The 113,044-nt window shown below is 71.0% G+C and carries 103 protein-coding genes and 3 tRNA genes (2 of these 106 only partly in view); 57 read left to right on the top strand and 49 right to left on the bottom strand.

Going from position 1 to position 113,044, the window contains the following annotated elements; all coding sequences use genetic code 11:
• The 4 genes from rplI to rpsF form a co-directional block, all read right to left on the bottom strand.
• Positions 1 to 115, bottom strand: partial view of a 50S ribosomal protein L9 gene (gene rplI / locus ACQ9ZG_RS16740; RefSeq protein ID WP_018489856.1) — the beginning only. Its footprint begins 332 nt before the window's first position; 115 of the gene's 447 nt are visible here — the first part of the coding sequence; it begins with the start codon at positions 113 to 115; its stop codon lies off the left edge, out of view.
• Positions 116 to 133: 18 nt separating this feature from the next.
• On the bottom strand, positions 134 to 370 hold the full coding sequence (gene rpsR / locus ACQ9ZG_RS16735; protein WP_003967857.1) for a 30S ribosomal protein S18: 237 nt from the start codon (positions 368 to 370) through the stop codon (positions 134 to 136).
• Between the two features lie 43 nt (positions 371 to 413).
• Entirely contained in the window at positions 414 to 1,022 is a 609-nt protein-coding gene (locus ACQ9ZG_RS16730) for a single-stranded DNA-binding protein (RefSeq protein ID WP_028415798.1), read from the bottom strand.
• A 73-nt stretch (positions 1,023 to 1,095) separates the two neighbouring features.
• Positions 1,096 to 1,386, bottom strand: a complete 291-nt coding sequence (gene rpsF, locus ACQ9ZG_RS16725; protein ID WP_006126011.1) for a 30S ribosomal protein S6 — start codon at positions 1,384 to 1,386, stop codon at positions 1,096 to 1,098.
• A gap of 357 nt (positions 1,387 to 1,743) precedes the next feature.
• Here rpsF and ACQ9ZG_RS16720 point away from each other — a divergent pair, with 357 nt between their 5' ends.
• The 3 genes from ACQ9ZG_RS16720 to ACQ9ZG_RS16710 all read left to right on the top strand — a co-directional run bounded on the left by ACQ9ZG_RS16720 (position 1,744) and on the right by ACQ9ZG_RS16710 (position 4,477).
• A complete protein-coding gene (locus tag ACQ9ZG_RS16720; protein WP_018489854.1) occupies positions 1,744 to 2,085 on the top strand; it encodes a hypothetical protein in 342 nt (113 codons plus the stop codon).
• A 162-nt stretch (positions 2,086 to 2,247) separates the two neighbouring features.
• Positions 2,248 to 3,366 carry a lipid II:glycine glycyltransferase FemX gene (locus ACQ9ZG_RS16715; RefSeq protein WP_028415799.1) on the top strand — a complete coding sequence of 373 codons (1,119 nt, stop codon included), beginning with the start codon at positions 2,248 to 2,250 and terminating at the stop codon, positions 3,364 to 3,366.
• A 79-nt stretch (positions 3,367 to 3,445) separates the two neighbouring features.
• On the top strand, positions 3,446 to 4,477 hold the full coding sequence (locus tag ACQ9ZG_RS16710; protein WP_028415800.1) for an alanine racemase: 1,032 nt from the start codon (positions 3,446 to 3,448) through the stop codon (positions 4,475 to 4,477).
• A gap of 14 nt (positions 4,478 to 4,491) precedes the next feature.
• On the opposite strand, the gene ACQ9ZG_RS16705 is transcribed toward ACQ9ZG_RS16710, so the two are convergent.
• Both ACQ9ZG_RS16705 and ACQ9ZG_RS16700 read right to left on the bottom strand, forming a co-directional pair.
• Positions 4,492 to 5,997 carry a glycosyltransferase family 87 protein gene (locus ACQ9ZG_RS16705; RefSeq protein ID WP_109916817.1) on the bottom strand — a complete coding sequence of 502 codons (1,506 nt, stop codon included), beginning with the start codon at positions 5,995 to 5,997 and terminating at the stop codon, positions 4,492 to 4,494.
• A 173-nt stretch (positions 5,998 to 6,170) separates the two neighbouring features.
• Complete coding sequence (locus tag ACQ9ZG_RS16700) at positions 6,171 to 8,879, bottom strand: transglycosylase domain-containing protein (RefSeq protein ID WP_258312326.1); 2,709 nt, start codon at positions 8,877 to 8,879, stop codon at positions 6,171 to 6,173.
• A gap of 399 nt (positions 8,880 to 9,278) precedes the next feature.
• On the opposite strand from ACQ9ZG_RS16700, the gene ACQ9ZG_RS16695 reads away from it, so the two are divergent.
• The 3 genes from ACQ9ZG_RS16695 (at position 9,279) to ACQ9ZG_RS16685 (ending at position 12,497) form a co-directional block, all read left to right on the top strand.
• A complete protein-coding gene (locus ACQ9ZG_RS16695; RefSeq protein ID WP_109916815.1) occupies positions 9,279 to 9,962 on the top strand; it encodes a PadR family transcriptional regulator in 684 nt (227 codons plus the stop codon).
• Positions 9,963 to 10,021: 59 nt separating this feature from the next.
• Positions 10,022 to 11,104, top strand: a complete 1,083-nt coding sequence (locus ACQ9ZG_RS16690) for an inositol-3-phosphate synthase (protein WP_026237848.1) — start codon at positions 10,022 to 10,024, stop codon at positions 11,102 to 11,104.
• Positions 11,105 to 11,228: 124 nt separating this feature from the next.
• Positions 11,229 to 12,497, top strand: coding sequence for an MFS transporter (locus tag ACQ9ZG_RS16685; RefSeq protein WP_109916814.1), 1,269 nt, complete (start codon positions 11,229 to 11,231; stop codon positions 12,495 to 12,497).
• Positions 12,498 to 12,618: 121 nt separating this feature from the next.
• Here ACQ9ZG_RS16685 and ACQ9ZG_RS16680 read toward each other — a convergent pair whose 3' ends face one another.
• On the bottom strand, positions 12,619 to 14,061 hold the full coding sequence (locus ACQ9ZG_RS16680) for a CCA tRNA nucleotidyltransferase (protein ID WP_028415805.1): 1,443 nt from the start codon (positions 14,059 to 14,061) through the stop codon (positions 12,619 to 12,621).
• A gap of 182 nt (positions 14,062 to 14,243) precedes the next feature.
• Here ACQ9ZG_RS16680 and ACQ9ZG_RS16675 point away from each other — a divergent pair, with 182 nt between their 5' ends.
• The 7 genes from ACQ9ZG_RS16675 to trxA all read left to right on the top strand — a co-directional run bounded on the left by ACQ9ZG_RS16675 (position 14,244) and on the right by trxA (position 23,892).
• The gene (locus ACQ9ZG_RS16675; protein WP_109916813.1) at positions 14,244 to 16,547 is read left to right on the top strand and encodes a DUF6049 family protein; all 2,304 of its coding nucleotides are present in this window, start codon (positions 14,244 to 14,246) and stop codon (positions 16,545 to 16,547) included.
• Positions 16,548 to 16,599: 52 nt separating this feature from the next.
• Positions 16,600 to 18,759: a murein biosynthesis integral membrane protein MurJ gene (gene murJ / locus ACQ9ZG_RS16670; RefSeq protein ID WP_109916812.1), complete on the top strand. Its 2,160-nt coding sequence runs from the start codon at positions 16,600 to 16,602 to the stop codon at positions 18,757 to 18,759.
• A gap of 129 nt (positions 18,760 to 18,888) precedes the next feature.
• Positions 18,889 to 20,631, top strand: a complete 1,743-nt coding sequence (locus tag ACQ9ZG_RS16665) for a protein kinase family protein (RefSeq protein WP_109916811.1) — start codon at positions 18,889 to 18,891, stop codon at positions 20,629 to 20,631.
• Positions 20,632 to 20,731: 100 nt separating this feature from the next.
• A complete protein-coding gene (gene sigM, locus ACQ9ZG_RS16660) occupies positions 20,732 to 21,448 on the top strand; it encodes an RNA polymerase sigma factor SigM (RefSeq protein WP_099218649.1) in 717 nt (238 codons plus the stop codon).
• Positions 21,445 to 22,425, top strand: a complete 981-nt coding sequence (locus tag ACQ9ZG_RS16655; protein WP_109916810.1) for an anti-sigma factor family protein — start codon at positions 21,445 to 21,447, stop codon at positions 22,423 to 22,425. Before sigM ends, ACQ9ZG_RS16655 begins: the two co-directional genes overlap by 4 nt.
• A gap of 115 nt (positions 22,426 to 22,540) precedes the next feature.
• Positions 22,541 to 23,512: a thioredoxin-disulfide reductase gene (gene trxB, locus ACQ9ZG_RS16650; RefSeq protein WP_018489840.1), complete on the top strand. Its 972-nt coding sequence runs from the start codon at positions 22,541 to 22,543 to the stop codon at positions 23,510 to 23,512.
• Between the two features lie 44 nt (positions 23,513 to 23,556).
• Positions 23,557 to 23,892 (top strand): thioredoxin, encoded by a 336-nt coding sequence (gene trxA, locus ACQ9ZG_RS16645; protein ID WP_018489839.1) that lies wholly within the window; start codon positions 23,557 to 23,559, stop codon positions 23,890 to 23,892.
• 87 nt (positions 23,893 to 23,979) lie between these two features.
• Here the strand turns inward: trxA and ACQ9ZG_RS16640 are convergent, their stop codons facing one another.
• The 9 genes from ACQ9ZG_RS16640 to rpmH form a co-directional block, all read right to left on the bottom strand.
• Positions 23,980 to 24,597: a GNAT family N-acetyltransferase gene (locus ACQ9ZG_RS16640; RefSeq protein WP_018489838.1), complete on the bottom strand. Its 618-nt coding sequence runs from the start codon at positions 24,595 to 24,597 to the stop codon at positions 23,980 to 23,982.
• Between the two features lie 322 nt (positions 24,598 to 24,919).
• Positions 24,920 to 25,996: a ParB/RepB/Spo0J family partition protein gene (locus ACQ9ZG_RS16635; protein WP_028415811.1), complete on the bottom strand. Its 1,077-nt coding sequence runs from the start codon at positions 25,994 to 25,996 to the stop codon at positions 24,920 to 24,922.
• Positions 25,989 to 27,068 (bottom strand): ParA family protein, encoded by a 1,080-nt coding sequence (locus ACQ9ZG_RS16630; RefSeq protein ID WP_078562472.1) that lies wholly within the window; start codon positions 27,066 to 27,068, stop codon positions 25,989 to 25,991. The genes ACQ9ZG_RS16635 and ACQ9ZG_RS16630 overlap by 8 nt, the downstream gene beginning before the upstream one ends.
• 307 nt (positions 27,069 to 27,375) lie before the next feature.
• Positions 27,376 to 28,092 carry a 16S rRNA (guanine(527)-N(7))-methyltransferase RsmG gene (rsmG, locus tag ACQ9ZG_RS16625; protein ID WP_028415812.1) on the bottom strand — a complete coding sequence of 239 codons (717 nt, stop codon included), beginning with the start codon at positions 28,090 to 28,092 and terminating at the stop codon, positions 27,376 to 27,378.
• 109 nt (positions 28,093 to 28,201) lie between these two features.
• Positions 28,202 to 28,714 carry a Jag family protein gene (locus ACQ9ZG_RS16620; RefSeq protein ID WP_028415813.1) on the bottom strand — a complete coding sequence of 171 codons (513 nt, stop codon included), beginning with the start codon at positions 28,712 to 28,714 and terminating at the stop codon, positions 28,202 to 28,204.
• 14 nt (positions 28,715 to 28,728) lie between these two features.
• Positions 28,729 to 29,988: a membrane protein insertase YidC gene (gene yidC / locus ACQ9ZG_RS16615; RefSeq protein ID WP_028415814.1), complete on the bottom strand. Its 1,260-nt coding sequence runs from the start codon at positions 29,986 to 29,988 to the stop codon at positions 28,729 to 28,731.
• Positions 29,989 to 29,991: 3 nt separating this feature from the next.
• Positions 29,992 to 30,351: a membrane protein insertion efficiency factor YidD gene (gene yidD / locus ACQ9ZG_RS16610; RefSeq protein ID WP_078562473.1), complete on the bottom strand. Its 360-nt coding sequence runs from the start codon at positions 30,349 to 30,351 to the stop codon at positions 29,992 to 29,994.
• Positions 30,348 to 30,719 carry a ribonuclease P protein component gene (rnpA, locus tag ACQ9ZG_RS16605; protein WP_078507711.1) on the bottom strand — a complete coding sequence of 124 codons (372 nt, stop codon included), beginning with the start codon at positions 30,717 to 30,719 and terminating at the stop codon, positions 30,348 to 30,350. Before rnpA ends, yidD begins: the two co-directional genes overlap by 4 nt.
• 19 nt (positions 30,720 to 30,738) lie before the next feature.
• The gene (rpmH, locus tag ACQ9ZG_RS16600; protein ID WP_018489831.1) at positions 30,739 to 30,876 is read right to left on the bottom strand and encodes a 50S ribosomal protein L34; all 138 of its coding nucleotides are present in this window, start codon (positions 30,874 to 30,876) and stop codon (positions 30,739 to 30,741) included.
• Between the two features lie 383 nt (positions 30,877 to 31,259).
• On the opposite strand from rpmH, the gene dnaA reads away from it, so the two are divergent.
• The 10 genes from dnaA to ACQ9ZG_RS16550 all read left to right on the top strand — a co-directional run bounded on the left by dnaA (position 31,260) and on the right by ACQ9ZG_RS16550 (position 44,773).
• Positions 31,260 to 33,113, top strand: coding sequence for a chromosomal replication initiator protein DnaA (dnaA, locus tag ACQ9ZG_RS16595; RefSeq protein ID WP_499280749.1), 1,854 nt, complete (start codon positions 31,260 to 31,262; stop codon positions 33,111 to 33,113).
• 1,094 nt (positions 33,114 to 34,207) lie between these two features.
• Complete coding sequence (gene dnaN / locus ACQ9ZG_RS16590) at positions 34,208 to 35,338, top strand: DNA polymerase III subunit beta (RefSeq protein ID WP_015609839.1); 1,131 nt, start codon at positions 34,208 to 34,210, stop codon at positions 35,336 to 35,338.
• Positions 35,339 to 35,480: 142 nt separating this feature from the next.
• Positions 35,481 to 36,365, top strand: coding sequence for a phosphogluconate dehydrogenase (NAD(+)-dependent, decarboxylating) (gene gnd, locus ACQ9ZG_RS16585; protein ID WP_018489829.1), 885 nt, complete (start codon positions 35,481 to 35,483; stop codon positions 36,363 to 36,365).
• 66 nt (positions 36,366 to 36,431) lie between these two features.
• Entirely contained in the window at positions 36,432 to 37,562 is a 1,131-nt protein-coding gene (recF, locus tag ACQ9ZG_RS16580) for a DNA replication/repair protein RecF (RefSeq protein WP_028415816.1), read from the top strand.
• Positions 37,563 to 37,723: 161 nt separating this feature from the next.
• On the top strand, positions 37,724 to 38,287 hold the full coding sequence (locus ACQ9ZG_RS16575) for a DciA family protein (RefSeq protein WP_499281610.1): 564 nt from the start codon (positions 37,724 to 37,726) through the stop codon (positions 38,285 to 38,287).
• Between the two features lie 443 nt (positions 38,288 to 38,730).
• The gene (gyrB, locus tag ACQ9ZG_RS16570; RefSeq protein WP_109916046.1) at positions 38,731 to 40,800 is read left to right on the top strand and encodes a DNA topoisomerase (ATP-hydrolyzing) subunit B; all 2,070 of its coding nucleotides are present in this window, start codon (positions 38,731 to 38,733) and stop codon (positions 40,798 to 40,800) included.
• Between the two features lie 47 nt (positions 40,801 to 40,847).
• Positions 40,848 to 43,490, top strand: a complete 2,643-nt coding sequence (gene gyrA, locus ACQ9ZG_RS16565; protein ID WP_028415818.1) for a DNA gyrase subunit A — start codon at positions 40,848 to 40,850, stop codon at positions 43,488 to 43,490.
• Positions 43,491 to 43,582: 92 nt separating this feature from the next.
• On the top strand, positions 43,583 to 44,185 hold the full coding sequence (locus ACQ9ZG_RS16560; protein WP_018489824.1) for a DUF3566 domain-containing protein: 603 nt from the start codon (positions 43,583 to 43,585) through the stop codon (positions 44,183 to 44,185).
• A 78-nt stretch (positions 44,186 to 44,263) separates the two neighbouring features.
• Positions 44,264 to 44,337: transfer RNA gene (locus ACQ9ZG_RS16555), tRNA-Ile, on the top strand.
• Between the two features lie 70 nt (positions 44,338 to 44,407).
• On the top strand, positions 44,408 to 44,773 hold the full coding sequence (locus ACQ9ZG_RS16550) for a DUF6336 family protein (protein ID WP_258312356.1): 366 nt from the start codon (positions 44,408 to 44,410) through the stop codon (positions 44,771 to 44,773).
• A gap of 74 nt (positions 44,774 to 44,847) precedes the next feature.
• Here the strand turns inward: ACQ9ZG_RS16550 and ACQ9ZG_RS16545 are convergent, their stop codons facing one another.
• Positions 44,848 to 45,216: a DUF6344 domain-containing protein gene (locus ACQ9ZG_RS16545; protein ID WP_109917052.1), complete on the bottom strand. Its 369-nt coding sequence runs from the start codon at positions 45,214 to 45,216 to the stop codon at positions 44,848 to 44,850.
• A 290-nt stretch (positions 45,217 to 45,506) separates the two neighbouring features.
• Between ACQ9ZG_RS16545 and ACQ9ZG_RS16540 the strand changes: the two genes are divergently transcribed.
• The gene (locus ACQ9ZG_RS16540; RefSeq protein WP_003958712.1) at positions 45,507 to 45,641 is read left to right on the top strand and encodes a DLW-39 family protein; all 135 of its coding nucleotides are present in this window, start codon (positions 45,507 to 45,509) and stop codon (positions 45,639 to 45,641) included.
• 352 nt (positions 45,642 to 45,993) lie between these two features.
• Positions 45,994 to 47,310, top strand: a complete 1,317-nt coding sequence (locus ACQ9ZG_RS16535; RefSeq protein ID WP_499281609.1) for a hypothetical protein — start codon at positions 45,994 to 45,996, stop codon at positions 47,308 to 47,310.
• Positions 47,311 to 47,346: 36 nt separating this feature from the next.
• Here the strand turns inward: ACQ9ZG_RS16535 and ACQ9ZG_RS16530 are convergent, their stop codons facing one another.
• A complete protein-coding gene (locus ACQ9ZG_RS16530; RefSeq protein ID WP_499280747.1) occupies positions 47,347 to 48,759 on the bottom strand; it encodes a serine/threonine protein kinase in 1,413 nt (470 codons plus the stop codon).
• 173 nt (positions 48,760 to 48,932) lie between these two features.
• On the bottom strand, positions 48,933 to 49,481 hold the full coding sequence (locus ACQ9ZG_RS16525; RefSeq protein WP_018489819.1) for a helix-turn-helix domain-containing protein: 549 nt from the start codon (positions 49,479 to 49,481) through the stop codon (positions 48,933 to 48,935).
• A gap of 180 nt (positions 49,482 to 49,661) precedes the next feature.
• Here ACQ9ZG_RS16525 and ACQ9ZG_RS16520 point away from each other — a divergent pair.
• A tRNA-Ala gene (locus tag ACQ9ZG_RS16520) sits at positions 49,662 to 49,734 on the top strand.
• Between the two features lie 161 nt (positions 49,735 to 49,895).
• On the opposite strand, the gene ACQ9ZG_RS16515 is transcribed toward ACQ9ZG_RS16520, so the two are convergent.
• Together ACQ9ZG_RS16515 and ACQ9ZG_RS16510 are read right to left on the bottom strand one after the other, a co-directional pair.
• On the bottom strand, positions 49,896 to 50,411 hold the full coding sequence (locus tag ACQ9ZG_RS16515) for a DUF3515 family protein (protein WP_386698975.1): 516 nt from the start codon (positions 50,409 to 50,411) through the stop codon (positions 49,896 to 49,898).
• Between the two features lie 223 nt (positions 50,412 to 50,634).
• The gene (locus ACQ9ZG_RS16510; protein ID WP_028415824.1) at positions 50,635 to 51,345 is read right to left on the bottom strand and encodes a DUF5324 family protein; all 711 of its coding nucleotides are present in this window, start codon (positions 51,343 to 51,345) and stop codon (positions 50,635 to 50,637) included.
• 305 nt (positions 51,346 to 51,650) lie between these two features.
• Between ACQ9ZG_RS16510 and ACQ9ZG_RS16505 the strand changes: the two genes are divergently transcribed.
• The gene (locus tag ACQ9ZG_RS16505; RefSeq protein ID WP_028415825.1) at positions 51,651 to 52,178 is read left to right on the top strand and encodes a peptidylprolyl isomerase; all 528 of its coding nucleotides are present in this window, start codon (positions 51,651 to 51,653) and stop codon (positions 52,176 to 52,178) included.
• Positions 52,179 to 52,294: 116 nt separating this feature from the next.
• The gene (locus tag ACQ9ZG_RS16500) at positions 52,295 to 53,200 is read left to right on the top strand and encodes a rhomboid family intramembrane serine protease (protein ID WP_018489815.1); all 906 of its coding nucleotides are present in this window, start codon (positions 52,295 to 52,297) and stop codon (positions 53,198 to 53,200) included.
• A gap of 273 nt (positions 53,201 to 53,473) precedes the next feature.
• On the opposite strand, the gene crgA is transcribed toward ACQ9ZG_RS16500, so the two are convergent.
• Positions 53,474 to 53,728 (bottom strand): cell division protein CrgA, encoded by a 255-nt coding sequence (crgA, locus tag ACQ9ZG_RS16495; RefSeq protein WP_018489814.1) that lies wholly within the window; start codon positions 53,726 to 53,728, stop codon positions 53,474 to 53,476.
• 141 nt (positions 53,729 to 53,869) lie between these two features.
• Here crgA and ACQ9ZG_RS16490 point away from each other — a divergent pair, with 141 nt between their 5' ends.
• From ACQ9ZG_RS16490 to ACQ9ZG_RS16465, 6 genes are all read left to right on the top strand, one after another.
• Positions 53,870 to 54,637, top strand: a complete 768-nt coding sequence (locus ACQ9ZG_RS16490; protein ID WP_202439473.1) for a DUF881 domain-containing protein — start codon at positions 53,870 to 53,872, stop codon at positions 54,635 to 54,637.
• A 29-nt stretch (positions 54,638 to 54,666) separates the two neighbouring features.
• Positions 54,667 to 55,377: a class E sortase gene (locus ACQ9ZG_RS16485; RefSeq protein ID WP_109916079.1), complete on the top strand. Its 711-nt coding sequence runs from the start codon at positions 54,667 to 54,669 to the stop codon at positions 55,375 to 55,377.
• Between the two features lie 89 nt (positions 55,378 to 55,466).
• Positions 55,467 to 55,655: a hypothetical protein gene (locus ACQ9ZG_RS16480; RefSeq protein ID WP_018489811.1), complete on the top strand. Its 189-nt coding sequence runs from the start codon at positions 55,467 to 55,469 to the stop codon at positions 55,653 to 55,655.
• Positions 55,652 to 56,290 carry an aminodeoxychorismate/anthranilate synthase component II gene (locus tag ACQ9ZG_RS16475; RefSeq protein ID WP_028415828.1) on the top strand — a complete coding sequence of 213 codons (639 nt, stop codon included), beginning with the start codon at positions 55,652 to 55,654 and terminating at the stop codon, positions 56,288 to 56,290. Before ACQ9ZG_RS16480 ends, ACQ9ZG_RS16475 begins: the two co-directional genes overlap by 4 nt.
• On the top strand, positions 56,287 to 57,714 hold the full coding sequence (locus ACQ9ZG_RS16470) for a class E sortase (protein WP_499280744.1): 1,428 nt from the start codon (positions 56,287 to 56,289) through the stop codon (positions 57,712 to 57,714). Before ACQ9ZG_RS16475 ends, ACQ9ZG_RS16470 begins: the two co-directional genes overlap by 4 nt.
• A 25-nt stretch (positions 57,715 to 57,739) precedes the next feature.
• Positions 57,740 to 58,477 (top strand): class E sortase, encoded by a 738-nt coding sequence (locus ACQ9ZG_RS16465; protein WP_109914895.1) that lies wholly within the window; start codon positions 57,740 to 57,742, stop codon positions 58,475 to 58,477.
• A gap of 143 nt (positions 58,478 to 58,620) precedes the next feature.
• Here the strand turns inward: ACQ9ZG_RS16465 and pknB are convergent, their stop codons facing one another.
• The 6 genes from pknB to ACQ9ZG_RS16435 form a co-directional block, all read right to left on the bottom strand.
• Positions 58,621 to 60,618 (bottom strand): Stk1 family PASTA domain-containing Ser/Thr kinase, encoded by a 1,998-nt coding sequence (gene pknB / locus ACQ9ZG_RS16460; protein ID WP_109914894.1) that lies wholly within the window; start codon positions 60,616 to 60,618, stop codon positions 58,621 to 58,623.
• A gap of 175 nt (positions 60,619 to 60,793) precedes the next feature.
• Positions 60,794 to 62,248: a peptidoglycan D,D-transpeptidase FtsI family protein gene (locus ACQ9ZG_RS16455; protein WP_109914893.1), complete on the bottom strand. Its 1,455-nt coding sequence runs from the start codon at positions 62,246 to 62,248 to the stop codon at positions 60,794 to 60,796.
• The gene (locus tag ACQ9ZG_RS16450; protein WP_018489805.1) at positions 62,245 to 63,645 is read right to left on the bottom strand and encodes an FtsW/RodA/SpoVE family cell cycle protein; all 1,401 of its coding nucleotides are present in this window, start codon (positions 63,643 to 63,645) and stop codon (positions 62,245 to 62,247) included. The genes ACQ9ZG_RS16455 and ACQ9ZG_RS16450 overlap by 4 nt, the downstream gene beginning before the upstream one ends.
• 22 nt (positions 63,646 to 63,667) lie before the next feature.
• Entirely contained in the window at positions 63,668 to 65,116 is a 1,449-nt protein-coding gene (locus ACQ9ZG_RS16445; protein WP_028415832.1) for a Stp1/IreP family PP2C-type Ser/Thr phosphatase, read from the bottom strand.
• 135 nt (positions 65,117 to 65,251) lie between these two features.
• Positions 65,252 to 65,767, bottom strand: a complete 516-nt coding sequence (locus ACQ9ZG_RS16440) for an FHA domain-containing protein FhaB/FipA (RefSeq protein WP_028415833.1) — start codon at positions 65,765 to 65,767, stop codon at positions 65,252 to 65,254.
• Positions 65,768 to 65,777: 10 nt separating this feature from the next.
• A complete protein-coding gene (locus ACQ9ZG_RS16435; protein ID WP_018489802.1) occupies positions 65,778 to 66,617 on the bottom strand; it encodes an FHA domain-containing protein in 840 nt (279 codons plus the stop codon).
• A 318-nt stretch (positions 66,618 to 66,935) separates the two neighbouring features.
• On the opposite strand from ACQ9ZG_RS16435, the gene ACQ9ZG_RS16430 reads away from it, so the two are divergent.
• The 5 genes from ACQ9ZG_RS16430 to ACQ9ZG_RS16410 all read left to right on the top strand — a co-directional run bounded on the left by ACQ9ZG_RS16430 (position 66,936) and on the right by ACQ9ZG_RS16410 (position 71,588).
• A tRNA-Leu gene (locus ACQ9ZG_RS16430) sits at positions 66,936 to 67,018 on the top strand.
• A gap of 377 nt (positions 67,019 to 67,395) precedes the next feature.
• Positions 67,396 to 68,223: a ScbR family autoregulator-binding transcription factor gene (locus ACQ9ZG_RS16425; protein WP_028415834.1), complete on the top strand. Its 828-nt coding sequence runs from the start codon at positions 67,396 to 67,398 to the stop codon at positions 68,221 to 68,223.
• Positions 68,224 to 68,744: 521 nt separating this feature from the next.
• Complete coding sequence (locus ACQ9ZG_RS16420; protein WP_109916677.1) at positions 68,745 to 70,115, top strand: DUF2252 domain-containing protein; 1,371 nt, start codon at positions 68,745 to 68,747, stop codon at positions 70,113 to 70,115.
• Positions 70,116 to 70,231: 116 nt separating this feature from the next.
• On the top strand, positions 70,232 to 71,197 hold the full coding sequence (locus ACQ9ZG_RS16415; RefSeq protein WP_109916676.1) for a J domain-containing protein: 966 nt from the start codon (positions 70,232 to 70,234) through the stop codon (positions 71,195 to 71,197).
• Positions 71,198 to 71,243: 46 nt separating this feature from the next.
• The gene (locus ACQ9ZG_RS16410; RefSeq protein ID WP_103418428.1) at positions 71,244 to 71,588 is read left to right on the top strand and encodes a rhodanese-like domain-containing protein; all 345 of its coding nucleotides are present in this window, start codon (positions 71,244 to 71,246) and stop codon (positions 71,586 to 71,588) included.
• 88 nt (positions 71,589 to 71,676) lie between these two features.
• On the opposite strand, the gene ACQ9ZG_RS16405 is transcribed toward ACQ9ZG_RS16410, so the two are convergent.
• From ACQ9ZG_RS16405 to paaA, 6 genes are all read right to left on the bottom strand, one after another.
• Positions 71,677 to 72,825 (bottom strand): acyl-CoA dehydrogenase family protein, encoded by a 1,149-nt coding sequence (locus ACQ9ZG_RS16405; protein WP_499281608.1) that lies wholly within the window; start codon positions 72,823 to 72,825, stop codon positions 71,677 to 71,679.
• 90 nt (positions 72,826 to 72,915) lie between these two features.
• Entirely contained in the window at positions 72,916 to 73,974 is a 1,059-nt protein-coding gene (locus tag ACQ9ZG_RS16400; protein WP_109914055.1) for a 2Fe-2S iron-sulfur cluster-binding protein, read from the bottom strand.
• The gene (gene paaD / locus ACQ9ZG_RS16395) at positions 73,975 to 74,472 is read right to left on the bottom strand and encodes a 1,2-phenylacetyl-CoA epoxidase subunit PaaD (RefSeq protein WP_018489795.1); all 498 of its coding nucleotides are present in this window, start codon (positions 74,470 to 74,472) and stop codon (positions 73,975 to 73,977) included.
• Complete coding sequence (gene paaC, locus ACQ9ZG_RS16390; RefSeq protein WP_499280741.1) at positions 74,466 to 75,314, bottom strand: 1,2-phenylacetyl-CoA epoxidase subunit PaaC; 849 nt, start codon at positions 75,312 to 75,314, stop codon at positions 74,466 to 74,468. Before paaC ends, paaD begins: the two co-directional genes overlap by 7 nt.
• A complete protein-coding gene (gene paaB / locus ACQ9ZG_RS16385) occupies positions 75,311 to 75,601 on the bottom strand; it encodes a 1,2-phenylacetyl-CoA epoxidase subunit PaaB (protein WP_018489793.1) in 291 nt (96 codons plus the stop codon). The genes paaC and paaB overlap by 4 nt, the downstream gene beginning before the upstream one ends.
• Complete coding sequence (paaA, locus tag ACQ9ZG_RS16380) at positions 75,598 to 76,674, bottom strand: 1,2-phenylacetyl-CoA epoxidase subunit PaaA (protein ID WP_109917261.1); 1,077 nt, start codon at positions 76,672 to 76,674, stop codon at positions 75,598 to 75,600. Before paaA ends, paaB begins: the two co-directional genes overlap by 4 nt.
• A 115-nt stretch (positions 76,675 to 76,789) precedes the next feature.
• On the opposite strand from paaA, the gene ACQ9ZG_RS16375 reads away from it, so the two are divergent.
• From ACQ9ZG_RS16375 to ACQ9ZG_RS16365, 3 genes are read left to right on the top strand one after another with little or no spacing between them, the layout of a single operon-like run.
• Positions 76,790 to 77,587, top strand: a complete 798-nt coding sequence (locus ACQ9ZG_RS16375; protein WP_109917262.1) for a DUF5819 family protein — start codon at positions 76,790 to 76,792, stop codon at positions 77,585 to 77,587.
• Positions 77,584 to 79,017, top strand: coding sequence for an HTTM domain-containing protein (locus ACQ9ZG_RS16370; protein WP_499280739.1), 1,434 nt, complete (start codon positions 77,584 to 77,586; stop codon positions 79,015 to 79,017). The genes ACQ9ZG_RS16375 and ACQ9ZG_RS16370 overlap by 4 nt, the downstream gene beginning before the upstream one ends.
• Entirely contained in the window at positions 79,014 to 79,694 is a 681-nt protein-coding gene (locus tag ACQ9ZG_RS16365; protein WP_109916909.1) for a TrmH family RNA methyltransferase, read from the top strand. Before ACQ9ZG_RS16370 ends, ACQ9ZG_RS16365 begins: the two co-directional genes overlap by 4 nt.
• Positions 79,695 to 79,699: 5 nt before the next feature.
• On the opposite strand, the gene paaN is transcribed toward ACQ9ZG_RS16365, so the two are convergent.
• Complete coding sequence (paaN, locus tag ACQ9ZG_RS16360) at positions 79,700 to 81,400, bottom strand: phenylacetic acid degradation protein PaaN (RefSeq protein ID WP_109916908.1); 1,701 nt, start codon at positions 81,398 to 81,400, stop codon at positions 79,700 to 79,702.
• A 157-nt stretch (positions 81,401 to 81,557) separates the two neighbouring features.
• Between paaN and ACQ9ZG_RS16355 the strand changes: the two genes are divergently transcribed.
• Positions 81,558 to 82,163 carry a TetR/AcrR family transcriptional regulator gene (locus ACQ9ZG_RS16355; RefSeq protein WP_028415845.1) on the top strand — a complete coding sequence of 202 codons (606 nt, stop codon included), beginning with the start codon at positions 81,558 to 81,560 and terminating at the stop codon, positions 82,161 to 82,163.
• Between the two features lie 33 nt (positions 82,164 to 82,196).
• Here ACQ9ZG_RS16355 and ACQ9ZG_RS16350 read toward each other — a convergent pair whose 3' ends face one another.
• Positions 82,197 to 82,790: an Lrp/AsnC family transcriptional regulator gene (locus tag ACQ9ZG_RS16350; RefSeq protein ID WP_499280738.1), complete on the bottom strand. Its 594-nt coding sequence runs from the start codon at positions 82,788 to 82,790 to the stop codon at positions 82,197 to 82,199.
• A gap of 239 nt (positions 82,791 to 83,029) precedes the next feature.
• Here ACQ9ZG_RS16350 and pdhA (ACQ9ZG_RS16345) point away from each other — a divergent pair, with 239 nt between their 5' ends.
• From pdhA (ACQ9ZG_RS16345) to ACQ9ZG_RS16315, 7 genes are all read left to right on the top strand, one after another.
• Positions 83,030 to 84,187: a pyruvate dehydrogenase (acetyl-transferring) E1 component subunit alpha gene (pdhA, locus tag ACQ9ZG_RS16345; RefSeq protein ID WP_018489785.1), complete on the top strand. Its 1,158-nt coding sequence runs from the start codon at positions 83,030 to 83,032 to the stop codon at positions 84,185 to 84,187.
• Entirely contained in the window at positions 84,184 to 85,215 is a 1,032-nt protein-coding gene (locus ACQ9ZG_RS16340; RefSeq protein WP_028415847.1) for an alpha-ketoacid dehydrogenase subunit beta, read from the top strand. Before pdhA (ACQ9ZG_RS16345) ends, ACQ9ZG_RS16340 begins: the two co-directional genes overlap by 4 nt.
• Entirely contained in the window at positions 85,215 to 86,642 is a 1,428-nt protein-coding gene (locus tag ACQ9ZG_RS16335) for a dihydrolipoamide acetyltransferase family protein (RefSeq protein WP_499280737.1), read from the top strand. The genes ACQ9ZG_RS16340 and ACQ9ZG_RS16335 overlap by 1 nt, the downstream gene beginning before the upstream one ends.
• Positions 86,643 to 86,765: 123 nt before the next feature.
• Positions 86,766 to 87,668, top strand: a complete 903-nt coding sequence (locus tag ACQ9ZG_RS16330; protein WP_386698670.1) for an NTP transferase domain-containing protein — start codon at positions 86,766 to 86,768, stop codon at positions 87,666 to 87,668.
• Complete coding sequence (locus ACQ9ZG_RS16325; RefSeq protein WP_499280736.1) at positions 87,665 to 89,449, top strand: molybdopterin molybdotransferase MoeA; 1,785 nt, start codon at positions 87,665 to 87,667, stop codon at positions 89,447 to 89,449. Before ACQ9ZG_RS16330 ends, ACQ9ZG_RS16325 begins: the two co-directional genes overlap by 4 nt.
• Positions 89,407 to 90,567, top strand: a complete 1,161-nt coding sequence (locus ACQ9ZG_RS16320; RefSeq protein ID WP_109916451.1) for a potassium channel family protein — start codon at positions 89,407 to 89,409, stop codon at positions 90,565 to 90,567. Before ACQ9ZG_RS16325 ends, ACQ9ZG_RS16320 begins: the two co-directional genes overlap by 43 nt.
• Before the next feature lie 113 nt (positions 90,568 to 90,680).
• Positions 90,681 to 91,667, top strand: a complete 987-nt coding sequence (locus ACQ9ZG_RS16315) for an NAD(P)H-quinone oxidoreductase (RefSeq protein ID WP_109916450.1) — start codon at positions 90,681 to 90,683, stop codon at positions 91,665 to 91,667.
• A gap of 144 nt (positions 91,668 to 91,811) precedes the next feature.
• Here the strand turns inward: ACQ9ZG_RS16315 and ACQ9ZG_RS16310 are convergent, their stop codons facing one another.
• The 6 genes from ACQ9ZG_RS16310 to ACQ9ZG_RS16285 form a co-directional block, all read right to left on the bottom strand.
• On the bottom strand, positions 91,812 to 92,360 hold the full coding sequence (locus tag ACQ9ZG_RS16310; RefSeq protein ID WP_026237841.1) for a bacterial proteasome activator family protein: 549 nt from the start codon (positions 92,358 to 92,360) through the stop codon (positions 91,812 to 91,814).
• 90 nt (positions 92,361 to 92,450) lie between these two features.
• Positions 92,451 to 95,309 carry an FtsX-like permease family protein gene (locus ACQ9ZG_RS16305; protein WP_499280733.1) on the bottom strand — a complete coding sequence of 953 codons (2,859 nt, stop codon included), beginning with the start codon at positions 95,307 to 95,309 and terminating at the stop codon, positions 92,451 to 92,453.
• The gene (locus tag ACQ9ZG_RS16300; protein WP_109914030.1) at positions 95,306 to 96,130 is read right to left on the bottom strand and encodes an ABC transporter ATP-binding protein; all 825 of its coding nucleotides are present in this window, start codon (positions 96,128 to 96,130) and stop codon (positions 95,306 to 95,308) included. Before ACQ9ZG_RS16300 ends, ACQ9ZG_RS16305 begins: the two co-directional genes overlap by 4 nt.
• A 326-nt stretch (positions 96,131 to 96,456) precedes the next feature.
• Positions 96,457 to 97,080 carry a PadR family transcriptional regulator gene (locus ACQ9ZG_RS16295; protein ID WP_018489775.1) on the bottom strand — a complete coding sequence of 208 codons (624 nt, stop codon included), beginning with the start codon at positions 97,078 to 97,080 and terminating at the stop codon, positions 96,457 to 96,459.
• 161 nt (positions 97,081 to 97,241) lie between these two features.
• Positions 97,242 to 97,787, bottom strand: a complete 546-nt coding sequence (locus tag ACQ9ZG_RS16290; RefSeq protein WP_499280732.1) for a hypothetical protein — start codon at positions 97,785 to 97,787, stop codon at positions 97,242 to 97,244.
• 443 nt (positions 97,788 to 98,230) lie between these two features.
• Positions 98,231 to 99,886: a protein kinase domain-containing protein gene (locus ACQ9ZG_RS16285; protein WP_084993876.1), complete on the bottom strand. Its 1,656-nt coding sequence runs from the start codon at positions 99,884 to 99,886 to the stop codon at positions 98,231 to 98,233.
• Positions 99,887 to 100,284: 398 nt separating this feature from the next.
• On the opposite strand from ACQ9ZG_RS16285, the gene ACQ9ZG_RS16280 reads away from it, so the two are divergent.
• Positions 100,285 to 101,901, top strand: a complete 1,617-nt coding sequence (locus ACQ9ZG_RS16280; protein WP_050451209.1) for a protein kinase domain-containing protein — start codon at positions 100,285 to 100,287, stop codon at positions 101,899 to 101,901.
• 193 nt (positions 101,902 to 102,094) lie between these two features.
• Here the strand turns inward: ACQ9ZG_RS16280 and ACQ9ZG_RS16275 are convergent, their stop codons facing one another.
• From ACQ9ZG_RS16275 to ACQ9ZG_RS16265, 3 genes are all read right to left on the bottom strand, one after another.
• Complete coding sequence (locus ACQ9ZG_RS16275; RefSeq protein ID WP_028415857.1) at positions 102,095 to 103,135, bottom strand: phosphotransferase; 1,041 nt, start codon at positions 103,133 to 103,135, stop codon at positions 102,095 to 102,097.
• Positions 103,136 to 103,198: 63 nt separating this feature from the next.
• The gene (locus ACQ9ZG_RS16270) at positions 103,199 to 103,660 is read right to left on the bottom strand and encodes a pyridoxamine 5'-phosphate oxidase family protein (protein ID WP_018489770.1); all 462 of its coding nucleotides are present in this window, start codon (positions 103,658 to 103,660) and stop codon (positions 103,199 to 103,201) included.
• Positions 103,661 to 103,780: 120 nt separating this feature from the next.
• Positions 103,781 to 104,440, bottom strand: coding sequence for a response regulator (locus ACQ9ZG_RS16265; protein WP_109914827.1), 660 nt, complete (start codon positions 104,438 to 104,440; stop codon positions 103,781 to 103,783).
• A 349-nt stretch (positions 104,441 to 104,789) separates the two neighbouring features.
• Here ACQ9ZG_RS16265 and pdhA (ACQ9ZG_RS16260) point away from each other — a divergent pair, with 349 nt between their 5' ends.
• The 3 genes from pdhA (ACQ9ZG_RS16260) to ACQ9ZG_RS16250 are packed head-to-tail and all read left to right on the top strand — an operon-like array spanning position 104,790 to position 108,375.
• Positions 104,790 to 105,950, top strand: coding sequence for a pyruvate dehydrogenase (acetyl-transferring) E1 component subunit alpha (gene pdhA / locus ACQ9ZG_RS16260; protein WP_028415859.1), 1,161 nt, complete (start codon positions 104,790 to 104,792; stop codon positions 105,948 to 105,950).
• A 2-nt stretch (positions 105,951 to 105,952) separates the two neighbouring features.
• Entirely contained in the window at positions 105,953 to 106,933 is a 981-nt protein-coding gene (locus tag ACQ9ZG_RS16255; protein ID WP_084993880.1) for an alpha-ketoacid dehydrogenase subunit beta, read from the top strand.
• Positions 106,934 to 106,944: 11 nt separating this feature from the next.
• Positions 106,945 to 108,375: a dihydrolipoamide acetyltransferase family protein gene (locus tag ACQ9ZG_RS16250; protein WP_109914828.1), complete on the top strand. Its 1,431-nt coding sequence runs from the start codon at positions 106,945 to 106,947 to the stop codon at positions 108,373 to 108,375.
• Positions 108,376 to 108,439: 64 nt separating this feature from the next.
• On the opposite strand, the gene ACQ9ZG_RS16245 is transcribed toward ACQ9ZG_RS16250, so the two are convergent.
• On the bottom strand, positions 108,440 to 108,868 hold the full coding sequence (locus ACQ9ZG_RS16245) for an ATP-binding protein (protein ID WP_109914829.1): 429 nt from the start codon (positions 108,866 to 108,868) through the stop codon (positions 108,440 to 108,442).
• A gap of 212 nt (positions 108,869 to 109,080) precedes the next feature.
• On the opposite strand from ACQ9ZG_RS16245, the gene ACQ9ZG_RS16240 reads away from it, so the two are divergent.
• Entirely contained in the window at positions 109,081 to 109,965 is an 885-nt protein-coding gene (locus ACQ9ZG_RS16240) for a DUF5753 domain-containing protein (RefSeq protein WP_109914830.1), read from the top strand.
• Positions 109,962 to 110,147 carry a DUF397 domain-containing protein gene (locus ACQ9ZG_RS16235; protein WP_109914831.1) on the top strand — a complete coding sequence of 62 codons (186 nt, stop codon included), beginning with the start codon at positions 109,962 to 109,964 and terminating at the stop codon, positions 110,145 to 110,147. Before ACQ9ZG_RS16240 ends, ACQ9ZG_RS16235 begins: the two co-directional genes overlap by 4 nt.
• Before the next feature lie 91 nt (positions 110,148 to 110,238).
• Here ACQ9ZG_RS16235 and ACQ9ZG_RS16230 read toward each other — a convergent pair whose 3' ends face one another.
• The 3 genes from ACQ9ZG_RS16230 to ACQ9ZG_RS16220 all read right to left on the bottom strand — a co-directional run bounded on the left by ACQ9ZG_RS16230 (position 110,239) and on the right by ACQ9ZG_RS16220 (position 112,367).
• Complete coding sequence (locus ACQ9ZG_RS16230; protein ID WP_109914832.1) at positions 110,239 to 111,141, bottom strand: D-alanyl-D-alanine carboxypeptidase family protein; 903 nt, start codon at positions 111,139 to 111,141, stop codon at positions 110,239 to 110,241.
• Between the two features lie 134 nt (positions 111,142 to 111,275).
• On the bottom strand, positions 111,276 to 112,028 hold the full coding sequence (locus tag ACQ9ZG_RS16225) for a cation efflux transmembrane domain-containing protein (protein ID WP_499280730.1): 753 nt from the start codon (positions 112,026 to 112,028) through the stop codon (positions 111,276 to 111,278).
• Positions 112,029 to 112,031: 3 nt separating this feature from the next.
• Positions 112,032 to 112,367: an ArsR/SmtB family transcription factor gene (locus ACQ9ZG_RS16220; RefSeq protein ID WP_109916472.1), complete on the bottom strand. Its 336-nt coding sequence runs from the start codon at positions 112,365 to 112,367 to the stop codon at positions 112,032 to 112,034.
• A 150-nt stretch (positions 112,368 to 112,517) separates the two neighbouring features.
• On the opposite strand from ACQ9ZG_RS16220, the gene ACQ9ZG_RS16215 reads away from it, so the two are divergent.
• Positions 112,518 to 113,044, top strand: the 5' portion of a protein-coding gene (locus tag ACQ9ZG_RS16215) for a GntR family transcriptional regulator (RefSeq protein WP_109916473.1). The gene runs 166 nt beyond the window's last position; 527 of the gene's 693 nt are visible here — the first part of the coding sequence; its start codon is at positions 112,518 to 112,520; the stop codon falls past the right edge of the window.

The following is a 113,044-nucleotide window of genomic DNA, read 5'->3' as shown; positions in this document are numbered from 1 at the left end:
AGCGGATGGCGAAGCCACGCGGAACCAGGTAGTTACGGGCGTACCCGTCCTTGACGTCGACGACGTCGCCGGCGGTGCCGAGGCCGGAGACCTCGTGGGTGAGGATGATCTTCATGCTGTTGTCACCCTTCCCTTATCGCGCGGTGGACGTGTAGGGCAGCAGCGCCATCTCACGGCTGTTCTTGACTGCCGTGGCGACGTCACGCTGGTGCTGCGTGCAGTTGCCGGTGACGCGGCGGGCACGGATCTTGCCGCGGTCGGAAATGAACTTCCGCAGCATGTTCGTGTCCTTGTAGTCCACGTACTGGGTCTTGTCCTTGCAGAACGCGCAGACCTTCTTCTTAGGCTTGCGCACAGGCGGCTTCGCCATGGTGTTTCTCCTGTGTGATCAAGAAGTGGGGTACGAGCCCGCCCTAGAAGGGGGGCTCGTCCGAGTAGCCGCCGCCGGAGCCGCCGGAGTTGCCGGGGTTTCCGCCCCAGCCGCCTCCGCCGCCCTGCTGGCCGCCGGAAGGCGCACCGGTCGCCCACGGGTCGTCGGCGGGAGCACCGCCGCCGCCCTGCTGGCCACCGCCGCCGCCCCCGGGACCGCCGCCCCAGTTACCGCCGCCCTGCTGGCCACCGCCGCCGTATCCACCCTGGCCTCCCTGACCACCGCGACCGGTGGTCTTGGTGACCTTGGCCGTGGCGTTCTTGAGGCTGGGGCCGACTTCCTCGACATCCAGCTCGTAGACCGTGCGCTTGACGCCCTCACGGTCCTCGTAGGACCGCTGCTTCAGCCGGCCCTGCACGACGACGCGCATGCCACGCTGGAGCGATTCCGCGACGTTCTCCGCCGCCTGACGCCAGACCGAGCAGGTGAGGAACAGGCCTTCGCCGTCCTTCCACTCATTGGTCTGCCGGTCGAAGATGCGGGGAGTGGACGCGACACGGAACTTCGCGACCGCCGCACCGGACGGGGTGAAGCGCAGCTCGGGGTCGTCGACGAGATTGCCGACGACCGTGATGACGGTCTCGCCTGCCATGGGTGAACCTCTCGGCGGGATTGCTTCTGGCTGCTTGCTGCTACTCGGACCCGAAAACCGCTGAGCGGAATGCTCAGTGGACCTCGGGGCGGAGGACCTTGGTCCGGAGGACCGACTCGTTCAGGTTCATCTGGCGGTCGAGCTCCTTGACGACCGCAGGCTCGGCCTGCAGGTCGATGACCGAGTAGATGCCCTCGGGCTTCTTCTTGATCTCGTAAGCGAGCCGACGACGGCCCCAGGTGTCGACCTTCTCCACCTTTCCGTTGCCCTCACGGACGACGGAGAGGAAGTTCTCGATCAGCGGGGAGACTGCGCGCTCCTCGAGATCGGGGTCGAGGATGACCATCACCTCGTAGTGACGCATGTGGAACCCACCTCCTTTGGACTCAGCGGCCACGGTCGTTCCGTGGCAGGAGGGTCGTGATGCGTGAGCAACGGTGTCCCCGAGGAGAACACCCGGCACTGACAACCCGCTCCCGGGATGTTCCTGGAGGAGGGGGCTCGCCGTGCCGGCCTGGGCAGACACCGGTGCAGACCGTACAGACTACCTGTAGACCGGCTTCCGGTTGAAATCCGGAGGTCAGCGGGCATCCGCGGTCGGCCCCCGGGGCAGGGCGGGGCGGGCCCGGAGGGCAGATCCGGGGCCCCGGGGGCACAATCGGAGACAGATGCGGTGTGAGAGGCGCTACATTCCACCGCCCGTCCGGCCAGGAGGTACTCCATGGCACAGACCATCCGACCCGCCGGCTCCCGGTCCACGACCGGCCGCCCCGCCACCGGTTCGCTCTTCGCGACGGACGGCAGGCCGCACCCCGTCCAGGACGTCCTGATGGTGGTGACCGGGGTCCTCGGCATCCTCGCCTTCGTGACGGCGATGTTCCACCATCTGCACCTGATCAGCTCGTGGGCAGGGCTGGTCGGCATCCTGACCGGCCTGTACGGCCAGTACATCTCGAAGACCACCTGGGAGAGGTTCGCCCTGATCGTGGGGATCGGCGCCTCCGCGGTCGGCTTCTACCTCGGGATGGCGCACGGCGGCCTCTTCGGCGGCGTCATCACCTGAGCGGCGCACCGTCCGGCGCGGCCGCTCACGCGGTCGCGCCGGTCCACCGGGTGCGATCCGGCCCTACGCGGCCAGGCCAGGTGCCCCTCAGCCACAGTAGGCTTCGGCGCGAGAGCCGGAGCCCCTGACCCATGGGGACACACCTGCCGAGGAGCGCCCCGCATGAGCCTGACCCTGAGGACCATCAGCCGAGAGCAGCATCTGGCGTACATCCAGAGCCTGCCCTCGGCCAGTCACTGCCAGGTCCCGGCGTGGGCTGACGTGAAGACCGAGTGGCGCTCGGAGAACCTGGGCTGGTTCGACAAGAGCGGCGAGATGGTCGGGGCGGGCCTCGTCCTCTACCGCCAGCTGCCCAAGATCAAGCGCTACCTGGCGTACCTCCCCGAGGGCCCGGTCATCAACTGGTACGCGCCCAACCTGGACGACTGGCTCCAGCCGATGCTCGCCCACCTCAAGCAGCAGGGCGCCTTCTCCGTGAAGATGGGTCCGCCGGTGGTCATCCGCCGCTGGGACTCGGCGGCCATCAAGTCCGGCATCCAGGACCCGGACGTGAAGCGGCTGCGCGACGTCGAGGCCACCCACATCGAGCCGCGCGCCTTCGAGGTGGCCGACCGGCTGCGGAAGATGGGCTGGCAGCAGGGCGAGGACGGCGGCGCCGGGTTCGGTGACGTACAGCCCCGCTACGTCTTCCAGGTGCCGCTGGCCAACCGCTCCCTGGAGGACGTCCTCAAGGGCTTCAACCAGCTGTGGCGCCGCAACATCAAGAAGGCCGACAAGGCCGGTGTCGAGGTCGTCCAGGGCAGCTACGAGGACCTCGCCGAGTGGCAGCGGCTCTACGAGATCACGGCCGTCCGCGACCACTTCAGGCCGCGCCCGCTCTCGTACTTCCAGCGCATGTGGACGGTCCTCAACTCCGAGGACCCCAACCGGATGCGGCTCTACTTCGCGCGGCACAACGGCGTGAACCTCTCCGCCGCCACCATGCTCGTCGTCGGCGGGCACGTCTGGTACTCCTACGGAGCCTCCGACAACATCGGGCGCGAGGTCCGGCCGTCCAACGCCATGCAGTGGCGGATGCTCCGCGACAGCTACGCGATGGGCGCCACGGTCTACGACCTGCGCGGGATCAGCGACTCGCTGGACGAGAACGACCACCTCTTCGGCCTGATCCAGTTCAAGGTCGGCACCGGCGGCGAGGCCGTGGAGTACGTCGGCGAGTGGGACTTCCCGCTCAACAAGCTGCTCCACAAGGCGCTCGACATCTACATGTCGCGCCGCTGACCCGCTTCGGCACCCCTCCCCGTACGACCCCGTTGTTCCTCTGATTCACCGCAGCCACCAGAAAGGTTCCGGGCCGGCCATGGCGCTCTCCCTCTACGTCGACACCGCGCGCTGGCGGGCGCACCAGAAGTCCGTGATCGACCAGTTCCCCGGCCTCGTACCGGTCTGCAAGGGCAACGGGTACGGCTTCGGCCACGAGCGGCTCGCCGACGAGACGATCCGCTTCGGTGCCGACACCCTGGCCGTCGGCACCACCTACGAGGCCGCCAGGATCAAGGACTGGTTCAGCGGCGACCTGCTCGTCCTGACCCCGTTCCGCCGGGGCGAGGAGCCCGTCCCGCTGCCGGACCGGGTCATCCGGTCCGTGTCCTCCGTCGACGGGGTCCACGCCCTGGTGGGCGCGCGGGTCGTCATCGAGTGCATGAGCTCGATGAAGCGTCACGGCGTCAAGGAGGAGGAGCTGGGACTGCTGCACGCGGCGATCGAGGACGTACGGCTCGAAGGGTTCGCGCTGCACCTGCCGCTGGACCGCACCGACGGCTCGGACGCCGTCGAGGAGGTCATAGGGTGGATGGACCGGCTGCGCGCCGCCCGGCTGCCCCTGCACACCATGTTCGTCAGCCATCTGCGCGCCGAGGAGCTGGCCCGGCTCCAGCAGCAGTTCCCACAGACCCGCTTCCGCGCCCGGATCGGCACCCGGCTCTGGCTGGGCGACCACGAGGCCACCGAGTACCGGGGCGCGGTCCTGGACGTCACGCCCGTCGTCAAGGGCGACCGGTTCGGCTACCGCCAGCAGAAGGCCGCGTCCGACGGCTGGCTGGTCGTCGTCGCCGGCGGTACGTCGCACGGGGTCGGCCTGGAGGCGCCCAAGGCGCTGCACGGGGTGATGCCACGGGCCAAGGGCGTCGCGCGCGCGGGGCTGGCCACGGTCAACCGCAACCTGTCACCGTTCGTCTGGGCGGGCAAGCAGCGGTGGTTCGCCGAGCCGCCGCACATGCAGGTGTCGATCCTGTTCGTGCCCTCGGACGCGCAGGAGCCGCGGGTCGGTGACGAGCTGGTCGCCCATCTGCGCCACACGACCACGCAGTACGACCGGCTCGTCGACCGCTGAGGACGCGGCCCGGGTCAGCGCTCCCGGGCCGTGCCCCACTCCACCTGGTTCTCCGTGACCGCCCGGGCCTGATGCTGCCCGGACGCCCGGGGATCGGGTGCCAGCACGAACGCGTCCGGCGCCCCGTCGAGCACCCCGCCCGACGGGTCGTCCGACCCGTCCCGGCGCACCGGGTCCTTCTCCGGCCGCAGGATGTCCCGGACGACCAGGGCGCACAGGTAGAGCGTGCCCAGCAGGTGCAGGGCGATCGCGAGCTGGTATCCCTCCTGCGGCAGCCCCTGGTGCTTGTCGCCACCGCTGGTGTACGCGAGGTAGAACCAGATCCCCAGGAAGTACATGACCTCGCAGGCCTGCCAGATGAGGAAGTCGCGCCAGCGCGGCCGGGCCAGTACGGCGAGCGGGATCAGCCAGAGCACGTACTGCGGTGAGTAGACCTTGTTCGTCAGGATGAACGCGGCCACCACCAGGAACGCCAGCTGGGCGAAGCGCGGCCGGCGCGCGGCGGTGAGCGCCAGCCCCGCGATGCCCGCGCAGAAGACCACCATCAGGACCACGGAGGCGGTGTTGACCGTCTCGACGTCGATGGGCTTGCCGGTGCGCTGGGTGATGATCAGCCAGAACGAGCCGAAGTCGATGGGCCGCTCCCGGCTGAAGGTGTAGAACTTCCGCCATCCCTCGGGGGCGTAGAGCATCACCGGCAGGTTGACCACCAGCCAGGCCGCCGCCGCGCCGAGCAGCGCCGTCCCGTACGCGCGCCACCGCCCCGCCCGCCAGCAGAGCACCAGGAGCGGGCCGAGCAGCAGCACGGGATAGAGCTTGGCGGCCGTCGCGAGGCCGATGAGGATGCCGAACGCGAGTACCCGGCCCCGCGACCACATGAGCATCGCCGCGGCCGTCAGCGCGACGGCCAGCAGGTCCCAGTTGATGGTGGCGGTGAGGGCGAAGGCGGGGGCCAGCGCGACCAGCAGGGCGTCCCAGGGGCGCCGCCGGTGCGTCCGTGCGGTGCACACCGCGATGATCACCGCGCAGATCATCAGCATGCCCGCGTTGACCATCCAGTACATCTGCTCGCGCTGCTGGATCGGGTCGCTGTCCGGGGTCAGCGTCAGCCAGGAGGCGACCTGCATGAACACCCCGGTCAGTACGGGGTACTCCAGGTACTGCATGTCGCCGCTCAGCCGGTCGAAGTACGGGATCAGACCGTCGGCGAAGCCGCGCCCCAGGAAGAGGTGCGGGATGTCGGAGTAGCAGGCGTGCGTGTACTGCGAGGTGGCGCCGCGGAACCAGGCCCACTCGTAGCAGGGGATCTTCTGGACCATGCCCAGGGCGAACATCCCGATCATGGTCAGGGCGACGACGCGTACGGGCGTCAGCGGCCCGTCGCCGAGCCGCGCCCAGCGTCCCGCCCGCCCGCCGAACAGCTCACTGCCGGCCGCCGCGACCTCGTCCTGATCGGTGGGCCGCACGACGGGCCGCTCCTGCTGCTGCACGCTCGTGTCCTCTGCGCTGGGGCTTGGCATGCCGCACATCCTGCCGTACGGGGCTGTGGCCCGGGGCGGACCGGGCCCAGGACACCGGAGGCGGGACCGGCTCGGCCGGGAGACGACGAGGGCCGCCGCCGACCCTTCCCGGGTGGCGACGGCCCTCGTCCTACGGGCTTCAGGGGCCCGTCACGGCCCCTGGCGCGCTGCGGCTAGCCGCCGGTGGCGCCACTCCACAGCCCCCCGCCACCGTTGTTGTTGGCACCGTTCGCGCCGTTGGCACCTTCCGTGGTGCCCTCGGTGGTGCCGGTGTTGGCACCGCCGTCCGCTCCCGCGTTGGCGCCGCCGCCGTCGGCCCCGCCGTTCGCTCCGGCGTTGGCACCGCCGCCGTCGGCCCCCGCATTGGCTCCGCCGTTGGCACCGGCGTTGGCTCCGCCGCCGTTGGGGTTGTTCTGGCAGTCCCAGTCCCAGACGTCGCAGGTCTTGCTCGGCGTGGGCGTCGGGGTGGTGGGCGTCGGGGACGGCGTCGGGGGCTCCGGCTCCTCGCTGGAGGGCGAGGGGGACGGCGTCGGGCTCGGCGTCGGGGTCGGGCTGGCCGCGCCACCGCCCCAGACCGTCTCGCCGATGGACTGCGCCTCGGGGAACTTGACGGCCTTCTTCCCCTTCATCGCCACGGTCATGTAGTCGTGCCAGATGGTCGCCGGGAACGAGCTTCCGTGGATCTTCGCCTCGCCGCCGGTGCCGAACATCTCCTCGAACTTGCGGTCCTTGTTGGTCTCGTCGTCGTCCAGCCGGAACATGCTGATCGCCGTCGAGATCTGGGGGGTGTAGCCGACGAACCAGGCGGACTTGTTGCCGTCCGTCGTACCGGTCTTGCCGGCCGCCTCGCGCCCTTCGAGCCGCGCGGGCTTTCCGGTGCCCTTCTCCACCACGCCCTTCAGGACATCCGTGACGTTGTCCGCGATGAGCGAGGAGAAGGCACGCTTGGACTGCTTCTTGTGCTTGAAGACGACCTTGCCCTCCTGCTTCACCTCGGTGACCGAGTACGTCGGGTTCTGCTGGCCGCTCGTGGCGAAGGTGGCGTAGGCGCCCGCCATCCGGATGGCGCTGGGCGAGGACGTACCGATGGAGAACGACGGAACGGTGGAGTCCGCCATCATGCCGTCGTCCTTCAGCCCGGCGGCGACGGCGGCGTCCTTGACCTTGTCCGTCCCGACGTCCATACCGAGCTGCACGAAGGGGGAGTTGGCCGACTTCTCCATGGCGTACCGCAGGTCGATGTCACCGTAGTCCTGCTGTCCGTCGTTGGTCTGGAGCCACTCCTCGTCGTTCTCGTTCTTCCAGACCTCGCCGTTGTACTTCTTGATCCGCAGCTTGTTGTCGCCGTTGTAGACGCTCTCCGGCGAGACGATGGTGCGCTGGGACTCGTTCTGCTCGGAGCCGAGGTTCGGGTCGCGGGCGCCGTACTGCATCGCCGCCGCCAGGACGAAGGGCTTCCAGGTCGAGCCGACCTGGGCGCCGGTCGCGTCGGCGTTGTTGGTGAAGTGCTTCGTCGCGTCCTGACCGCCGTACGTGGCGAGGATGGCGCCCGTCTGGGCATCCACCGAGGCCCCGCCGAACTCCACGTGGGTGTCCGTCTCGGGGCGCTTCTCCGGGTTGATCTTGGCCTTGTAGACCTTGTCCACCGCGGCGGTGAGCTGCTCCACCTTCTTCTTGTCGAAGGTGGTGTGGATCTCGAAGCCGCCGAGCTCCATGTCCTTGGCGGTGATGTTCTCGGTGTTGTTGGCGAGGAAGTACTTGCGCGCCAGCTCCACCAGGTAACCGGTCTGACCACCCAGCTTCGCGTTCTTCCGCGGCGGCTTGGGCATCGGGAACTCGGTGTACTTCGCCCGGTCGGCGGCCGTCATCCGGCCGTCCTTGACCTGCTCGTCGAGGATCCACTCCCAGCGGTCCTTGGCCCGCTCGGTGTTGGCCTCGGGGGTCGCGTTCTTGTCGATCTCGACGGCGCCGGCCGGGTCGTAGTAGCTGGCCCCCTTGAGCAGCGTCGCCAGGAAGGCGCACTCGCTCGGGTCCAGGTCCGTGGCGTCCTTGTCGTAGTACGTACGGGCCGCGGCCTGCAGACCGGAGGCGCCGCGTCCGTAGTACGAGACGTTCAGGTAGCCGGCCATGACGTCCCGCTTGTCCTCCTCCCCGGCCACCTTGAGGGTGATGAAGAGTTCCTTGAACTTACGCGTGAACGTCTGGTCCTGGTTGAGCCGCGAGTTCTTCACGTACTGCTGGGTGATGGTCGAACCACCCTGGGTCTGACCGCCCGTGGCCATGTTGAACACGGCCCGGCCGATGCCCTTGGGGTCGATGCCCCGGTCGCTCCAGAAGCTCTTGTTCTCGGCCGAGACCACGGCGTTCCGCATCGCCTCGGGGATCTGCTCGTAGCTGATCTCCTGGCGGTTGACGACGCCGCCGGTCGCCACCATCTGTTCGCCGTTGGCCCAGTAGTAGACGTTGTTCTGCGCCTTGGCCGCGTCCTGGATGCTCGGCTTGCTCACCAGGGCGTACGAGACACCCGCCACGCCCATGAGCAGGCCGAGGAAGCCGATGCAGAGCCCCGAGACCAGCTTCCACGAGGGCACCCAGCGACGGAATCCGTACTTGCCGTACCGCGGGTAGTCGATGACCCTCTTCTTGCCGGGAGGACCGGCTTCGCCCCCGCCCCGCCGCCGGCTCCCGCCGCGCTGAGCCGCACGACGGGCCTCCGCACGGGTCCCGTACTGGCGCTCCCCGCCGTGCGGCTCGGAAGGTGACTCGGACGTAGCTCTGCGTGACGGAGCCGCGCGGCGCCCTGTGGACTGCTGGGCGGCTCGTCTGGCCGCGGCCCGCCCGCCACCCTGCGGCTGAGACGATTTGCGACGGTGCTCGCTCATGGAACGACTACTCCTCGGGCAGGCGAGAGCGCCTGGAAGCGGCAGTTGAGATCCGGTCCCCCCGAATTACGGACCAGCCCTGCGGAAGGCTCATCCGCAGCCCGCCCGGCAGTCCTCGATGACTGACGCGCAACGGCGCCTCGCGGTTCCCGGTGGTCTGCATGCCGCACAGACTACGCACGGTCAAAACCCGCCTAGGGCCGAACTTCACCCCAAACAACGCAAGTCGCTTCCCACGAATTGACGATGTGACGCCGCTCACGAAGGTCACCCTTGTCGATCCCGCAAACGCGATCTATCGTGCTGATGTATCGAGTCGATACATCAGTGCGGCATAAGTACGTCAGTGAGTCCGGCAGCGGGTCCCCGCGGAACCGGCGGCAGAAGGAGGAGACGCACGTGAGCCGACGCTCCGGCATCCTCGAGTTCGCCGTCCTCGGGCTGCTCCGCGAGTCTCCGATGCACGGCTATGAGCTGCGCAAACGCCTCAACACCTCGCTGGGCATCTTCCGCGCGTTCAGCTACGGGACGCTCTATCCCTGCCTCAAGACGCTGGTGGCCAACGGCTGGTTGATCGAGGAGCCCGTCGGCGACCAGGCGGACAGCTCCGCGGCGTCCTCGCTCTCAGGCCGCCGGGCCAAGATCGTCTACCGGCTGACGGCGGAAGGTAAGGAGCACTTCGAGGAGCTGCTCTCGCACACCGGTCCGGACGCCTGGGAGGACGAGCACTTCGCCGCTCGCTTCGCCTTCTTCGGCCAGACCGAACGCGAGGTGCGGATGCGGGTGCTCGAAGGGCGGCGCAGCAGGCTGGAGGAGCGGCTGGAGAAGATGCGCGCCTCCCTCACCCGCACACGTGAACGACTCGACGACTACACACTTGAGCTGCAGCGACACGGCATGGAGTCCGTGGAGCGCGAAGTGCGCTGGCTGAACGAGCTCATCGAGAGCGAGCGGTCGGGACGGGATCGGAGACGATCCTCGCCCGAGGGCTCTGCTCAGCAGGACACATCAGGAGAGACGGGCGGCCTGCCCCGGCGCCGGGGTGACACCCCGCCGGATCCGTCCGACGACACCACCAAGTGAAGTCACCGCGTTCCGCGGGGACTTCATCGGAAACACCGATAACACAGGGAGCAACCGGAATGGGTTCGGTTCGCGTAGCCATCGTAGGCGTGGGCAACTGCGCCGCCTCGCTGGTGCAGGGCGTCGAGTACTACAAGGACGCCGATCCGGCCGGCAAGGTGCCCGGTCTGATGCACGTCCAGTTCGGCGATTACCACGTCCGCGACGTCGAGTTCGTCGCCGCCTTCGACGTCGACGCGAAGAAGGTCGGCCTCGACCTCGCGGACGCCATCGGCGCCAGCGAGAACAACACCATCAAGATCGCGGACGTGCCGAACACGGGCGTCACCGTCCAGCGCGGCCACACCCACGACGGTCTGGGCAAGTACTACCGCGAGACGATCGAGGAGTCCGCGGACGCCCCGGTCGACATCGTCCAGGTCCTCAAGGACAAGCAGGTCGACGTCCTCGTCTGCTACCTGCCCGTCGGTTCCGAGGTCGCCGCGAAGTTCTACGCGCAGTGCGCCATCGACGCCAAGGTCGCCTTCGTCAACGCCCTCCCGGTCTTCATCGCCGGCACCAAGGAGTGGGCGGACAAGTTCACCGAGGCCGGTGTCCCGATCGTCGGCGACGACATCAAGTCCCAGGTGGGCGCCACCATCACGCACCGCGTCATGGCGAAGCTCTTCGAGGACCGGGGCGTCATCCTGGACCGCACGATGCAGCTGAACGTCGGCGGCAACATGGACTTCAAGAACATGCTCGAGCGTGAGCGCCTGGAGTCCAAGAAGATCTCGAAGACGCAGGCCGTCACCTCGCAGATCCGTGACCGCGAGCTGGGCGACGGCAACGTCCACATCGGCCCGTCGGACTACGTGGCCTGGCTGGACGACCGCAAGTGGGCGTACGTGCGCCTCGAGGGCCGCGCCTTCGGTGACGTCCCGCTGAACCTGGAGTACAAGCTCGAGGTGTGGGACTCCCCGAACTCGGCCGGTGTCATCATCGACGCCGTCCGTGCGGCGAAGATCGCCAAGGACCGCGGCATCGGCGGCCCCATCCTCTCCGCGAGCAGCTACTTCATGAAGTCGCCGCCCGTGCAGTACTTCGACGACGAGGCCCGCGAGAACGTCGAGAAGTTCATCAAGGGCGAGACCGAGCGCTGAGCCGGCACACCGCCTGACCGCTCCACCGGAGAACTGAGCGGCGACGCTCACCTCCTCCTGCCGCACGTCGGGGGTCCCCGGGCAATCCGCCCGCGGACCCCCGACGTGTGTGACGCTTGCTCCCATGTCTGTCGCACGTGATCTGGGCACCCTGCTGCGCCTGCGGAACTTCCGCCGCCTGCTCACCGTGCGGCTCCTCTCCCAGTGCGCCGACGGTGTCTACCAGGTCTCCCTCGCCGCGTACGTCGTCTTCTCCCCGGAGCGGCAGACCTCGGCAGCCGCCATCGCCTCGGCCATGGCGGTGCTCCTCCTGCCGTACTCGCTGATCGGCCCCTTCGCCGGGGTCCTGCTGGACCGCTGGCCCCGCCGACAGGTCTTCCTGTACGGGAACCTCCTGCGGGCCTGTCTCGCCTCCTGCACGGCCCTGCTGATCCTCGCCGCCGTGCCGGACTGGCTCTTCTACGCCTCGGCCCTCTGCGTCACCGCCGTCAACCGCTTCGTCCTGGCCGGGCTCTCCGCCGCGCTGCCACGGGTGGTCGACGAGGAGCGGCTCGTCGTCGCCAACTCGCTCTCCCCGACGGCCGGTACCCTCGCGGCCACGGCCGGGGGCGGCCTCGCCTTCGTCGTACGGCTGGCGGCCGACGACTCCGACGCGGCGGTCGTGCTCCTGGGGGCCATGCTCTATCTGCTCTCCGCGCTGGCATCGCTGAGCCTGCCCCGGACACTGCTGGGGCCCGACCCCGACGGAACGCCCCTCCGGCTCCGGGCCGCCCTCGCCATCACCGCCCGCGGGCTCGTCGCCGGAGTGCGTCATCTGGGAGAACGGGTGCACGCGGCCCGGGCGCTGGCCGCCATGACCGTGCTCCGCTTCTGCTACGGCGCGCTCACCGTGACCGTGCTCATGCTCTGCCGGTACGCATGGTCGGACGACGAGTCCGGCGGACTGGCACTCCTCGGCCTGGCCGTCGGGGTCTCCGGCGCGGGCTTCTTCACCGCCGCCGTGGTGACCCCCTGGGCAGTGGGGCGGTTCGGGCGGTACGGCTGGATCGTGGTCTGTGCCGGATCGGCGGCCGTCCTGGTACCGGCGCTTGGCCTCTCCTTCGCCCCCGTACCGATGCTGGTCGCCGCCTTCGTGCTCGGTGTCGTGACCCAGGGCTCGAAGATCGCGACGGACACGGTCGTCCAGACCTCGGTGGACGACTCCTTCCGCGGCCGGGTCTTCTCCCTCTACGACGTGCTCTTCAACGTCGCGTTCGTGAGCGCGGCGGGGGTGGCGGCGCTGATGCTCCCGCCCGACGGACGGTCCACCGCCGTGATCGTCGGGGTGGCCGTGCTGTACGCGGCCGTCGCGGTGGCGATGTCCCGCCGTCGATACACGAGCAGCGGCGGGTGAGCCGGAAGCCGATGCACCGAGGGGGGGGCGTTGTTTCACGTGAAACAACGCCCCCCCTCGACTGACCCGACGACGGAGCCGGTGCGGATGGTGTTTCACGTGAAACACCATCCGCACCGGCTCAGCTCTGCCCGGCCCACCATTCCTTGAGCGCCGCCACCGCGGCGTCGCGCTCCTGCGGGCCGTGCTCCAGCCGCAGCTCCAGCAGGAACGCGTACGCCTTGCCGATCACCGGACCGGGACCGACCCCGAGGATCTTCATGATCTCGTTGCCGTCCAGGTCCGGGCGGATGGAGTCCAGCTCCTCCTGCTCCTGGAGCAGGGCGATCCGCTCCTCCAGGCCGTCGTAGGTCCGGGAGAGGGCGTTCGCCTTGCGCTTGTTCCGGGTCGTGCAGTCGGACCGGGTCAGCTTGTGGAGGCGTTCGAGGAGCGGCCCGGCGTCCCGCACGTACCGGCGGACGGCGGAGTCGGTCCACTCGCCGTCTCCGTACCCGTGGAAGCGCAGGTGGAGTTCGACCAGCCTCGACACGTCCTTGACCAGGTCGTTGGAGTACTTCAGCGCGGTCATGCGCTTCTTGGTCATCTTGGCGCCCACCACCTCGTGGTGATGGAAGGAGACCCGGCCGTCCTTCTCGAAGCGCCGCGTCCTCGGCTTGCCGATGTCATGCAACAGCGCGGCCAGCCGCAGGACGAGGTCGGGACCGTCCTCCTCCAGATCGATGGCCTGCTCCAGCACGGTCAGCGAGTGCTCGTAGACGTCCTTGTGACGGTGATGCTCGTCACTCTCCAGCCGCAGTGCCGGGAGTTCGGGCAGTACGTGATCGGCGAGCCCGGTGTCGACGAGGAGCCCCAGGCCCTTACGGGGGTGGGCCGAGAGAAGAAGCTTGTTCAGCTCCTCGCGGACCCGCTCGGCGGAGACGATCTCGATCCGGCCGGCCATCTCCGTCATCGCGGTGACGACATCAGGGGCCACCTCGAAGTCCAGCTGCGCCGCGAACCGGGCGGCGCGCAGCATGCGCAGCGGGTCGTCCGAGAAGGACGCCTCGGCCGTCCCCGGGGTGCGCAGCACACGGTCGGCGAGGTCCTTCAGACCGCCGTGCGGGTCGATGAACTCCTTCTCCGGCAGCGCGACGGCCATCGCGTTGACCGTGAAGTCGCGGCGTACGAGGTCCTCCTCGATGGAGTCGCCGTAGGAGACCTCCGGCTTGCGCGAGGTCCTGTCGTACGCCTCCGACCGGTAGGTCGTGATCTCGATCTGGTAGCCGTCCTTCTGGGAGCCGACGGTGCCGAAGGCGATCCCGACCTCCCACACCGCGTCGGCCCACGGACGGACGATGGTCAGTACGTCCTCGGGGCGGGCGTCGGTGGTGAAGTCCAGGTCGTTCCCGAGCCTGCCGAGCAGCGCGTCGCGGACCGAGCCACCGACCAGCGCGAGGCCGAATCCGGCCTCCCGGAAGCGGCGGGCGAGGTCGTCGGCGACCGGGGACACACGCAGCAGCTCACTCACCGCGCGATGCTGCACCTGGTTCAGGGCACTGGCGTTCTCTTCGTTGGCGTTCGGCACAACAGAAAAGGGTACGTGCACGGACCGGCCGCGGCGTCACCGTTTATCCCGGCCCTGCGGGCCTCCGGCGATCATGTGAGCCGGACCCCAGCACTTCGGCCCTCCGCACCTCGTTACCATGCGGGGACGCAGGACCGACAACGACCGACGGACTCCGATGACGACGAGGAACGGGTAGACGCGTGGCCCAGGCGGCAGACATCCAGGGGATGCGTCCCTCTCCTGCCCGCCGGTGGCTGCGGCGCACAGCCTCCGGCCTCATCGGGGCACCTCTGCTGGCCGGTCTGCTGGCCGTTCCTGCCGCCGGGAGTGCGGCCGCGGCCACGCCCGTGACGGCCCTGAAGGCCCCTACAGGCTCCCGTACGGTCGATGTGTCCCTGGACACGCTCTCCCCCGCCGCCCCCGCGGAGGGGGACACCCTGACCGTCTCCGGGACGCTCACCAACCAGGGCAAGGAGACGATCGACGACGCGGAGGTCGAGCTGCGGGTGGGCCCGCGCCTCTCCGGGCGGGGCGAGGTCGACGACGCCGCCAAGCGCAAGGGGTATCTCCCCGGCGCCGACCCGGTCCCGATCGACGACGAGTTCGCGCTGAAGCTCCCCTCGCTCCGCAAGGGGATCGGCCAGGACTTCACGCTCACCGTCCCCGTCGACAAACTGGACCTCGGCGCCTCGGGCGTCTACCAGCTGGGGGTGTCGGTCACCGGCCGCACCTCTGCCTCCTCCTACGAGCAGGTGCTGGGCATCCAGCGCTCGTACCTCCCCTGGCAGCCCGAGAAGAGCGACAAGCGGACGAAGCTCACCTTCCTCTGGCCGCTCGTCGCCTCCCCGCACGTCACCGCGCAGACCCGCTCCGACGAACAGCAGACGCCGGTCTTCACCGACGACTCCCTGGCGAAGGAGCTGGCGCCCGGCGGCCGGCTGGAGCAGATGGTCGCCCTGGGCAGCCGCCTCCCCGTCACCTGGGTGATCGACCCGGACCTGCTGGCGAGCGCCGCCGCGATGGCCGGGTCGTACCACGTGAAGTCCGGCGAGAGCACCGTCCCGGGCACGAACCAGGCCGTGGCCAGGCAGTGGCTCACCGCCCTGGAGAAGGTGGTGGAGGACGGCAAGGTGATCGCGCTGCCGTTCGGCGACCCGGACCTGGCCTCGATCGCCCACCGGGGCAAGGGCGTCTCCGGGACGCTCAGCCATCTCCAGAACGCCTCCACGGTGGGCGCCACCACGGTCGAGACCATCCTCCATGTGAAGCCGTCCACCGACTTCGCCTGGCCCGTGAACGGCGCGGTCGACCCGGGCATCGTGGACGTGGCGACCTCCGCGGGCGCCCACAACGTCATCGCCCGCAGCGACAGCCTCCGGGAGACCGGCAACCTGCCGTACACCCCGACCGCGGCCCGGCCGATCGGCGGGGGGACCACCGCGGTCGTCGCCGACGCCCGGCTCTCCACCGCGTTCGAGGGCAGCATGCTCCGGGCGGACGCCTCGACCCTCGCGGTCCAGAAGTTCCTCGCCCAGACCCTCGCCCTCAACGAGCAGGCACCGGACAACGAGCGCTCCATCGTCGTGGCGCCCCAGCGGATGCCCACGGCCGCCCAGGCACAGACGATGGCCCGCGCCCTCCAGGCCCTGTCGGGCGACCGGTGGACGCAGCCGCAGGAGCTGGTGGCCGCCGCCGAGGTGAAGCCGGACCCCCTGGCGACCACCAAGGTGCCGGGGGCCTCCGCCTACCCGAAGAAGCTCCGCAGCCAGGAGCTGCCCACCCAGGCGTTCCAGGACATCCGGACCACCCAGGGTTCCGTCGACAGCTTCGAGACCATCCTCACCCAGCCCGAGCGCGTGGTGACACCGTTCGGCAACGCGGTCAACCGCTCGATGTCGACGTCCTGGCGGGGCCGCGCCCCGGAGGCGCGGGAGTACCGGGACGCCGTACTCACGTATCTGAAGGACCTAACCGGCGAGGTTCAGCTGATCGACAAGTCGGACGTCACCCTCTCCGGCCGCAGCGCGACGATCCCGGTGACGGTGCAGAACAAGCTGGTGCAGGGCGTCGACCGGCTCGTCCTGCGGCTCTCCTCGGACAACATCCGGCTGAAGTTCAACGACGACGGTACGAAGGCCGAGCTGCCGGTCAGGATCGCGGGCGGGCACAGCCAGTCGGTGAAGTTCGACACGGCGACCAGCGCCAACGGACGCGCCCAGGTGACCGCCCGGCTCTTCACCGAGGACGGCACACCGTACGGCGAGGAGATGACCTTCACCGTGAAGGTCTCCGAGGTCACCCCCACCGTTCTGCTCGTCATCGCCGGTGGTCTGCTGCTTCTGGTGCTGGCCGGGGTCCGGATGTACACAGCCCGGAAGCGTGCCGTGGCAAGCGACACGGCGAACGGCGACGGCGGCGAACCCGAGCAGCCGAGTGACCCGACCCCGGACACCGGACCGGAAAGCGGGGCCCCGTCGGAAACGGGTGAGAAAGTGGACCGTTGAGCGATGTCTGTCGTGGCCGGTCGGCCGGGGACGATGAGGTAGGGGTTTTTCGATGAACGCGCCGTACGACGGTGACCGCGGCCAGGGTGCCGGCGGAGCAGGGTCTCCGTCCGGCCCCCCGGTCCCCCCGGGCGCGGGCCAGGGGGGCCAGGTGCCGCCCGACCCGTACCTCCAGCACGCCTACGAGGACGACCCCTACCGGGCCCAGGACCTCGCGGCCCAGGACCCGGTGGGCGAGGCGCTCTACGACCGGGCGTCCCACCCGCCGCCGCCTCCCGGCACCTACCAGGATCCGCAGGCGCTGTACCAGCAGCCGCCTGCGGCCCCGCACGCCCCGGATCCGCGCATCTGGGCCCAGACGCCGCCTCCCGAGCCCTCGGGGCCCTCGCGCCACCTCCCGTACGGCGACCGTCTGGCGACCACGCAGTTCGTCGGCGTCGACGCCCTCGTGACCCAGGCCTCGGACGACCGGCGGGAGCCGGACGCCTTCGCCCACCTCTTCCGGGACCAGGAAGGGGCCGGGAAGCCGCCGGGTCCGCCCGAGCCGGAGCCCGCGCCCGCGCCCGTTCCGCCGAAGTCCGGCGGCCGGGTCTCCGGAGTGCTCAAGTCCAGCGCCCTGATGGCGGCCGGCACCCTCGTCTCCCGGCTCACCGGCTTCATCAGGTCCCTGGTGATCACGGCGGCCCTCGGTGCCGCGCTGCTCGGTGACAGCTTCACCATCGCGTACACCCTGCCGACCATGATCTACATCCTCACCGTCGGCGGTGGTCTCAACTCGGTCTTCGTCCCGCAGCTCGTCCGTGCCATGAAGGACGACGAGGACGGCGGCGAGGCCTTCGCCAACCGGCTGCTGACCCTGGTGATGGTCGCGCTCGGCCTGATCGTGGCCGTCGCGGTCCTCGTGGCGCCGGTGCTGATCCAGCTGATGTCGAGCACGATCGCCGACGACGTGGCCGCCAACAGCGTCGCCGTCACCTTCGCCCGGTACTGCCTGCCCACCATCTTCTTCATGGGCGTGCATGTGGTGATGGGTCAGATCCTCAACGCCCGGGGCAAGTTCGGCGCGATGATGTGGACCCCGGTCCTCAACAACATCGTCATGATCATCACGTTCGGCCTCTTCATCTGGGTCTACGGCACCTCCGCCGAATCCCGGATGGGCGTGGACACGATCCCGCCGGAGGGGATCCGGCTGCTGGGCATCGGCACCCTGCTCGGGCTGGTCGTCCAGGCGCTGGCGATGATCCCGTACCTGCGCGAGGCGGGCTTCCGCTTCCGCCCCCGGTTCGACTGGAAGGGCCACGGGCTCGGCAAGACGGTCAAGCTGGCCAAGTGGACCGTGCTGTTCGTCCTCGCCAACCAGGCCGGTGTCCTGGTCGTCACCCAGCTCGCCACCGCGGCGGGCAAGCTGTCCGACAAGGACGGCACGGGCTTCCTCGCCTACTCCAACGCCCAGCTGATCTGGGGCATGCCGCAGGCCATCATCACCGTCTCCGTCATGGCCGCGCTGCTGCCCCGCATCTCCCGGGCCGCCCACGACAACGACCCCGGCGCGGTCCGCGACGACATCTCGCAGGGGCTGCGGAACTCCGCCGTCGCGATCGTCCCGGTCGCCTTCACCTTCCTCGCGCTCGGTCTGCCGATGTGCACCCTGCTGTACGCCTCCAGCGGCGCGGAGGCCGCCCGGTCCATGGGCTTCATCCTGATGGCGTTCGCCCTCGGCCTGATCCCGTACTCCGTGCAGTACGTCGTCCTCCGCGGTTTCTACGCGTACGAGGACACCCGGACCCCCTTCTACAACACGGTCATCGTGGCCGCCGTCAACGCCGCCGCCTCCGCCCTCTGCTACGTCGTCCTCCCGGCCCGCTGGGCCGTCGTCGGCATGGCCTTCTCCTACGGCCTGGCCTACGCGGTCGGTGTCGGCGTCGCCTGGCGCCGGCTGCGCACCCGGCTCGGCGGCGACCTGGACGGCGCGCACGTCGTACGGACCTACGCCCGGCTCTGCATGGCGGCCGTCCCCGCGGCCCTGCTCGGCGGCGGCGTCGGCTACGCGATCCTCGAACTGCTCGGCTCCGGCGCCGCCGGATCGCTGGCAGCGCTGATCTGCGGTGGCATCGTCCTCCTGGGCATCTTCTTCGTCGCGGCGAAGAAGATGCGCATCGAAGAGGTCAACGGCCTGGTCGGGATGGTCCGTGGACGGCTCGGTCGCTGAATGAGCGCACGGTCGCACAACCATCCCCGGACTCCGCGTGTCGTGCATAGCGCCGGAGTGTGGGCACAATTGGCGTGACTGTGGCGAGCTGGCCGGCTTCGCGCAACGGATGGGGAGGCAGGAACGACGGTGGCGGAACGTAGCACGGCTGCCGTCGACGTGGCCCACAACGGCGGCGACGAGCCGCCGGCCGCCAAGGCGGACGAGACCACGAACGACGGAACGGCGCAGGCCGAGGAGACCGAGGGCACGAGCCCCGAGAAGCCCGAGAACTCCAAGGGCCAGGACGACGGGCGGGCACGTTCCGAGGCCGTTCCGGCCACCCCCGACGTCCACAGCGGCCACAAACTCGCCGGGCGCTACCGCCTGGAGGAGTGCGTCACCCGGCTGGACGGCTTCAGCAGCTGGCGGGCCGTCGACGAGAAACTGCGCCGCGCGGTCGGCGTCCACCTGCTGCCCGCCACCCACCCGCGGGCCCGCTCCGTACTGGCGGCGGCCCGCTCGTCCGCCCTGCTCGGCGACCCCCGCTTCGTCCAGGTGCTGGACGCCGTCGAGGAGGGCGACCTCGTCTACGTCGTCCACGAATGGCTCCCCGACGCCACCGAGCTGACCGCGCTGCTGGCCGCCGGGCCGATGGAGGCCCACGACGCCTACCAGCTCGTCAGCCAGCTCTCCCACGCGATGGCCGCCGCCCACCGCGAAGGCCTCACCCATCTGCGCCTCACCCCCGGCGCCGTCCTGCGCAGCTCGACCGGCCAGTACCGGATCCGCGGCCTCGCCGTGAACGCCGCCCTGCGCGGTGTCGTCTCCGACCGCCCCCTGGCCCAGGACACCGAGGCGATCGGCGCGCTCCTGTACGCGGCGCTGACCAAGCGCTGGCCGTACGAGAACGACGCGTACGGCCTCTCCGGGCTGCCCAAGGGCATGGGCCTCATCGCCCCGGACCAGGTCCGCGCCGGCGTCCATCGCGGCCTCTCCGAACTCGCCATGCGCGCGCTCGCCAACGACGGGGCCACCGCCTCCCGGCAGGAGCCGCCCTGCACGACGCCCGAGGAGCTGGCCAAGGCCGTCGTGGCCATGCCGCGCGTCCGGCCGCCGGAGCCCACGTTCGCCGCCCAGCCCGTGTACCAGCAGCCCGCCTACCAGCGGACGACCTATCAGCAGGGCACCTACGGACGGCCGTCCACCGTTCCGTCGTCCGCGGCCCAACCGGTGCTGGCAGCCCCTCCGGCCCCGCTGCAGAGCCGCACCGGACGGATCCTCAAGTGGAGCGTCTCGGCACTGCTCATCGCCGCTCTCGGCCTCGGCAGCTGGCAGCTCGCGGAGATCCTGCTCGACCAGCGCAAGGGCTCCGACGACCCCGGAGTCACGCAGCCCACCGACGACGAGAAGCAGCCGCCCGCCCCACCCAAGCCGCTGACCATCGCCGGGGCCACCGAGTTCATGCCTGACGGCTCGGGGATCCAGCCGTCGGGCGTACCGAACGCCATCGACGACGACTCCAGCACGGCGTGGATCACCAACCGCTACCTGGGCTTCGCCAACTTCGGCAATCTGCCGCAGCGCAAGCAGGGCAGCGGAATCATCGTCGACCTGGGCAAGGTCCAGGACGTGCGCTCCGTCGAGATCGGCATGTACCGCTCCGGTCAGACGACCGCGGTGTTCGCGGCGGATCCGGACACCACGTCACCGTCCTCGTCGGCGGACTTCCCCCAGCGGATCTCCGGGAAGCAGGTCGCCGGAAAGACGCTCAAGCAGGAGCTGGAGAAGCCCGTACGGACGCGCTACGTCCTGATCCACATCACGGAGCTGCCCGCGGACGGCACCGGCGGCTACCGCGGCGGGATCACCGACATCTCCGTCCTCGGCTGATCGGGAGCCGGTGTGGAGACTCCGCACCGGCCCTGATCGCCGGGCTCCGGGCCGGTTAATGTGGCACACGACATCGGACCCGGTTCGGAGGGGGAGCACGGTGGATTCCGTTCCACCCGAGGCACCGAGCGACTCGGACCTGCTCGCCCGCCATGTGGCGGGCGACCCCGACGCCTTCGGTGAACTCGTACGCCGCCACCGCGACCGGCTGTGGGCCGTGGCGCTGCGCACTCTCGGGGACCGGGAGGAGGCGGCCGACGCCGTCCAGGACGCCCTGGTCTCCGCCTTCCGCGCCGCCCACACCTTCCGCGGCCAGTCCGCCGTCACCACCTGGCTGCACCGCATCACCGTCAACGCCTGCCTCGACCGGGTCCGCAAGGCCGCCTCCCGCAAGACGTCACCGGTGGACGACGCGGACCGGCTCGACCAGCTCCTGGAGCCGCACGAGTCGGCCGAGGCCCCCGCCGAACGGCAGGATCTGCACCGCCAGGTCTTCGCCGCCCTGGCCACGCTGCCCGCCGAACAGCGCGCGGCCCTCGTCCTGGTCGACATGCAGGGCTACCCCGTGGCCGAGGCCGCCGGCATCCTCAACGTGCCGACCGGGACCGTGAAGAGCCGGTGCGCCCGGGGACGGGCAAGACTGGCCCCCCTGGTCCGGCACCTGCGCGGCGGGAACGGCAACGAGGACCCCGACGGGAAGGCCCCGGACACCGGAAGGAACCGGACGCCCGGTCCATCCGTCCCACCGGCGTCAGGACCGCAGGACACGGAAACGAACAACCCGGCCGCTGCGAAGGGAGGAGGTGGACGCCCATGACATCCACGACCGACACGGCTCAGCACCCGGAGATCTCCGAGATCTCCGATCTCACGGAGGGGCTGCTGCCCGCTTCCCGCGCCGACGAAATCCGCGACCATCTCGCGGAGTGCGAGCCGTGCGCAGAGGTACGGGACTCCCTGGAGGAGATCCGCGGGCTGCTCGGCACCCTGCCGGAGCCCGGGCCGATGCCTGAGGACATCGCTGCCCGCATCGACGCGGCGCTCGCCGCCGAGGCCCGGACGGATGCTCCCGCCGACGAAGCGGCTGATGCCTCCCACGCCGGAACCGTCTCTCGCGACGCCGATGTTTCACGTGAAACAGAGAGCACGGAGACCGGCGGTGCCTCGCTCTCGACGCCCCGCACCAACTCCTCCCCGGATCGTCCCGCAGGACGCCCCCAGGGAGCCACGGGACCCGGCCGCCGCACCCGGCGCCGCCGCCGTGCGGTGTTCCTGGGCACCGCATGCGGCGCGGCCGTCATCGGCCTGAGTGTGTTCCTCCTCCAGAACCTCTCCTCGTCCCCTGATTCGGCGGGCATGTCGGCCGACCGCGCGATCAGTTCCTCCGAGAGCGCGGCGCACAGCTACGCGCAGGACACGCTGGAGACCAGCGTCCGGGACCTCCTGGCCGGCGGGGCGGGCACCGAGGACTTCACCGGGCAGAAGCAGTCGCCGCACATCGACGAACACGCGGTGCCCGAGGGGGGCACCCCCGACGCCACCGCCTCCAGGAACCCTCTCAGCGCCCCCGCCGTCGCCGTACCTCCGTGTGTGCAGCAGGCGACCGGCCGCACCACTCCGGCGCTCGCCATCGACGAGGGGACCTATCAGGGGACGGCCGCCTTCCTCGTCGTCCTCCCGCACGCGAGTGACGCCACCCGCGTGCAGGCCTATGTCGTGGCCGCCTCCTGCGTGGACACCGCTCCCGGGTCGACGGGTCGGCTGCTGCTCACGGAGGCGTACGACCGCCCCTGAGGACCACTACGGCGTATCGGGAATGCTTCACCCGTAGGATCCGTTGGGTGGGGTGAGAGTCGTTGTACAGCCCCCCGTAGGCAGTAGGCAGTCTGCAGAGACGAGGAAGAAACCCGTGAGCGACGTCCGTAATGTGATCATCATCGGCTCCGGACCGGCCGGGTACACCGCCGCGCTCTACACCGCTCGTGCCTCACTCAACCCGCTGGTCTTCGAAGGCGCGGTCACGGCCGGCGGTGCCCTGATGAACACCACCGACGTGGAGAACTTCCCCGGCTTCCAGGACGGCATCATGGGTCCCGAGCTGATGGACAACATGCGGGCCCAGGCCGAGCGCTTCGGCGCAGAGCTCGTCCCGGACGATGTCGTCGCCGTCGACCTCACCGGTGACATCAAGACCGTCACCGACACCGCGGGCACCGTGCACCGGGCCAAGGCCGTCATCGTCACCACCGGCTCCCAGCACCGCAAGCTCGGCCTGCCCAACGAGGACGCCCTCTCCGGCCGCGGTGTCTCCTGGTGCGCCACCTGTGACGGCTTCTTCTTCAAGGACCACGACATCGCCGTGGTCGGCGGTGGCGACACGGCCATGGAGGAGGCGACGTTCCTCTCCCGCTTCGCCAAGTCCGTCACGATCGTCCACCGCCGCGACACCCTGCGCGCCTCCAAGGCGATGCAGGACCGGGCCTTCGCCGACCCGAAGATCAAGTTCGCCTGGGACAGTGAGGTCGCCGAGGTCAAGGGCGACCAGAAGCTCTCGAGCCTGGTCCTGCGGAACACCAAGACCGGCGAGACCTCCGAGCTTCCCGTGACCGGCCTCTTCATCGCCGTCGGCCACGACCCGCGCACCGAGCTGTTCAAGGGGCAGTTGGAGCTCGACGACGAGGGGTACCTGAAGGTCGAGGCGCCCTCCACCCGCACCAACCTGACCGGTGTCTTCGGCGCCGGCGACGTGGTCGACCACACCTACCGGCAGGCCATCACCGCCGCGGGCACCGGCTGCTCCGCGGCGCTGGACGCCGAGCGGTACCTCGCCGCACTGGCCGACGCCCAGCCCGCCGAGCCGGAGAAGACCCCGGCCGTCTGAACTTCCCACCGCACGTCCACCCCCCAGAGATCAAGGAGGCCGCCGTGGCCGGCGACCTGAAGCACGTTACCGACGACACGTTCGACGACGTCGTCCTCAAGAGCGAGAAGCCCGTCCTCGTCGACTTCTGGGCTGCCTGGTGCGGTCCGTGCCGTCAGATCGCCCCCTCGCTGGAGGCCATCGCGGCGGAGCACGGCGACCAGATCGAGATCGTCAAGCTCAACATCGACGAGAACCCGGCCACCGCCGCCAAGTACGGCGTGATGTCCATCCCCACGCTGAACGTCTACCAGGGCGGCGAGGTCGCCAAGACCATCGTCGGTGCCAAGCCGAAGGCCGCGATTCTGCGCGACCTCGAAGGCTTCATCAGCGCCAAGTAGTCACGCGCCCAGCGCGATGTTTCACGTGAAACGGGCCCACCCCCGCAGTCGGGGGTGGGCCCGTTTCACGTAGTGGCCGGGCCGCCGTCAGAGCGGGCGCAGCGCCGGCTCCTTCTGCACCACTCCCAGAAGCCGGTCGAGAGCCATCTCGACGTCCTCCTTCCAGGAGAGCGTGGTCCGTAGCTCCAGCCTGAGCCGTGGGTACCGGGGGTGGGGGCGCACGGTCTTGAAGCCGACCGCCAGCAGATGATCCGCCGGGAGCACACAGCCGAACTCCTCCGCGCGGCCGTCCCCGAACGCCTCGATCGCCTTGAAGCCCCGGCGCAGTACGTCCTTGGCGACCGTCTGCACCATGACGCGGCCGAGACCCTGGCCCTGGTACCCCGGAACGATCAGACCGGTGATGAGCTGAACGGCGTCGGGGGAGACCGGGCTGGTGGGGAAGGCCGTCGAGCGCGGAACGTAGGCGGGCGGCGCATAGAGAACGAACCCCACCGGGACATCGTCCACATAGACCACCCGGCCGCAGGAGCCCCACTCCAGGAGGACCGCGGAGATCCAGGCCTCCTTCTCCAGCTCCGACTTGCCCGCCTTTACCGCGGCTTCCCCGCTGACCGGGTCAAGCTCCCAGAAGACGCACGCTCGGCAGCGTTCGGGGAGATCCTGAAGGTTGTCCAAGGTGAGCGGTACAAGCCGACGCCCCATGGCGGCGATTCCTCACTTCTCTCGCCTGCCGCATCGCGTGCGGCCGCCAGCGTGTTCCGTTCGTGGAAGAGGCTGCCGACGAATCCCCCGAGGGCTCCCAGGCCCAGCCCGACTGTCACCAGCCGGCTGCGGCTCACTGCTCGCAAGGTCCCCGCCCTCCTTCGAGGTCGATCACCGTGGATGGGCCATCCCAGATCGCATCGTATCCACCCAGAGGTGATGCGGACACCGAGAGAGGGCAAAGGGCGGGCCGTGTTCCGGTATGCACCGGGGACACGGCCCGCCCTTCACCTGCTGCCCGCAGGCACGAGACTCCTGGAGGTCAGCTCTCGCCGTCGTCGGCCGCCTCGGCGAGCCCACGCTCCAGCACCTTTCCCTCGCCCGGGGCGAGGGAGCCGAGAATCCGCTCCAGATCCTCCATCGAGGCGAACTCGACGGTGATCTTTCCCTTCTTCTGGCCCAGGTCGACCTTCACCCGGGTTTCGAAGCGGTCGGAGAGCCGGGTCGCCAGATCCGAGAGCGCGGGCGACAGCCGCCCACCGGCACGGGGCCCCTTCGGCTTCGGTGAGCTGGTGGGACGCGACCCCATGAGCGTCACGATCTCCTCGACCGCGCGGACCGAGAGCCCTTCCGCCACAATGCGGTGGGCCAGCCGGTCCTGCTCCTCGGAGTCGTCCACCGACAGCAGGGCGCGGGCGTGACCGGCCGAGAGAACACCAGCGGCCACCCGCCGCTGCACCGGCGGCGAGAGCCGCAGGAGCCGCAGCGTGTTGGAGACCTGGGGCCGGGACCGCCCGATGCGGTCGGCCAGCTGGTCATGGGTGCACTTGAAGTCCTTGAGCAGCTGGTCGTACGCGGCAGCCTCCTCCAGCGGGTTCAGCTGAGCCCGGTGCAGGTTTTCCAGCAGCGCGTCCAGAAGGAGCTTCTCGTCGTCCGTGTCCCGGACGATCGCCGGAATCCGGTCGAGCCCGGCTTCCCGGGAGGCCCGCAGACGGCGCTCACCCATGATGAGCTCGTAGCGGTCCGCCCCCAGCTTGCGGACGACGACCGGCTGGAGCAGGCCCACCTCCTTGATGGAGGTGACCAGCTCGGCCAGAGCGTCCTCGTCGAACACCTCGCGGGGCTGGCGGGGGTTCGGCGTGACCGAACCGACCGGCAGCTCGGCGAAGTACGCGCCGGACGTCCCAGTCTCCTGCTCCGGCGCGGATGCCGGCTCCGGCACGACCGGGGAGGACGGGAGCCCGGTCACCTTCGCGGCCGCCACACCCCGCTCCGCCGTCAGCACCGGCCCTCCGCCTGACGCCGGACCGCCGCCCGGGCCCGGCACCTGCTTCTCCTGGGGAGCGGCGGGGATCAGCGCACCGAGCCCGCGCCCCAGCCCTCTACGTCGCTCACTCACTGAATGCCTCCGAAACGTTCTGCTGGCTGTTCTGCAGGCCCGGGTGGGCGTGCTGGGCCTCGTAGTGCACCCCGACGCCCCGCAGGGCGATCTCCCGGGCGGCTTCGAGGTAGGAGAGCGCGCCGCTGGACCCGGGGTCATAGGTCAGCACGGTCTGTCCGTAACTCGGCGCCTCGGAGATACGGACGGACCGCGGGATGCTCGTCCGCAGCACTTCCTTGCCGAAGTGCGTACGGACCTCCTCGGCGACCTGGGAGGCGAGCCTGGTCCTGCCGTCGTACATGGTCAGCAGGATGGTCGAGACATGGAGTTCGGGGTTCAGGTGGCCCCGCACCAGGTCGACGTTGCGCAGCAGCTGGCCCAGGCCCTCCAGCGCGTAGTACTCGCACTGGATGGGGATCAGCACTTCCGCCCCGGCCACCATCGCGTTCACGGTGAGAAGGCCCAGGGAGGGAGGGCAGTCGATGAGGATGTAGTCCAGCGGCTGCTCGTACGCCTGAATGGCCCGCTGGAGGCGGCTCTCGCGCGCCACCAGCGACACCAGCTCGATCTCCGCACCGGCGAGATCGATCGTGGCGGGGGCGCAGAAGAGGCCCTCGACGTCCGGAACGGGCTGGACCACTTCGGAGAGCGGGCGGCTCTCCACCAGGACGTCGTAGATCGAGGGGACCTCGGAGTGGTGGTCGATCCCCAGGGCCGTGGAGGCATTGCCCTGAGGGTCGAGGTCGACCACCAGGACCCGCGCGCCGTGCAGGGCCAGCGAGGCAGCGAGGTTGACCGTCGTGGTCGTCTTACCGACCCCGCCCTTCTGGTTGGCCACCACGATGACGCGGGTCCGGTCGGGGCGAGGCAGCCCCTCACCGGCGCGACCGAGGGCCTCGACCGCCAGCTGGGCGGCACGACCGATGGGTGTGTCGTCCATCGGCGGCGGTGTTTCACGTGAAACACCGTCCCCCAGGGACTCGGTTCGGGGACCGGGGACCGGATCGGTCATCGGTCCCGCGATGTTGGCGTCGGACCGCAACGGTTCACTCTCCTCGACTTCAGGCTCGCAATGAGCAGAGCCTGCCATGCTTTCGGGGTCGTGAACCAGCGAGGCCCGCTGATCTGTGGATGAATCGACGTGTGTGGACAACTCGGTAACCCGTACGGGTTTCCGGTCGCGCGGTGTGGCAGCCGCACGACCGCGGCCGATGATTCCCTGCAGCAGAGAGCGACGTTTCACGTGAAACACGATGCCCCTGTGGCGCAACTACCAGGCCACGACACTCCGCAGGGGGTACGAATGGCTGGATACCCGGCATTTCCCTGCTAGGCGACGGAGATCGTCCGCACCGGTTCCGGCCGGACCTCTCCCGGCCGGAGCCGTCGTGGCGCGGTCAGCGGCGCCGACGGGTGCGCCCCACGCGGGCGGCCTTGGCCCTCTTTGCGGCGAACCTCACACCGCCCGGGCTCTCGCCCACGACCACACGCACCACCGTGGACAGCGGATCGACCACACCCTCACCGACATGGAGCACCTCGGTCTCCACCACACCGAGCTTGCTCAGAGCGGCCTTGGCACCGTTGATCTCCTCCTCGGCCGTGTCGCCCTTCAGCGCGAGCATCTCCCCGTACGGACGCAGCAGGGGCACACCCCAGCCGGCCAGCCGGTCCAGCGGCGCCACGGCACGGGCGGTCACCACATGGACGGGCTGGAGCGTCCCGAGGACCTCCTCGGCCCTTCCGCGTACCACCGTCACATGGTCCAGGCCCAGCAGCTCGACGACCTCCTGGAGGAAGTTCGTCCGGCGGAGCAGCGGCTCCAGCAGGGTGATCTTGAGGTCGGGGCGGACCAGTGCCAGCGGAATGCCGGGCAGACCGGCGCCCGAGCCCACATCGCAGACCGTGACGCCTTCGGGCACCACCTCGGAGAGCACCGCACAGTTCAGCAGATGGCGCTCCCAGAGCCGCGGCACCTCGCGCGGTCCGATCAGACCGCGCTTGACCCCGGCGTCGGCGAGAAGCTCCGCGTACCGGACAGCCTCCGGGAAGAGCGCTCCGAATACCGCCTGCGCCTCTTCAGGTGCCTGGGGAAGCTCTGCAGCATCCGTCACGGGGACCGTCCTTCCGTACCGCACTAGCGCACTGTGGGTGGCTGACTATCAGGCTGACAAAGATCGGCCCCGCCTGCGAACAGACGGGGCCGACAGTACAAGGATCCGGTCAGGCCGGGAGAACGACGACGAAGCGCTGCGGCTCCTCGCCCTCCGACTCGCTCCGGAGGCCGGCTGCGGCGATCGCGTCGTGCACGACCTTGCGCTCGAACGGCGTCATCGGGTCCAGCTTGACCGGCTGGCCCGAGCTCTTGACGTCGTTGGCGGCCTTGGCACCCAGCTCGGCAAGGATCTCCCGCTTCTTGGCCCGGAAACCGCCGATGTCCAGCATCAGACGGCTGCGGTCGCCGGTCTCCCGGTGGACCGCGAGCCGGGTCAGCTCCTGGAGCGCCTCCAGCACCTCACCGTCACGGCCCACGAGCTTCTGCAGCTCACGCGGGGAGTCGCTGATGATCGATACCGCGGCCCGGTCCGCCTCGACGTCCATGTCGATATCGCCGTCGAGGTCGGCGATGTCGAGCAGGCCCTCGAGGTAGTCGGCTGCGATCTCCCCCTCCTGTTCCAGGCGGGTCAGAGTGTCGCTCCCCTCGGCGGCGGCCTTGGAGGTGGTGCCTTCCGTCACGGGTGGACTCCTTCTTACTTCTTGGACGGGTGCTTGGGCCGCTGCGGGCCCTTGCGCTGTCCGGACTTGGCTTGGCGTGAGGAGCCGGAGGCGGACTTGCCCGCCGACGTCGGCTTGTCGTCCTGCGATGCGTCCCGCTTCTCCAGCGAGGTCTTGGAGTCGGCCGCGGACTCGTCCTTGGCGCTGCTGGAGGCAGGGGTGTGGCCGGCCGTCTGGCGCTTCGCCTTGGTCTGGCGCTTGGGCTGCTGACGCTTGTGGGCGGATCCCTCGCCCTCGGGAACGACCTCGCCCTTCTTGACGGTGCCGTCCTCCTGGGCCACCAGACCCAGCTTGCTCAGCCCGGTGATGAACTTGCGCTCGATGTCGTTGCGGTCGGGGCCCTTGGCGACGATCGCCTTGACGGTCCTGCGCTGGGTACGGCCACGGACCTGACCGGTGGCGTCCACCCGCTTGAGAACCCGCTGGAGGTAGGCGTCCTGCGCCTTGCTGCCCGGCGTCGGGTTCTGGTTGATCACGTACATCTGCTGACCCATGGTCCAGACGTTGGTGGTCAGCCAGTAGACGAGGACACCGACGGGGAAGTTGACACCCATCACGGCGAAAATGACCGGGAAGATGTACATCAGCATCTTCTGCTGCTGCATGTACGGGGTCTTGACCGTGAGGTCGACGTTCTTCGTCATCAGCTGGCGCTGGGTGAAGAACTGCGACGCGGACATCAGCACGATCATCAGCGCCGTGACGATGCGGACATCGGTCAGGGAGGCGTTGAGCGACTCGACCTTGGCGGCGCTGTCCATGAACTTCGCGGCCAGCGGGGCACCGAAGATGTGCGCCTCACGCGCGCTGTCGAGCAGCTGCTGGTCGATCGCGCCGATCTTCTTGCCCGAGGCGATGGACGACAGCACGTGGTACAGGGCGAAGAAGAACGGGGACTGCGCCAGGATGGGAAGGCACGAGGAGAGCGGGTTGGTGCCCGTCTCCTTGTACAGCTTCATCATCTCTTCGGACTGACGCTGCTTGTCGTTCTTGTAGCGCTCCTGGATCGCCTTCATCTTCGGCTGGAGCACCTGCATGTTGCGGGTCGACTTGATCTGCTTCACGAAGAGCGGGATCAGGCAGATCCGGATCAGCACCACCAGGGACACGATGGACAGGCCCCAGGCCCATCCCGAGTCATCGCCGAAGATCGCTCCGTAGACCTTGTGGAACTGGACGATGATCCATGAGACGGGCGTGGTGATAAAGCTGAACAGACTGGCAATCGTGTCCACTAATCAGGCTCCTTGAGCATTGGGCGAGGTCTCTGTGGCCGGGCTCGGAGGTTCGGAGACCGACCCCCCGGACGGCACATCAGTGGCGGGCTCCCCGCCCTTGCCGCCGCGCAGGCCGTTGCGCAGCAGTTGGTGCCACCGCGGACGCTTGCGTTGCGGGACATGGTCCACACCGCCGGGTGACCACGGATTGCACCGCAGGATGCGCCAGGCGGTCAACGCTGTTCCCTTGATCGCACCGTGCCGGTCGATGGCCGTATATCCATAGTGGGAGCACGACGGGTAATAACGGCATACAGGCCCGAGGAGTGGGCTGATCGTCCACTGATACAGCTTGATGAGGGCAAGCAGCGGGTACTTCATCTCGCGCCCCCTCCCAGCAGCCGCCGGAGGGCGGCATCCAGGTCTCGGGCCAGCTGTGCATGGTCGGCGTCGCCCGCTCCGGGCAGCGCTCGTACGACAACAAGGCTACCGGGGGGCAGCTGTGCCAGCCGGTCGCGGACCAGGTGGCGAAGCTTCCGCTTCACCGCGGTGCGGACGACCGCACCTCCCACCGCTTTGCTGACAACGAAACCCGCACGCGGCGCGGGGAGAGTCTCCCCCGTCACGTGCGGGTCCGTTTCACCGCTGCGTAGATGGACGACGAGCAAGGGACGCCCGGCTCGGCGTCCTCGTCGTACCGCGGTCGCGAAGTCCTCGCGCCGCCTCAGCCGATTCTCGGTAGGCAGCACGTCATGGACCTGTGAGCGATCAGGCGGACAGGCTGCTGCGGCCCTTGGCACGGCGGTTGGCGAGGATCGCACGGCCGGCACGGGTACGCATGCGCAGACGGAAGCCGTGGGTCTTGGCGCGACGGCGGTTGTTCGGCTGGAAGGTGCGCTTGCTCACTCGGGGGCTCCAGAAATGATTCGTGTCTTGGCGGGACATCGCCTGGCTGTCACCGTGCGCCCACGAGGAACTCGCGTAAACGCCTTAGTGCACCGCTTCACAATCACAGGATCGTGATCTTTGCCCATCGGAGGCAGGCGGCAGCAGCCATCGACAACTCGACCTGGTCACGGTACGCGCGGCTACGCCATCCGGTCAAACCAGCTCCACGCGGCCCCCCATTGTGCACAGGCTGTGGACAACAACTTGAACCGCGCGCCCCGGCCTGACTACCGTGGCTGAACTCCGGATTCTTTTCCTTCCCGACTGCCGGGCCCCACCCATCCCGACCCACCCCGTCCCGAGAACCACACATTCGTGGGACATGCGAGAGAGCGTGCCTTGTGGCTGACGTACCTGCCGATCTTGCCGCAGTGTGGCCGCGAGTGCTGGAACAACTCCTCGGGGAGGGCCAGCAGGGCATCGAGCCGAAGGACAAGCAGTGGATCGAGCGCTGCCAGCCGCTGGCACTCGTCGCCGACACCGCGCTCCTGGCCGTCCCCAACGAATGGGGCAAGCGTGTGCTGGAGGGCCGCCTCGCGCCGCTCATCAGCGAGACGTTGACCCGCGAGTGCGGCCGCCCCATCCGGATCGCGATCACCGTCGACGACTCCGCCGGTGAACCGCCCGCCCCGCCCGCGCCCCCGATGCGCCAGAGCCAGCAGGGCCACCGCTACCCGGGGCAGCAGCGCGAGGACGCGCACAACGACACGTACGACGGCTACGGCCACCGGCCCTCCGACGACGGCATGCCTACGGCCCGGCCCGCCTACCCCGACTACCAGCAGCAGCGCCCCGAGCCGGGCGCCTGGCCGCGTACCCAGGAGGACCTCTCCTGGCAGCAGCCGCAGCACGGGGGGTACCGGGACCGCGAGCAGCCCGCGTCGGACAGCTACCGCGAGGCCGAGCCGTACCGCGAGCAGCCCTCGGACGGCTACCGCGACCAGCCCGCCGAGCAGTGGCGCGAGCCCTACGGCACGGGCCGACCGCAGCAGCCGCAGCACGACTACCGGCCGCAGCCGCCCGAGCGCCAGGGGTACGAGCAGCAGCGCGACCCGCACGACCAGCAGCACCGCCCCGGCGGTCCGGGCCCCGGGCGCACCGGCGGTTCGGTCCCCGGTCCGATGGGCGCCCAGCCGGCGCCCGCGCCGGGACCCGGTGAGCCGCACGCCCGGCTGAACCCGAAGTACCTCTTCGACACGTTCGTCATCGGCGCCTCCAACCGGTTCGCCCACGCCGCGGCCGTCGCGGTGGCCGAGGCGCCGGCGAAGGCGTACAACCCGCTCTTCATCTACGGGGAGTCGGGGCTCGGCAAGACCCATCTGCTGCACGCGATCGGGCACTACGCGCGCAGCCTCTACCCGGGCACCCGGGTGCGGTACGTCAGCTCGGAGGAGTTCACCAACGAGTTCATCAACTCGATCCGGGACGGCAAGGGCGACACCTTCCGCAAGCGGTACCGCGATGTCGACATCCTGCTCGTCGACGACATCCAGTTCCTGGCGAGCAAGGAGTCGACGCAGGAGGAGTTCTTCCACACCTTCAATACGCTGCACAACGCGAACAAACAGATCGTGCTCTCCTCGGACCGGCCGCCCAAGCAGCTGGTGACGCTGGAGGACCGGCTGCGCAACCGCTTCGAGTGGGGTCTGACCACCGACGTCCAGCCGCCCGAGCTGGAGACCCGGATCGCCATCCTCCGCAAGAAGGCGGTCCAGGAGCAGCTGAACGCGCCGCCGGAGGTGCTGGAGTTCATCGCCTCGCGGATCTCGCGCAACATCCGTGAGCTGGAGGGCGCCCTGATCCGGGTGACGGCCTTCGCCTCGCTCAACCGGCAGCCGGTGGACCTCGGGCTGACCGAGATCGTGCTCAAGGACCTGATCCCGGGCGGCGAGGAGTCGGCCCCCGAGATCACCGCGCCGGCCATCATGGCGGCCACCGCGGACTACTTCGGCCTCACCGTGGAGGATCTCTGCGGATCCTCGCGCAGCCGGGTCCTGGTGACGGCCCGCCAGATCGCCATGTACCTCTGCCGGGAGCTCACGGATCTCTCGCTGCCGAAGATCGGCGCGCAGTTCGGCGGACGCGACCACACGACGGTGATGCACGCGGACCGGAAGATCCGGGCGCTGATGGCGGAGCGGCGCTCCATCTACAACCAGGTCACCGAACTCACCAACCGCATCAAGAACGGCTGACACCGGCCCGGCGGCGCGGCTCGGCAGCCGCCGCGCGCCGCCGGGCCGCCTCGCCGGACCCCCGTGCGCTGTCAGGGCGCCTCGCGACGACCTCCCACGGTCGGGGCGAGGCGCCCTTCGCCGTTCCGGAAGCCTGCCCTGGAGCCTCCCGGGGCCGTACGCGTACGGGACGCCCCTCCCCGGCCCTTCCCGACGGCTTCCGGGACTCTGCCGGGCCCTCTCCGACGCGTGGACCGGGCCCTTCCGCGGCTGTTCCGTGCCCCTCCGAGAGCCCTCAGGCGACTTCTGGAGCCCTCGCGCCGCCCCGTCCAGGACCGGCGCTGTTCGAATAGAGCCTGCTCAGGGGCCCTTCTCCACAGATGTGTGAACTTTTTTCCGTCCACAACCTGGGGACCGGGAAGTTGTCCATATTGCGTCCACAGGCTTGGGAGCAAATACTCCATCAGGCCAGGTCACGTGGTTGGGGATTTGTGGTCAACCTTGATCCACAGCCTGTGGACAGAGCCCTCGTCCACAGGGGCCTCTCCCGGTTGTCCACCGGCGACCCACAGGCCGGCTGATGTTGTCCCCAGCTTCACCGGGCTTCTCCACACCTGTGTCCACTGTTCGGCAACGCAACACCCGCTCTCACCGCCCGGAGTGAAAGGCGTCACACCAAGCTGCCTGATTGGGCTGTGGGGAACGTGGGTAAAGCTGGGGACAGGCCTGGGGAGAAGCAGTCCCCTCCTGTGCATCAGGTGTGCACAACTTCCGCCTGTCCACAGAAGCACCCGGTTGTCCACTGCTGCCGCCCACAGGGCCGGTGGACAAAAAACCGGTGCTGACCTGCGCAAACACCGTTATCCACGGTTTCCACAAGGCCTACTACTACTACCACTCAGAGTTAGCCAGGAATCCGCTTCGAAGTGGGGCCTGTGTACAACTCGAGAGGCGGCCGCTTCACCTCGTTCGGCTCGACTTGACCCCGAGCAGCAACGACTGTCGGTGCTGTGCGTCAGACTGGTCCCCGGAGCCCACCCCGCCGTCGGCAGGAGGCTCCGGTCCAGACGACGAAGGCCAGCAGGGCGAGCGAGCAACAGCAGGAGGCGGTTCCGGTGAAGATCCGGGTGGAGCGCGATGTACTCGCGGAGGCGGTGGCCTGGGTGGCCCGCAGCCTCCCGGCCCGTCCGCCGGCGCCCGTGCTCGCGGGCCTTCTGCTGAAGGCCGAGGACGGCGCCCTCTCCTTCTCCAGCTTCGACTACGAGGTCTCGGCCAAGGTCTCCGTGGACGCGGAGGTCGACGAGGACGGCACGGTGCTCGTCTCCGGCCGGCTGCTCGCCGACATCTGCCGCGCCCTCCCCAACCGCCCGGTGGAGATCTCCACCGACGGTGTCCGGGCCACGGTCGTCTGCGGCTCCTCGCGCTTCACCCTCCACACACTGCCTGTGGAGGAGTACCCGGCGCTGCCGCAGATGCCGACCGCCACGGGCACCGTCCCCGGTGAGGTCTTCGCCTCGGCCGCCGCCCAGGTCGCCATCGCCGCGGGCCGCGACGACACGCTGCCGGTGCTCACCGGTGTGCGCATCGAGATCGAGGGCGACACCGTCACCCTCGCCTCCACCGACCGCTACCGCTTCGCGGTCCGCGAGTTCCTCTGGAAGCCGGAGGACCCGGAGGCGTCCGCGGTCGCCCTGGTGCCCGCCAAGACGCTCCTGGACACCGCCAAGGCGCTCACCAGCGGTGACACGGTCACCCTGGCGCTCTCCGGCTCCGGTGCCGGTGAGGGGCTGATCGGTTTCGAGGGCGCGGGGCGCACGACCACCACGCGGCTGCTCGAAGGCGACCTGCCGAAGTACCGCACGCTCTTCCCCACCGAGTTCAACTCGGTCGCGGTCATCGAGACGGCCCCCTTCGTCGAGGCCGTCAAGCGCGTGGCCCTGGTCGCCGAGCGCAACACCCCCGTCCGGCTCAGCTTCGAGCAGGGCGTGCTCATCCTGGAGGCCGGGTCCAGCGACGACGCACAGGCTGTGGAGCGCGTCGACGCGGTGCTGGAGGGCGACGACATCTCGATCGCCTTCAACCCGACGTTCCTGCTGGACGGGCTGAGCGCGATCGACTCCCCGGTCGCCCAGCTCTCCTTCACCACGTCCACCAAGCCCGCCCTGCTCAGCGGGCGCCCGGCCGTGGACGCCGAGGCGGACGACGCGTACAAGTACCTGATCATGCCGGTGCGCCTCTCCGGCTGATCGGACGCATTCCGGTGGGCCCGTCCGTCACGGAGCGGGCCCACCGCGCTGTCCAGGCCGTGCTCCGGCCCGCCGGGCGTAGGCTCGGACCCGGGCGGCCAACGCCCCGACGCTTTCGCCACGACGCTTAAGGAAATCTCTGATGGAGCTCGGTCTCGTCGGCCTCGGCAAGATGGGCGGCAACATGCGCGAGCGCATCCGCCGCGCAGGCCACACCGTCATCGGTTACGACCGCAACCCGGATGTCTCCGATGTCCACAGCCTCGAAGAGCTTGTGGGCAAGCTGAAGGGCCCGCGGGTCGTCTGGGTCATGGTCCCGGCCGGCGCGGCGACCCAGTCCACCATCGACGAGCTGGCCGAGCTGCTCTCGCCCGGCGACGTCGTCGTGGACGGCGGGAACTCGCGCTGGACCGACGACGAGAAGCACGCCGTCGAGCTGGGCCTCAAGGAGATCGGCTTCGTCGACTGCGGTGTCTCCGGCGGTGTCTGGGGCCTGGAGAACGGCTACGCCCTGATGTACGGCGGCAGCGCGGAGAACGTGGCGAAGGTCCAGCCGATCTTCGACGCGCTCAAGCCCGAGGGCGACTTCGGTTCCGTCCACGCGGGCAAGGTCGGCGCCGGCCACTTCGCGAAGATGGTCCACAACGGCATCGAGTACGCCATGATGCAGGCCTACGCCGAGGGCTGGGAGCTGCTGGAGAAGGTCGACTCCGTCACCGACGTACGCGAGGTCTTCCGCTCCTGGCAGGAGGGCACGGTCATCCGTTCCTGGCTGCTCGACCTCGCGGTCAACGCCCTGGACGACGACGAGCACCTGGACAGGCTCAAGGGGTACGCCGCCGACTCGGGCGAGGGCCGTTGGACGGTGGAGGCCGCGATCGACAACGCGGTGCCGCTGCCCGCGATCACGGCGTCGCTGTTCGCCCGGTTCGCCTCGCGGCAGGACGACTCCCCGCAGATGAAGATGATCGCCGCGCTGCGCAACCAGTTCGGCGGCCACGCGGTCGAGTCCAAGTCCGAGAACTGATCGGTCCGCCGGCCGCGCGCCGGCACACAACCACCTGCGAAGCACTGCCGGGAGAGGTCGGCCACCATGCACGTCACCCATCTCTCGCTGGCCGACTTCCGCTCGTACGCCCGGGTCGAGGTGCCTCTCGACCCGGGCGTCACCGTGTTCGTGGGGCCCAACGGGCAGGGCAAGACCAATCTCGTCGAGGCGATCGGCTATCTCGCCACCCTCGGCAGCCACCGGGTCTCCTCGGACGCCCCGCTGGTGCGGATGGGTGCCGAGCGGGCCGTGATCCGGGCGGCGGTGACCCAGGGCGAGCGCTCGCAGCTGATCGAGCTGGAGCTGAACCCCGGCCGCGCCAACCGGGCCCGTATCAACAGGTCCTCGCAGGTCAGACCGCGTGACGTGCTCGGCATCGTACGGACGGTGCTCTTCGCTCCGGAGGACCTGGCGCTGGTCAAGGGCGACCCCGGGGAGCGGCGGCGGTTCCTGGACGAGCTGGTCACCGCGCGCTCGCCCCGGATGGCCGGGGTCCGCTCCGACTACGAGCGGGTGCTCAAGCAGCGCAACACCCTGCTGAAGTCCGCCGCGATGGCCCGCCGCCACGGCGGCCGCTCCATGGACCTGTCCACCCTCGACGTCTGGGACCAGCACCTGGGCCGGGTCGGCGCCGAGCTGCTCGCGCAGCGCCTGGACCTGATCGCCACGCTCCAGCCGCTCGCCGACAAGGCGTACGGGGACGTGGCGCCGGGCGGCGGTCCGGTGACGCTGGAGTACCGCAGCTCGGTGGGCGAGGACGTGGCGGCGGGCCGTACCCGCGAGGAGCTGTACGAGCAGCTGATCGCGGCGCTCGCCGGGGTCCGGAAGCAGGAGATCGAGCGCGGGGTGACGCTGGTCGGCCCGCACCGGGACGACCTGGTGCTGAGCCTGCGGGGGATGCCCGCGAAGGGGTACGCGAGCCACGGCGAGTCCTGGAGCTACGCGCTGGCGCTGCGGCTGGCCAGTTACGAGCTGCTGCGCGCCGAGGGCAATGAGCCGGTGCTCGTCCTGGACGACGTCTTCGCCGAGCTGGACGCCCGCCGCCGGGAGCGGCTGGCGGAGCTGGTGGCCCCGGGCGAGCAGGTGCTCGTGACGGCGGCGGTGGCGGAGGACGTGCCGGGTGCGCTGGCGGGGGCGCGGTACGCGGTGTCGGCGGGCGAGGTGGAGCGGGCATGACCGGCCGGGGCGAGGAGCCGGGACACCCGGGAGCCTCCGGCGCGCACGGCGCCCCGGAGGCGCGCGGAGTTCCCGGTGGGGCGGGCCGCAGGCCCCGTAACGACGAGGGCGGCGCTTCCGGAGGTACGGGGTCCGGGGCCCGTACCACCGGCGGCGCCTTTGTGGGTACGCCGGGGGCCGGCGGTGCCCCCGGGCCGGCCGAGCCGTCCGCCCGGCCCGAGCCGTCCGGGGTGGATCTCGCCCGGGTCGCGCTGCGGGCGGCGAAGGAGCAGGCCCGGGCGCGTGGGGCGGCGGCCCAGCAGCGCAGGCAGGCCCGGCGGGGCGGCGGTCTGCGCTCCGGGGCCCGTTCGGACGGGCGCGACCCGCAGCCGCTGGGCTCCGCGATCAACCGGCTGATCACCGAGCGCGGCTGGGAGACCCCGGCGGTGGTGGGCGGTGTGATGGGGCGGTGGCCGCAGATCGTGGGCGAGGATCTGGCCAACCACTGCGTGCCGCTGCGCTACGACGAGGACCCGGCCGCGCGGGTGCTCACTGTGAGCTGCGACTCCACGGCCTGGGCGACGCAGCTGCGGCTGCTGGCCCCGCAACTGGTGGCCCGGCTCAACGCGGATCTGGGTCAGGGCACCGTACGGATGATCAAGGTGGTCGGCCCGGGGGGCGGGGAGCGCCGCTTCGGGCCGCTGCGGGCGCCCGGCAGCAAAGGGCCCGGCGACACCTACGGGTGAGGCCTTCCGCGCCTTCCGTTCGTTGATCGAACAGTCGGAGCACAACCCTGAGCTGCACTTTTGGCTGAATCTTGTCGTGTCCCTGATCCCCGAGGGGGCCGTCCGGCGGCTGCTTCGGTGTGACGTCGAGGTGCCGGGGCTGGCTGATTCGTCAGGGTTTGTCCCGGCGGAAACCGGGTGGTACGGACGGAGCGTCCCTCACCGTAGCGGGAGGTTGACAGTCAGAAGCGCTCAATGCCCGTCAGGGCCTCTTGGGGCCCCTCCCTGAATATGGGGAGTCGTCAACCGCTGATTCAGAGCGGCACATGCGCACTCAGGTACCGGCAAACCCCCATTCATGTCACCGCTACCGGTAGACTGGTGGGTAATCCCGCCGATGAGGCGGGAGTCGTCGATACAAGCCGAACGACGCAGCCGACCCCGCCTTGTCCGGAGGACGGCCTGTGCTGTGCCAGAAAGGGCGCTTCGTGGCCGATTCCGGCAACCCCAACGAGAACAACCCGTCCACAGCCGGTGAGAACGGCGAGGTCACCGCCTCGTACGACGCCAGCGCGATCACCGTGCTGGAGGGGCTGGACGCGGTCCGCAAGCGACCCGGCATGTACATCGGCTCGACCGGTGAGCGCGGCCTGCACCACCTCGTGCAGGAGGTCGTCGACAACTCGGTCGACGAGGCGATGGCCGGCCACGCGGACACGATCGACGTCACGATCCTGGCCGACGGCGGCGTGCGCGTCATCGACAACGGCCGGGGCATCCCGGTCGACATCGTGCCGTCCGAAGGCAAGCCGGCCGTCGAGGTCGTCCTCACCGTGCTGCACGCGGGCGGCAAGTTCGGAGGCGGCGGCTACGCGGTCTCCGGCGGTCTGCACGGCGTCGGCGTCTCCGTCGTCAACGCCCTGTCCACCCGGGTCGCGGTGGAGGTCAAGCGCGACGGAAACCGCTGGACCCAGGACTACAAGCTCGGTGTCCCCACCGCCCCGCTGGCCAAGCAGGAGGCCACGGACGAGACCGGTACGACGGTCACCTTCTGGGCCGACGGGGACATCTTCGAGACCACCGAGTACAGCTTCGAGACCCTCTCGCGCCGCTTCCAGGAGATGGCGTTCCTCAACAAGGGCCTCACCCTCAAGCTCACCGACGAGCGCGAGTCGGCCAAGGCCACGGCGGGCGCCGACAGCGCCGAGGCGACCGAGGTCCCCGAGGAGGAGACGACCCGGTCCGTCACGTACCACTACGAGAACGGCATCGTCGACTTCGTCAAGTACCTCAACTCCCGCAAGGGCGACGTCATTCACCAGTCGGTGATCGACATCGAGGCCGAGGACAAGGACCGCCTCCTCTCGGCCGAGATCGCCATGCAGTGGAACACGCAGTACACCGAAGGGGTCTACTCCTTCGCCAACGCGATCCACACGCACGAGGGCGGTACGCACGAGGAGGGCTTCCGCGCCGCGCTGACCTCCCTGGTCAACCGGTACGCGCGCGACAAGAAGCTGCTGCGCGAGAAGGACGACAACCTCACCGGCGAGGACGTCCGCGAGGGTCTGACCGCGATCATCTCGGTGAAGCTGGGCGAGCCGCAGTTCGAGGGCCAGACCAAGACCAAGCTGGGCAACACGGAGGCCAAGACCTTCGTGCAGAAGGTCGTGCACGAGCAGCTGACGGACTGGTTCGACCGCAATCCCAACGAGGCGGCCGACATCATCCGCAAGGGCATCGCCGCCTCGACCGCCCGGGTGGCGGCCCGCAAGGCGCGCGACCTGACCCGCCGCAAGGGGCTCCTGGAGAGCGCCTCGCTGCCGGGCAAGCTGAGCGACTGCCAGTCGAACGACCCCACCAAGTGCGAGATCTTCATCGTCGAGGGTGACTCCGCCGGCGGCTCGGCGAAGTCCGGCCGCAACCCGATGTACCAGGCGATCCTGCCCATCCGCGGCAAGATCCTGAACGTCGAGAAGGCGCGGATCGACAAGATCCTCCAGAACACCGAGGTCCAGGCGCTGATCTCGGCCTTCGGCACCGGGGTCCACGAGGACTTCGACATCGAGAAGCTCCGCTATCACAAGATCATTCTCATGGCGGACGCCGACGTCGACGGCCAGCACATCAACACCCTGCTGCTGACCTTCCTCTTCCGCTTCATGAAGCCGCTGGTAGAGGCCGGGCATGTCTACCTCTCGCGCCCGCCGCTCTACAAGATCAAGTGGGGTCGGGACGACTTCGAGTACGCGTACTCGGACCGGGAGCGCGACGCGCTCGTGGCGCTCGGCAAGCAGAACGGCAAGCGGATCAAGGAAGACTCGATCCAGCGCTTCAAGGGTCTCGGCGAGATGAACGCCGAGGAGCTGCGCGTCACCACCATGGACGTCGACCACCGGGTGCTCGGCCAGGTCACGCTGGACGACGCGGCCCAGGCCGACGACCTGTTCTCGGTGCTCATGGGCGAGGACGTCGAGGCGCGGCGCTCGTTCATCCAGCGCAACGCCAAGGACGTCCGCTTCCTCGACATCTGAGTCGGCCGTACCAGCCACGCCGCAGCTCGAAAGGACTTTGACCAGCAATGGCCGACGAGAACACCCCCGTGACACCCGAACCCGCGACGCCCGAGGCGGAGGACACCGTCCCCGGCGTCGGGATGCGTGTCGAGCCCGTCCAGCTCGAGACGGAGATGCAGCGCTCCTACCTCGACTACGCGATGTCCGTCATCGTCTCGCGTGCGCTCCCCGACGTACGGGACGGCCTCAAGCCCGTCCACCGCCGGGTGCTGTACGCGATGTACGACGGCGGGTACCGCCCCGAGAAGGGGTTCTACAAGTGCGCCCGCGTCGTCGGTGACGTCATGGGTACGTACCACCCGCACGGCGACTCCTCCATCTACGACGCCCTGGTGCGCCTCGCGCAGCACTGGTCGATGCGGATGCCGCTGGTGGACTCCAACGGCAACTTCGGTTCCCCGGGCAACGACCCGGCCGCCGCCATGCGGTACACCGAGTGCAAGATGATGCCGCTGTCCATGGAGATGGTCCGGGACATCGACGAGGAGACCGTCGACTTCCAGGACAACTACGACGGCCGCAACCAGGAGCCGACGGTCCTCCCGGCCCGCTTCCCGAACCTGCTGGTCAACGGCTCCGCCGGGATCGCGGTCGGCATGGCGACCAACATCCCGCCGCACAACCTGCGCGAGGTCGCCGCCGGTGCCCAGTGGTACCTGGAACACCCCGAGGCCTCGCACGAGGAGCTGCAGGACGCGCTGATCGAGCGCATCAAGGGCCCCGACTTCCCCACCGGCGCGCTGGTGGTGGGCCGCAAGGGCATCGAGGAGGCGTACCGCACCGGGCGCGGCTCGATCACCATGCGCGCGGTCGTCGCGGTCGAGGAGATCCAGGGCCGCCAGTGCCTGGTCGTCACGGAGCTCCCGTACCAGACCAACCCCGACAACCTCGCGCAGAAGATCGCCGACCTGGTGAAGGACGGCAAGGTCGGCGGCATCGCGGACGTCCGCGACGAGACCTCCTCCCGTACGGGACAGCGCCTCGTGGTCGTCCTCAAGCGGGACGCGGTGGCCAAGGTCGTCCTGAACAACCTGTACAAGCACACCGACCTCCAGACGAACTTCGGCGCCAACATGCTGGCGCTCGTCGACGGGGTCCCGCGCACGCTCTCGATCGACGCGTTCATCCGCCACTGGGTGACGCACCAGATCGAGGTCATCGTCCGGCGGACCAGGTTCCGGCTGCGCAAGGCCGAGGAGCGGGCGCACATCCTGCGCGGCCTGCTGAAGGCCCTGGACGCCATCGACGAGGTCATCGCCCTCATCCGCCGCTCCAACACCGTGGAGATCGCGCGTGAGGGCCTGATGAGCCTGCTGGAGATCGACGAGCTCCAGGCCAACGCGATCCTGGAGATGCAGCTGCGCCGGCTGGCCGCGCTGGAGCGCCAGAAGATCACCGCCGAGCACGACGAGCTCCAGGCGAAGATCAACGAGTACAACGAGATCCTGGCCTCGCCCGCCAGGCAGCGCGGGATCGTCAGCGAGGAGCTGGCGGCGATCGTCGAGAAGTTCGGCGACGACCGGCGCTCCAAGCTGGTGCCCTTCGAAGGCGACATGTCCATCGAGGACCTGATCGCCGAGGAGGACATCGTCGTCACGATCTCCCGCAGCGGCTATGTGAAGCGTACGAAGACGGACGACTACCGCTCGCAGAAGCGCGGCGGCAAGGGCGTGCGCGGGACGAAGCTCAGGGAAGACGACATCGTCGACCACTTCTTCGTCTCCACCACCCACCACTGGCTGCTGTTCTTCACGAACAAGGGCCGGGTCTACCGGGCGAAGGCGTACGAGCTTCCCGACGCCGGCCGGGACGCGCGCGGCCAGCACGTCGCCAACCTGCTGGCCTTCCAGCCGGACGAGAAGATCGCCCAGATCCTCGCGATCCGCGACTACGAGGCCGTGCCGTACCTGATCCTGGCGACGAAGGGCGGTCTCGTGAAGAAGACCGCGCTCAAGGACTACGACTCCCCGCGCTCGGGCGGTGTCATCGCGATCAACCTGCGCGAGACGGCGGACGGCAGCGACGACGAGCTGATCGGCGCCGAGCTGGTGTCGGCTGAGGACGATCTGCTGCTCATCAGCAAGAAGGCGCAGTCGATCAGGTTCACCGCGACGGACGACGCGCTCCGTCCGATGGGCCGTGCCACCTCGGGCGTCAAGGGCATGAGTTTCCGCGAGGGAGACGAACTGCTCTCGATGAATGTCGTCCGGCCCGGTACGTTCGTCTTCACCGCTACCGACGGCGGGTACGCCAAGCGCACCCCCGTCGACGAGTACCGCGTCCAGGGCCGCGGCGGCCTCGGCATCAAGGCTGCCAAGATCGTCGAGGACCGGGGCTCGCTCGTCGGTGCGCTGGTGGTCGAGGAGACGGACGAGATCCTCGCCATCACGCTCGGCGGTGGTGTGATTCGTACGCGAGTCAATGAAGTCAGGGAGACGGGCCGTGACACCATGGGCGTCCAACTGATCAATCTGGGCAAGCGGGATGCCGTCGTCGGCATCGCGCGCAATGCCGAGGCCGGTCGTGAGGCGGAAGAGGTCGACGGGACCGATGACGCCGAGGGCGAGACGGCCGAGGCCCACGCCGCGAGCGTGGTAGAGGGCACTGTCGAGGGCACGGAGTCCTCGACCGGGGAGCACGAGGAGTAAGAGTGAGTGGAGCCACGGGCGCCGGTTCGGCCGCTTCCGGAGCAGGAGCGAACGGTGCCCGTGGCCCTGCCACGGACTCCCAAGGGGGCACTGTGACGGACACACGAGGGCCTCAGCCCCAGTACGAGGGTTACGCGACCGGGCCGCTGCCCGGCGAGCGTGAGCCCGCACCGGGGCCGTCGGGGCCGTACCACCCGCCCCAGGCGTACCAGGCGCCCGGCGGCGGCACCCAGGGCGGCCAGCGCCCGGGACCGGGCGGCGGGGGCACCCTGGGCGGCGCGCAGGCGACGCGCAAGCCGCGCACGGGGGCGCGCACCACTCCGCGTACGCGCAAGGCCCGGCTGCGGGTGGCCAAGGCCGACCCGTGGTCGGTGATGAAGGTCAGCTTCCTGCTCTCCATCGCGCTGGGCATCTGCACGGTGGTGGCGGCGGCGATCCTGTGGATGGTCATGGACGCGATGGGCGTCTTCTCCACCGTGGGCGGCACCATCAGCGAGGCCACCGGCTCCAACGAGAGCAACGGCTTCGACCTGCAGTCGTTCCTCTCGCTGCCGCGGGTGCTCATCTTCACCTCGGTCATCGCCGTGATCGACGTGGTCCTGGCCACCGCGCTGGCCACGCTGGGCGCCTTCATCTACAACCTGTCGGCGGGCTTCGTGGGCGGCGTCGAGCTGACGCTGGCGGAGGACGAGTAGTCCGGCGGGTATCGATTTTGGGACTGGCCCCGACGTGCGCTAATCTTCAGAAGTCAGCGCAGAGCAGCACAGCGCGGCGGGGCTATAGCTCAGTTGGTTAGAGCGCATCCCTGATAAGGATGAGGCCACAGGTTCAAATCCTGTTAGCCCCACAGTGCACAGCAGTGACCGAGAGGCCCTTCCCGCACGGGAAGGGCCTCTCGGCGTGACGGGGGGTGCGGTGTGGGCCGGGGGACTTCCGTACCACGGCTGCGTCTGGGCGGGGTCGTGGCGCGTGGAGCGGTGTACGGGGCGGGGGCGGCGGTCTGTTCGTCCGTCACCGCGCTCGTCCCGCGGGACCGTGACGCCCGGGGCGACCTGCTGGAGGCGGTCGCCTTCCTGGGGCTCGTGGCCGGCGCGGTCTCGCTGCTGACCGGGCTGTTCCTCTGGGTGTGCTGCTCGGGGGAGGTACTGCGGTGGCGGGACCTCTTCCGTACGACCGGCCCCTCCGAGGTGATCGCCGTCCTCGCGCCCTGTCTGGTCCGCGTCGGCGTCCTCCTCCTTGTGCCCGTCCCGGTCGCCGCCCTCCTGGGGCGACTCGTCGGGTAGCTCCCGGGCACACGGAAAGGCCCCCGGCCGGTGTGAACCGGACCAGGGGCCCCGGAGTGCGGTGGGCGCCGGGATCAGGGAGGTGGCACCGGGGAGGCGCCTTCCGGGGCGGTGTGGTACGGGGCGGTGGTGCGGACGCTGCCCGCCGGGTCGGCCGACAGGTGGCGGGTGGCCGGGGAGGAGCCGTGGGCCTCGGCCCGGATGCGCTGCTTCATCGTGGGCGGCAGGGCCCGGTCACGCGGAAGGGTCCATCGCACCGAGGGGGCGAGCGGGGTTGCCGCCGTGGCACCCGTGTGCTCCTGGGCCGTGGTGCTCGGCTGCGCCGGGGCGTTCGTGGCGTTCGCGGCGTTCGCCGTGGCCGTGGCGAGGCCCAGCGAGGCCAGCAGGGCGAAGAAGGCGGTGATGAAGGCGGTCCAGATGCTCTTGGGCGTGAAGGTGCTCATGGCCCCTCGCTTTCGGGTGGTCCGGTTGCTGACTTCTCCGATCATGTGGATCCGGGCCGGGATTCCGGGGAGCGACGCCCGCACTGCGCTGATCTTCGGATTAACACCACTCGTATGGTGCAACCGGACCTGACAGGCCGTCCGGAACGTGCCGGAAGGGTCGTCAGGGGTCCGCCGGAGGGTCGCGAACGGGCTGCTTTCGGGTTCCAGGCAGGTCACCGATCGGTATCGGCCGGTGTGTATAGTCGGCGACAGAAGGCCCCTATTCCAAGGAAAGACGAGGTCGCGCGGTGAAGAAGCTTCTCCTGGTCGCACTGGCTGCCATCGGCGGGCTCCTCGTGTACCGCCAGATCCAGGCGGATCGCGCCGAGCAGGACCTGTGGACGGAGGCGACCGACTCCGTGCCCGCAGGTTCGGGTGTGTGAGACGACAGACTCTGTTACGGGCCCCGGCCGCTGAAGCGGCCGGGGCTTCGTGCTGTCCGGGGCGTTCTGCCCCGTGCTGTCCGGGGGTGTCTCCCCCCGCGCGCTCGCGTGTGCGCGTTGTTGCGGGACCGTGACGGCGCCCTTGTTGAGTTCACCTGAGCAAATCAGTAGCTTGCTGGAGCAAATGGGTGGGGTGGCTCCTCGTCGGACCTGGCCGGTATCCGGACAAGCGGGGCAATCCGCTTCCGGCCGGAGACAGCGGCGGTACGGGCGGGGCAGGATGGACCGGCATTGCGGCCATGGCGACGACGAGGGGAACCGCGTGAAGAGGCAGCGCAACAGGGGGCGGGCGATGCTGGCGGCGTTCGCCGCGTGCGCGGTGATGGCGCTGCCGGGGCAGGCGTACGCGGCCGGGCCGCCGGCGTACGCCTTCGATCCCGACGCCAAGCGGGTGCAGGGCGCCGAGCTCAACGCCGAGGCGTCGGTCCTCCAGCCGGGGGCGGTGTACCGCAGTTCGATCGAGCCGGGCCAGAAGCTCTACTACCGGGTGAAGCTCGACAGTTCCACCGACTCCTACGTCTCGGCCGTCGCCGTGCCCAAGAGCGACGGCTCGGTGGCGTACGGGGACGGGATCACGGTCAGCATCCGGGACCTCAACGACTCCCGGTGCAGCTCCAACCGGAACACCTTCGGCTCGGGCGAGACCCCCCGGCCGATCGCCGCGTACGCCTACCGCACCATCGGCAAGGGGACGAGCACCACCTGCCGGGAGGCGGGCACGTACGACGTCCTCGTCGAGCGCGAGAGCGAGGACGAGTCCAGCCCCGAGGCCTGGGACCTGGAGCTGCGCTTCGTGCAGGAGCCCGGGCTGCGGAGCGGCGGCCCCACGGAGACGTCCGCGCCGAAGGACTGGCCCTCCACCACGCCCGCCCCGCCGGACGCCGAGGCGCAGAAGCGTACGGGCGGCACCGGTTACTACGACGCCACCAGCCTGGAGACCGGCGAGTGGGTCGACGCCATCGCCCCGGGCCAGACCCGCTTCTACCGGGTGCCGGTGGACTGGGGGCAGCAGATCTACGCCTCCGCCGCACTCAGCAACTCCCCGGGCGACAGCAGCGAGTTCATCGGCAGCGCGCTCACCCTCTCGCTGGACAACCCGGCCCAGGGCCACGTCGTGGACACGTCCCTCTCGTACTCCGGCAAGTCCGCGACCACGGCGCTGAAGCCGCTGCCGCCGGTGGAGTACCGCAACCGGTACGACTTCAGCTCCCAGGTCGGCGCGATGCGGTTCGCGGGCTGGTACTACCTGTCGGTGACGCTGAGCCCGAAAGTGGCCGAGAGCTACGGCAAGGACCCGATCGCGCTGACGATGACGGTCCAGGTGAAGAACGAGGCCGGTGCCTCGCCGTACGAGGGCGACCCCGGGATCTTCGCCGTCACCGAGAAGGACAAGGAGCTGGCCCAGAGCGGCGACAGCGCTCCCAAGGCCGCCAAGAGCGCCACGATGCAGGTGGTCGCGGCAGGGGCGCTCGGGACGGGCGCCGTGCTGGTGCTCGGCCTCGGCGGCTGGACGCTGCTGGCCCGCCGCCGGGCGGCCGCCGCGGCCGGTGGGCCTGCTCCGGGGCACCGGCAGCCGCCTTACGGAGGGCCGCCGCAGCAGGGCTGGTGACGGACCGACCGGCCCCCCTCCCGCGCCTGCCCCTGGCTACATCTGGGTCAGCGCCCAGATGCCGACCGCGAAGCAGATCAGCGCCACGACCAGCACCGGGACCGCCACCTTCGGGGGCGGTCCCGGCCGCGTCTGCCGTGCCTGCCGCGCGGGGGCGGACGCGGGGGCGTGCGCCTGCGCCGCGAGGGGGTGGTGCTGCTGGGCCGTGTAGGGCCGGGTGGCCGACGCGTCCCGCGGTACGCCGGAGGTCGGCGCCTGGGCGAGGTCCTGGGCTCCCGCGGCGTACGGGTTCGGGGGAGCCGCCGGTGCGGGCGCGGGCTGGTGGAACGGGGGCCGGTGCTGCGGCGGGGCCGGTGTGTGGGCCTGGGGCTGCTGGGGCGGGGGCGCCAGGTGGAAGCTGCCGGTCTCGGACATGGAGACGGGCGGGGGCGCCGGTACGGAGGGGTTCTGGGCGGGCGGCCGAGGCGTCGACGCCGTCGGTTCCCGGGGCTCCTGGGGCTCCTGAGGCGCCGTCAGGGGCGGCTGGGGCTCCTGGGGTGCCCCAGCCGTATCGGCGGGCTTCGCGGGCTTCTCGGGGCCGTCGGGGCCGAACCCCGGGGGCAGCGGGCCGATCTGGTCGAACACCTCCACCGGCTCGTCGTCCGGCCCCGGCTCGGGCAGCATCTCGACCGCCGCGTTCAGCGCCTTGCGCGCTCCCGTCGCCGTACGGAACCGGGCCTGCGGGTCCGGCTGGAGCAGCCCGGCCAGCACCTGCCAGAGCGGCTCGGGGATGCCTTCGGGGGCGCCCGGGGTGCCGTGGGCGGCGAAGTGCTCCACCAGCGCCTGGGAGTCGGGCTTGCGCCCCTGGAGGAGGTACAGGGCGACCAGGCCGACCGCGAAGAGGTCCGCGGGGAAGTCGGGTTCGGCGCCCATCATCTGCTCGGGGGCGAAGTAACCGGGCGTGCCGACCACGTAGTTGGTCTCGGTCAGCCGGGGCTCGCCCTTGCGCATCGAGATGCCGAAGTCGGAGAGGCGCAGATGCGGGCGGCCCGAACCGGTCGCCTCCATCAGGATGTTGGCCGGCTTGATGTCCCGGTGGACCACCCCCTCGGCGTGCACCGTGGAGAGGCCGGAGAGCAGCTGGTCCAGGAGCAGGCAGACGAAGCGCGGGGGCAACGGCCCGTAGTCGCCTATGACATGGGCGAGCGAACCGCCGCTCACCAGGTCCATGGTGAACAGGACCTTGTCGTCGTCGGCGGCCCAGCTGGCCGGGGCCAGGACGTGCGGGTGCTCGATGCGCAGGGCCTGCTCGCGGACGAAGCGCAGCAACGTGTGCGCGTCGCTCTGCTGCAGGACCTTGGCCGCGACGTACCGGCGGCGGCGGTGGTCCCAGGCCCGCCAGACGGCACCGACCCCACCACGCCCGATCGGATCGATCAGTTCGTACCGACCGGCGAAGACCTCACCCATTGCGCTGTGCCCGCTTTCCGTCCCTGTTGTCGCCGCGGCTCCCGGGGGACCAGGGGCCCCGGCGGTGTGCGAGGCCCTGGTTCCGTCGTCGTGCTCGTCGTGCTTGTTGTGCGGTTGTGCAGTTGTGGTGCCGTGCTGTGCGGTGCCGTCGTGCTCTCGTCCGTACCGAGCCGCTAGCTCTGGTGTCCCTCGTAGTGCGCGACCGCGTCCGCGGTGCGGCCCGCCCCGTACACCCGGAGGAACTCTGCCAGTTCCGGGTGGGTCGGGGCGAGGGAGTCGGCGGCATCGATGATGTCGCCGGCCGCCGCGACCGACCGGAGCAGGGACTGGATCTCGCGCACCACGCGGCGGACGGTGGGAGCGCCCCCGGTCGTGGTGGTCTGACCGGTGCCGGTCAGGACGGACCCGCCCTGCGATTTCTTGATCTCCTCCATGCGGTCGGTGGCCTCCCCCGCGCTGACGCTGCCGTCCGCGACCTGGCCGGACAGCTCCTGGAGTGCCTGGACGCGCTGGACGACCGCAGGGTTCCCGATCTTGGCCCGCTGGCCGCTCATCAGCTGGGAGAGCATCGGGGCGGAGAGCCCGAGAACCGCGGCGAGCCGTGCCTGGTTGAGGCCCAGATCGTCGATCAGCCGGCGGAAGAGCGCCCCCAGCGGCTCCCCGTACCAACTGCGCTGAAGCTCTCTGGCTCTTGCCGTCGCTTCCTGCTGCGCTGCGTCCATTGCGTCTCCCCTTCGCTGCGGCTTCGCTGCTGCGAACCTCGTCGAGCATCTTACGGAGCGTGGTCGCCCACGGGGAGTCCCTATCCTTTTGCAAGATAGGGGGGAGCACCCGGTAGTCTGTTCTGCGACGGTGGCAGTGGCCCGGATGTGTTCACTTCTGTCGTCGTTTCCGCTGTTCCCGGGGCCTTAGCTCAGTTGGTAGAGCGCTGCCTTTGCAAGGCAGATGTCAGGAGTTCGAATCTCCTAGGCTCCACCGGTGAAGTGCCCTCCGACCTTGGAGAACAAGGTTCCGGAGGGCATTTTTCGTGCCCGCGCCCATCCCGCGCTTGTCCCCCGTCCATGTCTGCGCCCGTGACCGTGTCCAGGGACGGGGCCGGACCCGCCCCGACCCCGATTCGCCGGTGAGAACGGGCCTCAGCCGGAGGGGGCCGCCGGGGCCGGCACGTCGTCCATGCCCACGCACTTCGTGTACGGCTTCACCGGCTCGACCAGCGCGGACAGGCCGACCAGGACGTCGTCCACGGCGGTGATCTCCTCGGTGACGGCCACCTCCACGGCCGGGTCGCGGCCGTAGGTGACGACGACCTTGCCGCCGTCCTCGGAGCGGTCCTCGCGGAAGACCCAGTCCACGCCGTCGACGGTCGCGCACGGGTCGATGGTCGGCTCGGGCAGCTCGACGCCGCAGCGGAGCACGATCGCGTTCTCGCCCCAGACCGCGACCCCGGGGCGGTCGGTGAACGTCAGCTTCTGTCCGCCGAGGCGGTCCGGGTAGCCGTCGGCGAATTGCCGGCAGGCCGCGTCACCGGCGTGCGGGGCGGAGGCGACGCCCTCGCCGGGGGAGTCCGCGCCGCACGACGCCAGGGCACCGGCGGCGAGGGCGACGGCCGCCGCCGCGACGGCGGCCTTCCGCGCGCGGGGGACTCGCACCACAGCAGGGACCTTTCCTGGGGAGGAGCCCGTACGTTCGACTCCTCCGGTCCTCCGGAAGCTACACCAGCGCCCGTCCCGCCCGGGTACGGGGTCCGGCCGCTCCCTCCGGGCGCGGACACGACGAGGACGCCGGTCGGCCGCAGACCTTCGCGGCTGCGGCGGACCGGCGTCCTCGTGTCGCTGTTACGGCTGTGGGGTCACGGGTACGGGGCGGCGCCCGCCGTCAGGCGCGGTCGTCGTGGCCCGGGACGTCCCCTTCGGCCTCGGCCTGCTTGGCCTCGACCTCCGGGTCGAGCACGGCCCGGTCGCTGCCGTCGACCGTGCCGAGCGGCGAGCGCTCGTCGCCCACCTCGGTGGCGACCGGCGGCTCGACCAGCCAGTCCGGGTTGGCCTGCTTGTCCCACCAGCGCCAGGCGGCGTAGGCGCCGCCGGCGACGATGCCCAGCACCAGGAGCCCCTTGGTGGCCCGGCCGGCCCTGGCCCGGCGCTCGTGCTTGCGGGCCAGCTTCTGGATCTCCTTGGCCGTGACGTTGCTCCGGAGCGCGGCCAGCGCCGCGGCGCTGCGGGCCGAGGCCTGCTCGGCCACCGGCTGGGCCGCCGCCCGGGCCTGCTCGACGCGCGGAGCGGTGTACTCGGCGGCGGTCCTCGCGGCCTTCCGCGTCGAGTGGGCGGCGCGCTGCGCGGCCTCGTCGACCTTCGGCGGCACATGGGTCAGGGCCTGTTCGAGGCGCGGGGCGAGATGGGACTCGTACTGGACACGGGCCTGCTTGGCGGCCTTCGTCACCTTGGGCGCGAGCCGTACGCGGGCCTCGTGCGCATAGTGGGCAGCCTGCTCCCTGGCCGAGTCGGCGTACGGCGCCACCACTTCCGCGGCGTGCTGCGCGCTGTCCCTGGCCGAGTCGGTTGCGGCGCGCACGCTGTCGATGCGGGTCACGGGATCCTCCTCCTTGGTGGCGGGTAGGTACTCCGCCTTTCCGCCCAATTCGAAATCATGCCTGTCACGACCATGACCGGCACGCAGGACGGGCATCCGGGTCATGATCGCTCTTTCCGCTGGAAACGCTCCATGCGTTTCCATGCGTTACAACTCGGTAGAACGATGTAAGTGACGCATTTCGACGACCATGCCACGGTCAGGCGCGGAACGCGCCGCTCCATCAGGCATCCGGCCGTACATTCCCCGGTACGTGGGAGGATTCGGCGTACGTCAGCTCAGCGAAGGACGAGGGAAGGCAGACCGTGGCCGAGCAGCTTTACGCCACCTTGAAGACCAACCAGGGCGACATCGAGATCCGGCTCCTGCCGAACCACGCTCCGAAGACGGTGAAGAACTTCGTCGAGCTGGCCACCGGACAGCGCGAGTGGACCGACCCGGGGACCGGGCGGAAGTCCACGGACCGGCTGTACGACGGGACCGTCTTCCACCGGGTCATCAGCGGGTTCATGATCCAGGGCGGCGACCCGCTGGGCAACGGCACCGGCGGCCCGGGCTACGAGTTCGCGGACGAGTTCCACCCGGACCTGGCCTTCACCAAGCCGTATCTGCTGGCCATGGCCAACGCGGGCCCGGGCACCAACGGTTCGCAGTTCTTCCTGACCGTCTCGCCCACCGCCTGGCTCACCAACAAGCACACGATCTTCGGCGAGGTCGCCGACGACGCGAGCCGCAAGGTCGTCGACGCCATCGCCGCCACCGGGACCAACCCGCGCACCGACCGCCCGCTGAACGACGTGGTCATCGAGTCCGTGGTCGTCGAGACCCGCTGAGCCGTCCGTCCCGGCGGGAACCAACCGCCCCGCCCGTCCGTAGTGATACATAGCGGACCAGCGGGGCGGCCGTGTGTGCGGCGCCCGGGGCGAGACCGAGAGGCAGGCCAGGACCGATGCACCAGCAGCCGCCGGCGGACCGGGGCGTACCGGAAGGCGGTCAGGCCCTCCCGAGCTGCTACCGGCACCCGGGCCGGGAGACCGGGATCAGCTGCACGCGCTGCGAGCGGCCGATCTGCACCGAGTGCATGGTCAGCGCCTCCGTCGGCTTCCAGTGCCCCGACTGCGTGCGCCAGGGCTCCGGCACCGGCCACCACCCGGCGGCCAGCAGGCCTCGGACGCTGGCGGGCGGGACCGTGGCCGCCGACCCGCGGCTGATCACCAAGATCCTGCTCGGCATCAACCTCGTGGTCTTCGTCGTGGTCGCGGCCGCCCCGGAGTCCCTGCTCGACGATCTGGTGCTGCTCGGCCGGGCCTGGGACCCGACACCGCCGCCGGGCTCGATCGAGGGTGTCGCCGAAGGGCAGTGGTATCGCCTGGTGACCTCGATGTTCCTGCACCAGGAGGTGTGGCACATCGGGTTCAACATGCTGGGGCTCTGGTGGCTCGGCGGGCCGCTGGAGGCCGCGCTCGGCCGGGTCCGCTTCCTGGCGCTCTATCTGCTCTCCGGGTTCGCGGGCAGCGCGCTGATGTATCTCATCGCCGCGCCGAACCAGCCCTCGCTGGGCGCGTCCGGAGCGGTCTTCGGGCTGTTCGGCGCCACCGCCGTGCTGATGCGCCGGATGAACTACGACATGCGCCCGGTGCTGGTGCTGCTCGCGATCAACCTGGTCTTCACCTTCACCATGGGCGGGATCGCCTGGGAGGCCCATGTCGGAGGTCTGGTCGCGGGCGCCCTGATCGCGGTCGGCCTGGTACACGCCCCGCGTGAGCGGCGTACGGCGGTGCAGGCCGGGAGCTGCGCGCTGGTCTTCCTGGCCTCGGTGGCGATCGTCGTCGCCCGCACGATGTCCCTCACCTGAGCCCTGAGGAGCGGTTCGCCCCCAGGACAGACCACAGTTGTCCACAGTGGGGGCAGGATCTTGTGCATGGCAAGGGGAACATCTGTGCCCACCGTCGCTGAGCTGGGTTTTCCCGAGGTGGCACAGGGTGCAGCCCCCCTCGGACGAGGGGGGCTGCAGTCACACCGGCGTCAACTTGAGTGGAAGTTATCCACAGATCGTCTGACCTTTTCCCCCGACTGTGGATAACTCTGTGGGTAACTCAGGGCAGGGCTTGCGTGCGGAGCGGGTCCGTCACTTCCACTGGGTCGACACGGCGAAGCCGCCGGCGATGAAGCCGAAGCCGACCACGATGTTCCAGTTGCCCAGGGCGTCGATCGGCAGACTGCCTTCGGTCACGTAGAACACCACGATCCAGGCCAGCCCGAGGAGGAACAGGGCCAGCATGACCGGAGCCACCCAACTGCGGTTGGTCAGCTTGATCGCCGTTGCTTGCTTCGCCGGGGGCGGCGTGAAGTCGGCCTTCTTGCGGATACGTGACTTCGGCACGAGGGACTCTCCTGTCGATGCGCTGCGTGACCGCGCAGGGATCTGTGGCGGGCGCCGGGGCGGGGCGCCAGGGGGAATGCTGCCGCCCCCGGGCGTCCGTTAGCGTAGTGCTTCCATGGCGCCCGATGAGATAAGGGTACGTTGAGCAATTCTGCCGACTCCCCCGAAGGCCCGGCCCGGTCCACCTCCGTGTGGGCGGCCCGGGGGCTCACCGCTGCCGTCTTCGCCCTGGCCGGGCTCATCTTCGTCACCAGCGCCAACACGGCCAAGGGCACCAATCTGCGCAGCGACTCCTCCCTGCTCAAGCTCTCCGACCTGATCCGGGAGCGCAGCGAGAACAACGCCGGGCTGAACGACGCGGTCGCCGCCGCCCGCGCGGACGTGGATGCCCTCGCCCAGCGCGACGACGGCTCCACCGAGGCCGAGGACGCCAAGCTGAAGGCCCTGGAGAAGGCGGCCGGCACCACGAAGATCACCGGCGACGCCGTCAGCGTGACGCTCAACGACGCCCCGCCGGACGCCACCGCCAACCCCGGCTACCCCGAGCCCCAGCCCAACGACCTGGTCATCCACCAGCAGGACCTCCAGGCCGTGGTGAACGCCCTGTGGCAGGGCGGGGCGCGCGGCATCCAGGTCATGGACCAGCGGCTGATCTCCACCAGCGCGGTCCGCTGCGTCGGCAACACCCTGATCCTCCAGGGCCGCGTCTACTCCCCGCCCTACAAGGTCACCGCCGTGGGTGACCCCGGCAGGCTGCGGAAGGCGCTCGACAACTCCACCGCGATCCAGAACTACCAGCTGTACGTGAAGGCGTACGGGCTGGGCTGGAAAGTCGAGCAGGACGACGCGGTGACTCTTCCCGGTTACTCGGGCACAGTGGACCTCCACTACGCGAAGCCCGTGGAGTGAGCCCGGGCTGACCCCCGGGAGGCCGTCCGGTGCCGTCACGACCGTCGGAGCGATCGGTACGGCCCGTCCCGGTACGGCTCGTCGTCAGGACCTTCAGCGAACTGTGCATCACCGCGGGCGCCCTGATCGTCCTGTTCGTCGTCTACGTCGTGTCATGGACGGGCGTCAAGGCCGCCGACGCCGCCGAGGGCGAGATCGCGACGCTCCACAGCCGCTGGGCCCAGCAGCGGCCCGCGGCCCCTTCGCCCACCGCCTCCCCGGCTCCGTACGAGGGCGGAAAGCCGTTCGCGACGATGTACGTCCCCCGCTTCGGCGCCGGCTGGGAGTGGCCGGTGCTGGAGAACACCGAGGCCAGGACCTTGCAGAAGGGTCTCGGCCACTACAGCGGGACCGCCCGCCCGGGGGAGACCGGCAACTTCGCGGTGGCCGGGCACCGGCGGACGTACGGGGACCCCTTCAAGGACTTCCCCCGGCTCCGCCCCGGGGACGCGGTGATCGTCAACGACGGCACGACCTGGTTCACGTACCGCGTCGCCCGCGAGCCCTACCGCACCGTGCCCACCGACACCGCCGTCGTCGACCCCGTCCCCCGCCGCTCCGGCTTCGAGGGCCCCGGCCGCTATCTGACGCTCACCACCTGCGAGCCCGAGTGGGGCAGCAGCCACCGGCTCATCGCCTGGGCCCATCTGGACGCGACCCGGCCGGTGGACGAGGGGAAGCCGCCGGAGCTTACCGGCTGACCTGGGCGGTGCCGGGGTTTTCCACAGGCTGACCCACTCTCCGGCCGCGGCACTCTAATCTGGTGCGAGTACCGAATGGAGGGGTCAGCATGTACGGCTGGATCTGGCGGCATCTGCCGGGCAACGCATGGGTGCGGAGCATCATCGCGCTCGTGCTGGTTCTCGCGGTGGTCTACGCGCTGTTCCAGTACGTCTTCCCCTGGGCGGAGCCGCTGCTCCCGTTCGGTGACGTGACCGTCGACGGCGACAGCGCCGGTGGGGCAGGAGCCGGGCAGTGAGCGCACGCATCCTCGTCGTGGACAACTACGACAGCTTCGTCTTCAACCTCGTCCAGTACCTCTACCAGCTCGGTGCCGAGTGCGAGGTGCTGCGCAACGACGAGGTGACCACCGGCCACGCCCAGGACGGCTTCGACGGCGTCCTGCTCTCCCCCGGCCCCGGCACGCCCGAACAGGCGGGGGTCTGCGTGGAGATGGTGCGCCACTGCGCGGACACCGGCGTCCCGGTCTTCGGCGTCTGCCTGGGGATGCAGTCCATGGCCGTCGCGTACGGCGGTGTCGTCGACCGGGCCCCCGAGCTGTTGCACGGCAAGACCTCGCCGGTGACCCACGAGGGCCAGGGCGTCTTCGCCGGGCTGCCCTCCCCCTTCACAGCCACCCGCTACCACTCGCTCGCCGCCGAACCGGCCGCGCTCCCGCCCGAGCTGGAGGTCACGGCCCGCACGGCCGACGGCATCATCATGGGCCTGCGCCACCGGGACCGGGCGGTGGAGGGCGTGCAGTTCCACCCCGAGTCCGTGCTCACCGAGTACGGCCACCTGATGCTCGCCAACTGGCTGGAGCAGTGCGGTGACCAGGGGGCCGTGGCGCGGTCGGCGGGGCTCGCGCCGGTGGTGGGCAAGGCCGCGGCGTGACCGCACCCCGCCCCGAGGACGGCCCCGGGCTCCAGGGCCCGTACGTGCCCGGGGCGTACGGGACGGACGGGGCGTTCACGTCGGCGGTGGAAGGGCTCGCGGACCCGCTCGGCGACCCGCTGCCGGGGCGGCACACCTCCCCGTGGTTCCGGAGCGAGGCCGCCCCGGGAGAGGACGGTCCGGCCGCCGCCCGCCCGCAGGCTTACAGCCCTGAGCAGGCCCAGGAGGCCCCGGGCGAGTGGTACGACCCCGAGGGATACCAGCGGGACTGGTACGGCTCCCAGCAGGCCCCTGCGCCCTCTCCCGCGCCCGTTCCGGCCGACGGGACCATGGGGTCGCGGACCGCCGACACCCACCGAATAGTGACAGATCCGGGCGAAAGGCCTGATCCGCCCCAGGCGTTCGTGCCCACCGACGCGCCCCGGCCGTACGACCCCGCCGCCCCGTACGAGCCCGCCCCCGAGCCGTACGCGCCCCCCGGGGAACGGTCCGCCACCGGGCCGTTCGCGTCGACCGGGCGACCGGTCCCCGCCGAGCGGCCCGAGCCGGCCGATCCGTACGAGGCGGCCACCGATGCCTACGAGCCCCCCGCCCGCCCCGAGTCCGCCGAGCCGGTCACCGGGGGGCGGGCCGAGCGGCGGCGGGCGGCCAAGGGGCGCGGGCGCCGTTCCGGCCCGGCCGCCCCTGCGGCCTCCACCCCCGCCGCCCCCATGACCCGGATGGAGGCGCGGCGGGCCGCGAAGGCCGCCAAGGACAGCCCGGCCGTCGTCGCCAGCCGGGCCGTCGGCGAGATCTTCATCTCGCTCGGCGTCCTGATGCTGCTCTTCGTCACCTACCAGCTCTGGTGGACCAACGTCCGGGCCGAGCAGATCGCGGGCAAGGAGACGGACAGGATCCAGGAGGAGTGGGCCAACGGGGCGGGCAAACCCGGGGTGTTCGCGCCCGGCCAGGGCTTCGCCATCATGCACATCCCCAAGCTGGACGTCGTCGTCCCGATCGCCGAGGGCATCAACAAGGAGAAGGTCCTCGACCGGGGCATGCTCGGCCACTACGGCGAGGGCAAGCTGAAGACGGCGATGCCCGAGGACGAGCAGGGCAACTTCGCCGTCGCCGGCCACCGCAACACCCACGGGGAACCGTTCCGCTACGTCAACAAGCTCGTCCCCGGCGATCCGATCGTGGTCGAGACGAGGGACGCGTACTACACGTACGAGATGGCCAGCATCCTGCCGCAGACCTCGCCCTCCAACATCTCGGTGATCGAGCCGATCCCGGCCGGTTCCGGGTTCACCGAGCCGGGCCGGTACATCACGCTGACGACCTGTACCCCGGAGTTCACGAGTACCTACCGGCTGATCGTCTGGGGCAAGATGGTCGACGAACGGCCGCGCGACGAGGGAAAGCCCAAGGCGCTCGTGGGCTGAACATCATCAGGACAGGGGCGGTGCGGTGGCAGCGAGGACCGAGCACGACGAGCGGACCGGCGCACCCGTGTCCACGCCCCCGGCACCCCGCCGCGCCCGCCACCCGATCGCCACGGCCGTCAGCGTCTTCGGCGAGCTGCTGATCACCGCGGGCCTGGTGCTCGCGCTCTTCGTCGCGTACTCCCTCTGGTGGACCAACGTGCTCGCCGACCGCGAGGCGGGCCGGCAGGGCGACACCGTCCGGGAGAACTGGGCGGACGCCGGGCCCGGTGCGCTGGACACCAAGGACGGCATCGGCTTCCTGCACGTCCCCGCCATGGGGAACGGCGAGGTGCTGGTCAAGAAGGGCACCGACCCCGAGACCCTCAACAACGGCATCGCGGGCTACTACACGGACCCGGTCCCCTCCGCCCTCCCCTGGGACGACGAGGGCAACTTCACGCTGGCCGCCCACCGGGACGGGCACGGCGCCAAGTTCCACAACATCCACAAGCTGAAGAACGGCGACCCGGTCGTCTTCGAGACCAAGGACACCTGGTACGTCTACAAGGTCTACAAGACGCTCCCCGAGACCTCGAAGTTCAACGTCGACGTGATCCAGCCGGTCCCGGAGGAGTCGGGCGTGAAGAAGCCCGGCCGCTACATCACGCTGACGACCTGCACCCCGGTCTACACCTCGAAGTACCGGTACATCGTCTGGGGCGAGCTGGAGCGCACGGAGAAGGTCGACAAGGACCGCACGAAGCCGGTGGAACTGCTCTAGGGCCTGTCGTCAGACTGCCGCCTGCCGGGCGACGACGGCAGTCTGACGAGAGGCCCCAGGGCCGTCGTCCGGCCTCCCGCTCATGGCGAAGGGCCCCGGTCACCCTCACGGTGACCGGGGCCCTTCGCCGTACGGACTGCGGGCTACCGGCCCGACGGGCCTCCGAAGAGGCCGCCGCCGCCCTGGTCGCCTCCGCCGCCCGGGGTGGCGAAGATGTTGACCGCGGAGTTCTTGTCGACGGTCTCACCGACCCCCGGCTGGACGACGGCCACGATGGCGTTGTCGTCCTGCGAGCCCTGGACGTTGCCGACCTGGAGGCCCGCCTCCTGGAGCTTCGCCTTGGCCTCCCCGAGCTTCATGCCCTGGATCTGCGGCACCTGGGTCTTCTCCGGCTCCGGCGGTTCGGCCGGGCCCTTGGAGACCTTGAGGACGATCTGCGCGTCCTTGGCGTGCTTGCCGGGCTGCGGGGTCTGCTCGATGACCGTGTCCTTCGGCTCCTCGGAGTCGACGTCGGTCCGCGAGATGTTGGTGAAGCCGATGCCCCGCAGCTGCTGTTCCGCGGCCGCGAAGGTGCGGGTGCGCATGTCGGGCAGGTCCAGGGTCTCCTTCTTGGCGACCGTGATGGTCACCTCGGAGCCGTCCTCCGCCTCGCTGCCGCCCTTGGGCTTCTGCTCGATGACCGTGCCCTCGCTCTTGTCGGACTCGACCGCGGTGACGTTGACGCTGAAGCCCTTGTCCTCCAGGGCCTTGCGGGCACCGTCCTCGGACTTCTCCAGGACGTCGGGCACCTCGACCTTGGGGGCACCGGAGGAGACCATGACCGTGACGGTCCCGTTCTTCTCCATCGTGCCGTCCTTCGGATCCTGCGAGCAGATCTTGCCCTTCTCCTGCTGCTCGCACGGCTCCTCGCCGCCGACCTTGAGGACGATCTCCGATCTCTCGGCCAGCTGTTCCGCCTCCTTGACGGTGGAGCCGACCAGATTGGGCACGGAGATCTGGTTGTCGGTGCTGGAGTCGCTGAAGACGGCCTTGCCGATCAGGATCGCGCCGATGAGCACCAGGATGCCTGCGACGACCAGCAGGATCGTCGAGAGGTTGCTCTTCTTCTGCGGCTGCTGGCGCCGCCGGCCCGCCCGGTCGTCGTAGCCGTAGCCGCCGTCGTCCGGGTTGACCGGCGGCAGCATCGACGTCTGCTGGTTGTTGGGGTCGGTGGCGCGCAGGGCGGTGGTGGGCTGGTCGGCGTTGTAGCCGTCGTACCCGCCGTATCCGGCGGCACCCAGCCCGGCTGCGGCAGCGACCGGCCGGCCGTCGAGGCAGGCCTCGATGTCGGCCCGCATCTCGTCGGCGGACTGGTAGCGGTAGTCCGGGTCCTTGGTGAGCGCCTTCAGCACGATCGCGTCCATCTCGGGCGTGATCTCGGGGTCGAAGGTGCTCGGCGGCTGCGGCTCCTCGCGCACGTGCTGGTAGGCCACGGCGACGGGCGAGTCGCCGACGAACGGGGGCCGGACCGCGAGGAGCTCGTAGAGCAGGCAGCCGGTGGAGTACAGGTCGGAGCGGGCGTCGACCTGCTCGCCCTTCGCCTGCTCCGGGGAGAGGTACTGGGCGGTGCCGATGACCGCGGCGGTCTGCGTCATCGTCATTCCGGAGTCGCCCATGGCCCGGGCGATGCCGAAGTCCATCACCTTGACCTGGCCGGTCCGCGTCAGCATGACGTTGGCCGGCTTGATGTCGCGGTGGACGATCTGGGCGCGGTGGGAGTACTCCAGGGCCTGGAGGATGCCGACCGTCATCTCCAGCGTGCGCTCGGGCAGCAGCCTGCGTCCGGAGTGCAGCAGCTCCCGCAGGGTCGAGCCGTCGACGTACTCCATCACGATGTACGGGATGGAGACCCCGTCGACGTAGTCCTCGCCGGTGTCGTAGACGGCGACGATCGCGGGGTGGTTGAGCGAGGCGGCCGACTGGGCCTCACGGCGGAACCGGGCCTGGAAGGACGGGTCGCGGGCCAGATCGGCCCGGAGCGTCTTCACCGCTACGGTGCGGCCGAGCCGGGTGTCGTGGGCGAGGTAGACCTCGGCCATGCCACCACGGCCGAGCACCGAGCCCAGCTCGTACCGGCCGCCGAGGCGACGCGGCTCTTCCATCACTGTTCCAGCCCTCTCCGTCAGTCCTGACCGCACCCGTGTGTGTGGTCCGGCGGTGCGCTGTTCGCGCATACGCTACCGGGCACGCGTGGAGTGATCAGCCCGCACCCGGCAGCCGATATCCGACCGGTATCCGATGTCCGGTATGGACGGACGGCCGTAGTGACGGGGCTCACTACTTGCTGTCGATGACCGCCTGCATCACGCTCTTCGCGATCGGGGCGGCCAGCCCGCCACCGGAGATGTCGCCCCGGTTGGCGTTGCCGTCCTCGACCACGACGGCCACGGCGACCGGGGAGCCGCTGTCGGTCTTCGCGTACGAGATGAACCAGGCGTACGGCTTCTCGCTGTTGTTCAGACCGTGCTGGGCGGTACCGGTCTTGCCGCCTACGGTGACGCCGGGGATCTGTGCCCTGGTTCCCGTTCCGTCGTTGACGACGGTCTCCATCATCTGCTGGAGCTTCTGGGCGTTCTCCCCCGACATCGCCCGGCTGAGCTCCTCGGGCTCGTGGGTGAAGATGTCGTCCAGGTCGGGCGCCTGGCGCTTGGCCACCATGTACGGCTGCATCAGCTTGCCGTCGTTGGCGATGGCGGCGGACACCATGGCCATCTGGAGGGGGGTGGTCCGGTTGGACGCCTGCCCGATGCCGGCCATCGCGTTCTGCGGCCGGTTGTCCTCCGGGTAGATGCTCGCGTCGGCGCGGACGGGTGTGAAGACTTCCTTGTTGAAGCCGAACTTGTCCGTCTGCTCGATCATCTTCTTGTTGCCGAGATCGTCGCTGATCTTCCCGAAGACGGTGTTGCACGAGACCCGCAGGGCATCGCGCAGCGAGGCGTCCTCACAGGGGAGGTCGCCCTGGTTCTTCAACTGCACCGTGGACTGGGGCAGCGTCCAGGGCAGCGGGGAATCCGTCTTGGCGTCGATGTCGTCGTAGAGCCCGTTCTCCAGGGCCGCGGCGGCGGTGACGACCTTGAAGGTGGAACCGGGGGGATAGGTCTCGCGCAGCGCCCGGTTGAGCATCGGCTTGTCCTCGTCCTTGAGGAGCTTCTGCCGGGCGTCGGAGTCCTTCATGGAGTTCCCGGCGAAGACCGAGGGGTCGTACGAGGGGGTGCTCGCCAGGGCGAGGACGGCGCCGGTCTGCGGGTCGAGCGCGACGACGGCGCCCTTCTTGTTGCCGAGCCCCTCGAAGGCCGCCTTCTGCGCGGCGCCGTTGAGGGTGGTGACGACGTTGCCGCCGGACTTCTTCCTGCCGGTGAACATCGACAGCGTCCGGTCGAAGAACAGCTGGTCGCTGTTGCCCGTGAGGATGCCGTCCTCCAGGTTCTCCAGCTGCGAGGAGTCGAAGGCCTGCGAGGAGTAGCCGGTCACGGGGGCCCAGAGGGGGCCGTCCTTCCAGACCCGCTTGTACTTGAAGTCGCTGTCCTCGGTCTCGACGGAGCCGGTGATCGCCTTGCCGTCCACGATGATGTCGCCGCGCTCGTGGGCGTAACGCTCGATCTGGACGCGGCGGTTGTACTTGTGGCTGTTCAGCTCGTCCGCCCGGACGTACTGGAGCCAGTTGTCCCGGATGAGCAGGGCGAGGACGAGGATCCCGCAGAAGATCGCGATCCGGCGGAGCGGCTTGTTCACGGTCGGACCACCTGGGTCATCTCGGCGTCCGTGGTGGGAGCGGGCGCCGGGGCGGGACGGCGGGCGGTGTCGCTGATCCGGATCAGGATGGCGATCAGCGCCCAGTTGGCGAGTACGGAGGAGCCACCGGCCGCCAGGAACGGCATGGTCATACCGGTGAGCGGGATGAGCCCCATCACACCGCCGGCGACGACGAACACCTGGAGGGCGAACGAGCCGGAGAGGCCGATCGCGAGCAGCTTGCCGAACGGGTCGCGGGCGGCGAGCGCGGTGCGTACGCCGCGCTCGACGATCAGACCGTAGATGAGGAGCACGGCCATCATCCCGGCGAGCCCCAGCTCCTCGCCGACGGTGGCGAGGATGAAGTCGGAGTTGGCGGCGAAGCCGATCAGGTCGGAGTGGCCCTGGCCGAGGCCGGTCCCGAGGGTCCCGCCGGAGCCGAAGGCCATCAGCGACTTGGCCATCTGCTCGCTCGCCGCCTGCTCCCCCCAGCCCGCGAACGGGTCGAGCCAGGCGGTGACGCGCTGCTGGACGTGCGGCTCGAACGTGGCGACGCCCACCGCGCCGACCGCGGACATCAGCAGACCGAAGACGATCCAGCTGGTGCGCTCGGTGGCGACGTACAGCATCACGACGAACATGCCGAAGAAGAGCAGCGAGGAGCCGAGGTCGGTCTCGAAGACCAGGATCAGGATCGAGAACGCCCAGACCATCAGGATCGGGCCCAGGTCGCGGCCGCGGGGGAGGTACAGGCCCATGAACCGGCGGCTGGCCAGGGCCAGCGCGTCCCGCTTGACCATCAGGTAGCCCGCGAAGAACACCGTGATGATGATCTTGGCGAACTCACCGGGCTGGATCGTGCCGACGCCCGGGATCTTGATCCAGATCTTGGCGCCGTTCACCGCGGGGAAGAACATCGGCAGGATCAGCAGGACCAGCGCCACGACCATCGAGATGTACGTGTAGCGCTGGAGGATGCGGTGATCCTTCAGGACGACCAGGACGGCGACGAGCAGGGCCACGCCGATCGCGGAGAACAGCAGCTGCTTCGTGGCGGCGGGCGCGAACGTCTTGAGGGCCTGGAACCGCTCCGACTGGTCCAGGCGCCAGATCAGCGCCAGCCCCAGCCCGTTCAGCAGCACGGCCAGCGGCAGCAGCAGCGGGTCGGCGTACCGGGCGAATCTGCGCACCACGAGGTGGGCGACGCCGCCGAGCAGGGCGAGCCCCGCCCCGTAACCGAGCATGCCCGAGGGCAGTTCGCCGTTGAGGGCGAGGCCCACGTTGGCATAGGCGAACACCGAGATGGCGACGGCGAAGATGACCAGTGCCAGTTCGGTGTTGCGGCGGCTCGGTGCGTCGATCGCGCCGATGGTGGTCGTGTTGGTGACAACGCTCATGGTGCTGAAGGCCCCCTACGGCTTACTGCTTACCGCACTGCGGGACCAGCTTCTTCTCTTCCTCCGAGAGGCTGGGGCCGGGAGTGGGAGTCGCGGTGGTCGGCTTGGTCCCCGTGGCGGGGGGCGTGGCGGAGGTCTCCGCCTCCGCTTCGGCCGCGCGGCGCTGCGCGTCCTTCTTGCAGGCCGAGGCCTGGGCGCCGAGTTCGTCGACCTTCTTACGGGCCTCGGCGAGACTGCCCTCGGCGATCGTGGCCTCGACCTGCTTGCGCTGGTACGGCGGCAGGTACTTCAGCTCGATCTCGGGGTGGTTCTTCTCGACCTCGGAGAGCGAGATCCAGGCGAGGTCCTGGCTGATGCCGCGGAACAGCGCCACGTTGTCGTTCTGCACGCCGACGTAGAACTGGGTCTGTGTCCAGCGGTGGCCGCCGTAGAGAGCGCCGCCGATGACCGCCAGGGCCAGCACCGTGAAAACGGACCGCTTGAGCCACTTGCGGCCGCCGCGCGGCTTGGCGAGGTCGTCGTCGGTGTAGGAGTCGTACGAGCCGTCGGGCAGGGAGCCGTAGTCGGCCTCGCCGCTGCCGGGCGGGCCGAAGCCGCCCGCGGGGGGCGCGACGGGTCGCCCGAGACCGGCCGCGCGTCCGGCGGGGGTCTGCATGGCCCCGCCGTCGTTGAGGACCGTCTGGTTCTCCGCCACCGCGCCCACGACGACCGGGGTGTCGTTGAGCCGGCCCGCCAGGGTGTCGTTGTTGTCGACGTCCAGGACGTCGGCCACGATGCAGGTGATGTTGTCGGGGCCGCCGCCGCGCAGGGCGAGCTGGATCAGCTCCTGGATGGTCTCCTGCGGGCCCTGGTAGCTGGCCAGGGTCTCTTCCATCGTCTGGTGCGAGACCACGCCGGAGAGGCCGTCGGAGCAGATCAGGTAGCGGTCGCCGGCCCGGACCTCGCGGATGGAGAGATCCGGCTCGACGTGGTCGCCGCTGCCCAGCGCGCGCATCAGCAGGGAGCGCTGCGGGTGGGTGGTGGCCTCTTCCTCGGTGATCCGGCCCTCGTCGACCAGGCGCTGCACCCAGGTGTGGTCCTGGGTGATCTGTGTCAGGACGCCGTCGCGCAGCAGATAGGCGCGGGAGTCGCCGACGTGCACCAGACCGAGCCGCTGGCCGGTCCAGAGCAGGGCGGTGAGCGTGGTGCCCATGCCCTCCAGCTGGGGGTCCTCCTCGACCATGACGCGCAGCTGGTCGTTGGCCCGCTGCACCGCCGTGGCCAGGGAGGTGAGGATGTCCGAGCCGGGGACGTCGTCGTCGAGCTGGACGAGCGTGGAGATCACCTCGGAGCTGGCGACCTCACCGGCCGCCTGGCCGCCCATGCCGTCGGCGATGGCGAGGAGACGCGGACCGGCGTAGCCGGAGTCCTCGTTCCCCTCCCGGATCATGCCTTTGTGCGATCCGGCGGCGAAGCGCAGGGACAGACTCATACGCACCTGCCCGGTCGACGCTCCGTCGGGGTACAGCCTGTCTCGAGCCACACTGCCCACCCTCCGGTCGGGAACCGGGCCGCGTCCGTCCTCCGGGCCGCCGCGGCTCGCTCGCTCCGCTCGCTCATTGTCGTACTACTTCCGCAGCTCGATGACGGTCTTGCCGATACGGATCGGCGCGCCCAGCGGAACGGGCGTCGGAGTGGTGAGCCGGGTCCGCTCCAGGTAGGTGCCGTTGGTGGACCCGAGATCCTCCACGATCCACTGGCCGTCCCGGTCGGGGTAGATCCTGGCATGCCTGCTGGAGGCGTAGTCGTCGTCCAGCACGATCGTGGAGTCGTGTGCCCGGCCCAGGGTGATGGTCTGGCCCTGGAGGGCGACCGTGGTGCCCGTGAGGGTGCCTTCGGAGACGACCAGCTTGGTGGGTGCCCCGCGGCGCTGGCGCCCGGACTGCTGGCGCTGCTGGGGCGGTGCCGCCTGCTGCTGGCGGCCCTGCTGCGGACGCGCGTCACCCGCAGTGCGGCGTGAACCGCGCTGCGTGACGCGCGTTCCGAACAGATCGCTGCGGATGACCTGGACGGCCACGATGACGAACAGCCACAGAACGGCCAGGAAACCTAGCCGCATGACCGTCAGGGTCAGCTCTGACATTGCCCCCGCTTCACCCTTCGGCTTGCCGGTAAACGATGGTGGTGCTGCCCACGACGATCCGCGAGCCGTCGCGGAGCGTAGCGCGGGTGGTGTGCTGCCCGTCCACCACGATGCCGTTGGTGGACCCGAGATCCTGGATCGTCGAGGGCGTTCCGGTCCGGATCTCACAGTGCCGGCGCGATACACCGGGGTCGTCGATCCGCACGTCGGCGTCGGTGGATCGTCCCATCACCAACGTCGGGCGGGAAATCTGATGGCGGGTGCCGTTGATCTCGATCCAGCGCCGCACCTGCGCGTCCGGCATCGAACCGGGACCGGTCGGCGGGCGCCGGTCGCCCATGGCCGGGGGCCGTCCACCGCCGGGCGGCGGGGCCGTGGGCATGGGCGGGGCGGCGGCCGGGGGGTACCCGTAGCCGCCGGGGGACTGCGGGGCGGCGGGCCGCTGGTACGGATCGGGCTGGTCCGGCTGTGACGAACTCGACGCCAGGGTGCGGCTGCGCACCCGGTAGAGACCGGTGTCGAGGTCGTCGGCCTTCTCCAGGTGGACCTTGATCGGGCCCATGAAGGTGTAGCGCTGCTGCTTGGCGTAGTCGCGCACCAGGCCGGACAGCTCGTCGCCCAGCTGGCCCGAGTACGGGCTGAGCCGCTCGTAGTCGGGGGTGCTCAGCTCGACGATGAAGTCGTTGGGGACGACGGTCCGCTCGCGGTTCCAGATCGTCGCGTTGTTGTCGCACTCCCGCTGCAGGGCGCCGGCGATCTCCACCGGCTGCACCTCGGACTTGAAGACCTTGGCGAAGGTGCCGTTGACCAGCCCTTCGAGGCGCTGCTCGAAACGCTTCATGACCCCCATGGGGCACCTCCTCCGGTGTCATCGTCCCTGTACTGCTTACTGATCGTATCCACGCGTCGGGAAATCGGCTGGTTCCCCTTCTCTGCCCTGTGGATGAGTGTCACCCCTCACACGGATCGTAGAGGGGGCCTCCTCACAGTGTCCCGCACACGGGATGCTCTCTGGAGGAGTGGGGGCGACCGCTCCGCGTTCCCGATTCCCGTCCCGGGGTCTGCGAAACAACGGATGTGAATCCACCCTGTCCAGCGTGCTAATCTTCCGGATGTCGCCAGGCGCTCACACCACACAGGTGAGAGAGAGTCTGGAAACACCACTCTTGCGCGAGTGGCGGAACGGCAGACGCGCTGGCTTCAGGTGCCAGTGTCCTTAGGGACGTGGGGGTTCAAATCCCCCCTCGCGCACAGCGACAGTCGCTTGCGGCTGTCGAGTTGAATCGGGAGAACCCCCGCCCCGGAGAGATCCGGAGCGGGGGTTCTTCGTTGTTTCCCGTTGTTCGCCCCTCTTCCTGCTGTCTCCGCGGGCTCCGTCCACGGCCTTTCCGTGTTGTTCCGTGAGCTGTGTCGGTCCCGGGGCGGCGGGGTAAACAGGCAGGGCGGTCGGTATGGTCCGGCGGTGGACCGGGCGGTCGGCGGGGTGTCTCCGGGGCGGTTGCCGGAGCGGTTTCCGGACAGACCGATGGTCTGCGAGGCGGCATACATGCATACGCTGGCCGTAGAGGCTGGATCGACGGCTGCTCGGCAGTGAAGGGCTGAGCGCACAGAACGTCCCGGAGGCAGGAATGGCGAAGCAGGCTCGCGCGGTGCAGACGTGGCGGTCGATCGTGGATGCCGCGGCGAGTGTCTTCGACGACTACGGCTACGAGCGCGCCGCCATCTCGGAGATCCTCCGCCGGGCCAAGGTGACCAAGGGGGCGCTGTACTTCCACTTCGCCTCCAAGGAGGCCATCGCCCAGGCGATCATGGACGAGCAGACCTCCACGGTCGATTTCGCCCAGGAGGGATCGCCTCTCCAGTCCCTGGTCGACGGCGGTCAGCAGTTCGCCTTCGCCCTGCGCCACAACTCGATGGCGCGGGCCGGGACCCGTCTCTCCATCGAAGGCGTCTTCCTCGGCGGCCCCCACCCGTGGGGGGACTGGATCGATGCGACGGCCCGGATGCTGGAGCTGGGCAAGGAGCGGGGCGAGGTGCTTCCCCATGTCGATCCGATGATCTCCGCCAAGGTCATCGTGGCCTCCTTCACGGGTATCCAGCTGATATCGGAAGCCGACTCGGGACGTGCGGACCTGCGTGAGCAGGTGGCCGAGATGTGGCGGCACATCCTCCCCTCGATCGCCAACCCCGGTGTCATCGCCCACATCAAACCGGAGGGCCGGGTGGATCTCGCGGCCCAGGCGAGGGAGAAGGCGGAGCAGGCCGAGCGGGAGGCCCGGGAGATCGCCGCGGCGGCGGAGGCGGCCCGTGGAGCGGCGGCGGCCGGCCGGAACAGCGGGGGCGCCCACCGCGGCGGCGGGGCGGCTCGCAGTACGCGCGACCAGCCCGATGGCGAAGGCGCCGACGAGCCTGCCGGGGCCGGCGTGACGGCCGATGGTCTGGGTGAACTGGTCTGACGTCTCGGCCGGTCGTCCGGCATCTCGGTCGGTCGGTCTGGCATCTCGGTCGGTCCGGCATCTCGGCTCGTTGCTCTGACGTTTCGGCCGGGCTTGGCCGGGGTTTCGGATGGGCCCGTCCGACGTCTCGGACGTTTCACGTGAAACGTTCGGTGGCGTGCGCGCCAGTGAACAGCCCCTCCGGGCGATCGTGAGCGGCTTCCTCAGGTAATTCTGGACAAAATCATCCGGGGCGGACGGGTGTGGGGGAACGGCGGTACGGTCGTGCTCGGTCGCTGGTGAGCAGCACCGTCGGCCGGGGCGGGTGACCGGGTCGGCCGGAGAGCTGACGAGGGTGGGGGAGGCGACGCTCCATGGGCGTCATCGAAGGCGCGGGCGTCGATAGAGGCGCCGGGCTTGCCGGGGGTACGGACTCGAGTGCGCGTACGGGCGGGGGTGCCGGCCCGGACGTGAGTGCGGGGTCTTCCCGCGCCGGTGCCGGGTCCTCCAGTTCTGTTGCCGGGGCCGACGCCCGTATTCCGGTGGTGCCCGGGTTCGCCCGGCGTGGAGAGGTCGGCTCACCGAGGGCGGCGGGCAAGGCGCTCCGCGGCCGGGTCCCGCGCTCCGCGCACAGCTCGCTGGTCCTGCCGTCGGGCCGCCCCGACGCGGTGCGGGCCGTCGAGGAGTCCAACCGGGGCCGGGTGCCGGCACTGGCGCCGATCCGGGTGGGACGGATGGCCGCCTCACCCTTCGCCTTTCTGCGCGGCTCGGCCGGGCTGATGGCCCACGACCTGATGGGGACCCCGGTCACCGGGGTGGGCGCCCAGCTCTGCGGTGACGCCCATGCCGCCAACTTCGGCCTCTACGGCGATGCCCGGGGCAGCCTCGTCATCGACCTCAACGACTTCGACGAGACCGTCTTCGGCCCCTGGGAGTGGGACCTCAAGCGGCTCGCCACCTCGCTCGTGCTGGCGGGCCGGGTCGCCGGGGCGGACGAGGAGACCTGCCGCAAGGGCGCGTACGACACCGTCGGCGCCTACCGGCGCACCATGCGGCTGCTGGCCCGGCTGCCCGCCCTCGACGCCTGGAACGCCATCGCGGACGAGGAGTTGGTCTCGCACACGGACGCTCGCGATCTGGTCGGCACCCTGGAGCGGGTCTCCGAGAAGGCCCGCAGGAACACCAGCGCCCGGTTCGCCGCCCGCTCCACCGAGGACTGCCCGGACGGCGGGCGGCGCTTCGTCGACGCGCTGCCCGTGCTGCGCCGGGTGCCGGACGCGGAGGCCGCAGCGGTGGCGGCGGGGCTCGGCGGCTATCTGTCCACGGTCTCCGAGGACCGGCTGCCGCTGCTGGCGCGGTACGCGATCCACGACGTGGCGTTCCGGGTGGTCGGCACCGGCAGCGTCGGGACCCGTTCGTACGTCGTCCTGCTGCTCGACCACCGGGGCGAGCCGCTGGTCCTCCAGGTGAAGGAGGCGCGTCCGTCGGCGCTCGCGCCGTATCTGCCCGCAGTCGGCTTCGAGCCGCCGCAGGAGGGCCACGAGGGCCGCCGGGTGGTGCTCGGCCAGAAGCGGATGCAGGTCGTCAGCGACATCCTGCTCGGCTGGACGGACGTGGACGGCAGGCCGTACCAGGTACGCCAGTTCCGGAACCGCAAGGGCAGTGTGGACCCGGCCGCGCTCACCGTCGAGCAGGTCGACGACTACGGGCGGATGACCGGGGCCCTGCTGGCACGTGCCCACTCCCACAGCGCCGACCCCCGGCTGCTCGCCGGCTACTGCGGCAAGAACGACGAACTCGACGCGGCTGTAGCCGACTTCGCGGTGGCGTACGCGGACCGTACGGAGGCGGACCACGCGGAGCTGGAGCGGGCGATCAAGTCGGGCCGGGTGGCCGCCGAGCGGGGCATATGAGCCGCGCACGGGTGTAGCGGGGGTGGGCGAGGAGCCGGGGAGCCGGGGCCTCGCCCCTTCGGGGCCGCCCGGGCCGTGCGGTACGGGGCGGGCGGCGGGGGCCATACGCTGGACGGGTGACCCACGAAGCCGCCGGGGTGCCTCCCACCCGGAACGATGACGACCGGCCGGACGACGCCCGGCCCGCCGAGCCGCAGACCGCGCCGGAAACCCCGGACGCCTCTGCCGGGGAGGCCGGTGCCGCCTCCGCCTCCGCCGCCTTCTCGGATTCCTCGGACTCCTCGGACAGCGGTCCGCAGGGTGGCGGGGAGCGGCCCGAGGCGCGGCTGGCCAAGGCCGTGCAGGTCGCGGAGCAGGCGCTGATCGAGTTCGAGATCGCGGTGGAGACCTTCCGGGTGGAGGTCGAGAACTTCTCCCGGCTGCACCACCAGAAGCTCGGCCCGATGTACGCCCGCCTCGACGAGCTGGACGCGCAGATCGCCGAGGCGCGGGCCGCGAGGACCGGTGACCCCGAGGATCTCCGTAAGGCCAAGGAGGCGCGGGACATCGTCATGCCGATGCCCGGCGTCGACGAGCTCTTCCACGACTGGATGGACTCCGACGGGCTCTCCCCCGAGGCCTCCGCCATGCTCACCGAGCAGCCGGTCCGGCCGCCGAAGCGGGTCAGGCCGAGCGAGGAGGCCCGCCGGCTCTACCGGGAGCTGGCCCGCAAGGCCCACCCCGACCTGGCCCAGGACGAGCCGGAGAGGGAACGCCGGGACGAGTTCATCACCCGCGTGAACGCCGCCTACGGACGCGGGGACGTGGAGCTGCTCAAGGAGCTGGCGGCGGAGTGGGCCGCGGGCCCGGCGAAGCCGCTGCCGCCGCTGAGCGAGAGCGAGGAGCTGTACGCCCGGCTGGAGTGGCTCAGCAGGCGCAAAGAGCTGCTGACGGTGCTCGCCAAGGAGCTGGAGGAGAGCGCGATCGGCTCGATGCTCCGGATGGCCCCGGACGACCCGGACCAGCTGCTGGAGGACATCGGGGACCAGCTGCTGGGCGAGGTGTCCCGGCGGGAGGCCGAACTGTCGGAGCTGGTGCAGTAGCGTTCCCGGTGACGTGGCCGCGTACGTACGAGAGAAGGCATGACCCATGAATTTCGCCCCGCTGCCCTCGGTGGACGTCGCCCAGGTGCCGTCGGACGGGCTCGTCCTGGACGTGCGCGAGAACGACGAGTGGGCGGCCGGTCACGTCGAGGGCGCGCTCCACATCCCGATGAGCGACTTCGTGGCCCGGTTCGGTGAGCTGACCGAGGCCGCCGAGGACGGCCGCCGCGTCCATGTGATGTGCCGGGTCGGCGGCCGGTCCGCCCAGGTCACGCAGTACCTGGTCCAGCAGGGGATCGACGCCGTCAACATCGACGGCGGCATGCTCGCCTGGGACGGGGCCGGGCGCCCGATGGTCACGGACAGCGGGGCCTCGGCCTTCGTCCTCTGAAGCTCTTCCGGGTCGGACCAGCCCTGGTCCGGCCCGTCCCGATCCGGGCCGCCCTGGTCCGGCCCGAGGCGGTTCTCCGGGGGTGGTGTCAGGACAGCGGGTGGTCGGCCAGCAGGTCGCCCAGCGCCGCTTCGTGGGCCGCCGCCGGGCCGAGGGAGAGTTCGATCTGCTTCGCCCAGGCGTGGAAGCGGTGCAGCGGGTAGTCGGTGTCCGCGCCGAAGCCGCCGTGCAGATGCTGGGCGGTCTGCACGATGCGCCGCACCCCGTCGGAGGCCCAGATCTTCGCCACGGCGATGTCGCCCGCCGGAGGCAGCGGGCCCCCGGCGCCGGTGGAGATCCGCCAGGCGGCCTGCCAGAGCGTCACCTCCATCGCCCGCAGGTCGATGTACCGGTCGGCGGCCTGCACCGCCACCGCCTGGAAGGTGGCGACGGGAAACCCGAACTGCTCGCGCTTGCCGGTGTATTCGGCGGTCATCGCGAGCACCCGCTCGCCCAGGCCGAGCGCCAGCGCGCAGGTCCCCGTGGTGAGCAGGGACCGCAGCCACTCCCAGGCCCCGGCCGCGTCGATCATCTCGTGGGTCTCGACCCGAACACCGTCGAGCCGCACCTCCGCCAGCCGTTCGCCGTTGGTGGAGACCTGGTCGGCCAGGGTGACGCCCGCTCGGCCGGGGTCCACGAGGGCCAGGACCGTCCGGCCGTCGGCGGTATGGGCGGGGACGGCGATCCGGTCGGCCGCCTGCGCCCAGGGGACCGCCGACTGCATACCGTCCAGCACCCAGCCGGAGGCCGCTGGGTCATCTCCCCCCGGCCGTGCGGTGACCGCGCGTTCGGCCGGGGCGTGGCCGGTGCGGCCGTTGGCGGCGGCGGTCAGGACCAGCTCGCCGCGCACGGCCCGGGGCAGCAGCTCCGCCGCGAGGGCGCGCTCCCCGTACCGCCCGACCGTCATCGCCACCGCACAGCTCTCCAGCAGCGGGACCCTCGCCAGCACCTTGGCCGACTCGCGCAGGACCAGGCAGAGCGCGACCGGGTCGAGCCCCGCGCCCCCGTACTCCTCGGGGAGCGTGAGGCCGAGCAGGTCCGAGGACGCCAGCGCGCCCCAGAGCCGGCGGTCGATGTCCTCGGCGACCGCGCCCGGGGTCAGGGCGGGGCTGGGCACGCCGTCGGGCGCGACCCCGGAGAAGACCGCCCGGGCCGCCTCCACGGCTGCCCGCTGTTCCTCGGTGAGGGTGAAGTCCACTGTCCCGGCCTCCCGTTGGCAGTCCTGACGGGCCGTCAAGATAGAACAGGTTCTAGGAGAAGGGAACAGGTTCTGCGGGAGGGGAGGGCGTCAGCGGTCGAAGTCCAGCTCCACCTCCGGGGTGAGCGGATGCGCCTGGCAGGCCAGCACGAATCCGGCGTCCGTCTCCTCCGGCTCCAGCGCGAAGTTGCGCTCCATCCGGACCTCGCCCGAGACGAGGAACGCCCGGCAGGTGCCGCACACCCCGCCCTTGCAGGCGTAAGGAGCGTCCGAGCGGCTCCGCAGCACCGTCTCCAGCAGGGACTCCGCGTCCTGGACGGGCCAACTGCCGGAGCGGCCGTGCAGGGTGGCCGTCAGCGTGGCGTCGGAGGGGGCGGCGACCTTGACCACCGTGACGTCCGACGGGCCGTCGTCGACGTGGAAGATCTCCTGGTGGACCCGGGTCCGGTCGACCTCCAGCGTGCGCAGGGCCTTCTCCGCCCCCCGGACGAGACCGAGCGGCCCGCACAGGAACCAGCCGTCGACCTCTGCCACCGGAAGCACCGCGGGCAGCAGCTGGACGAGCCGCTCGGTGTCCAGACGGCCGGAGGGGAGCCCGGCCGACTGCTCCTCCCGGGAGAGCGCCGTGATCAGCTGGAAGCGGTCCGGATAGCGGTCCTTGAGGTCGGCCACCTCGTCCAGGAACATCGTGGAGGCCGCCGTGCGGTCGCTGCGGATCAGACAGAACCGGGCCTTTTCCTCCCGGGCCAGGAGCGTGGCCGCCATCGACAGCACCGGGGTGATCCCGCTGCCGCCGACCACCGCCGCGAAGAGCCCCGGGCGCGGCTCCAGCACGAAGCGGCCCATCGGAGGCATGGCCTCCACCTGGTCCCCGACGGCCAGCTCCTTGAGGGCGTAGGTGGAGAACGCCCCGCCCTCGACCCCCCGGATGCCGACCCGCACCACCGGCTCGGCGGGCTGCTCGGTGGCCGGTGCGCAGATCGAGTACGAGCGGCGGATCTCCGTGTCGTCCACGGTGAAGCGCACGTTCAGATGCTGGCCCGGCTTGTGGCGGAAGGTCTCGCGCAGCTCGGCGGGCACGGCGAAGGTGACGGCCACCGCGTCGTCCGTGATCCGTTCGATCGCTCTGACCCGGAGCGGATGGAACATCTACAACTCCTTGAAGTGGTCGAACGGTTCGCGGCAGGCGACGCAGCGGCGCAGGGCCTTGCACGCCGTGGAGGAGAACCGGCTGAGCAGCTCCGTCTCCGTGGAGCCGCAGTGCGGGCAGCGCACGGAGAGCGTCAGGGGCACGGGGCCGCCGTCGGCGCTGTGGGCGCGCGGGGGCGCTATGCCGAACTCGGCGAGCTTGCGGCGCCCCTCCGCGCTGATGTCGTCGGTCGACCAGGCCGGTGCGAGCACCGTGACCACGGTGACCTCGGGCACCCCGTTCTCGTGGAGCACCCGCTCGATGTCGGCGGACATGGCCTCGATCGCCGGGCAGCCGGTGTACGTCGGGGTGAGCCGGACCGTCACCCGGCCCGGGCCCTCCACGTCCACACCCCGCAGGACGCCCAGCTCGGCCAGGGTCAGCACCGGCAGCTCGGGGTCGGGGACGGACCCGGCGAGGGAGCGCAGCTCCGCCTCCAGCGGGGTGTCGGTCACCATGACGCCCCCGGGTGGCTGCGGTGCAGATGCTGCATCTCGGCGAGCATCCGGCCGAACGGCTCGGTGTGCAGGCCCTGCCGGCCCGCGCCCGCCGCCCACGCCCCGGTCCGGGCGCCGGTGGGGAGCGTCAGCGTGGCCCGCTCCACGGTGGCGGTGACGGAGGCGAGCCAGGCGCCCTCCAGCTCCGCCCAGTCGACACCGGAGCCGGAGCCGTCGGCGCCCGCGGTCCCGATGGCGGCTGCGGCCTCGGTGGTGGTCGTGGCGTCCGCAGTCCCGGTGGTGGCCGAGGCGGCGGAGGCGTCCGCAGCGTCTGCGGCGGCCGCGGCGGCTGTCGTGCCGGCGGCGTCGAGCCCCTCGATCGGCTGGAACATCTCCCCGGTGAAGCGCCAGAGCGCCTCCAGGCCGGCCTGCATCCGCCCATGGCTCTCGGCGGTGCCGTCCCCGAGCCGCAGGACCCACTGCTCGGCGTGGTCCCGGTGGTAGGCCACCTCCTTGATGGCCTTCGCCGCCAGCTCCGCGAACCGGCCGTCCCCGGCGGCCAGCCGCTCGTACAGCAGGTGCTGGTAGACGGAGAAGTAGAGCTGGCGGGCGATGGTGTGGGCGAAGTCGCCGTTGGGCTGCTCGACCAGCTGGAGGTTGCGGAAGGCCCGCTCCTCGCGGAGGTAGGCCAGCTCGTCCTCGTCACCGACGAGCGAGAGCAGCACCCGCGCCTGTCCCAGCAGGTCCAGGGCGATGTTGGCGAGGGCCACCTCCTCCTCCAGGACGGGGGCGTGACCGGCCCACTCCCCCAGCCGGTGCGAGAGCACCAGCGCGTCGTCGCCGAGGGCGAGGGCGGCGCTCACAGGTGCTTCACCCCGTCCGGGATCTCGTAGAAGGTCGGGTGGCGGTAGGGCTTGTCCGCGGCCGGCTCGAAGAAGGAGTCCTTCTCGTCGGGCGAGGAGGCGGTGATCTCCGTGGACGGGACGACCCAGATCGAGACGCCCTCGGAGCGGCGGGTGTAGAGATCGCGCGCGTTGCGCAGGGCCATCTCGGCGTCGGGGGCGTGGAGGCTGCCCGCGTGGGTGTGGGAGAGCCCGCGCCGTGAGCGCACGAACACCTCCCACAGCGGCCAGTCGGTCGAGCTGCTCATGCCGTCTCCTCCACGGGCTGTGCGGGCTGTGCGGGCTGTGCCGTCCGGGCGGAGGGGGTGGTGTGCTTGGCGGCGTACGCGGCGGCCGCGTCCCGGACCCAGGCGCCCTCCTCGTGGGCCCTGCGCCGCTGGGTGATCCGCTGCTCGTTGCACGGGCCGTCGCCCTTCAGGACCTGCTGGAACTCCGTCCAGTCGATCGCGCCGAAGTCGTGCTGTCCGCGCACCTCGTTCCACCGGATGTCGGGGTCCGGCAGGGTGAGGCCCAGCGCCTCGGCCTGGGGCACGCAGATGTCCACGAAGCGCTGGCGCAGCTCGTCGTTGGAGTGCCGCTTGATCTTCCAGGCCATCGACTGCGCGGAGTGCGACGAGGCGTCGTCGGGCGGACCGAACATCATCAGGGACGGCCACCACCAGCGGTCCACCGCGTCCTGGGCCATCGCGTGCTGGGCCTCGGTGCCCCGGCTGAGGGCGAGGAGCAGCTCGTACCCCTGGCGCTGGTGGAAGGACTCCTCCTTGCAGATGCGGACCATCGCGCGGGCGTAGGGGCCGTAGGAGCAGCGGCAGAGCGGCACCTGGTTGGTGATGGCCGCGCCGTCCACCAGCCAGCCGATCGCGCCGACGTCGGCCCAGGTCAGGGTGGGGTAGTTGAAGATCGATGAATAGCGCTGGCGGCCCGCGTGGAGCTTGTCCAGCAGCTCCTCGCGGCTGGTGCCGAGCGTCTCGGCCGCGCTGTAGAGATACAGGCCGTGCCCTGCCTCGTCCTGGACCTTGGCCATCAGGATCGCCTTGCGGCGCAGCGAGGGCGCGCGGGTGATCCAGTTGGCCTCGGGCTGCATCCCGATGATTTCCGAGTGGGCGTGCTGGGCCATCTGGCGGACCAGCGTGGCCCGATAGGCCTCGGGCATCCAGTCGCGCGGCTCGATGCGGTCGTCGGCGGCCACCGCCGCGTCGAAGGCGGCGAGGAGCGCCGCGTCGGCCGCCTCCGGGGCGGTGCCCGGACCCGCCTCCGTCCCTGCCGCCTTCGCCGTGCCTGAGGTGCTCTGCGTCTTCTGGTCCGCAGTCACTGCCGCCATCCCGGGCTCCCTACCGACCGATCGTTCGGTTCACTGGCTTCAATGGTCGGTCGGAGGCCCGTAGGGTGTCAACCCTGTGGATGACCGAGCGGTGATCGATGGTGAGCGGGGCGGGATGGGTGCGGACCACGACGGAGGCTCCGGCAGCGGGGTGTCCGGGAGCGTGCACGAGGACGTCCGGCCCCAGGCGGCGAGCCACCCCTCCGCGGAACCGGACGCTCCGCCGCCGGCCCCCGAGCCCCCCGGGGCCGTCCCCGGCATAGCCGGCCTCCCGTTCGGCCACCAGCTCGTCGCCGCCCTGGCCCTGGCCCTCATCGGGCTCCTGGCCTGCGCACACGTGGCGATGGTCTTCCTGCACGTGGCCCCGTCCAACACGGTGACCAAGCAGCACGGGAAGACGGTCGACGACTGGATCTACCCGGAGTTCGAACAGAACTGGAAGCTCTTCGCCCCCAACCCGCTGCAGCAGAACATCGCCGTCCACGTCCGCGCCGAGGTGGCCGGGGCCGACGGACGCCGCACCACCGACTGGATCAGCCTCAGCCGCGAGGACGGCGACGCGATACGCGGCAGCCTCCTCCCCAGCCATGTGCACCAGAACGAGCTGCGCCGGGGCTGGGACTTCTACCTGAACTCGCACGACGAGCAGGACAAGCCCAACGGGCTGCGCGGCGAACTCTCCGAGCGCTACATCCGGCGCATCGCGATGCTGCGGCTCGACGGTCGCGATCTGGGCGGTACGGTCGAACGCATCCAGCTGAGGTCGGCCTCCAGCCTGGTCGCCCCGCCCCCGTGGTCCGGCGAGAAGGCCGGCACCCCGCCGAGCTACCGCGTCCTGCCCTGGTGGGACGTGACCCCCGACGATCTGCCCGCACCGCGTGACGCGGCGCGCGGCGAGGAGGGGGAGAAGTGACCGCCACCCCGCCCACCCCACCGCACCCGGACCGGCCTGCCCCGGCCCACGAGGCCCCGGCACACAGCGCCCCGGGCCAGGCCCCGGCCTACACCCCGGCGCACGCCCCGCGCCCCGGCCCGCGGCAGGACCGGGTCGGGGCCGCCGGAGCCGCGCTCGCCCGAGGCCTCCAGCGCATCACCGCGTCGGCCCTCGGCCCGTACCAGAGCGCCGTCATCCGGATCGGGTTCGCCGCCACGTACCTCTTCTTCCTGCTGCGCGAGGTGCCGCACCGCCACGAGCTGTACGGCCCCGACAGCCCGTGGCACTGGGACCTTGCCCGGCAGCTCACGGCGGGCAACGAGGCCTTCTCCGTCCTGCTCTGGACGGACAACGCGCTCTGGTTCGAGGCGGTCTACGCGCTCACCGTGCTCTCCGCCGCCGCCCTGCTGCTGGGGTGGCGCACCCGGACGATGTCGGTCCTCTTCATGGTCGGCGTGCTCTCCGTACAGAACCGCAGCGTCTTCATGGGCGACGGCGGCGACAACGTCATCCACCTGATGGCGATCTACCTCGTGCTGACGCGGTGCGCCCAGGTCTGGTCGCTGGACGCCCGGCGCGCGGCCCGGAAGGCCGAGCGGGCCGCCGTGGGGCTGCCGCCCCGGCGGGACGCCGTGGGCCCGGTCCTCTGGGCGCTGCTGGGCCCGGTCCTGATCGTCGCCACCGTGATGGACGGGCTCGGCGGGACCTGGTGGCTGCGGGTGCTGCTCTGGCTGCTCTGGCTCTCCGCCGCGGCCTGGTGGTACGTGGACCGGCACGCGCCCCGGGGACCGCTCCGCTCCCTGCTCGACGTGCTGGCCAACCTCGTGCACAACGCGGCGCTCGTCGTGATCATGATCGAGGTCTGCCTGATCTACGCGACCGCCGGCTGGTACAAGATCCAGGGCTCGCGCTGGCAGGACGGCACCGCGCTCTACTACCCGCTCAAGCTCGACTACTTCACCCCGTGGCCCGCCCTGTCGGACGTGCTCGCCTCCAGCGGGCTCGTGGTGATGGTGCTGACGTACGCGACGGTCATCGTCCAGGTGGCGTTCCCGTTCACCCTGTTCAACCGGCGGCTCAAGAACGTCCTGCTGGTCATGATGATCGGTGAGCACGCGGGGATCGCCCTGCTGCTGGGGCTGCCGTTCTTCTCGATGGCGATGATCGCGGCGGACGCGGTGTTCCTGCCGACGGTCTTCCTGCTCTGGCTGGGCCGCCGGGCCACGCTGGGCCGGGAGCGGTTGCTCGGACTGCTGCCGGGACGGTCGCGCTCCCCCGAGGGCGGCCCGCCGGAGGTGCCCGCCGCCCGCTCGGCACCCGAGCACCGCGGCGGCACGGGGAAGGAACGCGGCGGTACGGGGGAGGCCCCGCCGCACGGCACCGGCGGGGGCCATACGCTCGTCGGGTGAGCAGCGAGCCCGGCAGCACCGGCGGTACCCCAGAGCCCCTTCAGTACGACGACGGCTACGGCCAGGAGATCGGCGTCGGCCCGCACCCGCTGCCGTGGCCCGAGGGCGAGCGGTACGACCCCGAGCTGCTGGCCCACGGCGACCGGCGCAACGTCGGAGACGCCTACCGCTACTGGACGCGCGAGGCGATCGTCGCGGACCTGGACCTGCGGCGCCACGACTTCCATGTGGCCGTGGAGAACTGGGGCCACGACTTCAACATCGGCTCCGTCGTCCGGACCGCCAACGCCTTTATGGCCAAGGAGATCCACATCGTGGGCCGGCGGCGCTGGAACCGGCGCGGCGCCATGGTCACCGACCGCTACCAGCATGTGCGCCACCACCCGGACACGGCGGACCTGACCGCCTGGGCGGCGGCCGAGGAGCTGCCGATCATCGGGATCGACAACCTCCCCGGCGCCGTACCGCTGGAGCGGACCGAGCTGCCGCGCCGCTGTGTGCTGCTGTTCGGGCAGGAGGGGCCGGGGCTGACCGAGGAGGCGCGCGAGCATGCCTCGATGGTGTGCTCGATCGCCCAGTTCGGATCGACCCGCTCCATCAACGCGGGGGCCGCGGCGGCCATCGCGATGCACGCCTGGGTGCAGCGCTACGCCGACATCCCCGACCCCCGCCGGTAGGACGCCTACGCCTGGCGGCGGACCTCCACCACGCGGAAGCGGTTGGCGACGAAGGCCGCGTCGCACAGGGCCGCGTTGGCCGCCGGGTTGCCGCCGGAGCCGTGGAAGTCGGAGAAGGCGGCCGTCTGGTTGACGTAGACCCCGCCGGTCAGGTTCAGCGAGAGCTGGGCCGACTCGTCCAGGCAGACGTCCTCGATCGCCCGCTCCACCTCGGGGGAGGTGGTGTAGGCGCCGACGGTCATGGCGCCCTTCTCACGGATCGTGCGGCGCAGCAGCTCCAGGGCCGCGTCCGTCGACTCGACCGCCACGGCGAAGGAGACCGGGCCGAAGCACTCCGAGAGGTACGCCGCGTCCTCGTCGGTCTTCGTCCCGTCGAGCTTGACGACGACCGGCGTACGGACGACGGCGTCGGGGAACTCGGCGTTGGCGACCGCACGGGAGGGGAGCGCCACCTCGCCCAGCTCACCGGCGGCCTCGACCCGGGCCTTGACGTCCGGGTTGACCAGGGCGCCGAGCAGGGCCGCCGCGCGGGCGTCGTCGCCCAGGAGGCCGTTGACGGCCGCCGCGATGTCGGAGACCACCTCGTCGTACGACTTGGGTCCGGCGTCCGTGGTGATGCCGTCGCGGGGGATCAGCAGGTTCTGCGGGGTGGTGCACATCTGGCCGCTGTAGAGGGAGAGCGAGAACGCCACGTTGGCGAGCAGGCCACGGTAGTCGTCGGTGGAGTCGACGACGATCGTGTTGACGCCGGCCTTCTCCGTGTAGACCTGCGCCTGGCGGGCGTTGGCCTCCAGCCAGTCGCCGAAGGCGGTGGAGCCCGTGTAGTCGATGATGCGGATCTCGGGGCGGACCGCGAGGCTCTTGGCGATGCCCTCGCCGGGGCGCTCGGCGGCGAGCGCGACCAGGTTGGGGTCGAAGCCCGCCTCGGCCAGCACCTCACGGGCGATCCGGACGGTCAGCGCGAGCGGCAGCACGGCCCTCGGGTGCGGCTTCACCAGCACCGGGTTGCCGGTGGCGAGCGAGGCGAACAGGCCCGGGTAGCCGTTCCACGTGGGGAAGGTGTTGCAGCCGATGACCAGCGCGATCCCGCGCCCGGACGTGGTGAACGTCTTCGTCAGCTTCAGCGGGTCGCGCTTGCCCTGGGGCTTGGACCAGTCGGCGCTCCCGGGGGTGCGGGTCTGCTCCTGGTAGGCGTACGCGACGGCCTCCAGACCGCGGTCCTGCGCGTGCGGGCCGCCCGCCTGGAACGCCATCATGAAGGCCTGGCCGCTGGTGTGCATGACCGCGTGGGCCAGCTCGTGGGTACGGGCGCTGATCCGCGACAGGACCTCCAGACAGACCAGGGCCCGGGTCTCGGGGCCCGCCGCCCGCCAGGCGGCCGTGCCGGACTTCATGGCCGGGAGCAGGACGTCGATGTCGGCGTGCGGATACTCCACGCCGAGCTCGGGCCCGTACGGCGAGACCTCCCCGCCCGTCCAGCCGTCGGTGCCCGGCTGGTCCAGGTCGAACCGGGTGTTCAGCACCGCGTCGAACGCGGCCTTGCCCTCGGCCGCGCCCAGGCTGCCCGGCGCGCCGCCCTCGCCGTACGCCTTCGGGTGCTCGGGGTGCGGCGACCAGTACGCGCGCGTACCGATCGTTTCGAGGGCCTGGTCGAGCGTGGGCCGGTGGGTCTCGGACAGCTGCTGGGGGGTGAGCGCGGCGGCCATGGCGGACCAACTCCTCATCGAGCCGGGCAGGGACGTACGGACGGAGTCAGAGTAACCGAACGATCGGTCGGGACAAGGGGCCCTCGGGGAACCTGTGGACAACTTCGTCGGTCCCCGCCTGTGCGGGGCCGGTCCCTCATGGGGGAGGATCGCGGACATGACCACGGCCAAGCGGGACACGTACACCCCGGAGAGTCTGCTCACCGTCGCCGTCCGTGTCTTCAACGAGCGCGGTTACGACGGCACCTCCATGGAGCACCTCTCCAAGGCGGCGGGCATCTCCAAGTCCTCCATCTACCACCATGTGGCGGGCAAGGAGGAGCTGCTGCGCCGGGCCGTGAGCCGGGCGCTCGACGGGCTCTTCGCGGTCCTCGACGAGCCGGGGGCGCAGCGCGGGCGCGCGATCGAGCGGGTCGAGTACGTCACGCGCCGGACCGTCGAGGTGCTGATGGCGGAGGTCCCGTACGTCACGCTGCTGCTGCGGGTGCGCGGCAACACGAAGACCGAGCGCTGGGCGCTGGAGCGGCGGCGCGAGTTCGACCACCGGGTGGCGGAGCTGATGAAGGCCGCCGTGGCCGAGGGCGATCTCCGCGCCGATGTGGACATACGCCTGGCCACCCGGCTGCTCTTCGGCATGGTCAACTCGCTGGTCGAGTGGTACCGGCCGCAGCCGGGCGGCTTCCCGGGCGAGGAGCAGCTCGCGGACACCGTGGTCCAGCTCGCCTTCGAGGGGATGCGGGCGACCGGCGACCAGCACCGCTGAGCCCGCGCCCGGCGGGTGGGCCCGGCCGGATGGTCAGGCCAGCTCCGCCGGGTGGTCCGGGCGGGGGCCGAGGTCCGTCTCCTCGAAGACCAGCAGCGTGCGGGTCGAGAGCACCTCGGGGATCGACTGGATCCGGGTGAGGACCAGCTCGCGCAGCGCCCGGTTGTCGGGCGTGTGCACCAGCAGCAGGACATCGAAATCCCCGCTGACCAGCGCGATGTGTGTGGCCCCCGGCAGCGCCTGGAGCTGCTCGCGCACGGTGCGCCAGGAGTTCTGCACGATCTTGAGCGTGATGTACGCCGACGCGCCCTGCCCGGCCCGCTCGTGGTCCACCCGCGCCCCGAAACCCCGGATCACGCCGTCCTCCACCAGGCGGTTGATCCGGGCGTAGGCGTTGGCGCGCGAGACATGGACCCGCTCGGCCACCGACCGTATCGAGGCGCGGCCGTCCGTCTGGAGGATGCGCAGGATGTCGCGGTCGATGGCGTCCAGGGGGCGTGCGGGCGGGAGCGCGACCGCCTCCGGGCCGGGCGGTGCGGGCGGCGGTGCCGCGGCCGGGGACGGCGCCGCCGGAGGTCCGGGGCGGCCGGGGTCCTCACCCGTTCCGGCCATTTGTTCAGCTGCCATCTGCCCGCGCCTCCCCGAAGTGGACGACCTGCCTCTATCTCAGGCTGTGGAGAACCGTTTGTCCACAGGGTGAAGGTGCCTGTAGCCAAAATGCGCCCGCGACCGAACAATCGGTAGGTGAGGCACACCACACCGGTGCCTCGCACGCCCCGCGACACCCTCGCGACATCTCTTGACATCCCGTTCCATATCGACACCCTCGATCTCTTGATCTCCACCGATGCCTGGAGGTGCTTTCCATGACGGTCCAAGAGCTGCCCGGCGCGGCCGCCTACCGGCCCACGCCGCCCCCGGCCTGGAAGCCGATCACCGACCCCGCCCCGCTGCTCCCGGACCCGGAGCCCTACCGGGTGCTCGGCACGGACGCGGTCGCGGACGTCGACCCCGAGCTGCTGCTGAGGCTCCACGCCGAGCTGGTCCGCGGCCGGCGCTACAACACGCAGGCCACCGCACTGACCAAGCAGGGCCGCCTGGCCGTCTACCCCTCCAGCACCGGTCAGGAGGCGTGCGAGATCGCCGCCGCCCTGGTGCTCGAAGAGCGGGACTGGCTCTTCCCCAGCTACCGGGACACGCTGGCCGCCGTGGCGCGCGGCCTCGACCCGGTCGAGGCGCTGACCCTGCTGCGCGGTGACCGGCACACCGGCTACGACCCGCACGAGCACCGCATCGCCCCGCTCTGCACCCCGCTCGCCACCCAGCTCCCGCACGCGGTGGGGCTGGCCCACGCCGCCCGGCTCAAGGGCGACGACGTGGTGGCGCTCGCCATGGTCGGGGACGGCGGCACCAGCGAGGGCGACTTCCACGAGGCGCTGAACTTCGCGGCCGTCTGGAAGGCCCCCGTGGTCTTCCTCGTCCAGAACAACGGCTTCGCCATCTCCGTGCCGCTCGCCAAGCAGACGGCCGCCCCCTCCCTCGCCCACAAGGCCGTGGGATACGGGATGCCCGGCCGCCTGGTCGACGGCAACGACGCGGCCGCCGTGCACCAGGTGCTCGGCGAGGCCGTGGCCCGGGCCCGGCGGGGGGAGGGCCCCACGCTGATCGAGGCCGTCACCTACCGGATGGACGCCCACACCAACGCCGACGACGCCACCCGCTACCGGGTCGACAGCGAGGTCGAGGCCTGGCGGGCGCACGACCCCGTCCAGCTCATCGAGCGCGAGCTGACCGAGCGCGGGCTCCTCGACGACGAGGGCATCGAGCGGGCCAAGGAGGCCGCCGAGCGCATGGCCGCCGCCCTCCGCGACCGGATGAACGCCGACCCGGAGCTGGCGCCGATGGACCTCTTCACCCATGTCTACGCGGAGCAGACCAGCCAGCTCCGCGAGCAGGCCGCCGCCCTGCGCGCCGAGCTGGACGCCGAGCAGGACCACGAGCACAGCGCGGAGGAAGGCCGATGACCACGGCGGCGACCAGGGCCGGCACCCGTACGGCGAAGGCGAAACCGGCCACCATGGCCCAGGCCCTCGGGCGCGCCCTGCGCGACTCGATGGCCGAGGACCCGGCCGTGCACGTGCTCGGTGAGGACGTCGGCACCCTGGGCGGGGTCTTCCGGATCACCGACGGCCTGGCCAAGGAGTTCGGTGACGACCGGTGCACCGACACCCCGCTGGCCGAGGCGGGCATCCTCGGGGCGGCGGTCGGCATGGCGATGTACGGGCTGCGGCCCGTGGTGGAGATGCAGTTCGACGCGTTCGCCTACCCGGCGTTCGAGCAGCTGATGAGCCACGTCGCCAAGATGCGCAACCGCACCGGGGGCGCCATGCCGCTCCCCATCACCGTGCGCGTGCCCTACGGCGGCGGCATCGGCGGGGTCGAGCACCACAGCGACTCCTCCGAGGCCTACTACATGGCCACCCCCGGCCTCCACGTCGTCACCCCGGCCACGGTGGACGACGCCTACGGACTGCTCCGGGCCTCCATCGCCTCGGACGACCCGGTGGTCTTCCTGGAGCCCAAGCGGCTCTACTGGTCCAAGGCCGACTGGTCGCCGGAGGCCCCGGCCGCCGTCGAGCCGATCGGCAAGGCCGTGGTCCGCCGCACCGGGCGCAGCGCCACGCTGATCACGTACGGCCCGTCCCTGCCGGTCTGTCTGGAGGCGGCCGAGGCCGCCGTCGCGGAGGGCTGGGACCTCGAAGTCGTGGACCTGCGCTCGCTGGTGCCGTTCGACGACGAGACGGTGGCCGCCTCGGTGCGGCGCACCGGACGCGCGGTCGTCGTCCACGAGTCCCCCGGCTTCGGCGGCCCCGGCGGCGAGATCGCGGCCCGGATCACCGAGCGGTGCTTCCACCATCTGGAGGCCCCGGTGCTGCGGGTGGCGGGCTTCGACATCCCGTATCCCCCGCCCATGCTGGAGCGGCACCACCTGCCGGGCGTGGACCGGGTGCTCGACGCGGTGGCCCGGTTGCAGTGGGAGGCGGACAGCTGATGGCCCAGGTCCTCGAATTCAAGCTGCCGGACCTCGGTGAGGGGCTGACCGAGGCCGAGATCGTGCGCTGGCTGGTGGAGGTCGGCGATGTCGTCGCCATCGACCAGCCCGTCGTCGAGGTCGAGACGGCCAAGGCGATGGTGGAGGTGCCGTGCCCGTACGGGGGTGTGGTGACCGCCCGGTTCGGTGAGGAGGGTTCCGAACTCCCGGTCGGCGCACCGCTGCTGACGGTCGCGGTGGGGGCGACGGAGGCACCTGCCTCTCCGGCCCCCTCGGCCGCCCCCGGCACCTCGGCTTCCGGGGCTTCGCCGGTGGACGCGCCTGCCGATGAGTCCTCCGCCGGGTCCGGGAACGTGCTCGTGGGGTACGGGACCGGAGCCCCGGCGGCCCGGCGTCGGCGCATCCGGCCGGAGCGGGTCGCCGCGCCCGCGCCTGTGGTCCAGCCCGAGCCGGTGCCGGTGGCCGTGCCCGCCGCGGCCGGTGAGGTGAACGGCCGGCAGGGGCCCGTGGCCGTGGTCTCACCGCTGGTGCGGCGGCTGGCCCGCCAGCACGAGATCGACCTGTGGCGGCTGACGGGCTCCGGCCCCGACGGGCTGATCCTGCGGGCCGATGTGGACTCCGCGATCCGGGAGGCCGAGGAGGCCGCGCGGGCACGGACCCTTACGGCTCCCGCCGAGCCCGTCGTGGAGGAGGTTCCGACGGCGGGTACGGCAGTACCGGCCGCTGCCGCCGAGCGGATTCCGCTGCGCGGGGTCCGGGGAGCGGTCGCGGACAAGCTGTCGCGCAGCCGGAGCGAGATCCCGGACGCCACCTGCTGGGTCGACGCGGACGCCACCGAGCTGATGGCCGCCCGCGCCGCGATGAACGCCGCGTCGGGTCCGTCCGGCGGGCCCAAGGTCTCCGTCCTGGCGCTGCTGGCCCGGATCTGCACGGCGGCGCTGGCCCGCTACCCCGAGCTGAACGCCACCGTGGACACCGCCGCGCGCGAGATCGTGCGGCTGCCCGGCGTGCACCTCGGGTTCGCGGCGCAGACCGAGCGGGGCCTCGTCGTCCCGGTGGTCCGCGACGCGCACACCCGCAACGCCGAGTCGATCGGGGCCGAGATCGCCCGGCTGACCGAGCTGGCCCGGACCGGGAAGCTCAGCCCGGCCCAGCTGACCGGCGGCACGTTCACGCTGAACAACTACGGGGTGTTCGGGGTCGACGGCTCGACGCCGATCATCAACCACCCCGAAGCGGCGATGCTCGGTGTCGGCCGGATCATGCCCAAGCCGTGGGTGCACAACGGTGAGCTGGCCGTCCGTCAGGTCGTCCAGCTCTCGCTCACCTTCGACCACCGGGTGTGCGACGGCGGAACGGCCGGGGGCTTCCTCCGGTACGTCGCCGACTGCGTGGAGCAGCCCGCGGTGCTGTTGCGCACCCTGTAGGGCCTGTTCGTCGCCCTGCCGGGCCCGCGGTACGCGGGGCGGGCTCGGACGTGCCCCTCCGGACCGGCTCCGCCGGCCACCCCGGAGGGGCCGTCGGCCGACCGGTCCGCCCATACTCGACGTATGACCGCCTACGACGTGATCGTCCTCGCCGGCGGGGCCGCCAAGCGGCTCGGCGGCGCCGACAAGCCCGCTGTGCGGGTCGGCGGCCGTGCGCTGCTCGACCGGGTGCTCGCCGCCTGCTCCGGCGCGGGCGCCACCGTCGTGGTGGGCGGCCGCAGGCCCACCTCCCGACCGGTCGTCTGGACCCGCGAAGTCCCGGAGGGCGGCGGCCCGTTGGCGGCGCTCGGTGCGGGCGTGCGGCTGACGACGGCGGAGCGGGTGCTCGTGCTCTCCGCCGACCTGCCGTTCCTGGGCCCCGCCACGGTCGACGCGCTGCTCGCCGCCGCCGGTGAGGGCGGCGGGGAGGGCGCGCTCTGCACCGACCCCGACGGTCGCGACCAGCCGCTCCTCGCCGTCTACCGCGCGGAGCCGCTCCGCCGGGAGCTGGCCCTGCTCGCCACCGAGCACGGCTCTCTCGCGGGTCTGCCGCTCCGGCTGCTGACCGGGGAGCTGGACCTCGCCCGGGTCGATGCCGGGCCCCATGCCGCGTTCGACTGCGACACTTGGGAGGACATCGCCGCCGCCCGCGCCCGGATCAGGGAGCATGGGGCCGTGCTGGACGAATGGATCACCTCGGTCAAGAACGAACTGGGAATCGAGCTCGACGTCGACACCGACGTCCTGCTCGACCTCGCCCGCGACGCCGCGCACGGGGTCGCGCGGCCCGCCGCACCGCTCACGACCTTCCTGGTCGGCTACGCGGCCGCCCGGGCGAGCGCGGCGGCCGCCGGTCCGGAGGAAGCCGCGGCGGCGGTCGCGGAGGCGGCCCGCAAGGCCACCGCGCTCGCCCTGCGCTGGGAGGCGGAGGCGGCGGAGGAGCGGCCCCGCGCGGAGCCGAGCGGTGAAGGGACCGGGACGCCATGACCGGGGACGGCCTTTCCGGCGGCGATCTGTTCGACGGGGGTGACGATCAGTTCGGCGGTGACGGCCCGTCCGGTGCCGACCGCCTGTCCGGTGCTGACCGCCCGTCCGGCCGCGAGGCTTCCCGTGGCGGTAGCGGTCCGATCGGCCCGACCGGTCCGGCCGGAACCACCGGCCCCACGGCCCCGCCCGGAACCACCGGACCCGACACCGCCGAGGCGCGTGCGGCGGAGGCCGAAGAGCTGGCCGTCGAACAGGCGTTGGCGCTGGTGGGCTGCGGCTCCCAGGCCCCCGGACACGACCGCACCCGGGCCACCGGCCGCACGCCCGGCCGGTCCGGCGACCGGACGAACGGCCCGGCACCGCGCGGCCAGGCACCCACCGGGGGCACGGGGGCGACGGACGAGCCGGGCCCGTCCCCGTACGCGGTCCCCTCTCCGTACACCGAATCCGCACCCGGCAGCCCAGCACCCGGCAGCCCCGCAGCCGCCGCTCCCGGCTCCCGGCCCACCGACGAACCCGCGTCCGCACCCGCTTCCGCCCCGAGGTCCCCCGTTGTGGACCTGCCCTGGGAGCGGGCGCGGGCCGTCGCCGCGCGGGCCGGGCGGGGCGGGCCGCGGGCCGTGGTGCGGCTGGCGCTCGACCGGGCCCTGGGGCATGTGCTGGCCGAGCCGCTCGCCGCCCTCACCGACCTGCCGTCCTTCGACACCTCGGCCATGGACGGCTGGGCCGTCGCGGGACCCGGCCCGTGGACGTACGACGAGGGCGCGGGCCTCCTCGCCGGGGGGCAGGACGCCCGGCTCCCCGACGGCACCGCCGTACGCATCGCCACCGGCGCCCGTACGCCCGCCGACACCACCGCGGTCATCCGCAGCGAGCACGCCCACGCCGACCCGGCCCGGCGGCTGCTCTCCGCCCGGCGTCCCGTCGTCACCGGCCAGGACATCCGCCCCCGGGGCCAGGAGTGCCGTACGGGCGACCAGTTGGTCCCGGCCGGCACCGTGGTCACCCCGGCGGTGCTCGGGCTCGCCGCGGCCGCCGGGTACGACGCCCTCCCCGCCGTCCCCCGCCCCCGCGTCGACGTCCTCGTCCTCGGTGACGAACTCCTCGCCTCGGGCCTCCCGCACGACGGCCTGATCCGCGACGCCCTCGGCCCCCTGCTCGCCCCCTGGCTGCGGGCCCTGGGCGCCGAGGTCTCCGCCCCCCGCCGCCTCGGGGACGACGCCGAAGCCCTGCGTACGGCCCTCACCTCCTCCGACGCCGACGTGATCATCACCACCGGGGGCACCGCCTCCGGCCCGGTCGACCATGTCCACCCCGTGCTGGCAGCCCTCGGCGCCGAACTGCTCGTCCACGGCGTCGCCGTACGCCCCGGCCACCCCATGCTCCTGGCGCGGCTCTCGCCCGACGGTCCCCACCTCGTCGGCCTCCCCGGCAACCCGCTCGCCGCCGTGTCCGGGCTCCTGACCCTCGCGGAACCGCTGCTGGCGGGGCTCGCGGGCCGCCCGGCCCAGGACGCCTACCGGGCGCTCGTCCACGCCGATGTGCCGGGCCATCCGCATGACACCCGCCTCGTCCCCGTGGTCCACCGCGCGGACCGGGCGGGCGGGCGGGACCATGTGGCGCCCCTGCGCTACAACGGGCCCGCCATGCTGCGCGGGATCGCCGCGGCGGACGGGTTGGCCGTGGTGCCCGCCGGCGGGGTACGGTCCGGCACCGAGGTGGAGATCCTCGATCTCCCATGGGCCCCGGCGACGCCGTGGACGGAAGGGTGTTTCACGTGAAACTTCCCGGCCACGACGCGATGGCCAGGCGGGCGGACGAGCATGTCGTCCCCACCCGTGTGATGCTGCCCCGCCGGGTCGTCGACGGCCCGGCGCGCCAGGTCGGCAAGCGGCTTCTGATGGCGCTGCTCGTGCTGGCCGCGACGGTGCTCATCGTCTGGCTCGACCGCGCGGGCTACAACGACAACGCCGACGGCAAGGTCGATCTGCTCGACGCGGTGTACTACGCCACGGTCACCCTTTCCACCACGGGGTACGGGGACATCACCCCGTACAGCGACGGGGCCCGGCTGATCAATGTGGTGCTCGTGACACCGCTGCGCGTGATGTTCCTGATCATCCTGGTCGGCACCACCCTCGAAGTCCTCACGGAACGGACCCGCGAGGACTTCCGGCTGAAGCGTTGGAGATCCAACTTGCGTGACCACACCGTCGTCGTCGGCTTCGGGACCAAGGGCCGGTCGGCGATCCAGACCCTCTGCGCCACCGGCCTGCCGAAGGAACAGATCGTCATCGTCGACCCGGCCTCCAAGGTGATCGAGGCCGCCAACGCCGAGGGGTTCACCGGCGTGGTCGGCGACGCCACCCGCAGCGATGTGCTCCTGCGGGCCGAACTCCAGAAGGCGCGTCAGATCATCATCGCCACCCAGCGCGACGACACCGCCGTGCTGGTAGCCCTGACCGCGCGTCAGCTGAACCGGGGCGCCAAGATCGTGGCGGCGGTCCGCGAGGAGGAGAACGCGCCCCTGCTGCGCCAGTCCGGCGCCGATGCGGTGATCACCAGCGCGAGCGCCGCCGGGCGGCTGCTCGGCCTCTCCGTCCTCAGCCCGAGCGCGGGCACGGTGATGGAGGACCTGATCCAGCAGGGCAGCGGCCTCGATCTCATCGAGCGGCCGGTCATAAAGGCCGAGGTGGGCAAGAGCGTCCGGGAGACCGAGGATCTGGTGGTCAGCGTGTTGCGTGGGCACCGGCTGCTCGGTTACGACGACCCGGCGGCCAGCCCGTTGCAGCTGACGGACCGGGTCATCACCATCGTCCGGGCCACCCCGCCGCCCGGCTCCGGACCCTCCGGCCCGTCCCTGCCCCACCTGCCGATGTCGCCGCACCACCGGCCCTGAGGAACGCGGGGAGACCCGGAGGCCGGAGGCCGCCCCGCCGAGCGGCGGCGCGTGGGACGGCACACGGACCGGCGCACGCACGGGTGGACGGCGGCGGGAGTAGCCTCGCGGCCATGCATGCGATCACGATCCCCGAACCCGGTGGCCCCGAGGCGCTCGTCTGGGCCGAGGTGCCCGATCCCGTACCCGGCGACGGCGAGGTCCTCGTCGAGGTCGTCGCCAGTGCCGTCAACCGTGCCGACGTCCTCCAGCGGCAGGGCTTCTACGACCCGCCGCCCGGCGCCTCCCCCTACCCCGGTCTGGAGTGCGCGGGACGCATCGCGGCGCTCGGTCCGGGGGTGACCGGCTGGGCGGTCGGGGACGCGGTGTGCGCACTGCTGTCGGGCGGCGGTTACGCGGAGAAGGTCGCCGTACCGGTGGGCCAGCTCCTCCCCGTACCGGACGGCGTGGAGCTGACCGTGGCGGCGGCGCTGCCCGAGGTCACCGCGACGGTCTGGTCGAACGTGTTCCTCATCTCCCATTTGCGCCCCGGGGAGACGGTGCTGATCCACGGCGGTTCCAGCGGGATCGGCACCATGGCGATCCAGCTGGCGAAGGCGGTCGGTGCCCGGGTGGCGGTCACGGCGGGCAGCCCGGAGAAGCTGGCCCGCTGCGCCGAGCTGGGGGCGGACATCCTGATCAACTACCGCGAGCAGGACTTCGTCGAGGAGGTGCGCGAGAACACCGCGGGGGCGGGGGCCGATGTCATCCTCGACATCGTCGGAGCCAAGTACCTGGACCGGAACGTCCAGGCGCTCGCCGTCAACGGCCGTCTGGCGATCATCGGCCTCCAGGGCGGAGTCAAGGGCGAGCTGAACCTCGGCGCCCTGCTGGCCAAGCGGGCCGCCGTCACCGCGACCTCCCTGCGGGGCCGCCCGCTCGCGGAGAAGGCCGCCATCGTCGCCGCCGTACGCGAGCATGTGTGGCCGCTGATCGCGGACGGGGTGGTCCGGCCCGTCGTGGACCGTACGGTGCCCATGGCGGACGCCGCCGAGGCGCACCGGGTGCTCGAATCCAGCACCCACGTCGGCAAGGTGCTGCTGGTCACGCCGGACGCGTAGCACCAGGCACGCGCGACGGCACGGACGCGCAGTGGCGCGAACGCATAGCGGCACCGGCCCGGAGCACCACGGACTCGGAGAAACACGGCGGCCCCGTGCGCACATCGAGGTGCGCACAGGGCCGCTGCCGGTCTGCTGTCGGATCTACAGGTACGGTCCCGAGCGGATCGGCCCGTGCGGGTCACCGCCGCCTTCCTCGTCCTCGTGGGCCATCCCGGGCGGCAGGGCGCGGCGCATCTGCTCCAGCTGGGCGCGGGCCGCCATCTGCTGGGCGAACAGCGCCGTCTGGATGCCGTGGAAGAGCCCCTCCAGCCACCCCACCAGCTGGGCCTGGGCGATCCGCAGCTCGGCCTCGGAGGGCACCGATTCGTTCGTGAACGGCAGGGAGAGCCGCTCCAGCTCCTCCACCAGCTCCGGCGCGAGACCGTCCTCCAGCTCCTTCACGGAGCTGGCGTGGATCTCCTTGAGCCGGACCCGGCTCGCCTCGTCGAGAGGGGCCGCCCTGACCTCTTCCAGAAGCTGCTTGATCATGCTGCCGATGCGCATGACCTTCGCGGGCTGTTCGACCATCTCCGTCACCGGGACCTCGCGCGACTCGTCGTCACTGGCACCGCCGCCGACAGCCATTCCGTCCTGGCCCACGACAAGGACCTGCGGGTGCTCCTGCGACCGGTCATTCCTCGGCATTTCCATGCCGCCATTGTCTCGCACACATGCCGTACACCACATTGGTGCCCCCGAAAACGGAAGATCCACCGTCTTCGGGGGCACCGGACGGGGGCGTCACCCCGCGCGCCGGGCCAGCTTCTGCCGGGAGCCGGTGAGGGCGGCCGCGAGCAGCCCGGCCAGCACCGGGACGGCCAGGGCCAGCAGCGCGATGGTCGGCCACGGCATCACGATCGGTGTGTACGCCGATTCCATCGGATCGGCCCGCATGGCCTTCAGCGCCTCCCGCAGGTCGGTCAGGCGCAGCGCGACCGCCGGGACGATCCCCGCCGCCGTCCCCAGCAGCACCCCGGTCAGGGCGACGACCAGGCACTGGAAGCCGGAGAGCGAGCGCCGGACGCCCGGAGGCGCGCCCACCGCGCTGAGCGTGGTGAGGTCGGCCTCCGCGTCGGCCTTGGAGAGCCCGGTGGTGATGGCCGCCGCGCCGAGCGTCACGACACCGGCGAAGAGGGCGAGGATCAGCAGGACCACCGCGTCGTCGTCCTGCTCGGCGGGGCTGTTGGTCCACACGTACGCCTGGTTGCCGGCCTGCTCCAGCGCCGCGTCGGCCGCCTGCCGCTCGGCGTCGGTCGGCTCGCGGGTCAGGGTGTGGACGGAGCCGGTCTCCTGGGAGTGCAGGCCGAGCCGGTCCGCGGTCTCCTGCGGCAGGACCATCCGGATGCCCGGCGTCGTCGCGTAGCTGTCCGGGGCGACGTACACCTTCAGCCGGTCCGTGGTGGTGCGGGGCTCGCCGGGGTGCCGGGCGCGGTTCTCCTTGTCGCGCTCGTTGTAGAGGTGGCGGGCGCGGAGCGTGATCTCGCCGTCCTTCGCGTACGCCGAGTTGAGCAGGACGGGGGTGCCGGCGGCGAGGGCCTTCGCGGCCTCCGGGTCGTCGAGCTTGACGTACGAGGTGAGCAGGGCGGTGTCCCCGATGACGATCTTGTTCTCGTCGTTGCCGAAGGCGATCGTGGTGGAGTCCTCGTCCACGCAGGCGGGCGAGTTCATCAGCCGCTTGTGCTCGTCGGCCGAGATCCGCAGGGCGAGTTCCTTGGCGCCCTCGCCCTTCAGCGGGCAGGAGTGGCCCTCCCCGGTGGGTTTGACGATCTCCAGGGTCCCGCAGCCGTTCTCCTCCTCGTAGTACACGGAGCAGTCACTGCCCGCCCAGGCCCGGCCGACCCGGGCTGGCGCCCCGCTGACGGGATAGTGCTGCTCGACGGCGGCCCGTGCGCGGGAGAGGTCGGTCTTCTCCGCGGTGTCGGCGGCCAGCAGGGCGGCGGTGCCCGCGGTGAGGTTGGGCCGGTGGTCGTAGGCTTGCTCGGCGGTGGTGCTGGCGGTGTACGTGGCGATGGCGACGCTGCCCGCGACGGCGGCCATCACGGCGGCCACGGCCGGTGCGGTACGGCCCCGGTTGCGGGCCGCGTCGCGCAGGGCGATCCGGGGTGTCAGCGGCAGCCGGCGGCCGAGCCGGCCGAGGAAGCCGACGATGACCGGGATGCAGCCGAGAAGACCCAGTTCGGCGAGGACGGAGCCGCCCGTGACCAGCCGGGTGTTGCCGCTCAGACCGCCGTACACGGCGAGGGCGGTCCCGCCCGCGAGCACGACCGCGCCGACGACCGGCAGGACGCGGGAGCCGCGACGGGCGCCGCGGCGGCCGGTGAGCGACTCCAGGACGGACTGGCGGCCCGCCACGATCGCCGGGGCGAGCGCGGCGAGGACGCCGGTGACCAGGCCGAGTACGGCGATGGCCAGGATCTCCCAGGGGTGGACGGTCAGTTCGCCGAAGCGGCGGCCGCTGAACTCCTCGATCATCGGGCGGAAGAGGACGGTGAGGCCGAATCCGGCCCCGACCCCGACGACCGCACCGACCCCGCCGAGCACCGCACCGCCCGCGAGCACCACGGCCCGGACCTGGCCGCGGGTACCGCCGCACGAGCCGACCAGCCCCAGCTGCCGACGGGACCGTCGGGCCCCCACGGCGAAGGCGGGTCCGGCCAGCAGCACGATCTCCAGCAGGGCCATCGAGGCCACGGTGAGGACCGCCGCGGTCAGCTCGGCGTCGCTGCCCGTCCAGCTCCGCGCGTACGCGGCCATGGGGACGTCGGAGTCCGGCGGCGGGTCCAGGGCGACCTGGCGGGCCCGTACGACCACGCCCTTCTCGTTGGCGGCGAGAATGTCCGGCCAGGTCACCCCTGCCCCGGGCGGCCCCTGGACCAGCCACTTCACACCGTTCGCCTGGGGCGGCAGGACCTTCCGGTCACCGTCGGCGGTCTTCTGCCAGGGGGCGATGACCGCGCCGGGCACGGCGAACAGGTACTCGTCCTTCAGCCGGGCGGGCAGTTCCACCGCGCCGGTGAGGGTGTACTCCTGCTGGGGGCCGCGCACGGTGATGCGGTCACCGACGGAGAGCCCGGACGCGTCGAGGAACGCCTCGGTCGCCGCCATCTCGTCCGCGGCCCGCGGGTAGGCGCCCTCGGTGAGTTCGACCCGGCCGCGCAGCATCGGGTCCGCGACGGCCAGTTCGGTGATCTGGGTGTCGGTGATGCCGTGACGGGTCGTCACGGAGGCGGGCACGGACTGCTCGGTGAGGGAGCGGGAGCCCTTCGGGAAGGTCGCCGGTACGTCGACGGGCTTCCGCTCGTCCGTGTAGAACGTCTCCGGGGCGCCCTCGGGCGTCTGCCACATGATGCCGTCGGGCATCTGCCAGAGCGGGACCGGGCCCATCCCCGGGTCCGTGAAGAGGGCGTCCGCCGCGCCCAGATCCGCCGTCAGGTCCTCCGCGGCGGTGGGCAGGGCGGAGCGGTACGTCAGATCGGCGGCGGTCACACCGAGGACGGGCAGGGCGATCATCGCGACGACGAGGGCGCTGCGGCCCTTGGCGCGCAGTGCGTCGCGCCGGGCTATGCGGAAGGCGGCGCGCCAGCCGGAGAAGGGGCTCACTCGGCGGTCCCGGGGGTTCCGGTGGAGCCGTCGCCCCGGTCGGCCCCCGGAGTACCCGGGGCCGCCGCCGTGAGCAGCGCGTCGGCGCCCGTGGTCAGCGTCTGGTCCACGATCGAACCGTCGCGCAGGAAGACGACCCGGTCCGCCCAGGCCGCGTACCGGGGTTCATGGGTCACCATCACCCCGGCCGCCCCCTGGTCGCAGCGGGTGCGCAGCAGGGCGAGGACGGCCTCGCCGGTCTCGGAGTCGAGCGCCCCGGTCGGCTCGTCGGCGAGGACGAGACGCCGGTCCCCGACGAGCGCGCGGGCGATGGCCACGCGCTGCTGCTGGCCGCCGGACATCTCGTCGGGGAACCGGTCGGCGATCTCGGTCAGCTTCATCTCGGCCAGGGCGGCGAGGGCCTCCTTGCGGGCCTTGCGCACGGAGACGCCGTCGAGTTCGCGGGGCAGCGCGATGTTCTCGGCGGCGGTCAGGGCGGGGATGAGGTTGTAGTCCTGGAAGACGTAGCCGACGCTGCGGCGGCGCAGGGCGGCGACGCCCTTGCGGCCGAGCGACGCGATGTCCTGGCCCTCGATGATCACCTGGCCGCTGCTGGCGTCGTCGAGCCCGCCGGCCAGGGTCAGCAGGGTGGACTTGCCGGAGCCGGAGGGCCCCATCACGGCGACCAGCTCACCGGGGTACACGGCGAGGCTGATCCCGCGCAGGGCGTGCACCTCCGCGACGCCGGAGCCGTGGGTGCGGGTCAGCGCCCGCAGTTCGAGTACGGGGGCGCCTGCGGGTGCCCCGGAGGGCGGCGGCGGTGTGGCGGTGGGCGAGGACATGGCGGGTGGTTCCCCCTGGAAGCGGTCGGTTCTTCTGGTACGGGAGGCAGTGGCGGGGCCACGGCCGGGCGGCGGGACCGGGCGCCCGGTCTTCGGGCGGACCCGCCCCGGGACGCCGCGCGGGCCCGGCGCGCCGTGGCCCCGGTCAGGCCCGGCGCGGCCGGAGCCCCGCATGGGCCCGGCGCGCCGGGGCTCGGGACGGGCTCGGCCGCCGGAGCGTTGCTCGTGCTCAGCGGCCGGAACTCCGCGCGGGCTCGGCGCCGAAACTCGGCGCAGGCTCGGTGCCGGAGCCCCGCGTGGGCTCGGTGCCGGGGCTTCGGACGGCCTCAGCGGCGGGACTTCTGGCGGGCGGTCAGGGCGCGGGCCGGGCCCCGGGCGGCCGCCGGGCCGGGTGCGGCCGGGGGCTCGGTGACGGCGGCCTCGGCGAGGCGGACGAGGCGCGACTCGCAGTGGTCGAGCCAGCGGGCCTCGGCCTCCGCCTGGAAGATCAGCTGCTCCACCACGAGCAGCCAGGCGACCTCGTCCCGGTTCGTCGGGGCGTCGGCCAGGGCCTGGGCCTTGAGCCGGGTGTAGTCCTGCATGGCCTTGAGGGTGTGGTGGCGCTGGGACTGGATGACCTCGCGGATGTCGACCCCCGGGGCCCCCACGGCCATGGCGAGCTTGATGGCCAGCTCGTCGCGGGGCGGGTTGGTGCGGTCCACCGGGGTCCCGAACCAGCTGCGCAGCTCGGCGCGGCCGCCGTCGGTGATCGCGTAGAGGTCGTGCCCGGCCTCGTCGGCCCCGTCCTGCACGACCATGCCGTCGCGCTCCAGGCGGCTGAGGGTCGTATAGACCTGGCCGACGTTGAGGGGCCAGGTGGAGCCGGTGCGCGACTCGAACTCGGTGCGGAGCTGGGAGCCGTAACGAGGGCCCCGTTCCAGGAGGGCCAGCAGCCCGTGGCGGATCGACATACTGAGTATGTATACCGAGTATGTTGGTCCTGGCAAGTCGCCCCGGGCGGCACGGCCACCAGGCCCGGGGCCGTACGGCCACCCGCGTCGGGGCCGTACGGCCACCGATGCCCGCAGGTACGGCCGTGCCTGCCCGGCGGTACGGCCACGGGGTGGAGCGGTCAGTTCACGCGGCGCAGGCGGACGGCGAGGAAGGCGAGCCCGAGCCCGACCAGGGCGATGCCCGTGCCCAGCGAGACCTGTTGGACCTGCCGTACGGCGGCGGCGTCCAGGGCGCGTGCCGCGCGGGCCGCCGGATCGGTGAAGGCGTCGGGCGGCGTGGTGAAGTCATGGAGGCCGACCGGGGCGGTGTCGGGCTCGTCCGCCTCTTCCGCCGCCTCCTGAGCGGGGTCCCGCTCGGCCCGGCTCTCGGCCTGCGCCAGCTCCAGCGGGGTCAGCGAACGCCCGGGGCGGGCCTTTCCGGCCCCGGCCTCGCGCCCGGCCAGTGGCGCGGTCGAGCCCGACACCTCGACGGAGACGGAACGGCCGGGAGAGGGGGAGCCGGCGTCCGCGGGGGCCTCGGCGCCGTCGGCGTACACGGAGTCCGGGGAGAGGCCGTCCCACGGCTCCGCCGCTTCGGAACCCGGCACTCCGGACGGCAGCGGCAGCCCGGAGGGCCGTGCGGAGGGGCCCGTACCCGAGGGAGAGCCCGACACGGACCAGGACACGGACCCCGACGGCGTACCCGACGGGAGGGGCGGGAGAGACGGGAGGGGCGTGGCGGAGGGGCTGGACGTCCCGGGCGTCCCCGACGTCCCGGAGGGCGAGGCCACGGCCGAGGGCCCGTCCGCCACGGCCGACGACGCGTGGGCGGTCCCGCCCGGCGGGCCCAGCGGCCCCCACGGCCCCAGCGCCGCGCCGGCTGCCACCAGCAGACAGACCGCGCACCTCGACGACCACACGGCCGGAAGTCCTGGAGCCATGGGATCAGCGTCACACGGGGTCCCCCATCCGGCATCCCGGACGGGGGAGAAGGAGATAACCGACCGTTACAGGGCGACTGCCGACCCGTAATGAAGATCCGCGGCCCTCACGGTGATCGGAAACGAGCACATCGAAACGAGCACATCGAGCGGCCGGGGCTGCGGCCCGGCGCCCTCTGAGGGCCCCCTCAGGAAGCCCGCCCCGTCGACACCTTCAGCTCGAAGTGGGCGCCGCGCTCGGAGACCGCCGCACCCGAGGACGGGAACTGGCCGACGACCTGGCCCTCCGCGTAGGTGTTGCCCGGCTCCTCGATCTCCTTGATCGTCCAGCCGGCCGCCTCCGCGCAGGCCTTCGCCGACAGGATGTCCTTGTAGACGAAGCTGGGCGCCTGGACCTTCTTCGGGTCGTTGGAGTCCTCCATGGCGTTCGTGCACGCCGTGGTCTTCATCGTCCGGTTGCGCTCCGGCGGCCGGTAGCCCTCGTCCGTGGAGTTCTCGCTGGTGCCGGGGTCGCCGCCCTTGCCCGCCTCGTCGTCCTTGCCGTCGTCCTGCAGGGCGAGCGCGGTGATCAGGCCGCCGACGGCGAGGAGCGCCACGACGATCGCGCCGACGATGACCGGCATGTTCCGCTTGGAGGAGCCGCCTCCGGTGGGCCCGGAGACCGTCTGGTGCTGCGGGTTGATCGTGTACGGCGGCGGGGTCCGGTGGGAGAGCGGGCCCGCCGTCGGGTAGCTCTGGGCCGCCTGCGGGTAGCCGTAGCCCGGCGCGGGCGTCGGGGCCGGCTGGTTGTACGGCCCCGGGTGCTGCTGCTGGTGCTGCGGCGGGTGCGGCTGGTACGGCGTCTGGACGCCCGGCGGGGCCGGGGTGGCCTGGTCGACGGGCGGGAACACGGCCGAGCCGACGCCCGAACCGCTGTTCGCCGGTCCGCCGCCCGCCACGATCATCGGGGCACCGGTCTGGCCGCCCGAGGCGTTGAGCACCCGGGCGATCTCGTCCCGCATGGCCGCGGCGCTCGGGAAGCGCTCGTTCGGGTTCTTCTTGAGGGCGCGGGCCACCAGGGCGTCCACCGCGGGGGTGACCGACCGGTTGATGCTGGAGGGCGCGACCGGCTCCTCCTGCACGTGCGCGTACGCGATGGCGAGCGGGGAGTCCGCGTCGAACGGGATGCGCCCGGTGAGCAGTTGGAAGAGCATGATGCCGACCGAGTACAGGTCGGAGCGGGCGTCCACACCGCGGCCGAGGGCCTGCTCGGGGGAGAGGTACTGCGGGGTGCCGACGACCATGCCGGTCTGCGTCATCGAGGTGACGCCGGACTGCATGGCGCGCGCGATGCCGAAGTCCATGACCTTCACGACGCCGCGCTTGGTCATCATCACGTTGCCGGGCTTGATGTCGCGGTGGACCAGGCCCATCTCGTGGCTGGTCTCCAGCGCGGCCAGCACGTCGGCCGTCACCTTGAGCGCCTTGTCGGCGGGCATCGCCCCGTGCTGCCGGATGTCGGCGGCGAGCACCGAGCCGAGCGGCTGCCCCTCGACGTACTCCATGACGATGTACGGCATCAGCGCGCCGCCGAGCTCGTCCTCGCCGGTGTCGAAGACCGAGACGATGTTGGTGTGCTGGAGCTTGGCGACGGCCTGCGCCTCGCGCCGGAACCGCTCGCGGAACGACTGCTCGCGCCCCAGCTCGGTGTGGAGGGTCTTGATCGCGACCTGGCGGTCCAGGGCGGAGTCGTAGGCCAGGTAGACGGAGGCCATCCCGCCCTCGCCGAGCAGGTCGCGCAGCTGGTAGCGGCCGCCTGCCACCGCTCCGCCCGCATAGCGGCCCCGTGCGCCGTCCTGGCTCATGACTTGCTTCCCCCTCGGCGGCGCGGCCCCGACATCCGGTGGGCCGCACACGCTGCTGTGCCACTGTGCTGCCCACGCATGTTTCTGTAGGACGCGGTCGCGTGTGACCTGGTTCCGTGTTCCGTACGGCGTTCCGTACGACGCGATGACGCGGCCAAGTCTGCCCGAGGGGTCCGACACGTCAAGCCGGGTGCCCGTTCCGTGACCCTCCGCACAAGAAGCGTCTCGGAAGCGTTACAGGAAAGCCCTGGCGGGGCAGTGGGAGGCGCGCCGGGCGGTCGGATGATCGGTCCGGTGCGGAACTTGAGTGTCCGGCGGAGGCTGTAGCGTGACGTGGCAATGCAGCAAGGCATCGTGAGAACCCGCGGACGCGCGGACAGATACGACGGCGAGGACTGATGGCACCCGATTCCGAAGCAAACGGCGGCGGAGTTTCGGATGGCTCCGACGCCTGGGGTGTCGGCGGCGTCGTCGGCGACGGACGCTACCGGATGACCTACCGGCTCGGCCGTGGCGGCATGGCGGAGGTGTACGCGGCGGAGGACGTCCGGCTCGGACGCACGGTCGCGGTCAAACTGCTCCGCTCCGACCTGGCCGAGGACCCGGTCTCCAAGGCCCGCTTCACGCGGGAGGCACAGTCCGTCGCCGGTCTCAACCACCATGCGATCGTCGCCGTGTACGACTCCGGCGAGGACGTCGTGGGCGGCCAGACCGTCCCGTACATCGTGATGGAGCTGGTCGAGGGCCGCACCATCCGCGACCTCCTGCTGACCGCCGAGGCGCCCCCGCCCGAGCAGGCGCTCATCATCGTCTCGGGGGTGCTGGAGGCGCTGGCCTACTCGCACCAGCACGGCATCGTGCACCGGGACATCAAGCCGGCCAACGTCATCATCACGGACTCGGGCGCGGTCAAGGTGATGGACTTCGGCATCGCCCGGGCGCTGCACGGCGCCCAGTCGACGATGACCCAGACCGGCATGGTCATGGGCACGCCGCAGTACCTCTCCCCCGAGCAGGCGCTCGGCAAGGCCGTCGACCACCGCTCCGACCTCTACGCCACCGGCTGCCTGCTCTACGAACTGCTGGCGCTGCGGCCCCCGTTCACCGGTGAGACCCCGCTCTCGGTGGTCTACCAGCACGTCCAGGACATGCCGGTGCCGCCGTCCGCGGTCCTGGACGCGGTGCCGCCGGAGCTGGACGGGCTGGCGATGCGCTCGCTGGCGAAGGACCCGGACGACCGGTTCCAGAGCGCCGAGGAGATGCGCGGGCTGGTCCAGTACAGCCTGCAGATGCTCCAGGTGCAGGGCGGTCACACCGGCACGTGGAACACCGGTCCGGTGGCCCTCCACGAGGGCGGCCAGACCCCGCCGCACGGGACGACCGGCTCGACCCGGGCCATGGGCTACCCGGTCCACGGCGACACCTCGCAGGGCCCGATCCTGCCGCCTCTCAACCCGGACGACGGCGGTTACGACGGCGGCGGTCAGCGGCCCGGCGGCGGGCGCTCGAAGATGTGGCTCTTCGTGCTGCTCGCCCTGGTCGCGATCGGCGCCGGGGTCGCCTTCGCCCTCAACGCGACGAAGGACGACGGCAAGGATAAGGAGCCGGTCAAGCCGTCCAGCTCGGTGAGTTCGACCCAGGAGGAGCCCTCGGACGAGCCGTCCGAGGAGGAGTCCGAGGAGCCCGAGCAGCCGAGCAACTCCTCGGGCGGCCAGACGCAGCCCAACCCGCCGCCGTGGACCCCGGACCCGACGCCGAGCCGGCCGTCGTTCAGCCCGTCCCCGACCCCGTCCGACAACACGGACGGCGGGACGACGGACGGCACCACCAACGAGGGCACCAGCGGCGAACCGAGCGGCGACCCCACGCCCCCGACCACGGACCCGGGCACGTCCGGCAACCCGGGGGGCGGCAACGGCGGCGACCAGGGCGGCTCCGAGGGCGCGAGCACGGGCAGCGCGGGCAGCAGCGGTACGGGGGACCCGGCCGGGCCCGGGGGAGGCGCGACTCCGTAGCGGGCGGTCCGGGCCCCGCGGAGGCACCCCCTCCGCGCCCGCGCCGCACCGACAGAGGCCACGCCCCAGACACCGGTCTCAGGCACCGGCTGTCCCAGGCACCGGCTTTGGACACCGGCGTCAGGGACCGGTCTCAGACACCGGCCCCCGGGAACCGGTCTCACGCCCCGGGGGCTCACCCCGGGGCCCCGCCTCACTCCGTGAACGCCGCGCAGACCGCCTCGTACGCGCGCGTCCACCACACCGCCAGGGCCGACACCGCGGGGAACTGCGGGTCGGCCCTTCGGTCGTCCAGGCGGTAGCGCCAGCGGAGTATCCAGAAGTCGTTGAGCCGCTCCCACCACACCCGGTGCACGGCGGCGGCCAGTTCGGCCGCGTCCGCCCCCGCCGCACGCCGGTACGCGCGGGCGTACGCCCGTACTTTCGGCAGGTCCAGCTCCCCGCCCGGCTGCACGAAGAAGATGGCCGCCGCCCGGACCGCCTCCTCGGCGCGCGGCTGCACCCCCAGCCGGTCCCAGTCCACGATGGCGACCGGATCGGCGCCCCGGTACAGGAGGTTGAGCGGGTGGAAGTCCCCGTGCACCCACCCGGTGGCGGGCCCGGCCGGGGTGGGCGGCCTGCGGTGGGCGTGCTGTTCGAGCAGGGCCCGGCGCTCCACGAGCCGGTGCACGGCCAGTTCGTCGAAGGCGTCGCGCGGGGTGTCCCGGGGCCGCTCCCCCCGGGCTGCGGCCAGCAGTTCGTCGATGAGCGCGAAGGTGTCGGCGGCGTGCGGGCTGCCGTAGCCGGCGGGTAACGGCCCGTCGGGCGACCCGCGTTCGCCGTCCGCGTCCATCACCGGCATGACCTGTTCGAGAGCGGTGTGTACGGCTCCGAGGAGCGTCCCGAGACGCCGGGACTGGTGGGGGGTGAGCTGGGACCCGACCCGGTGCAGCCCGTCGACCCAGGGGTGCAGGGCGTAGCAGCGGTCACCGATCACCGTGACCGTGGTGCCCTCCGCGTCGGTCAACGGCGGGACGACGGGCACCCCGAGGGAGGCCAGGCGCTGGGTGGCGTGGTGCTGGCGCACGATCGTGGCGCGTTCACCGGTGGCGTCGTCGATGTGCTTCTTGTCGAGGTGGTGCTTGAGGAAGTAGGAGCCGCTGGTGGTGGAGACGCGGTATCCGTGGTTCAGCAGGCCCTTGGTGATCGGCTCGCAGGCGAGCGGTTCACCCACGTCCGGATAGCGGCGCAGCACCTCGCCGACCGGAGGAACTGGTGGGCGGGTTACATATGAGCGCGGCACTTACCAAATGGTAGATCACGCAGCGTGGCGGACAAGCGGACTTGCGCCGAAGCCCAGAGTGTGCTCCGTGACGAAGTGCGGATCGACCCGGAGGTAGGCCGGAGCGAAGGGTTCCCCGTTGGCGCGGGCGGGTGCGGTGCCGAAGAGTCCGGCCTGCTCGGGGCCGGGGTGGACGATCTCGGCGGGCCCGGTGAACTGCACGGACCACAGGTCGTCGCCGCCCTCTCCGGCGGGAGCCGCGTTGTAGTTGTCGGCCCCGTAGGTGACGACGCTGCCGTCGCACGCCTCGTGGTAGCCGAAACCGCTGTGCATCCGCAGCAGGATCCGGCCGTCGCACACCACGTGCCGGGCGACCGCCAGGAACGGCAGGGCGCGCATGCTGGTGGCGAGGCGGCCGTACGGGACCCGGCGCAGCAGCTCGATCGCGTCGGCGGCCTGCGGGGGCGGTCCCGGCGCGCGGTGTTCATCGGAGGGCATACGGACCACTCTGCGCCAGGTGTAGGGGCCGGGTAAGAGTCCCCGGCCCCGGGTGGCCCGGGACCAAAGTCCCTCACCGGCCCCCGGGTCCTTCCCCCGGCGTCCCTCGGCGCGGCCGGTTCAGCGGCGCTCGGCCTGGAGCCGGGCGACGTACGCGGCGGCCTGCGAGCGGCGCTCCATGCCCAGCTTCGACAGCAGGCTGGAGACGTAGTTCTTGATGGTCTTCTCGGCGAGGTGCAGCCTCTCCCCGATCACCCGGTTGGTCAGCCCCTCCCCGATCAGGTCCAGGATCTTGCGCTCCTGCTCCGTCAGCCCGGCGAGTCTGTCGTCACCCCGGCCGTTCCCGCCGTCGCGCAGCCGCTCCAGCACCCGGGCGGTGGCCACGGGATCCAGCAGGGATTTCCCGGCGGCGACATCCCGTACGGCATTGAGGAGTTCATTCCCGCGGATCGCCTTGAGCACATAACCCGACGCACCGGCCATGATCGCGTCGAAAAGGGCCTCGTCATCGGCGTACGAGGTGAGCATCAGGCACTTGATGTTCTCGTCCAGCGAACGGACCTCGCGGCACACCTCCACACCGCTGCCGTCGGGCAGCCGCACGTCGAGCACCGCCACATCGGGACGCGTCGCCGGAATCCTGACCAGGGCGTCCGCGGCCGTGCCCGCCTCGCCGACCACCTCGATGTCCGGTTCGGAGGCGAGCAGCTCATGGACACCGCGCCGGACGACCTCATGATCGTCGAGCAGAAATACCGTGATTTTTCCATCTTCGCGCACGATCGCAGTCTCACATACTCGCCACTGCTCCGCTCTTCCCAGCCGCTGATCCGCGGGATAACGTGCCGTTGTTCCGGCGGCCTGCAAGGCTGTTCCCAGTGCTGTGACCAGCAGAGCTTCGCGATTTTTTCGATTTACTTGGAAATCCAAGCAAAATCGCAGGTCAGATAGGGTTTCGCAGTTATGCGATGCACTGGGTAACGTGCCTATGACAGGGCGCTCGCCGGGGCACCTGTCACGCCTGTATCCCGGCCGAGAAGCACCCACCCCGTGCACGGGTCCGGACACAGGCGAGCCGCACTGGTCTCCCGGCAGACCCCGGGGGCCGGACCGACGGAGGAGCACGCACGTGACCGTGGAGAGCACTGCCGCCGCGCGTAAACCGCGACGCGCCAGCAAGCGGACCAGCGCCGCGAAGAAGCCGCAGAGTTCCGAGCCCCAGCTCGTGCAGCTGCTGACGCCCGAGGGCGAGCGCGTCGAGCACCCGGACTACAGCATCGACCTGAGCGCCGAGGAGCTGCGCGCGCTCTACCGCGACATGGTGCTCACCCGCCGCTTCGACGCCGAGGCGACCGCCCTCCAGCGCCAGGGCGAGCTGGGCCTGTGGGCCTCGCTGCTGGGCCAGGAGGCCGCGCAGATCGGCAGCGGCCGGGCGCTGCGCGACGACGACTACGTCTTCCCCACCTACCGCGAACACGGTGTGGCCTGGTGCCGCGGGGTCGACCCCACCAACCTGCTGGGCATGTTCCGCGGGGTGAACCACGGTGGCTGGGACCCGACGACCAACAACTTCCACCTGTACACGATCGTCATCGGCTCGCAGACCCTGCACGCCACCGGCTACGCCATGGGCGTCGCCAAGGACGGCGCCGACTCGGCCGTGATCGCGTACTTCGGTGACGGTGCCTCCAGCCAGGGCGACGTCGCGGAGTCGTTCACCTTCTCCGCCGTCTACAACGCCCCGGTCGTCTTCTTCTGCCAGAACAACCAGTGGGCCATCTCCGAGCCCACCGAGCGCCAGACGCGCGTGCCGCTCTACCAGCGCGCGCAGGGGTACGGCTTCCCCGGCGTCCGCGTCGACGGCAACGACGTCCTGGCCTGTCTGGCCGTGACCCGCTCCGCGCTGGAGCGCGCCCGCCGCGGTGAGGGCCCGACCCTGGTCGAGGCGTTCACGTACCGCATGGGCGCCCACACCACCTCCGACGACCCGACCAAGTACCGCGCCGACGACGAGCGCGCCGCCTGGGAGGCCAAGGACCCGATCCTGCGCCTGCGCACGTACCTGGAGAAGGAGAAGCTCGCCGACGAGGCGTTCTTCACCGAGCTGGAGGCGGAGAGCGAGACCCTCGGCAAGCGCGTACGCGAGGTGGTGCGGGCGATGCCCGACCCGGAGCCGATGTCCCTGTTCGAGCACGGCTACGCCGACGGCAACTCCCTCGTCGACGAGGAGCGTGCCCAGTTCGCCGCCTACCAGGCATCGTTCGCAGACTCCGCCGAGGAGGGCAAGTAGCCATGGCCGTGGAGAAGATGTCCATCGCGAAAGCGCTCAACGAGTCGCTGCGCCGCGCTCTCGACACCGACCCCAAGGTCCTCATCATGGGTGAGGACGTCGGAAAGCTCGGCGGTGTCTTCCGGATCACCGACGGCCTCCAGAAGGACTTCGGCGAGGACCGGGTGATCGACACCCCGCTCGCGGAGTCCGGCATCGTCGGCACCGCGATCGGCCTGGCCCTGCGCGGCTACCGCCCCATCGTCGAGATCCAGTTCGACGGTTTCGTCTTTCCCGCGTACGACCAGATCGTCACGCAGCTCGCCAAGATGCACGCCCGCGCGCTCGGCAAGATCAAGCTGCCGGTCGTCGTCCGCATCCCGTACGGCGGTGGCATCGGCGCGGTCGAGCACCACTCCGAGTCCCCCGAGGCGCTCTTCGCCCACGTGGCGGGCCTCAAGGTCGTCTCGCCGTCCAACGCGAGCGACGCCTACTGGATGATGCAGCAGGCCGTCCAGAGCGACGACCCGGTCATCTTCTTCGAGCCCAAGCGGCGCTACTGGGACAAGAGCGAGGTCGACACCGACGCCATCCCGGGCCCGCTGCACAAGGCCGTCACCGTCCGCGAGGGCAGCGACCTGACGCTCGTCGCGTACGGCCCGATGGTCAAGGTCTGCCTGGAGGCGGCCGCGGCCGCGCAGGAGGAGGGCAAGTCGATCGAGGTCCTGGACCTGCGCTCGATGTCCCCGATCGACTTCGACACCATCCAGGCCTCGGTCGAGAAGACCGGCCGGCTCGTGGTCGTCCACGAGGCGCCCGTCTTCTACGGCTCCGGCGCGGAGATCGCCGCCCGGATCACCGAGCGCAGCTTCTACCACCTGGAGGCCCCCGTCCTGCGGGTCGGCGGCTACCACGCGCCCTACCCGCCGGCGCGGCTGGAGGAGGAGTACCTGCCGGGTCTGGACCGGGTGCTCGACGCCGTCGACCGCTCGCTGGCGTACTGAGGGAAGGGGACGTGACGACGATGACCCAGACGTCCGCTCGCTTCCGCGAGTTCAAGATGCCCGACGTGGGCGAGGGCCTCACCGAGGCCGAGATCCTCAAGTGGTTCGTCCAGCCCGGTGACACGGTCACCGACGGCCAGGTCGTGTGCGAGGTCGAGACGGCGAAGGCGGCGGTGGAGCTGCCGATCCCGTTCGACGGCGTGGTGCACGAGCTGCGGTTCGGTGAGGGTACGACGGTCGACGTCGGCCAGGTGATCATCACGGTGGACGTGGCGCCGGGGAGCGCGGAGGAGGCCCCTCCGGCCCCTGCCGTACAGGAGCCGGTGGAGGCACCCGCTCCCGCCGCTCCTGCCTCCGACGAACCGAAGGGCCGTACGCCGGTCCTGGTCGGTTACGGGGTGGCGGAGTCCTCCACCAAGCGCCGCCCGCGCAAGGGGGCCGCCCCCGAGGCGGCTGCCGTGGCGGCGGCGGTCCAGGCGGAGCTGAACGGCCACGGGGCGCCCGCCGCTCCCGAGCCCGAGGTACCGGTGACCCGCCCGCTGGCCAAGCCGCCGGTACGGAAGCTGGCGAAGGACCTGGGCGTGGACCTGGCGAGCGTGGTGCCGACCGGCAAGGACGGCATCATCACCCGCGAGGACGTGCACGCGGCGGCGGCCCCGGCCCAGGCGGCCGCTCCGGCTCCGGTTCCCGCCGCCGAGCCGGTGACGGTTGCTGTGGACAAGGCGGAGGCCACGGTCTCCGCCCGCGAGACCCGCATCCCCATCAAGGGGGTCCGCAAGGCGATCGCGCAGGCGATGGTGGGCAGCGCGTTCACCGCGCCGCACGTCACGGAGTTCGTGACGGTCGACGTGACGCGCACGATGAAGCTCGTGGCGGAGCTGAAGGAGGACAAGGACATGGCGGGGGTGCGGGTCAACCCGCTCCTGGTCATCGCCAAGGCCCTCCTGGTCGCCATCAAGCGGAACCCCGGGGTCAACGCGGCCTGGGACGAGGCCAACCAGGAGATCGTGCAGAAGCACTACGTCAACCTGGGCATCGCGGCCGCCACCCCGCGCGGTCTGATCGTGCCGAACATCAAGGACGCGCACGACAAGACGCTGCCGCAGCTCGCCGAGGCGCTGGGCGAGCTGGTCGCCACGGCCCGGGACGGCAAGACCTCCCCGGCGGCGATGGCGGGCGGCACGGTGACCATCACCAACGTCGGCGTCTTCGGCGTCGACACCGGCACCCCGATCCTGAACCCGGGCGAGTCCGCGATCCTGGCGGTCGGCGCGATCAAGCTCCAGCCGTGGGTCCACAAGGGCAAGGTGAAGCCGCGTCAGGTCACCACGCTGGCCCTCTCCTTCGACCACCGCCTGGTCGACGGCGAGCTGGGCTCCAAGGTGCTGGCCGATGTGGCGGCCATCCTGGAACAGCCGAAGCGCCTGATCACCTGGGCGTAGCAGTACGTGTGGTGGGCCCGTACGTTGTCCTGACGTACGGGCCCACCGCCATGTCCGGCCCCGGTCACCGTACGGACAGCTCGGCGAACACGGTCTTCCCGACGTCACGCTGCTCGACGCCCCACCGGTCCGCGAGCTGAGCCACGATCAGGAGCCCGCGCCCGAAGCACTCGTCGTCCCCGGGCCGGCCGAGCTGGGGCAACCGCTCCCCCCGCGGATCACTGACGGCCACCCGCAGCACGAACTCGGTGAGCGTCAGATGCACCCGGAAGAGCCGCCCCCGGACCGCCCCGTGCATCACGGAGTTGGTGGCCAACTCGCTGACGACGAGCGCCACGTCCCCGGCCATCAGCGGATGCCCCCACTGCAGCACGAGCCGGGCCGCCCGATGCCGACTGAGCGAGACGCTGCGGGCGGTGGGCGTGTAGTCGACCTGGTCCTCACGGAGGACGGGTTCGGGGGCGGGGGTGGGGATCTCCTTGGCTGCGGTCATGGTCGCGTGCCTCCGGGTGGGGTGGGCGGTGGCTCTGCCGCGCCTGCGCCTGGGCAGGGCGGTGCGCTTCCGCCGTGACGGCTCCGCTGTGCGAGCGGCGGTGCGCTGAACGTAGCGACCGCACAGGATGCGGTGCAAGTGAAACGGGGACACTTGTCCCCATCGGGTGACGGTGGTCGACGCTTCGCCCTTGAAAGCGGGACACTGGGCCCGTGAATCGAGCAACTCCGCAAGGCAACAGGACTTCAACTGTCCTGGGCCGCAGGCTTGGTAGTGAGCTGCTGCGTCTGCGGGACGCGGCTGGAAAGACGCAGCAACAGGCTGCCCAGGCCATCAGCGCGACCAACTCGAAGATCGTGAAGATGGAGCGGGGATGGGTTCCTATGAGGGACCCGGACATTCGAACCCTCTGCGATTTCTACGGTCAGGACGACCCGGATCGGGTTGGCCACCTGCTGGAAGTGGCCCGGGTGGACCGGGAGCGCCGCAAGGCGAAGGGCTGGTGGGTCTCCTCGCTCACGCAGGGGAGCCTGCGCGAGTACATCGCCATGGAGGATGTAGCCCTGCGGGTGCGGATCTGGCAGCTGGCCCTGATTCCAGGCCTGTTCCAGACGCCCGACTACATGCGGGCCCTGTCGGTTGCCGCGGTGTCACCCGACCGGATCTCCGAGATCGAGAGGATCGTGGGCGTGCGGCTGCAGCGCCAACAGCGCTTGTACGGAGACGAGCCTCTGCGGATCCATGCCGTGATCTGGGAAGCGGCGTTGCGTCAGATGATCGGCGGCCCGCAGGTCATGCGGCAGCAGCTTCAGCATCTGCGGGAGCTGGCGGAGCAGCCCAACATCGACGTGCAGGTCCTGCCGTTTGAGGCGGGAGTGCACTCGTGCGGCGGCGGGCCGTTCAATATCCTCTCGTTCGCCGACTCGGGCGCGCTCGACGTGGTGCACATGGATGGCCTGCGCTCCACCAACTGGGTTGAGGGCGCTGAAGAGAGCGCGGCCTACAATGATCTGTTCGCGCAAATCTGCGGCACGAGCCTGTCGCCGTACGCCTCATTGCGGTTCATGGAAAGCGTCGCCAAGGGGATGGAAAAGTGAGCGAGTTCCGCTTCAAGAAGTCCAGCTACAGCGAGCCGAACGGTGAGTGCGTGGAAGTCGCCCGCAACATCCCCCGTACCGTCGCCGTCCGCGACTCAACGCGCCCAGGCGGCCCCGTCGTCACCCTCGCGCCCGCCGCCTGGGGCGCCTTCACGGCCGACCTGCGTCGGCGGCAGCCGTAGGCCCGTACGTACGCCGTCACGTAAACGGCGAAGGGGCCCGGCCCGCACACACCGTGCGGGCCGGGCCCCTTGCTCGTTGCGGGCGGACCGGCTACCGCTTGAAGCCGTAGTCCATCAGCTTCTTCGCGTCGGCGGTGCGGGTCGACTCGTTGGTCGACGTGAGCACGGTGCCGATGACCGTCTTGCCGTTGCGCGTGGCGGCGAAGACCAGGCAGTACTTGGCGGTCGGGCCGGAGCCCGTCTTCACGCCGATGGCGCCGCTGTAGCTGCTGAGCATCTTGTTGGTGTTGGCCCACGACATGACGCGCTTGCCACCGTTCTTCATGGTGACCGTCTGCTTCGTGGACTTGGTCTTGACGACCGTGCGGAACGTGGAGTTCTTCATCGCCTCGCGGGCGATGATCGTCAGGTCGCGGGGGGTCGAGTAGTTCTTCCCACCCCCTATGCCGTCGAACGAGTCGAAGTTGGTGTTCTTCAGCTTGAGGCTCTTCGCCGTGGAGTTCATCTGGCCGATGAACGACTTCACGCGGGCGTCACGGGTCTTGCCGGTGCCGAACTTGTCGGCCAGGGCGTACGCCGCGTCGCAGCCGGAGGGGAGCATCAGGCCGTAGAGGAGCTGGCCGACGGTGACCTTGTCGCCGACGATGAGCCGGGCGGAGGAGGCGTTCTTCGAGACGATGTAGTCGCTGTACGCCTTCTGGATCGTGACCTGGGACTTCAGGTTCACGTTCTTCTGCTTGAGCACCACGAGGGCGGTCATGATCTTCGTGGTGGAGCCGGTGGAGCGGCGGGTGTCCGCGGTCTTGCTGTAGAGCGCCTTTCCGGTGCCGCTGTTCATCACGAAGCCGCCCTTGGCGACGATCGACGGAGCCGGCGGCGCCGTGGCTGCCTGGGCCGCCGAGGCGAAGGCACCGCTCGCCAGCACCGCGCCCGCGGTGAGGACCACGGTGCTCGTGATGGTCACGCGATTGATGCGCTTGATCCCGATTTTCAACTGAACGCTCCAAATGCCCCTGATATGCGGCCACATAAGGGTGCCGCTCGATGATGAGACTTCTGGGACGGGGGAAAGGATGCGGTTCCTGACGGGTGAATTTGCGCGGACTTGACCTCGGCCCCGGGCCCCGGTCAGCGCCTACCCGCATCCGCAGGGGCGCAACAGGCGCAGCCGGGTCGGCAGCCGCACGCGTCCGGGGCGGGGCCGGAGGGCTCCGCGAGGGGCGCGGCGTCGGCCGCGATCGGGGGTGAAGGCGCGCAGCAGCCCTTGCCCCGCCAGGCGTCACGGCCCTCCTTGGTGGCGATCACGGCGATGACGAGGGCGGCGACGGGGTCGGCCCAGGACCAGCCGAGCGTGGCGTTGAGGAGGAGGCCGCCGAGGAGGACGGCGGAGAGGTACGTGCACAGCAGGGTCTGCCGGGAGTCCGCGACGGCCGAGGCGGAGCCGAGTTCGCGGCCGGCCCGGCGCTGAGCGGCCGACAGAAAGGGCATGATCGCGAGCGAAAGGGCCGCGATCACGATGCCGGTGACGGACCGTTCGGCCTCTCCGTCGCCCGTCAGGGCCCGTACCGCGTCGACGGAGACGTACAGGGCGAGCGCGAAGAACGAGAAGGCGATGATCCGCAGGGCGGCCCTCTCCCGGGCCTCGCGCACCGCGTGGTCGCGGGCGGAGAACTGCCAGGCGACGGCGGTGGCGGAGGAGACCTCGATGACGGAGTCCAGGCCGAACCCGACCAGCGCGCTGGAGGAGGCGATCGTTCCGGCGGTGAGGGCGATGACCGCCTCGATGACGTTGTACGCGATCGTCGCCGCGACCAGCAGCCGTATCCGGCGGGCGAGCGCTTCACGGCGGGCCGGGGAGGGGCCGAGGGAGAGTGAGGTCATGGCTCAGCAGCACCCGTCCGTCCCGGCATCCGGGCAGGTCCGGTCGGTCTCGACGGCCACCACGGCGGCGCGCAGGTGGTCCAGGGCCGCACCGAGCCGTTCGTCGGCCAGTTCGTAGCGGGTCCGGCGGCCGTCCGGCACGGTCACGACCAGGCCGCAGTCGCGCAGGCAGGCCAGGTGGTTGGAGAGCCGGGAGCGCGAGATGCCCAGGGCGTCGGCGAGGTCGGAGGGGTACGCGGGGGCCGCGCGGAGTGCGAGCAGCAGGCGGCAGCGGATCGGGTCGGCGAGCGCACGGCCGAACCGCGCGAGCACGTCGATGTCGGGAGCGACGGTCAGCATGCGCTTGACAGTACAGCTGATCCTGAATTCAGGGAAGTGTGAACTGTCCACTCTCCGGCTCGTCGGGCGTCGGCTCGTCCGGGAGCCGGCCCGTGGTCCAGGATCCGGACGCCGCTCCTCATGCGTGCATGTTGTATCTATGCTGTGCGCATGCCTGCCGCACCCTCCGCCGCCCCCGCACAGCCGCCGACCACCACCTCCTCCCTCAAGCAGCCGCCCGCCGCCGAGCGGGTCTACACGCATGTCAAGGACGCCGTCCTGGACCGTCGTTACGAGGGCGGGACGCTGCTCACCGAAGGCGGGCTCGCGGACGCGGTGGGGGTGTCGCGTACGCCGGTGAGAGAGGCGCTGCTGCGGCTGGAGGTCGAGGGGCTGATCAAGCTCTACCCGAAGAAGGGCGCCCTCGTCCTCGCCGTCTCCGCGCAGGAGATCAAGGACGTGGTGGAGACCCGGCTGCTGGTGGAGGAGTTCGCGGCGCGCAAGGCCGTGCCCGCCTCGCCCCGGCTGATCGCGCGGCTGGAACAGCTCCTGGAGGAGCAGCGGGAGCTGGCGGAGGCCGGGGACCTGGCGGCGGTGGCCGTCAAAGACCGGTGTTTCCACGCGGAGATCGTCAAGTACGCGGGGAACGAGATCCTCTCGCGCCTCTACGACCAGCTGCGCGACCGTCAGCTGCGGAT

Source organism: Streptomyces araujoniae (genome assembly GCF_050871195.1).
Lineage (GTDB): Bacteria > Actinomycetota > Actinomycetes > Streptomycetales > Streptomycetaceae > Streptomyces > Streptomyces bacillaris.
Note: the sequence above shows the minus strand (reverse complement) of the source record. Positions and strands in the feature narration are given on the sequence as shown.

What these genes read in the sequence shown, in the direction of transcription:
- rpsR (WP_003967857.1), bottom strand. Translation starts at nt 370, where the DNA reads ATGGCGAAGCCGCCTGTGCGCAAGCCTAAGAAGAAGGTCTGCGCGTTC.
- ACQ9ZG_RS16730 (WP_028415798.1), bottom strand. Translation starts at nt 1,022, where the DNA reads ATGGCAGGCGAGACCGTCATCACGGTCGTCGGCAATCTCGTCGACGAC.
- rpsF (WP_006126011.1), bottom strand. Translation starts at nt 1,386, where the DNA reads ATGCGTCACTACGAGGTGATGGTCATCCTCGACCCCGATCTCGAGGAG.
- ACQ9ZG_RS16720 (WP_018489854.1), top strand. Translation starts at nt 1,744, where the DNA reads ATGGCACAGACCATCCGACCCGCCGGCTCCCGGTCCACGACCGGCCGC.
- ACQ9ZG_RS16715 (WP_028415799.1), top strand. Translation starts at nt 2,248, where the DNA reads ATGAGCCTGACCCTGAGGACCATCAGCCGAGAGCAGCATCTGGCGTAC.
- ACQ9ZG_RS16710 (WP_028415800.1), top strand. Translation starts at nt 3,446, where the DNA reads ATGGCGCTCTCCCTCTACGTCGACACCGCGCGCTGGCGGGCGCACCAG.
- ACQ9ZG_RS16705 (WP_109916817.1), bottom strand. Translation starts at nt 5,997, where the DNA reads ATGCCAAGCCCCAGCGCAGAGGACACGAGCGTGCAGCAGCAGGAGCGG.
- ACQ9ZG_RS16700 (WP_258312326.1), bottom strand. Translation starts at nt 8,879, where the DNA reads ATGAGCGAGCACCGTCGCAAATCGTCTCAGCCGCAGGGTGGCGGGCGG.
- ACQ9ZG_RS16690 (WP_026237848.1), top strand. Translation starts at nt 10,022, where the DNA reads ATGGGTTCGGTTCGCGTAGCCATCGTAGGCGTGGGCAACTGCGCCGCC.
- ACQ9ZG_RS16685 (WP_109916814.1), top strand. Translation starts at nt 11,229, where the DNA reads ATGTCTGTCGCACGTGATCTGGGCACCCTGCTGCGCCTGCGGAACTTC.
- murJ (WP_109916812.1), top strand. Translation starts at nt 16,600, where the DNA reads ATGAACGCGCCGTACGACGGTGACCGCGGCCAGGGTGCCGGCGGAGCA.
- ACQ9ZG_RS16655 (WP_109916810.1), top strand. Translation starts at nt 21,445, where the DNA reads ATGACATCCACGACCGACACGGCTCAGCACCCGGAGATCTCCGAGATC.
- ACQ9ZG_RS16640 (WP_018489838.1), bottom strand. Translation starts at nt 24,597, where the DNA reads ATGGGGCGTCGGCTTGTACCGCTCACCTTGGACAACCTTCAGGATCTC.
- ACQ9ZG_RS16630 (WP_078562472.1), bottom strand. Translation starts at nt 27,068, where the DNA reads ATGGCAGGCTCTGCTCATTGCGAGCCTGAAGTCGAGGAGAGTGAACCG.
- yidD (WP_078562473.1), bottom strand. Translation starts at nt 30,351, where the DNA reads ATGAAGTACCCGCTGCTTGCCCTCATCAAGCTGTATCAGTGGACGATC.
- gnd (WP_018489829.1), top strand. Translation starts at nt 35,481, where the DNA reads ATGGAGCTCGGTCTCGTCGGCCTCGGCAAGATGGGCGGCAACATGCGC.
- recF (WP_028415816.1), top strand. Translation starts at nt 36,432, where the DNA reads ATGCACGTCACCCATCTCTCGCTGGCCGACTTCCGCTCGTACGCCCGG.
- gyrA (WP_028415818.1), top strand. Translation starts at nt 40,848, where the DNA reads ATGGCCGACGAGAACACCCCCGTGACACCCGAACCCGCGACGCCCGAG.
- ACQ9ZG_RS16545 (WP_109917052.1), bottom strand. Translation starts at nt 45,216, where the DNA reads ATGAGCACCTTCACGCCCAAGAGCATCTGGACCGCCTTCATCACCGCC.
- ACQ9ZG_RS16535 (WP_499281609.1), top strand. Translation starts at nt 45,994, where the DNA reads ATGCTGGCGGCGTTCGCCGCGTGCGCGGTGATGGCGCTGCCGGGGCAG.
- ACQ9ZG_RS16530 (WP_499280747.1), bottom strand. Translation starts at nt 48,759, where the DNA reads ATGGGTGAGGTCTTCGCCGGTCGGTACGAACTGATCGATCCGATCGGG.
- ACQ9ZG_RS16525 (WP_018489819.1), bottom strand. Translation starts at nt 49,481, where the DNA reads ATGGACGCAGCGCAGCAGGAAGCGACGGCAAGAGCCAGAGAGCTTCAG.
- ACQ9ZG_RS16500 (WP_018489815.1), top strand. Translation starts at nt 52,295, where the DNA reads ATGCACCAGCAGCCGCCGGCGGACCGGGGCGTACCGGAAGGCGGTCAG.
- ACQ9ZG_RS16480 (WP_018489811.1), top strand. Translation starts at nt 55,467, where the DNA reads ATGTACGGCTGGATCTGGCGGCATCTGCCGGGCAACGCATGGGTGCGG.
- pknB (WP_109914894.1), bottom strand. Translation starts at nt 60,618, where the DNA reads ATGGAAGAGCCGCGTCGCCTCGGCGGCCGGTACGAGCTGGGCTCGGTG.
- ACQ9ZG_RS16450 (WP_018489805.1), bottom strand. Translation starts at nt 63,645, where the DNA reads ATGAGCGTTGTCACCAACACGACCACCATCGGCGCGATCGACGCACCG.
- ACQ9ZG_RS16445 (WP_028415832.1), bottom strand. Translation starts at nt 65,116, where the DNA reads ATGAGTCTGTCCCTGCGCTTCGCCGCCGGATCGCACAAAGGCATGATC.
- ACQ9ZG_RS16440 (WP_028415833.1), bottom strand. Translation starts at nt 65,767, where the DNA reads ATGTCAGAGCTGACCCTGACGGTCATGCGGCTAGGTTTCCTGGCCGTT.
- ACQ9ZG_RS16435 (WP_018489802.1), bottom strand. Translation starts at nt 66,617, where the DNA reads ATGGGGGTCATGAAGCGTTTCGAGCAGCGCCTCGAAGGGCTGGTCAAC.
- ACQ9ZG_RS16425 (WP_028415834.1), top strand. Translation starts at nt 67,396, where the DNA reads ATGGCGAAGCAGGCTCGCGCGGTGCAGACGTGGCGGTCGATCGTGGAT.
- ACQ9ZG_RS16410 (WP_103418428.1), top strand. Translation starts at nt 71,244, where the DNA reads ATGAATTTCGCCCCGCTGCCCTCGGTGGACGTCGCCCAGGTGCCGTCG.
- ACQ9ZG_RS16400 (WP_109914055.1), bottom strand. Translation starts at nt 73,974, where the DNA reads ATGTTCCATCCGCTCCGGGTCAGAGCGATCGAACGGATCACGGACGAC.
- paaD (WP_018489795.1), bottom strand. Translation starts at nt 74,472, where the DNA reads ATGGTGACCGACACCCCGCTGGAGGCGGAGCTGCGCTCCCTCGCCGGG.
- paaB (WP_018489793.1), bottom strand. Translation starts at nt 75,601, where the DNA reads ATGAGCAGCTCGACCGACTGGCCGCTGTGGGAGGTGTTCGTGCGCTCA.
- paaA (WP_109917261.1), bottom strand. Translation starts at nt 76,674, where the DNA reads ATGGCGGCAGTGACTGCGGACCAGAAGACGCAGAGCACCTCAGGCACG.
- ACQ9ZG_RS16375 (WP_109917262.1), top strand. Translation starts at nt 76,790, where the DNA reads ATGGGTGCGGACCACGACGGAGGCTCCGGCAGCGGGGTGTCCGGGAGC.
- paaN (WP_109916908.1), bottom strand. Translation starts at nt 81,400, where the DNA reads ATGGCCGCCGCGCTCACCCCCCAGCAGCTGTCCGAGACCCACCGGCCC.
- ACQ9ZG_RS16355 (WP_028415845.1), top strand. Translation starts at nt 81,558, where the DNA reads ATGACCACGGCCAAGCGGGACACGTACACCCCGGAGAGTCTGCTCACC.
- ACQ9ZG_RS16350 (WP_499280738.1), bottom strand. Translation starts at nt 82,790, where the DNA reads ATGGCAGCTGAACAAATGGCCGGAACGGGTGAGGACCCCGGCCGCCCC.
- pdhA (WP_018489785.1), top strand. Translation starts at nt 83,030, where the DNA reads ATGACGGTCCAAGAGCTGCCCGGCGCGGCCGCCTACCGGCCCACGCCG.
- ACQ9ZG_RS16340 (WP_028415847.1), top strand. Translation starts at nt 84,184, where the DNA reads ATGACCACGGCGGCGACCAGGGCCGGCACCCGTACGGCGAAGGCGAAA.
- ACQ9ZG_RS16335 (WP_499280737.1), top strand. Translation starts at nt 85,215, where the DNA reads ATGGCCCAGGTCCTCGAATTCAAGCTGCCGGACCTCGGTGAGGGGCTG.
- ACQ9ZG_RS16330 (WP_386698670.1), top strand. Translation starts at nt 86,766, where the DNA reads ATGACCGCCTACGACGTGATCGTCCTCGCCGGCGGGGCCGCCAAGCGG.
- ACQ9ZG_RS16325 (WP_499280736.1), top strand. Translation starts at nt 87,665, where the DNA reads ATGACCGGGGACGGCCTTTCCGGCGGCGATCTGTTCGACGGGGGTGAC.
- ACQ9ZG_RS16320 (WP_109916451.1), top strand. Translation starts at nt 89,407, where the DNA reads ATGGGCCCCGGCGACGCCGTGGACGGAAGGGTGTTTCACGTGAAACTT.
- ACQ9ZG_RS16315 (WP_109916450.1), top strand. Translation starts at nt 90,681, where the DNA reads ATGCATGCGATCACGATCCCCGAACCCGGTGGCCCCGAGGCGCTCGTC.
- ACQ9ZG_RS16310 (WP_026237841.1), bottom strand. Translation starts at nt 92,360, where the DNA reads ATGGAAATGCCGAGGAATGACCGGTCGCAGGAGCACCCGCAGGTCCTT.
- ACQ9ZG_RS16300 (WP_109914030.1), bottom strand. Translation starts at nt 96,130, where the DNA reads ATGTCCTCGCCCACCGCCACACCGCCGCCGCCCTCCGGGGCACCCGCA.
- ACQ9ZG_RS16295 (WP_018489775.1), bottom strand. Translation starts at nt 97,080, where the DNA reads ATGTCGATCCGCCACGGGCTGCTGGCCCTCCTGGAACGGGGCCCTCGT.
- ACQ9ZG_RS16285 (WP_084993876.1), bottom strand. Translation starts at nt 99,886, where the DNA reads ATGAGCCAGGACGGCGCACGGGGCCGCTATGCGGGCGGAGCGGTGGCA.
- ACQ9ZG_RS16280 (WP_050451209.1), top strand. Translation starts at nt 100,285, where the DNA reads ATGGCACCCGATTCCGAAGCAAACGGCGGCGGAGTTTCGGATGGCTCC.
- ACQ9ZG_RS16270 (WP_018489770.1), bottom strand. Translation starts at nt 103,660, where the DNA reads ATGCCCTCCGATGAACACCGCGCGCCGGGACCGCCCCCGCAGGCCGCC.
- ACQ9ZG_RS16255 (WP_084993880.1), top strand. Translation starts at nt 105,953, where the DNA reads ATGGCCGTGGAGAAGATGTCCATCGCGAAAGCGCTCAACGAGTCGCTG.
- ACQ9ZG_RS16245 (WP_109914829.1), bottom strand. Translation starts at nt 108,868, where the DNA reads ATGACCGCAGCCAAGGAGATCCCCACCCCCGCCCCCGAACCCGTCCTC.
- ACQ9ZG_RS16225 (WP_499280730.1), bottom strand. Translation starts at nt 112,028, where the DNA reads ATGACCTCACTCTCCCTCGGCCCCTCCCCGGCCCGCCGTGAAGCGCTC.
- ACQ9ZG_RS16220 (WP_109916472.1), bottom strand. Translation starts at nt 112,367, where the DNA reads ATGCTGACCGTCGCTCCCGACATCGACGTGCTCGCGCGGTTCGGCCGT.